General features: G+C 58.9%; 118 protein-coding genes, 3 tRNA genes and 5 pseudogenes (2 of these 126 running past the window's edge). 90 read left to right on the top strand and 36 right to left on the bottom strand.

The genetic code is table 11. From position 1 onward, the window contains the following. Window positions 1–699: the 5' portion of a 3-hydroxybutyryl-CoA dehydrogenase gene (locus tag AC2ISB_RS10315; protein WP_339108116.1), read on the bottom strand. Its footprint begins 177 nt before the window's first position; the window shows 699 of its 876 coding nt (coding positions 1–699); the start codon lies at window positions 697–699; the stop codon falls past the left edge of the window. A gap of 163 nt (window positions 700–862) precedes the next feature. Here AC2ISB_RS10315 and AC2ISB_RS10310 point away from each other — a divergent pair, with 163 nt between their 5' ends. Then, window positions 863–1,684: a DUF6473 family protein gene (locus tag AC2ISB_RS10310; RefSeq protein WP_406736096.1), complete on the top strand. Its 822-nt coding sequence runs from the start codon at window positions 863–865 to the stop codon at window positions 1,682–1,684. Window positions 1,685–1,737: 53 nt separating this feature from the next. Here AC2ISB_RS10310 and AC2ISB_RS10305 read toward each other — a convergent pair whose 3' ends face one another. The 5 genes from AC2ISB_RS10305 to AC2ISB_RS10285 all read right to left on the bottom strand — a co-directional run bounded on the left by AC2ISB_RS10305 (window position 1,738) and on the right by AC2ISB_RS10285 (window position 5,656). After that, a complete protein-coding gene (locus AC2ISB_RS10305) occupies window positions 1,738–2,658 on the bottom strand; it encodes an electron transfer flavoprotein subunit alpha/FixB family protein (protein ID WP_486574921.1) in 921 nt (306 codons plus the stop codon). Beyond that, window positions 2,658–3,416, bottom strand: a complete 759-nt coding sequence (locus tag AC2ISB_RS10300) for an electron transfer flavoprotein subunit beta/FixA family protein (RefSeq protein ID WP_339108113.1) — start codon at window positions 3,414–3,416, stop codon at window positions 2,658–2,660. The genes AC2ISB_RS10305 and AC2ISB_RS10300 overlap by 1 nt, the downstream gene beginning before the upstream one ends. A gap of 156 nt (window positions 3,417–3,572) precedes the next feature. Next, entirely contained in the window at window positions 3,573–4,145 is a 573-nt protein-coding gene (locus AC2ISB_RS10295) for a cob(I)yrinic acid a,c-diamide adenosyltransferase (RefSeq protein WP_486574920.1), read from the bottom strand. Window positions 4,146–4,194: 49 nt separating this feature from the next. Then, window positions 4,195–5,034 carry an SDR family NAD(P)-dependent oxidoreductase gene (locus AC2ISB_RS10290; RefSeq protein ID WP_339108110.1) on the bottom strand — a complete coding sequence of 280 codons (840 nt, stop codon included), beginning with the start codon at window positions 5,032–5,034 and terminating at the stop codon, window positions 4,195–4,197. A gap of 112 nt (window positions 5,035–5,146) precedes the next feature. Beyond that, complete coding sequence (locus AC2ISB_RS10285; RefSeq protein WP_486574918.1) at window positions 5,147–5,656, bottom strand: SH3 domain-containing protein; 510 nt, start codon at window positions 5,654–5,656, stop codon at window positions 5,147–5,149. 203 nt (window positions 5,657–5,859) lie between these two features. Here AC2ISB_RS10285 and parC point away from each other — a divergent pair, with 203 nt between their 5' ends. Then, window positions 5,860–8,118, top strand: a complete 2,259-nt coding sequence (parC, locus tag AC2ISB_RS10280; protein ID WP_486574917.1) for a DNA topoisomerase IV subunit A — start codon at window positions 5,860–5,862, stop codon at window positions 8,116–8,118. An 89-nt stretch (window positions 8,119–8,207) separates the two neighbouring features. On the opposite strand, the gene AC2ISB_RS10275 is transcribed toward parC, so the two are convergent. Further along, window positions 8,208–9,059, bottom strand: coding sequence for a DUF533 domain-containing protein (locus tag AC2ISB_RS10275; RefSeq protein ID WP_406721236.1), 852 nt, complete (start codon window positions 9,057–9,059; stop codon window positions 8,208–8,210). Window positions 9,060–9,471: 412 nt separating this feature from the next. Here AC2ISB_RS10275 and tuf (AC2ISB_RS10270) point away from each other — a divergent pair, with 412 nt between their 5' ends. The 19 genes from tuf (AC2ISB_RS10270) to AC2ISB_RS10180 all read left to right on the top strand — a co-directional run bounded on the left by tuf (AC2ISB_RS10270) (window position 9,472) and on the right by AC2ISB_RS10180 (window position 32,199). Beyond that, the gene (tuf, locus tag AC2ISB_RS10270; RefSeq protein WP_339108092.1) at window positions 9,472–10,647 is read left to right on the top strand and encodes an elongation factor Tu; all 1,176 of its coding nucleotides are present in this window, start codon (window positions 9,472–9,474) and stop codon (window positions 10,645–10,647) included. 249 nt (window positions 10,648–10,896) lie between these two features. Then, window positions 10,897–10,972 (top strand) — tRNA-Trp (locus tag AC2ISB_RS10265). Between the two features lie 117 nt (window positions 10,973–11,089). Next, window positions 11,090–11,272 (top strand): preprotein translocase subunit SecE, encoded by a 183-nt coding sequence (gene secE / locus AC2ISB_RS10260; RefSeq protein ID WP_339108106.1) that lies wholly within the window; start codon window positions 11,090–11,092, stop codon window positions 11,270–11,272. A 202-nt stretch (window positions 11,273–11,474) separates the two neighbouring features. Continuing rightward, window positions 11,475–12,017: a transcription termination/antitermination protein NusG gene (gene nusG, locus AC2ISB_RS10255; RefSeq protein ID WP_339108105.1), complete on the top strand. Its 543-nt coding sequence runs from the start codon at window positions 11,475–11,477 to the stop codon at window positions 12,015–12,017. An 84-nt stretch (window positions 12,018–12,101) separates the two neighbouring features. Next, window positions 12,102–12,554: a 50S ribosomal protein L11 gene (rplK, locus tag AC2ISB_RS10250; protein ID WP_339108104.1), complete on the top strand. Its 453-nt coding sequence runs from the start codon at window positions 12,102–12,104 to the stop codon at window positions 12,552–12,554. 3 nt (window positions 12,555–12,557) lie between these two features. Continuing rightward, window positions 12,558–13,256 (top strand): 50S ribosomal protein L1, encoded by a 699-nt coding sequence (gene rplA, locus AC2ISB_RS10245; protein WP_339108103.1) that lies wholly within the window; start codon window positions 12,558–12,560, stop codon window positions 13,254–13,256. 337 nt (window positions 13,257–13,593) lie between these two features. Further along, window positions 13,594–14,106 (top strand): 50S ribosomal protein L10, encoded by a 513-nt coding sequence (gene rplJ / locus AC2ISB_RS10240; protein ID WP_339108102.1) that lies wholly within the window; start codon window positions 13,594–13,596, stop codon window positions 14,104–14,106. 72 nt (window positions 14,107–14,178) lie between these two features. After that, window positions 14,179–14,550, top strand: a complete 372-nt coding sequence (gene rplL, locus AC2ISB_RS10235; RefSeq protein ID WP_339108101.1) for a 50S ribosomal protein L7/L12 — start codon at window positions 14,179–14,181, stop codon at window positions 14,548–14,550. A 240-nt stretch (window positions 14,551–14,790) separates the two neighbouring features. After that, window positions 14,791–18,927, top strand: a complete 4,137-nt coding sequence (rpoB, locus tag AC2ISB_RS10230) for a DNA-directed RNA polymerase subunit beta (RefSeq protein ID WP_339108100.1) — start codon at window positions 14,791–14,793, stop codon at window positions 18,925–18,927. A 56-nt stretch (window positions 18,928–18,983) separates the two neighbouring features. After that, window positions 18,984–23,216, top strand: a complete 4,233-nt coding sequence (rpoC, locus tag AC2ISB_RS10225; RefSeq protein WP_339108099.1) for a DNA-directed RNA polymerase subunit beta' — start codon at window positions 18,984–18,986, stop codon at window positions 23,214–23,216. Window positions 23,217–23,397: 181 nt separating this feature from the next. Continuing rightward, on the top strand, window positions 23,398–24,132 hold the full coding sequence (locus AC2ISB_RS10220) for a glycosyltransferase family 2 protein (RefSeq protein WP_339108098.1): 735 nt from the start codon (window positions 23,398–23,400) through the stop codon (window positions 24,130–24,132). Next, on the top strand, window positions 24,129–24,437 hold the full coding sequence (locus tag AC2ISB_RS10215) for a lipid-A-disaccharide synthase N-terminal domain-containing protein (RefSeq protein ID WP_339108097.1): 309 nt from the start codon (window positions 24,129–24,131) through the stop codon (window positions 24,435–24,437). Before AC2ISB_RS10220 ends, AC2ISB_RS10215 begins: the two co-directional genes overlap by 4 nt. Next, window positions 24,427–25,833 carry an ArnT family glycosyltransferase gene (locus tag AC2ISB_RS10210; protein WP_486574914.1) on the top strand — a complete coding sequence of 469 codons (1,407 nt, stop codon included), beginning with the start codon at window positions 24,427–24,429 and terminating at the stop codon, window positions 25,831–25,833. Before AC2ISB_RS10215 ends, AC2ISB_RS10210 begins: the two co-directional genes overlap by 11 nt. After that, window positions 25,823–26,575, top strand: a complete 753-nt coding sequence (locus tag AC2ISB_RS10205) for a phosphatase PAP2 family protein (protein ID WP_486574913.1) — start codon at window positions 25,823–25,825, stop codon at window positions 26,573–26,575. The genes AC2ISB_RS10210 and AC2ISB_RS10205 overlap by 11 nt, the downstream gene beginning before the upstream one ends. A gap of 208 nt (window positions 26,576–26,783) precedes the next feature. Further along, window positions 26,784–27,155, top strand: coding sequence for a 30S ribosomal protein S12 (gene rpsL / locus AC2ISB_RS10200; RefSeq protein WP_096433949.1), 372 nt, complete (start codon window positions 26,784–26,786; stop codon window positions 27,153–27,155). Window positions 27,156–27,176: 21 nt separating this feature from the next. Continuing rightward, a complete protein-coding gene (rpsG, locus tag AC2ISB_RS10195; RefSeq protein ID WP_339108094.1) occupies window positions 27,177–27,647 on the top strand; it encodes a 30S ribosomal protein S7 in 471 nt (156 codons plus the stop codon). 20 nt (window positions 27,648–27,667) lie between these two features. Beyond that, window positions 27,668–29,791 (top strand): elongation factor G, encoded by a 2,124-nt coding sequence (gene fusA / locus AC2ISB_RS10190; protein ID WP_339108093.1) that lies wholly within the window; start codon window positions 27,668–27,670, stop codon window positions 29,789–29,791. A gap of 68 nt (window positions 29,792–29,859) precedes the next feature. Then, on the top strand, window positions 29,860–31,035 hold the full coding sequence (gene tuf, locus AC2ISB_RS10185; protein ID WP_339108092.1) for an elongation factor Tu: 1,176 nt from the start codon (window positions 29,860–29,862) through the stop codon (window positions 31,033–31,035). 171 nt (window positions 31,036–31,206) lie between these two features. Continuing rightward, a complete protein-coding gene (locus AC2ISB_RS10180) occupies window positions 31,207–32,199 on the top strand; it encodes a zinc transporter ZntB (RefSeq protein ID WP_339108091.1) in 993 nt (330 codons plus the stop codon). Window positions 32,200–32,257: 58 nt separating this feature from the next. Here AC2ISB_RS10180 and AC2ISB_RS10175 read toward each other — a convergent pair whose 3' ends face one another. Beyond that, window positions 32,258–32,824 (bottom strand): type 1 glutamine amidotransferase domain-containing protein, encoded by a 567-nt coding sequence (locus tag AC2ISB_RS10175; RefSeq protein ID WP_486574911.1) that lies wholly within the window; start codon window positions 32,822–32,824, stop codon window positions 32,258–32,260. A 323-nt stretch (window positions 32,825–33,147) separates the two neighbouring features. Between AC2ISB_RS10175 and rpsJ the strand changes: the two genes are divergently transcribed. The 30 genes from rpsJ (at window position 33,148) to AC2ISB_RS10025 (ending at window position 49,583) form a co-directional block, all read left to right on the top strand. Next, the gene (gene rpsJ / locus AC2ISB_RS10170) at window positions 33,148–33,456 is read left to right on the top strand and encodes a 30S ribosomal protein S10 (protein ID WP_339108089.1); all 309 of its coding nucleotides are present in this window, start codon (window positions 33,148–33,150) and stop codon (window positions 33,454–33,456) included. Between the two features lie 12 nt (window positions 33,457–33,468). Next, window positions 33,469–34,188, top strand: coding sequence for a 50S ribosomal protein L3 (rplC, locus tag AC2ISB_RS10165; RefSeq protein WP_339108088.1), 720 nt, complete (start codon window positions 33,469–33,471; stop codon window positions 34,186–34,188). Further along, window positions 34,185–34,805, top strand: a complete 621-nt coding sequence (rplD, locus tag AC2ISB_RS10160) for a 50S ribosomal protein L4 (protein ID WP_339108087.1) — start codon at window positions 34,185–34,187, stop codon at window positions 34,803–34,805. The genes rplC and rplD overlap by 4 nt, the downstream gene beginning before the upstream one ends. Next, on the top strand, window positions 34,802–35,098 hold the full coding sequence (locus tag AC2ISB_RS10155) for a 50S ribosomal protein L23 (RefSeq protein WP_339108086.1): 297 nt from the start codon (window positions 34,802–34,804) through the stop codon (window positions 35,096–35,098). Before rplD ends, AC2ISB_RS10155 begins: the two co-directional genes overlap by 4 nt. Before the next feature lie 304 nt (window positions 35,099–35,402). Then, a complete protein-coding gene (gene rplB / locus AC2ISB_RS10150) occupies window positions 35,403–36,242 on the top strand; it encodes a 50S ribosomal protein L2 (protein ID WP_339108085.1) in 840 nt (279 codons plus the stop codon). Between the two features lie 3 nt (window positions 36,243–36,245). After that, window positions 36,246–36,524: a 30S ribosomal protein S19 gene (rpsS, locus tag AC2ISB_RS10145; protein WP_339108084.1), complete on the top strand. Its 279-nt coding sequence runs from the start codon at window positions 36,246–36,248 to the stop codon at window positions 36,522–36,524. A gap of 5 nt (window positions 36,525–36,529) precedes the next feature. Beyond that, on the top strand, window positions 36,530–36,910 hold the full coding sequence (gene rplV, locus AC2ISB_RS10140) for a 50S ribosomal protein L22 (RefSeq protein ID WP_339108083.1): 381 nt from the start codon (window positions 36,530–36,532) through the stop codon (window positions 36,908–36,910). Beyond that, window positions 36,910–37,623 (top strand): 30S ribosomal protein S3, encoded by a 714-nt coding sequence (gene rpsC, locus AC2ISB_RS10135; RefSeq protein ID WP_339108082.1) that lies wholly within the window; start codon window positions 36,910–36,912, stop codon window positions 37,621–37,623. Before rplV ends, rpsC begins: the two co-directional genes overlap by 1 nt. A gap of 13 nt (window positions 37,624–37,636) precedes the next feature. Beyond that, on the top strand, window positions 37,637–38,050 hold the full coding sequence (gene rplP, locus AC2ISB_RS10130) for a 50S ribosomal protein L16 (RefSeq protein ID WP_339108081.1): 414 nt from the start codon (window positions 37,637–37,639) through the stop codon (window positions 38,048–38,050). A 210-nt stretch (window positions 38,051–38,260) separates the two neighbouring features. After that, window positions 38,261–38,464, top strand: coding sequence for a 50S ribosomal protein L29 (rpmC, locus tag AC2ISB_RS10125; protein WP_339108080.1), 204 nt, complete (start codon window positions 38,261–38,263; stop codon window positions 38,462–38,464). Window positions 38,465–38,475: 11 nt separating this feature from the next. After that, complete coding sequence (gene rpsQ, locus AC2ISB_RS10120) at window positions 38,476–38,709, top strand: 30S ribosomal protein S17 (protein ID WP_339108079.1); 234 nt, start codon at window positions 38,476–38,478, stop codon at window positions 38,707–38,709. Between the two features lie 96 nt (window positions 38,710–38,805). Further along, a complete protein-coding gene (gene rplN, locus AC2ISB_RS10115) occupies window positions 38,806–39,174 on the top strand; it encodes a 50S ribosomal protein L14 (protein ID WP_339108078.1) in 369 nt (122 codons plus the stop codon). Then, window positions 39,174–39,479, top strand: coding sequence for a 50S ribosomal protein L24 (rplX, locus tag AC2ISB_RS10110; protein ID WP_339108077.1), 306 nt, complete (start codon window positions 39,174–39,176; stop codon window positions 39,477–39,479). Before rplN ends, rplX begins: the two co-directional genes overlap by 1 nt. Next, a complete protein-coding gene (gene rplE / locus AC2ISB_RS10105) occupies window positions 39,479–40,036 on the top strand; it encodes a 50S ribosomal protein L5 (protein WP_339108076.1) in 558 nt (185 codons plus the stop codon). Before rplX ends, rplE begins: the two co-directional genes overlap by 1 nt. An 18-nt stretch (window positions 40,037–40,054) precedes the next feature. Further along, window positions 40,055–40,360, top strand: coding sequence for a 30S ribosomal protein S14 (rpsN, locus tag AC2ISB_RS10100; RefSeq protein ID WP_339108075.1), 306 nt, complete (start codon window positions 40,055–40,057; stop codon window positions 40,358–40,360). An 11-nt stretch (window positions 40,361–40,371) separates the two neighbouring features. Then, a complete protein-coding gene (rpsH, locus tag AC2ISB_RS10095) occupies window positions 40,372–40,770 on the top strand; it encodes a 30S ribosomal protein S8 (RefSeq protein ID WP_339108074.1) in 399 nt (132 codons plus the stop codon). An 11-nt stretch (window positions 40,771–40,781) separates the two neighbouring features. Further along, entirely contained in the window at window positions 40,782–41,315 is a 534-nt protein-coding gene (gene rplF / locus AC2ISB_RS10090) for a 50S ribosomal protein L6 (RefSeq protein WP_339108073.1), read from the top strand. Between the two features lie 11 nt (window positions 41,316–41,326). Beyond that, the gene (rplR, locus tag AC2ISB_RS10085) at window positions 41,327–41,686 is read left to right on the top strand and encodes a 50S ribosomal protein L18 (protein ID WP_339108072.1); all 360 of its coding nucleotides are present in this window, start codon (window positions 41,327–41,329) and stop codon (window positions 41,684–41,686) included. Between the two features lie 155 nt (window positions 41,687–41,841). Then, complete coding sequence (gene rpsE / locus AC2ISB_RS10080; RefSeq protein ID WP_339108071.1) at window positions 41,842–42,396, top strand: 30S ribosomal protein S5; 555 nt, start codon at window positions 41,842–41,844, stop codon at window positions 42,394–42,396. Between the two features lie 12 nt (window positions 42,397–42,408). Continuing rightward, the gene (gene rpmD / locus AC2ISB_RS10075) at window positions 42,409–42,594 is read left to right on the top strand and encodes a 50S ribosomal protein L30 (protein ID WP_339108070.1); all 186 of its coding nucleotides are present in this window, start codon (window positions 42,409–42,411) and stop codon (window positions 42,592–42,594) included. 87 nt (window positions 42,595–42,681) lie between these two features. Beyond that, window positions 42,682–43,008 carry a ribonuclease E inhibitor RraB gene (locus AC2ISB_RS10070; RefSeq protein WP_339108069.1) on the top strand — a complete coding sequence of 109 codons (327 nt, stop codon included), beginning with the start codon at window positions 42,682–42,684 and terminating at the stop codon, window positions 43,006–43,008. A gap of 3 nt (window positions 43,009–43,011) precedes the next feature. Then, window positions 43,012–43,404 carry a hypothetical protein gene (locus tag AC2ISB_RS10065; protein WP_486574907.1) on the top strand — a complete coding sequence of 131 codons (393 nt, stop codon included), beginning with the start codon at window positions 43,012–43,014 and terminating at the stop codon, window positions 43,402–43,404. A 150-nt stretch (window positions 43,405–43,554) separates the two neighbouring features. Continuing rightward, a complete protein-coding gene (gene rplO, locus AC2ISB_RS10060) occupies window positions 43,555–44,025 on the top strand; it encodes a 50S ribosomal protein L15 (RefSeq protein WP_339108067.1) in 471 nt (156 codons plus the stop codon). Window positions 44,026–44,137: 112 nt separating this feature from the next. After that, window positions 44,138–45,499: a preprotein translocase subunit SecY gene (gene secY / locus AC2ISB_RS10055; RefSeq protein WP_339108066.1), complete on the top strand. Its 1,362-nt coding sequence runs from the start codon at window positions 44,138–44,140 to the stop codon at window positions 45,497–45,499. A gap of 13 nt (window positions 45,500–45,512) precedes the next feature. Further along, the gene (locus AC2ISB_RS10050; RefSeq protein ID WP_339108065.1) at window positions 45,513–46,100 is read left to right on the top strand and encodes an adenylate kinase; all 588 of its coding nucleotides are present in this window, start codon (window positions 45,513–45,515) and stop codon (window positions 46,098–46,100) included. 181 nt (window positions 46,101–46,281) lie between these two features. Next, window positions 46,282–46,650: a 30S ribosomal protein S13 gene (rpsM, locus tag AC2ISB_RS10045; RefSeq protein WP_339108064.1), complete on the top strand. Its 369-nt coding sequence runs from the start codon at window positions 46,282–46,284 to the stop codon at window positions 46,648–46,650. Window positions 46,651–46,665: 15 nt separating this feature from the next. Next, window positions 46,666–47,055 (top strand): 30S ribosomal protein S11, encoded by a 390-nt coding sequence (gene rpsK / locus AC2ISB_RS10040; protein ID WP_339108063.1) that lies wholly within the window; start codon window positions 46,666–46,668, stop codon window positions 47,053–47,055. A gap of 117 nt (window positions 47,056–47,172) precedes the next feature. Beyond that, entirely contained in the window at window positions 47,173–48,189 is a 1,017-nt protein-coding gene (locus AC2ISB_RS10035) for a DNA-directed RNA polymerase subunit alpha (RefSeq protein WP_339108062.1), read from the top strand. 155 nt (window positions 48,190–48,344) lie between these two features. Next, window positions 48,345–48,764 carry a 50S ribosomal protein L17 gene (gene rplQ / locus AC2ISB_RS10030; RefSeq protein ID WP_339108061.1) on the top strand — a complete coding sequence of 140 codons (420 nt, stop codon included), beginning with the start codon at window positions 48,345–48,347 and terminating at the stop codon, window positions 48,762–48,764. A gap of 207 nt (window positions 48,765–48,971) precedes the next feature. Then, the gene (locus tag AC2ISB_RS10025) at window positions 48,972–49,583 is read left to right on the top strand and encodes an autoinducer binding domain-containing protein (RefSeq protein WP_486574906.1); all 612 of its coding nucleotides are present in this window, start codon (window positions 48,972–48,974) and stop codon (window positions 49,581–49,583) included. Here the strand turns inward: AC2ISB_RS10025 and AC2ISB_RS10020 are convergent. Beyond that, window positions 49,580–50,914 carry a replication-associated recombination protein A gene (locus AC2ISB_RS10020; RefSeq protein WP_406736105.1) on the bottom strand — a complete coding sequence of 445 codons (1,335 nt, stop codon included), beginning with the start codon at window positions 50,912–50,914 and terminating at the stop codon, window positions 49,580–49,582. The genes AC2ISB_RS10025 and AC2ISB_RS10020 overlap by 4 nt on opposite strands. A 160-nt stretch (window positions 50,915–51,074) precedes the next feature. Between AC2ISB_RS10020 and crcB the strand changes: the two genes are divergently transcribed. The 8 genes from crcB (at window position 51,075) to AC2ISB_RS09980 (ending at window position 58,609) form a co-directional block, all read left to right on the top strand. Next, on the top strand, window positions 51,075–51,449 hold the full coding sequence (crcB, locus tag AC2ISB_RS10015) for a fluoride efflux transporter CrcB (protein ID WP_339108059.1): 375 nt from the start codon (window positions 51,075–51,077) through the stop codon (window positions 51,447–51,449). Continuing rightward, complete coding sequence (locus AC2ISB_RS10010; protein ID WP_339108058.1) at window positions 51,446–52,501, top strand: RluA family pseudouridine synthase; 1,056 nt, start codon at window positions 51,446–51,448, stop codon at window positions 52,499–52,501. The genes crcB and AC2ISB_RS10010 overlap by 4 nt, the downstream gene beginning before the upstream one ends. After that, a complete protein-coding gene (locus AC2ISB_RS10005) occupies window positions 52,501–53,163 on the top strand; it encodes an HAD-IA family hydrolase (RefSeq protein WP_486574905.1) in 663 nt (220 codons plus the stop codon). Before AC2ISB_RS10010 ends, AC2ISB_RS10005 begins: the two co-directional genes overlap by 1 nt. Then, a complete protein-coding gene (locus tag AC2ISB_RS10000) occupies window positions 53,160–53,873 on the top strand; it encodes an ATP12 family chaperone protein (protein ID WP_486574904.1) in 714 nt (237 codons plus the stop codon). Before AC2ISB_RS10005 ends, AC2ISB_RS10000 begins: the two co-directional genes overlap by 4 nt. Before the next feature lie 219 nt (window positions 53,874–54,092). Continuing rightward, window positions 54,093–55,109, top strand: coding sequence for an amino acid ABC transporter substrate-binding protein (locus tag AC2ISB_RS09995; protein WP_486574903.1), 1,017 nt, complete (start codon window positions 54,093–54,095; stop codon window positions 55,107–55,109). A gap of 130 nt (window positions 55,110–55,239) precedes the next feature. Beyond that, window positions 55,240–56,493 carry an amino acid ABC transporter permease gene (locus AC2ISB_RS09990; RefSeq protein WP_339108054.1) on the top strand — a complete coding sequence of 418 codons (1,254 nt, stop codon included), beginning with the start codon at window positions 55,240–55,242 and terminating at the stop codon, window positions 56,491–56,493. A gap of 1 nt (window position 56,494) precedes the next feature. Then, on the top strand, window positions 56,495–57,811 hold the full coding sequence (locus AC2ISB_RS09985) for an amino acid ABC transporter permease (protein WP_406721226.1): 1,317 nt from the start codon (window positions 56,495–56,497) through the stop codon (window positions 57,809–57,811). Window positions 57,812–57,826: 15 nt separating this feature from the next. Next, window positions 57,827–58,609 carry an amino acid ABC transporter ATP-binding protein gene (locus AC2ISB_RS09980; protein WP_339108052.1) on the top strand — a complete coding sequence of 261 codons (783 nt, stop codon included), beginning with the start codon at window positions 57,827–57,829 and terminating at the stop codon, window positions 58,607–58,609. A 297-nt stretch (window positions 58,610–58,906) separates the two neighbouring features. Here AC2ISB_RS09980 and AC2ISB_RS09975 read toward each other — a convergent pair whose 3' ends face one another. Together AC2ISB_RS09975 and argB are read right to left on the bottom strand one after the other, a co-directional pair. Continuing rightward, a complete protein-coding gene (locus tag AC2ISB_RS09975; RefSeq protein ID WP_406736110.1) occupies window positions 58,907–59,428 on the bottom strand; it encodes a SixA phosphatase family protein in 522 nt (173 codons plus the stop codon). A gap of 130 nt (window positions 59,429–59,558) precedes the next feature. Continuing rightward, window positions 59,559–60,452, bottom strand: coding sequence for an acetylglutamate kinase (gene argB / locus AC2ISB_RS09970; protein WP_406736111.1), 894 nt, complete (start codon window positions 60,450–60,452; stop codon window positions 59,559–59,561). Window positions 60,453–60,586: 134 nt separating this feature from the next. On the opposite strand from argB, the gene AC2ISB_RS09965 reads away from it, so the two are divergent. Then, window positions 60,587–61,315, top strand: coding sequence for an SDR family NAD(P)-dependent oxidoreductase (locus AC2ISB_RS09965; RefSeq protein ID WP_339108050.1), 729 nt, complete (start codon window positions 60,587–60,589; stop codon window positions 61,313–61,315). A gap of 87 nt (window positions 61,316–61,402) precedes the next feature. On the opposite strand, the gene AC2ISB_RS09960 is transcribed toward AC2ISB_RS09965, so the two are convergent. Further along, window positions 61,403–61,606 (bottom strand): SlyX family protein, encoded by a 204-nt coding sequence (locus AC2ISB_RS09960; protein ID WP_339108049.1) that lies wholly within the window; start codon window positions 61,604–61,606, stop codon window positions 61,403–61,405. 164 nt (window positions 61,607–61,770) lie between these two features. Between AC2ISB_RS09960 and hisS the strand changes: the two genes are divergently transcribed. From hisS to hisG, 3 genes are read left to right on the top strand one after another with little or no spacing between them, the layout of a single operon-like run. Beyond that, a complete protein-coding gene (hisS, locus tag AC2ISB_RS09955; protein WP_486574902.1) occupies window positions 61,771–63,273 on the top strand; it encodes a histidine--tRNA ligase in 1,503 nt (500 codons plus the stop codon). Continuing rightward, window positions 63,273–64,343, top strand: a complete 1,071-nt coding sequence (locus AC2ISB_RS09950) for an ATP phosphoribosyltransferase regulatory subunit (RefSeq protein ID WP_486574900.1) — start codon at window positions 63,273–63,275, stop codon at window positions 64,341–64,343. Before hisS ends, AC2ISB_RS09950 begins: the two co-directional genes overlap by 1 nt. Beyond that, window positions 64,340–65,047 (top strand): ATP phosphoribosyltransferase, encoded by a 708-nt coding sequence (hisG, locus tag AC2ISB_RS09945; protein WP_486574899.1) that lies wholly within the window; start codon window positions 64,340–64,342, stop codon window positions 65,045–65,047. Before AC2ISB_RS09950 ends, hisG begins: the two co-directional genes overlap by 4 nt. Before the next feature lie 28 nt (window positions 65,048–65,075). Here hisG and AC2ISB_RS09940 read toward each other — a convergent pair whose 3' ends face one another. The 6 genes from AC2ISB_RS09940 to AC2ISB_RS09915 form a co-directional block, all read right to left on the bottom strand. Further along, window positions 65,076–66,017, bottom strand: a complete 942-nt coding sequence (locus tag AC2ISB_RS09940; RefSeq protein ID WP_486574897.1) for a 2-hydroxyacid dehydrogenase — start codon at window positions 66,015–66,017, stop codon at window positions 65,076–65,078. A gap of 9 nt (window positions 66,018–66,026) precedes the next feature. Further along, a complete protein-coding gene (gene rodA / locus AC2ISB_RS09935) occupies window positions 66,027–67,166 on the bottom strand; it encodes a rod shape-determining protein RodA (protein ID WP_486574895.1) in 1,140 nt (379 codons plus the stop codon). A gap of 17 nt (window positions 67,167–67,183) precedes the next feature. Beyond that, window positions 67,184–69,130, bottom strand: coding sequence for a penicillin-binding protein 2 (mrdA, locus tag AC2ISB_RS09930; RefSeq protein WP_339108043.1), 1,947 nt, complete (start codon window positions 69,128–69,130; stop codon window positions 67,184–67,186). A gap of 81 nt (window positions 69,131–69,211) precedes the next feature. Further along, window positions 69,212–69,751, bottom strand: coding sequence for a rod shape-determining protein MreD (locus AC2ISB_RS09925; protein ID WP_339108042.1), 540 nt, complete (start codon window positions 69,749–69,751; stop codon window positions 69,212–69,214). Then, a complete protein-coding gene (gene mreC, locus AC2ISB_RS09920; protein ID WP_339108041.1) occupies window positions 69,744–70,670 on the bottom strand; it encodes a rod shape-determining protein MreC in 927 nt (308 codons plus the stop codon). Before mreC ends, AC2ISB_RS09925 begins: the two co-directional genes overlap by 8 nt. Before the next feature lie 130 nt (window positions 70,671–70,800). After that, the gene (locus tag AC2ISB_RS09915; RefSeq protein ID WP_339108040.1) at window positions 70,801–71,838 is read right to left on the bottom strand and encodes a rod shape-determining protein; all 1,038 of its coding nucleotides are present in this window, start codon (window positions 71,836–71,838) and stop codon (window positions 70,801–70,803) included. A 285-nt stretch (window positions 71,839–72,123) separates the two neighbouring features. Here AC2ISB_RS09915 and AC2ISB_RS09910 point away from each other — a divergent pair, with 285 nt between their 5' ends. Then, window positions 72,124–73,122 carry an acyltransferase family protein gene (locus AC2ISB_RS09910; protein WP_339108039.1) on the top strand — a complete coding sequence of 333 codons (999 nt, stop codon included), beginning with the start codon at window positions 72,124–72,126 and terminating at the stop codon, window positions 73,120–73,122. Window positions 73,123–73,190: 68 nt separating this feature from the next. Here the strand turns inward: AC2ISB_RS09910 and AC2ISB_RS09905 are convergent, their stop codons facing one another. Then, the gene (locus AC2ISB_RS09905) at window positions 73,191–74,750 is read right to left on the bottom strand and encodes a 2-isopropylmalate synthase (protein WP_339109537.1); all 1,560 of its coding nucleotides are present in this window, start codon (window positions 74,748–74,750) and stop codon (window positions 73,191–73,193) included. A gap of 363 nt (window positions 74,751–75,113) precedes the next feature. Here AC2ISB_RS09905 and AC2ISB_RS09900 point away from each other — a divergent pair, with 363 nt between their 5' ends. The 3 genes from AC2ISB_RS09900 to AC2ISB_RS09890 are packed head-to-tail and all read left to right on the top strand — an operon-like array spanning window position 75,114 to window position 77,989. Then, on the top strand, window positions 75,114–75,758 hold the full coding sequence (locus AC2ISB_RS09900) for an SDR family NAD(P)-dependent oxidoreductase (protein ID WP_339108038.1): 645 nt from the start codon (window positions 75,114–75,116) through the stop codon (window positions 75,756–75,758). A gap of 4 nt (window positions 75,759–75,762) precedes the next feature. Beyond that, the gene (locus tag AC2ISB_RS09895; protein ID WP_486574892.1) at window positions 75,763–76,467 is read left to right on the top strand and encodes an SDR family oxidoreductase; all 705 of its coding nucleotides are present in this window, start codon (window positions 75,763–75,765) and stop codon (window positions 76,465–76,467) included. Beyond that, entirely contained in the window at window positions 76,457–77,989 is a 1,533-nt protein-coding gene (locus AC2ISB_RS09890) for a cryptochrome/photolyase family protein (RefSeq protein WP_486574890.1), read from the top strand. Before AC2ISB_RS09895 ends, AC2ISB_RS09890 begins: the two co-directional genes overlap by 11 nt. Here the strand turns inward: AC2ISB_RS09890 and yihA are convergent. From yihA to rpmH, 8 genes are all read right to left on the bottom strand, one after another. Next, a complete protein-coding gene (gene yihA / locus AC2ISB_RS09885; RefSeq protein WP_486574888.1) occupies window positions 77,986–78,636 on the bottom strand; it encodes a ribosome biogenesis GTP-binding protein YihA/YsxC in 651 nt (216 codons plus the stop codon). The two genes, AC2ISB_RS09890 and yihA, sit on opposite strands and share 4 nt — an antisense overlap. Continuing rightward, entirely contained in the window at window positions 78,636–79,394 is a 759-nt protein-coding gene (locus tag AC2ISB_RS09880) for an MOSC domain-containing protein (protein WP_339108034.1), read from the bottom strand. Before AC2ISB_RS09880 ends, yihA begins: the two co-directional genes overlap by 1 nt. Next, window positions 79,391–81,232 carry a membrane protein insertase YidC gene (gene yidC, locus AC2ISB_RS09875; RefSeq protein WP_406736120.1) on the bottom strand — a complete coding sequence of 614 codons (1,842 nt, stop codon included), beginning with the start codon at window positions 81,230–81,232 and terminating at the stop codon, window positions 79,391–79,393. Before yidC ends, AC2ISB_RS09880 begins: the two co-directional genes overlap by 4 nt. Window positions 81,233–81,357: 125 nt before the next feature. After that, window positions 81,358–82,845: an EAL domain-containing protein gene (locus tag AC2ISB_RS09870; RefSeq protein ID WP_486574885.1), complete on the bottom strand. Its 1,488-nt coding sequence runs from the start codon at window positions 82,843–82,845 to the stop codon at window positions 81,358–81,360. A 119-nt stretch (window positions 82,846–82,964) separates the two neighbouring features. Further along, window positions 82,965–83,846 (bottom strand): tRNA 2-thiocytidine(32) synthetase TtcA, encoded by an 882-nt coding sequence (ttcA, locus tag AC2ISB_RS09865; RefSeq protein WP_339108031.1) that lies wholly within the window; start codon window positions 83,844–83,846, stop codon window positions 82,965–82,967. Beyond that, on the bottom strand, window positions 83,833–84,114 hold the full coding sequence (gene yidD / locus AC2ISB_RS09860) for a membrane protein insertion efficiency factor YidD (protein WP_339108030.1): 282 nt from the start codon (window positions 84,112–84,114) through the stop codon (window positions 83,833–83,835). The genes ttcA and yidD overlap by 14 nt, the downstream gene beginning before the upstream one ends. Further along, the gene (rnpA, locus tag AC2ISB_RS09855; RefSeq protein ID WP_486574883.1) at window positions 84,111–84,635 is read right to left on the bottom strand and encodes a ribonuclease P protein component; all 525 of its coding nucleotides are present in this window, start codon (window positions 84,633–84,635) and stop codon (window positions 84,111–84,113) included. Before rnpA ends, yidD begins: the two co-directional genes overlap by 4 nt. Before the next feature lie 50 nt (window positions 84,636–84,685). Then, on the bottom strand, window positions 84,686–84,820 hold the full coding sequence (gene rpmH, locus AC2ISB_RS09850; RefSeq protein WP_339108028.1) for a 50S ribosomal protein L34: 135 nt from the start codon (window positions 84,818–84,820) through the stop codon (window positions 84,686–84,688). 277 nt (window positions 84,821–85,097) lie between these two features. On the opposite strand from rpmH, the gene AC2ISB_RS09845 reads away from it, so the two are divergent. The 7 genes from AC2ISB_RS09845 to AC2ISB_RS09815 all read left to right on the top strand — a co-directional run bounded on the left by AC2ISB_RS09845 (window position 85,098) and on the right by AC2ISB_RS09815 (window position 90,868). Continuing rightward, complete coding sequence (locus AC2ISB_RS09845) at window positions 85,098–86,489, top strand: sensor histidine kinase (protein WP_339108027.1); 1,392 nt, start codon at window positions 85,098–85,100, stop codon at window positions 86,487–86,489. Between the two features lie 104 nt (window positions 86,490–86,593). Continuing rightward, a tRNA-Arg gene (locus tag AC2ISB_RS09840) sits at window positions 86,594–86,670 on the top strand. Between the two features lie 56 nt (window positions 86,671–86,726). Next, a tRNA-Arg gene (locus AC2ISB_RS09835) sits at window positions 86,727–86,803 on the top strand. Between the two features lie 151 nt (window positions 86,804–86,954). Continuing rightward, the gene (locus AC2ISB_RS09830; RefSeq protein WP_486574881.1) at window positions 86,955–88,496 is read left to right on the top strand and encodes a TniQ family protein; all 1,542 of its coding nucleotides are present in this window, start codon (window positions 86,955–86,957) and stop codon (window positions 88,494–88,496) included. 430 nt (window positions 88,497–88,926) lie between these two features. Then, entirely contained in the window at window positions 88,927–89,523 is a 597-nt protein-coding gene (locus AC2ISB_RS09825) for a pentapeptide repeat-containing protein (RefSeq protein ID WP_486574879.1), read from the top strand. 323 nt (window positions 89,524–89,846) lie between these two features. Next, the gene (locus tag AC2ISB_RS09820) at window positions 89,847–90,515 is read left to right on the top strand and encodes a nucleotidyltransferase domain-containing protein (protein ID WP_486574878.1); all 669 of its coding nucleotides are present in this window, start codon (window positions 89,847–89,849) and stop codon (window positions 90,513–90,515) included. Further along, the gene (locus tag AC2ISB_RS09815) at window positions 90,482–90,868 is read left to right on the top strand and encodes a hypothetical protein (protein WP_486576804.1); all 387 of its coding nucleotides are present in this window, start codon (window positions 90,482–90,484) and stop codon (window positions 90,866–90,868) included. The genes AC2ISB_RS09820 and AC2ISB_RS09815 overlap by 34 nt, the downstream gene beginning before the upstream one ends. A gap of 344 nt (window positions 90,869–91,212) precedes the next feature. Here the strand turns inward: AC2ISB_RS09815 and AC2ISB_RS09810 are convergent, their stop codons facing one another. Further along, complete coding sequence (locus AC2ISB_RS09810) at window positions 91,213–91,827, bottom strand: helix-turn-helix domain-containing protein (RefSeq protein WP_486574876.1); 615 nt, start codon at window positions 91,825–91,827, stop codon at window positions 91,213–91,215. Between the two features lie 234 nt (window positions 91,828–92,061). Between AC2ISB_RS09810 and AC2ISB_RS09805 the strand changes: the two genes are divergently transcribed. The 9 genes and pseudogenes from AC2ISB_RS09805 to AC2ISB_RS09765 form a co-directional block, all read left to right on the top strand. Further along, complete coding sequence (locus AC2ISB_RS09805; RefSeq protein ID WP_486574875.1) at window positions 92,062–92,304, top strand: helix-turn-helix domain-containing protein; 243 nt, start codon at window positions 92,062–92,064, stop codon at window positions 92,302–92,304. 214 nt (window positions 92,305–92,518) lie between these two features. Then, the gene (locus AC2ISB_RS09800) at window positions 92,519–93,211 is read left to right on the top strand and encodes a PDDEXK family nuclease (protein WP_486574873.1); all 693 of its coding nucleotides are present in this window, start codon (window positions 92,519–92,521) and stop codon (window positions 93,209–93,211) included. Further along, window positions 93,211–93,912, top strand: coding sequence for a hypothetical protein (locus AC2ISB_RS09795; RefSeq protein WP_486574871.1), 702 nt, complete (start codon window positions 93,211–93,213; stop codon window positions 93,910–93,912). The genes AC2ISB_RS09800 and AC2ISB_RS09795 overlap by 1 nt, the downstream gene beginning before the upstream one ends. Before the next feature lie 372 nt (window positions 93,913–94,284). Further along, window positions 94,285–94,647 carry a hypothetical protein gene (locus tag AC2ISB_RS09790; protein ID WP_486574869.1) on the top strand — a complete coding sequence of 121 codons (363 nt, stop codon included), beginning with the start codon at window positions 94,285–94,287 and terminating at the stop codon, window positions 94,645–94,647. 73 nt (window positions 94,648–94,720) lie between these two features. Continuing rightward, window positions 94,721–94,912: a hypothetical protein gene (locus AC2ISB_RS09785; protein ID WP_486574867.1), complete on the top strand. Its 192-nt coding sequence runs from the start codon at window positions 94,721–94,723 to the stop codon at window positions 94,910–94,912. A gap of 315 nt (window positions 94,913–95,227) precedes the next feature. After that, window positions 95,228–96,736 carry a DUF4123 domain-containing protein gene (locus tag AC2ISB_RS09780; RefSeq protein ID WP_486574865.1) on the top strand — a complete coding sequence of 503 codons (1,509 nt, stop codon included), beginning with the start codon at window positions 95,228–95,230 and terminating at the stop codon, window positions 96,734–96,736. Beyond that, entirely contained in the window at window positions 96,733–97,710 is a 978-nt protein-coding gene (locus AC2ISB_RS09775; protein ID WP_486574863.1) for a glycoside hydrolase family 19 protein, read from the top strand. Before AC2ISB_RS09780 ends, AC2ISB_RS09775 begins: the two co-directional genes overlap by 4 nt. Further along, window positions 97,707–98,213, top strand: a complete 507-nt coding sequence (locus tag AC2ISB_RS09770; protein ID WP_339108018.1) for a hypothetical protein — start codon at window positions 97,707–97,709, stop codon at window positions 98,211–98,213. Before AC2ISB_RS09775 ends, AC2ISB_RS09770 begins: the two co-directional genes overlap by 4 nt. Before the next feature lie 104 nt (window positions 98,214–98,317). Beyond that, a pseudogene (locus tag AC2ISB_RS09765) lies at window positions 98,318–98,628 on the top strand (transposase); the annotation flags it as partial. A gap of 28 nt (window positions 98,629–98,656) precedes the next feature. Here the strand turns inward: AC2ISB_RS09765 and AC2ISB_RS09760 are convergent. Beyond that, window positions 98,657–99,010 (bottom strand): annotated as a pseudogene (locus tag AC2ISB_RS09760) (integrase core domain-containing protein); the annotation flags it as partial. 58 nt (window positions 99,011–99,068) lie between these two features. On the opposite strand from AC2ISB_RS09760, the pseudogene AC2ISB_RS09755 reads away from it, so the two are divergent. Continuing rightward, window positions 99,069–99,764 (top strand): annotated as a pseudogene (locus AC2ISB_RS09755) (IS110 family transposase); the annotation flags it as partial. Between the two features lie 216 nt (window positions 99,765–99,980). On the opposite strand, the pseudogene AC2ISB_RS09750 reads toward AC2ISB_RS09755, so the two are convergent. Next, window positions 99,981–100,193, bottom strand: a pseudogene (locus AC2ISB_RS09750) (DDE-type integrase/transposase/recombinase); the annotation flags it as partial. Between the two features lie 717 nt (window positions 100,194–100,910). On the opposite strand from AC2ISB_RS09750, the gene AC2ISB_RS09745 reads away from it, so the two are divergent. The 5 genes from AC2ISB_RS09745 to AC2ISB_RS09725 all read left to right on the top strand — a co-directional run bounded on the left by AC2ISB_RS09745 (window position 100,911) and on the right by AC2ISB_RS09725 (window position 103,980). After that, entirely contained in the window at window positions 100,911–101,354 is a 444-nt protein-coding gene (locus tag AC2ISB_RS09745; RefSeq protein ID WP_486574860.1) for a DUF4123 domain-containing protein, read from the top strand. Window positions 101,355–101,567: 213 nt separating this feature from the next. Beyond that, the gene (locus tag AC2ISB_RS09740) at window positions 101,568–101,927 is read left to right on the top strand and encodes a hypothetical protein (protein WP_486574858.1); all 360 of its coding nucleotides are present in this window, start codon (window positions 101,568–101,570) and stop codon (window positions 101,925–101,927) included. 13 nt (window positions 101,928–101,940) lie between these two features. Beyond that, complete coding sequence (locus AC2ISB_RS09735; RefSeq protein WP_486574856.1) at window positions 101,941–102,561, top strand: hypothetical protein; 621 nt, start codon at window positions 101,941–101,943, stop codon at window positions 102,559–102,561. A gap of 11 nt (window positions 102,562–102,572) precedes the next feature. After that, window positions 102,573–103,313 carry a DUF2235 domain-containing protein gene (locus tag AC2ISB_RS09730; RefSeq protein WP_486574854.1) on the top strand — a complete coding sequence of 247 codons (741 nt, stop codon included), beginning with the start codon at window positions 102,573–102,575 and terminating at the stop codon, window positions 103,311–103,313. 55 nt (window positions 103,314–103,368) lie between these two features. Then, on the top strand, window positions 103,369–103,980 hold the full coding sequence (locus tag AC2ISB_RS09725; protein ID WP_486574852.1) for a hypothetical protein: 612 nt from the start codon (window positions 103,369–103,371) through the stop codon (window positions 103,978–103,980). 585 nt (window positions 103,981–104,565) lie between these two features. Here AC2ISB_RS09725 and AC2ISB_RS09720 read toward each other — a convergent pair. Further along, complete coding sequence (locus tag AC2ISB_RS09720) at window positions 104,566–104,835, bottom strand: transposase (RefSeq protein ID WP_486574850.1); 270 nt, start codon at window positions 104,833–104,835, stop codon at window positions 104,566–104,568. A gap of 138 nt (window positions 104,836–104,973) precedes the next feature. Here AC2ISB_RS09720 and AC2ISB_RS09715 point away from each other — a divergent pair. Next, a pseudogene (locus tag AC2ISB_RS09715) lies at window positions 104,974–105,144 on the top strand (IS110 family transposase); the annotation flags it as partial. Between the two features lie 350 nt (window positions 105,145–105,494). On the opposite strand, the gene AC2ISB_RS09710 reads toward AC2ISB_RS09715, so the two are convergent. The 5 genes from AC2ISB_RS09710 to AC2ISB_RS09690 form a co-directional block, all read right to left on the bottom strand. Beyond that, a complete protein-coding gene (locus AC2ISB_RS09710) occupies window positions 105,495–106,406 on the bottom strand; it encodes a plasmid partitioning protein RepB C-terminal domain-containing protein (protein ID WP_486574848.1) in 912 nt (303 codons plus the stop codon). Then, window positions 106,403–107,308 (bottom strand): plasmid partitioning protein RepB C-terminal domain-containing protein, encoded by a 906-nt coding sequence (locus tag AC2ISB_RS09705; protein WP_486574846.1) that lies wholly within the window; start codon window positions 107,306–107,308, stop codon window positions 106,403–106,405. The genes AC2ISB_RS09710 and AC2ISB_RS09705 overlap by 4 nt, the downstream gene beginning before the upstream one ends. Continuing rightward, window positions 107,308–108,864, bottom strand: a complete 1,557-nt coding sequence (locus tag AC2ISB_RS09700) for a recombinase family protein (protein WP_486574844.1) — start codon at window positions 108,862–108,864, stop codon at window positions 107,308–107,310. Before AC2ISB_RS09700 ends, AC2ISB_RS09705 begins: the two co-directional genes overlap by 1 nt. A 191-nt stretch (window positions 108,865–109,055) precedes the next feature. Beyond that, complete coding sequence (locus tag AC2ISB_RS09695) at window positions 109,056–109,814, bottom strand: hypothetical protein (protein WP_406721206.1); 759 nt, start codon at window positions 109,812–109,814, stop codon at window positions 109,056–109,058. A gap of 221 nt (window positions 109,815–110,035) precedes the next feature. Beyond that, on the bottom strand, window positions 110,036–110,140 hold the 3' portion of the coding sequence (locus tag AC2ISB_RS09690; RefSeq protein WP_339108011.1) for a YMGG-like glycine zipper-containing protein. Its footprint extends 174 nt past the window's final position; 105 of the gene's 279 nt are visible here — the last part of the coding sequence; its start codon lies off the right edge, out of view; its stop codon occupies window positions 110,036–110,038.

Raw genomic sequence — 110,140 nt, 5'->3', positions numbered from 1 at the left:
ATCCGCCAGCTCCAGCGGCCCCATCGGATGTGCCGCGCCCAGTTTCATCGACTGGTCGATCGAGATCACATTCCCCACGCCCTCGTAAAGCGCATAGACCGCCTCATTGATCATCGGGATCAGGATGCGGTTCACGATGAAGGCCGGGAAATCTTCGGCGCTTGCATGGGTTTTGCCAAGCTTCTCAACAACTTCCTTCAGCGCGCTGAAGGTGACATCATCGGTGGCGATGCCGCGGATCAGCTCGACAAGCTGCATCACCGGCACAGGGTTCATGAAATGGACCCCCATGAATTTCTCGGGCCGGTCGGTGCGCGAGGCGAGGCGCGTGATCGAGATCGACGAGGTGTTCGAGGCCAGAATCGTATGCGGCGCGAGATGCGGTAGCAGATCTTCGAAAATGGCGGATTTGACCGATTCGCGTTCGGTGGCGGCCTCGATGATCAGATCCATCGGCCCCAGATCGGTCAGGGTGAGCGTTGTCGAAATCTTAGCCAGAGCCGCGTCGCGTTCTTCGGCCGTGATTTTTTCACGTGAAACCTGCCGGTCCAGATTCTTGCGAATCGTCGCAAGGCCCTTATCCAGCCCGTCTTGTGAAATATCGTTCAGCAGAACCTCAAACCCGGCAAGCGCGAAGACATGGGCAATCCCGTTGCCCATCTGCCCTGCACCTACGATGCCAACTGTCTGAATCGTCATGGCGATCCCCCTCTCATTTCTGCAACTGCACAGTAGGGTGCCAAAGGCTTTCGCCGCAAGGGGAAAGCTTATGGTCAATCCGGTGTGCCAAATTTTCACCTTAGTGGTTTGGTAAGGGGTTTGTAGCAGACTGCTCTCGGGTGATTAGAGACTGAGGTGGGAGATGGCCTTCGAATATCCGGGCGATGGAGCCCTTGATTACTTCCCGTGCAGATACGGAAAGTCCAAGCTGTTGTTTCGTGGGCCGCGGCGTCGGCTTGACGTTCCGTTCGTATCCGCGATTGGCGGGTCTGAAACCTATGGTAAGTTCGTAGAGACGCCTTGGCCGGAACTGGTCGAACAGAAGATCGGTATGCAGGTCGTGAATTTCGGCTACCTCAATGCCGGTATCGACGTATTTCTACACGAGCCGCAGATGACCGAAATTCTGCAAAAATCGCATGTCAGCGTGATCCAGCTGATGGGCGCGCAGAATATGTCGAACCGGTTCTACGCCGTGCATCCGCGCCGGAATGACCGTTTCTTGCGCGCTTCAAATCTGATGCGCGCGGTCTTCAACGATGTGGATTTCACCGAATTCAATTTTACGCGCCATATGCTGACAGCCCTGCAACGCCGCGCACCCGACCGGTTCGACTCGCTGGCGCAGGAACTGCAGATGGCGTGGGTCTCGCGGATGAACAAGCTGCTGGACCGCATTCCTGGACGCAAGGTGCTGCTATCGCTGCATGATTACGGCGATCCGGCACAGAATGATCCGTTGGGGCCAGAGCCGTTGATGGTGACGAAAGATATGCTGGATCAGGTGCGTGCCCGCGCCGATGTCGTGGTCGAGATCGAGCCGTCGATGCAGGCGCGCCGCTCGGGGACCGAGGGGATGCATTTCGCCGCGATGGAAGAGCCCGCAGCTCTGACCATGCCGGGACCGCAGGTGCATGACGAAATCGCCGAGGCGCTTGCTCCGGTTCTGGCAAAGATGATCTGATGCAGAAAGGGGGGCGTAAGGCCCCCCTTTCTAGCTTTCGCTGATCTAGTGGATCAGATTTTCGAGGTGAGTTCCGGAACAGCCGTGAAGAGATCCGCCACCAGACCGTAATCGGCCACTTGGAAGATCGGTGCTTCTTCGTCCTTGTTGATCGCGACGATCACCTTGGAATCCTTCATCCCCGCCAAGTGCTGGATCGCACCCGAAATACCGCAGGCGATATAAAGATCGGGGGCAACGACCTTGCCGGTCTGACCCACTTGCCAATCATTCGGCGCAAATCCCGAGTCGACGGCGGCGCGCGATGCACCAACTGCCGCGCCCAGCTTGTCGGCCAATGCGGAGATGATCGCGAAATCCTCTTCCGACCCAACGCCGCGGCCACCCGAGACCACGATCTTGGCAGAGGTCAGTTCGGGACGGTCGCTTTCGGCAACGCGGTCCTCGACCCAAGCGGACAGGGCCTTGTCGCCCGTTGCCGCACCGGCTTCGATGGCAGCTGCTCCGCCTGCCGGAGCCGCTTCGAAAGATGCGGTGCGCACGGTCAGAACTTTGGTTGCATCCTTCGACTTCACGGTCTGGATGGCGTTTCCGGCATAGACGGGGCGTTCGAACGTATCGGCATCGATAATGGCCGTCACATCCGAGAGCACCATCACGTCCAGCAGGGCCGCCACGCGCGGCAGTACGTTTTTGGCCGAGGCTGTCGAGGGCGCAACGATATGGCTGAACCCGCCCGCCATCGCGACGATCAGATCGGCCAGCGGTTCGGCGAGACCGTGGGCATAGGCCGCATCATCGACATTCACGACCTTGCTGACACCCGACAGTCCGGCCACGGTGGAGGCATCCACACCTTCACCCGCGACCAGAACGGTCACGTCGCCCAAGGCCACAGCCGCCGAAAGCGCCTTTGCGGTGGCGTCCAGCGCGACCTCTTTGCCTGCGATTTCTGCAATCAGAAGAACAGCCATTACAGAGCCCCCGCTTCTTTGAGTTTCGTCACCAGCTCGTCGACCGACCCGACCTTCACGCCTGCGGCGCGGCCTGCGGGCTCGGCAGTTTTGACGATTTCGAGACGCGGCGCGACATCGACGCCGTAATCGGCCGCGGTTTTCGCTTCCAGCGGCTTTTTCTTTGCCTTCATGATGTTGGGCAGCGACGCATAGCGCGGCTCGTTCAGGCGCAGGTCGGCGGTAATGATCGCGGGAAGCTTGACCTTGATGGTCTGCAAGCCGCCATCGACCTCGCGCGTCACCTGTGCCTCGTCGCCGGTGATTTCCACCGAAGACGCGAAGGTGGCCTGCGACCAGCCCAGCAGGGCCGAAAGCATCTGGCCCGTAGCATTCATATCATTATCAATGGCTTGCTTGCCAGCAATCACCAGGCCGGGGGCCTCTTCGGCCACCACTTTGGCCAGAATTTTGGCGACAGCGAGCGGCTCGATATCGGTGTGAACATCCTCGGCGGCCTCAACAAGGATCGCACGATCCGCGCCCATGGCGAGTGCGGTGCGCAGCGTGTCCTGCGCCTGCTTGACGCCGATCGACACCACGACGATCTCCGTCGCCGCACCCTTTTCCTTCAGGCGGATCGCCTCTTCCACAGCGATTTCGTCGAACGGGTTCATCGACATTTTCACATTCGCCAGATCGACACCGCTCCCATCCGCTTTCACACGGACTTTCACGTTATAATCGATCACGCGCTTGACGGGTACGAGGACCTTCATATGCGTGGTGCTCCCTTAGTTTTCTGGCCCTTACGGGGCTTAAATTGGAGTTCGGGGTTATTGTTACAACGCGGCGCTGCAGAGAAACAGGGGAAAACCGACCCACCTTAGTCTCGCTGCGGCATGGAGTCGCGTCTGCTATACGGAATGTTCCTGCTACCGGTTCGCGCCGGGAACCCAGAGGATATCGCTGCGCCCTTCGTCATTGGCCATCCGCGCTGCGGCAAAGAGCCAATCCGATAGACGATTGAGATATTTGACAGAATGTGGGTTGACCTGTTCCACCTCCATCAGGGCCACGGCTTCGCGTTCCGCGCGGCGGGCCACGGTGCGGGCATGGTGGAGATGCGCCGCGCAGGCCGTGCCGCCGGGGAGGATGAAGCTGCGCAGGGGCTCCAGCACGTCGGTCATTGCGTCAATTTCGGTCTCCAGCCGGTCGGTCTGGCTTTGGAGGATACGCAAGACCTCGTAGCCCGCTTGCTCATCGCGCTCCGGATCGGGCCGCGCCAGATCGGCACCGAGGTCGAACAGGTCGTTCTGGATGCGCGCAATCTGGTCCTGCAGCTCGCCTTGGGCATGGAGCCGCGCCAGCCCGAGCACGGCGTTCAGCTCATCGACCGTGCCATAGCTGTTCACGCGCGCAGAGGATTTCGCGACGCGTTGCCCGTCGACCAGCGCGGTTTGTCCGCCATCGCCGGTGCGGGTGTAAATCTTGTTCAAGACGACCATCTGGTTCCTCTTTCCGAACAGGGTGTTACGTCGGGCGCATCTTAGGGCGTCAACCTTTGCTTGCAAGCCAATCAAGGGCACGCACCGGCAAAAATCGGCGGGCAATGGCCATAATATGGGTCGGAACCGTGATCGCATAGCGTGCGCGTGGATGCTGTGCGGTGAGCGCGGTCAGGATTTTCCGTGTCACGGCAGAGGCCGGAAGCTCGAATCTGTCGGGGCCCTGTTTGGGTTCATAAAGGCGTTTGAGCAGGCTCGCTTCATATTGTGCGCGGCGCGGCGAGGCGCGCCAGTCGATCCAGCGTTCGAAATGCGGGATCGAATTGGCGCGGATGCGGGAGGTAATGGGGCCGGGTTCGATCAGCACGAACTTGATGCCGGTGTCCTTCATTTCCTGCCGCATCACATCGGTCAGCCCCTCAAGGGCGAATTTTGTTGACACATAGGCCGCCCGCCAGCGCACGCCCACTAGGCCAAGCACCGAGGAACATTGCAGAATACGCCCCTCGCCATTCTCGCCCTGCTGGCGCATCACCTTGATCGCGCGGCAGGTCAGATCATGCAGGCCGAAGAGGTTGGTCTCGAAGATCTCGCGCAGTGCGCCTGCGGGCAGGTCTTCGGCGGCACCGGGGCAGGCGAAGGCCGCATTGTTGTAAAGCGCATCCAGCCGCCCGCCGGTCAGCTCCAGGGCCTGTGCGAAACCGCGTGCGATAGAGGTGGGGTCGGCCATGTCCAGTTGCACGCATTGCAGTCCCTCGGCACGCAGCCTGTCGCAGTCTTCGGGTTTGCGGGCACTGGCGATCACGGTCCAGCCTGCCGCTTTCAGCCCATGCGCCGCATCATAGCCGATGCCGGAAGAGCAGCCTGTGATCAGGATGGTTTTGGCCATGCCGGTTCTCCTTGAAATGACGGAAACTGCGTAGGCACTCCTGCACAGGGGCGCAAGAAAAAGCCGCAGCCTGTGGGACTGCGGCCTTGTGCCTGCTGTCTGGAACGGCGGATTAATTGGCGGGCGAGAGGAAGCGTTTGGACACCCATCCCTCGATGCCATCGCCTTCGATGCGGATTTTTGCCCAGCCGCCGTTCTGGGCAATCATCTGGACTTCCTCGCCGCGTGTGACCCCATCGACGCGCTGATACGAGGCCGCAGGCCCCGACCGCACATTGAGCGCGCCGGCCGTCACCCGCCAGACCTGCATATCGGCCGGAGTCTCCTGACCAAAGGTGCTGGCTGCCTCGGCATGGAGGTCGCGATACTCGGGCGAGCTGCGCAGGGCAGGGCCGGGCATCGGTTTCGGAAAGGCGCGGGTAATGGCGGCGGATTTCGGCGTATGTACCGGCGCGGCGGCGTCTTGCGGGACCGTGGCTGCCGCCGCAGGGGTGACAAGCGCGGCATTCACCGTTCCATCGGTCAACACGGCGGCTTGGATCAGCCCGCTTGCAGCCTGCGCGCCTGTGGCCGGTGCCTTTGCGATCTGTGCCGGTTTGTCCTCGCGGCCCGCAATCACCATGACTAAAAAAAGAGCGACTAACGTATTGAACGTCAATTTCAACATTTAACAATTCCCCCTGTCCGCGGGTCTGGCAGAACCCACGGATGATAACATGCCCGTGATTGCGCTTTCGGGGCTAACGCGTCAAGGCCGTTCGGGTTCCGCAGCAGTTTGAAATTGCGGCTGGACCGAAAGCCGCTGCCGCTTTAGAGATTTGGCCCATGAGCGAGCATGATGATGAGATTCCTTCGGCGCTGTCCTCCGAGCCGTTAAGCCGTGCAATCGGCGACCGGTATCTGACCTATGCGCTATCCACGATCATGCACCGGGCGCTGCCCGATGCACGAGACGGGCTGAAACCCGTGCATCGCCGCATTCTTTATGCGATGCGCGAATTGAAACTGTCCTCGACGGGGGGCTTCCGGAAGTCGGCCAAGATTTCCGGTGACGTGATGGGCAACTATCACCCTCACGGCGATGCGGCGATCTATGATGCGATGGCGCGTCTGGCGCAGGATTTCGCCATGCGCTATCCGCTGGTCGACGGTCAGGGTAACTTCGGCAATATCGACGGCGATAACCCCGCCGCCTCGCGCTATACCGAGGCGCGGATGGCCAAGCCCTCGGAAAGCCTGCTGGAAGGGCTGGCCGAGAACGCCGTCGATTTCCGCCCCAATTATGACGGCACGCTGGAAGAGCCGGTGGTTCTGCCCGCCGCCTTCCCGAACCTGCTGGCCAATGGGGCTTCGGGGATTGCCGTGGGGATGGCGACCAATATCCCGCCGCATAACCTTGACGAGCTGGTCGAGGCCTGTCTGGCGATGATTGCCAAGCCCGCGATCGAGGATGACGCGCTGATCGACTTTATCCCGGGCCCAGATTTCCCGACGGGCGGCGTGATCGTCGAGCCGCGCGAGAATATCCTGACCGCCTATCGCACCGGGCGCGGCGCGTTCCGTCTGCGGGCGAAATGGGAGATCGAGGACCTTGGTCGCGGCCAATGGCAGGTGATTGTCACCGAGATCCCCTATCAGGTGCAGAAATCCAAGCTGATCGAGCGTCTGGCCGAGGTCATCCAGACCAAGAAGGTGCCTGCGCTGGCCGATGTGCGCGATGAATCCGCCGAGGATGTGCGCATTGTGCTCGAGCCCAAGACCAAGACGGTCGCGCCCGAGATGCTGATGGGCATGCTGTTCAAGAATTCGGATCTCGAGGTCCGGTTCTCGATGAATATGAACGTGCTGATCGACGGGCGGGTGCCCAAGGTCTGCTCGCTCAAGGAGGTGCTGCGGGCGTTTCTGGATCACCGCCGCGATGTGCTGTGCCGTCGTTCGCAGCATCGTCTGGACAAGATCGCCCACCGCCTTGAGGTCCTGAACGGCTATATCATCGCCTATCTCAACCTTGACCGCGTGATCGAGATCATCCGCACCGAGGATGAGGCCAAGCCCGCGCTTATGCGCGAGAATTGGGCCGTGACCGATGGCGCGACTGTCTTCCTGACGGAAGTGCAGGCCGAGGCGATCCTGAATATGCGCCTGCGGTCCTTGCGCCGTCTCGAAGAGATGGAGCTGCGGCAGGAACGCGATAACCTTCTGGCCGAACGGGCAGGTCTTGAAGAGCTTCTGGGCTCGGAGAAGCTGCAGTGGAAGGCCATCGGCACCGAGCTGAAGGATATGCGCAAGCAATTCGGCAAGGGGACTGCGATTGGTGCCCGCCGCACCAGCTTTGCCGATGCGGGCGAGGTCGAGGAGGTACCGATCGAAGCGATGATCGAGCGCGAGCCGATCACCGTGATCCTGTCGCAGATGGGCTGGATCCGCGCGATGCGGGGCCATAATGCGCTTGATGCCGAAGTGAAGTTCAAGGATGGCGATGGCCCGCGCTTTGCGCTGCATGCCGAGACGACCGACCGCATTGTGATGCTGGGCGCGAATGGTCGTGCCTATACCGTGCTGGGGGCCAATCTGCCCGGCGGGCGGGGTATGGGCGAGCCGGTCCGTCTGATGGCCGATATCCCGAACGAGGTGGAGATCACCCATGTTCTGGTGCCGAAAGAGGGCGAGAAATATCTGCTGGCCTCGACGGCGGGGGATGGGTTCATCTGTCCGGCAGAAGAGCTGATCGCCCAGACCAAGAGCGGCAAGCAGGTGCTGAATGTGAAAGCCCCTGACCAGACCGCGGCCTGTGTGCCGGTGTCTGGGGATATGGTGGCCGTGGTGGGAGAGAACCGCAAGGTGCTTGTCTTCCCGCTGGGCGAGCTGCCTGAAATGGCGAAGGGCAAGGGCGTGCGCCTGCAGAAATACAAGGATGGCGGCCTGTCCGACATCCGCACGTTCACAGCCGCCGAGGGCCTGAGCTGGAAGGATCCGGCAGGGCGCACCCGTACCGAGACAGATCTTTCGGAATGGGAAGCCAAGCGGGCGACGGCGGGGCGTATGGCCCCGCGCGGGTTCCCGCGCGACAATAAGTTCAACTGATCGGGGAGGGGGCGTCACGGTGCCCCTTTACCGCATGAGCCATAAAAAAGGCGGCCTTTCGGGCCGCCTTTTCGTTGATGTCCGGTGGATCAGGCGGCCACGGCCAGAGGGGCAACGCCCAGCTCGGTATGGACCTTTTCGATGACGGCCTCGGGCAGACCGAGCGCATTTGCGAATTCTTCGAGGTAAGCGGTGTCTTTCGCACAGTCAGGGTCTGCGGCCATTACCGACACGGCATAGGCCTGCGGCTCCAGACCCGACGGGATCTTCGAGGTCAGGCGCTCGATATCGATAGGGGCCTCCAGCACGTGTTTGACAAAGGCGCGTTCTTCGCCATGCATGCCGTCAAGCTTGGACAGAAGTCTTTCACGCTCGGTCTGGTCGATGACCTCATCGGCCTTGGCGGATTGCAGCAGTGCTTTCACCAGAACAGCGGCCGCGACATTCTGCGCGGGGGAGGGCTTTTTCCACGGTTCTGCACCGCTGGCGAAAGCCGAGTTCAGCTCTTCACCGAAGGATCGTTCCGAGGTGACGCGCTGCGCCGGTGTCTTGCCCAGACATTCACTGCTGGTCGCATCGGAGAGCTGTTCCAGCAATTTGCCAAGCCCGCCACGCGCGCCGCACATATTGCGCGACAGTTGCGAGATCGCATCGCTCATTCCGCCACTGCCGGCAGAGCTGGAGCGATGGCGCACCAGCGAGGCGCTGCGGCCCAGACGTTCCAGCATGGCGCCCATGCTGTTGCCGCTGAACTGGCCGAGGTGATTCACTTTGCCGCCCAGCAGATTGGCAATGCGCTCTTCGCCGGTGCCGTCAACGTCACCATTCAAGAGACCACCAGAGCCACCAATCTCACCCCTGCCCGCACGGGCAAGATTGGAGCCGCCTTTTGCTTGGGACATTCCCAAGGCAACTTTGGCGAGTGTTCCGACGAATGACATGATGGCCTCCTGCAGTATCAGATATGACGAGTGTATGACGTAGCTTACGAAAAGTCAGGGGGAGGGGTTCCTCTCCTGTGGGACTGTGACTTGCGGGCTACGCAAGAATTCGCCACTCGAGCGTATGAAATGAACAATTTGCACAAATATCATGCCGGATTTCACATTTTGTGCAATCTTCCTGACGCAGGGTTCGGCCCTGCCGTGCGCTTTTGTCGCGCTTGGCCGATGACGGCGGACCCCGTTGGGAAGACGGCGCGGGAAGCTTCTGTATGCTCCGGCAGGAAAACTATGGCTGAAAGCCGCGCGAATGCACTTATCCCGCTTGATTTTTCTGCTGTGGGGAAATATCTAGCCCGCGATATTGTCACGGGCCTTCAGCCGGCCCCCCAAACCAGAGGCGTCCCGCGAGATGGCAAAGGAAAAGTTTGAACGTAACAAACCGCACGTCAACATCGGCACCATCGGCCACGTTGACCACGGTAAAACCACGCTGACCGCTGCAATCACCAAATATTTCGGTGACTTCAAAGCCTACGACCAGATCGACGGCGCACCGGAAGAAAAAGCACGCGGCATCACCATCTCGACCGCACACGTCGAGTACGAGTCGGAAACCCGCCACTACGCGCACGTCGACTGCCCCGGCCACGCTGACTATGTGAAAAACATGATCACCGGTGCGGCACAGATGGACGGCGCGATCCTGGTTGTGAACGCAGCTGACGGCCCGATGCCGCAGACCCGCGAGCACATCCTGCTGGGCCGTCAGGTTGGCATCCCCTACATGGTCGTTTACCTGAACAAGGTTGACCAGGTGGATGACGAAGAGCTGCTGGAACTGGTGGAAATGGAAGTTCGTGAACTTCTGTCGTCCTACGACTTCCCCGGCGACGATATTCCGATCATCAAGGGTTCGGCTCTGGCCGCTCTGGAAGGTCGCGATCCGGAAATCGGCGAGAACTCGATCCGTGAGCTGATCGCAGCTGTCGACGAATACATCCCGACCCCGGCACGTGCTGTTGACCAGCCCTTCCTGATGCCGATCGAAGACGTGTTCTCGATCTCGGGCCGTGGTACCGTTGTGACCGGTCGTGTCGAGCGCGGCGTGATCAACGTTGGCGACGAACTGGAAATCGTTGGTATCCGCGACACCAAGAAAACGACCTGCACCGGTGTGGAAATGTTCCGCAAGCTGCTGGATCGTGGTGAAGCAGGCGACAACATCGGCGCCCTGCTGCGCGGTATCGACCGTGAAGGCGTCGAGCGTGGTCAGGTTCTGTGTAAGCCGGGTTCGGTCAAGCCGCACACCAAGTTCGAAGCAGAAGCCTATATCCTCACCAAAGAGGAAGGTGGCCGTCACACGCCGTTCTTCGCGAACTACCGTCCGCAGTTCTACTTCCGCACCACGGACGTCACCGGGACCGTTACGCTGCCGGAAGGCACCGAGATGGTTATGCCGGGCGACAACCTGAAGTTCGAAGTCGAACTGATCGCACCGATCGCAATGGAAGACGGTCTGCGCTTCGCAATCCGCGAAGGCGGTCGTACCGTTGGCGCAGGCGTTGTGTCGAAAATCCTCGCATAATCCTTCGGGAGAATGCGCGATACGGAAGGGCGGCCTTTGGGCCGCCCTTTTGCTTTGCGCCCCTTGTGGTCTGGCGGGGGAGGGGCGCTGCCCCTCTTGGGGCCGGGGCGGCCCCAATTCACCCCGGGATATTTCAAGCAGCTGGAAAGGGTTGACCTGTGGCGGGGAAGAAAATGACACCGAGGAGCGATTCCTTGAAAATGTCTCTTGATTTCCCTCTTGGGGGTCTGTATCTCCCGCTCACGGCCTAGGGGTATAGCTCAGTTGGTAGAGCATCGGTCTCCAAAACCGAGGGTCGCGGGTTCGAGTCCCTCTGCCCCTGCCAGTCCTTTCCTTCGATGAAGTGCTCATGTTGGCGGGCTGGTGACGGTCGGCGCTACAGGAGTGTAGCGGCGCGTGAATGTAGCCAGCCTGTTTCGGGCGACTAGAGGAAGATGGCATAATGGCAAATCCCCTTCGGTTCTTGCAGCAGGTGCGTTCGGAAACCGGCAAGATTTCTTGGCCGTCGCGTCGCGAGGTGGTGCTGACCTCGGTTATGGTTCTCGTCTTGACGGCGCTGACGGCGTTGTTCTTCTCGGGGGTCGATTTCGTAATTCGACTGGGAGTCGGCCAGCTGATCGGCTGATCTTCCAATAGGGTGGAGCGGGCTTGAAAAAGCCCTGCGACGTCTGTATGGGAGCATGACTCTCCGGAAAAGGGCGTGCATCGATTCGGATCGTGCGCGCTCGTTTTGTTTCGGTGTCGGGGTCGGGCCGCAAGGCAACGGCGCGACAAAATGGGAATTCGCGGCGTCTTGGGCGTCGAATGAGGAAAAGGCAGGCTCGAGCATGGCGAAGCGTTGGTATTCGGTGATGGTTCTCTCGAATTTCGAGAAGAAGGTTGCCGAGCAGATCCGGCAGTCCGTTGCCGAGAAGGGCCTTGAGGACGAGATCGAAGAAGTTCTCGTTCCGACCGAAGAAGTGATCGAAGTGCGCCGTGGCAAGAAAGTCACCTCGGAGCGCCGCTTCATGCCGGGCTATGTGCTGGTGCGGATGGATATGACCGATCAGGGCTATCACCTGATCAACTCGACCAACCGCGTGACGGGCTTCCTTGGCCATCAGGGCAAGCCGATGCCGATGTCGGATGCGGAAGTGAACCGCATGCTGAACCGCGGTGGGAGCGCTTCGGCCGAGAAGGCCGAGCCGCGCAGCCTGATCACCTTCGAGGTGGGTGAGAATGTGAATGTGACCGACGGGCCTTTCGAGGGCTTCTCGGGGATGGTCGAGGAAGTTGACGACGTTGCGAGCCGCCTGAAAGTGACGGTGTCGATTTTCGGTCGTCCGACCCCGGTCGAGTTGGAATTCACTCAGGTGCAGAAAATCGCCTGAGCGAGTGTGGGAGGTGTCGGGAATGAGCCCGCGCCGTGACCACTAAACTTGCCCTTCGGGGCAGAGTGATGAAGGAGCAGCCAAATGGCTAAGAAAGTGGTTGGGCAGCTGAAGCTGCAAATCGCAGCGGGTTCCGCGAACCCGTCCCCGCCCGTCGGCCCCGCATTGGGTCAGCGCGGCATCAACATCATGGAATTCTGCAAGGCGTTCAACGCCAAGACGCAGGAGATGGACAAGCAGGCGAAGATCCCGACGGTCATCACCTACTATGCCGACAAGTCGTTCACTTTCGAAGTGAAGCAACCGACCGCGTCCTTCTTCATCAAGCAAGCTGCTGGCCTGAAGCCGGTTGGCAAGCGTAACCGCCCGAAGGGGTCGGTTGCACCGGGTCGTGAAGTTGCAGGCACCATCACCGCAGCCCAAGTCCGTCAGATCGCGGAAGCGAAAATGTCGGACCTGAACGCCAACGACATCGAAGGCGCGATGAACATCATCCTCGGCTCCGCGAAGTCGATCGGTATCGAGGTGAAAGGCTAAGTCATGGCAAAGCTCGGTAAACGCACCAAAGCCGCACGCGAAGCATTCGCAGGCAAAGAACTGATCACCGTCGAGGACGCAGTTGCACTGGTGAAAACCAATGCAAAAGCAAAATTCGACGAGACGCTCGAAATCGCAATGAACCTTGGCGTTGATCCGCGTTACGCAGACCAGATGGTCCGTGGCGTTGTGACCCTGCCGAACGGCACCGGTAAAACGGTTCGTGTTGCTGTTTTCGCACGTGGCCCGAAAGCTGACGAAGCCAAGGCTGCAGGCGCGGACATCGTTGGCGCAGAAGACCTGATGGAAACCATCCAGTCGGGCAAGATCGAATTCGATCGCTGCATCGCGACCCCGGACATGATGCCGATCGTCGGCCGTCTGGGTAAGATCCTCGGCCCGCGCAACCTGATGCCGAACCCCAAAGTCGGCACCGTGACCATGGACGTGAAAGCGGCCGTGGAAGCTGCCAAAGGTGGTGAAGTCCAGTTCAAAGTCGAAAAAGCCGGTGTGATCCACGGCGGCATCGGCAAGGTGTCCTTCTCGGAAGAGCAGCTGGCACAGAACGTTCGCGCGTTCGTGGAAGCTGTTGCAAAAGCCAAACCGGCTGGTGCAAAAGGCAACTACCTGAAAAAGGTCTCGATCTCCTCGACTATGGGTCCGGGCGTGTCGATCGACCTGACTTCGGCAACCGGCAACTAAGCACGGTCCGGAAAAATAGGGGAGGGGCGGTCTTCGGGCCGCCCTTTCTTTTTATATGTTGAGCGAAAATTAAAGCTTCACAAGTGTTGCGTGACGGTGTAGGAACGCAGCCTGTTGCACCTCTGGCCTGATGGTCATGGTGGAACGATTCGTCCGAGACGGTGGGTGGGGTGCGAACCTGATAAATCCTGCCTGAGACGGGAAGGACCAGATTTCCAAGGTGCTTTGCATGAAGCCCCAAAGGTGATCTTGGACGGACCGTTGCGGACCCCGAGTCGGGGCAGCTGCCCCGGCAAAATGAGCCGGAGGGTCAAACCTCCCAACTTGGAGTGTAACTGTGGATAGAGCCCAGAAAGAGAAAGTGGTCGACGAGCTCGGCCAGATCTTCGAAAGCTCTGGCGTCGTGGTGGTTGCCCACTACGAAGGCCTGACGGTTGCTGAAATGCAGGACCTGCGCGCGAAAATGCGTGAAGCGGGCGGGTCTGTGCGCGTTGCCAAGAACAAGCTCGCCAAGATCGCCCTTGCGGACAAGCCGTGCGAAAGCATCGCTCAGTACCTCACGGGCATGACTGTGCTTTCCTATTCCGAAGATCCGGTCGCAGCTGCGAAAGTGATCGTGGAATACGCCAAAGGGAACGAGAAACTCTCGATCCTCGGCGGCGCTATGGGGAATGATGCACTTGACGTCGCCGGTGTTAAAGCCGTTGCAGCTATGCCGTCGCGTGAAGAGCTTATCGCTCAGATCGTGTCGTGCCTGGGTGCACCCGCTTCGAACATCGCCGGTGCCATTGGCGCGCCTGCTTCGAACATCGCGGGCATTCTCTCGACCATCGAAGAGAAAGCTGCGTAAGCAAACTGTTATGGCCTTCGTTGTGGCTTGAAGCCCGACGTTGGAAAACCCAAATCTTAGGAACTGAGTAAAATGGCTGATCTGAAAAAACTCGCCGAAGAAATCGTTGCTCTGACGCTGCTGGAAGCGCAAGAGCTGAAAACCATCCTGAAAGACGAGTACGGCATCGAGCCGGCAGCCGGTGGCGCCGTCATGATGGCTGGCCCGGCAGCAGCTGCTGAAGCGGCTGAAGAAAAAGACGAATTCGACGTCGTTCTGGTTGACGCTGGTGACAAGAAAATCAACGTCATCAAAGAAGTTCGCGGTATCACCGGTCTTGGCCTGAAAGAAGCCAAAGAACTCGTTGAAGGCGGCGGCAAAGTCAAAGAAGGCGCCAACAAAGCGGAAGCCGAAGAAATCAAGAAAAAGCTCGAAGAAGCAGGCGCAAAAGTCGAACTCAAGTAATTGGGTTCGGTGCGTATGCATCGAGTTTGACACTAGGCTGGGTCCGGAGTTTCCGGGCCCAGCCGAACCTGTCTCGGAGAGTGCTTTTGCTGAAAAGTGTTCTCCAAGGCGGCGTTCGCGGCTCGGGAGCTGACCGGTGGGACGGTTGGCAGGTATGGAGCCGCCCCCCTTATCGCCAGGCGTTGCGCAATGGGCCCCGACATTGCGCCGCACGCGAAAAGACGAAAGGTGACGACGAGCATGGCTCAAGCTTACGTTGGTCAAAAGCGCATTCGCCGCTACTACGGTAAGATCCGCGAAGTCCTCGAAATGCCGAACCTCATCGAGGTTCAAAAAGCATCCTATGATCTGTTCCTGCGCTCCGGCGAAGGGGAGGGGCATCTGGATGGCGAAGGCATCAAGGGTGTTTTCCAGTCGGTTTTCCCGATCAAAGATTTCAATGATAATGCGATTTTGGAGTTCGTGAAATACGAGCTCGAAAAGCCGAAATACGACGTTGAGGAATGCCAGCAGCGCGACATGACCTACAGCGCCCCGCTGAAGGTCACCCTGCGCCTCATCGTATTCGATGTCGACGAGAACACCGGTGCGCGTTCCGTGAAGGACATCAAGGAACAAGACGTGTTCATGGGCGACATGCCCCTGATGACCAAAAACGGGACCTTCGTCGTGAACGGGACCGAGCGGGTTATCGTTAGCCAGATGCACCGTAGCCCGGGCGTGTTCTTCGACCATGACCGCGGCAAGACCCATTCCTCGGGCAAGCTGCTGTTCGCATGCCGGATCATTCCGTATCGCGGGTCGTGGCTCGATTTCGAATTCGACGCCAAAGACCTCGTGTTCGCACGGATCGACCGCCGCCGGAAACTGCCGGTGACGACGCTGCTCTATGCGCTTGGTATGGATCAGGAAGGCATCATGGATGCCTATTATGACACTGTAACCTACACCTCCAAAGGGCGTCAGGGCTGGGTCACCAAATTCTTCCCCGATCGTGTGCGTGGCACCCGTCCGACCTATGATCTGGTCGATGCGGATTCGGGCGAAGTGATCTGCAAAGCGGGCGACAAGATGACCCCGCGTATGGTCAAGAAGATCAAGGACGAAGGTCAGATCACCGATCTTCTGGTGCCCTTCGACCATATTCTGGGTCGCTTCTGCGCCAAGGATATCGTCAACGACCAGACCGGCTTCATCTATATCGAAGCAGGCGACGAGCTGACCGCGGAATATGACCGCGATGGCGATCTGGTGGGTGGTTCGGTCAAGACCCTGATCGATAATGGCATCACCGAGATTCCGGTGCTGGACATCGATAACGTCAATGTCGGTCCCTATATCCGTAACACGCTGGCAGCCGATAAGAACATGAACCGCGATGGCGCGCTCATGGATATCTACCGCGTCATGCGTCCGGGCGAGCCGCCGACCGTCGAGGCCGCGTCGAATCTGTTCGATTCGATGTTCTTCGACAGCGAGCGTTACGATCTTTCCGCTGTTGGCCGCGTGAAGATGAATATGCGTCTGGATCTGGATGCCCCCGATACCCAACGGACGCTGCGTCCGGCAGATATCGTGGCCTGCATCAAGGGTCTGGTGGAGCTGCGCGACGGCAAGGGCGAGATCGACGATATCGACCACCTCGGCAACCGTCGTGTCCGTTCGGTCGGCGAGCTGATGGAAAACCAGTATCGCGTCGGTCTGCTGCGCATGGAGCGTGCGATCAAGGAACGTATGTCCTCGGTCGAGATCGACACCGTGATGCCGCAGGATCTGATCAACGCGAAACCGGCAGCGGCGGCTGTGCGTGAATTCTTCGGCTCCTCGCAGCTGTCGCAGTTCATGGACCAGACCAACCCGCTTTCGGAAGTCACGCACAAGCGTCGTCTCTCGGCCCTCGGCCCGGGCGGTCTGACGCGTGAACGTGCAGGCTTCGAGGTGCGCGACGTTCACCCGACCCATTATGGCCGGATGTGTCCCATTGAAACGCCGGAAGGTCAGAACATCGGTCTGATCAACTCGCTGGCAACCTTCGCCCGTGTGAACAAATACGGTTTCATCGAAACCCCGTATCGCAAGGTTGAAGACGGCAAGGTCACGGATGACGTGGTCTATATGTCGGCTACCGAAGAGATGCGCCACACCGTGGCTCAGGCAAACGCTGACCTCGACGAGGAAGGCCGCTTCAAGAACGAACTCGTCTCGACCCGTCAGGGCGGCGAATTCATGCTCAACCCGAACGAAGCGGTCGATCTGATCGACGTTTCGCCGAAACAGCTTGTTTCGGTCGGTGCGGCACTGATTCCGTTCCTTGAAAACGACGACGCGAACCGCGCCCTGATGGGGGCGAACATGCAACGTCAGGCCGTGCCGCTGATCCGTGCCGAAGCACCCTTCGTGGGCACCGGTATGGAAGCGACCGTGGCGCGCGATTCGGGGGCTGCGATCTCGGCGGACCGTTCGGGCATCATCGACCAGGTCGATGCGGCACGTATCGTTATCCGTGCGACCGAAGACCTCGAGCCGGGCGATCCGGGCGTTGACATCTATCGTCTGCGCAAGTTCAAACGTTCGAACCAATCCTCCACCATCAACCAGCGCCCGCTGGTGAAAGTGGGCGAGTCGGTCGTGAAGGGTCAGGTTATCGCTGACGGTCCCTCCACCGATCACGGCGATCTGGCCATCGGCCGGAACGTGGTCGTGGCCTTCATGCCGTGGAATGGCTACAACTACGAAGACTCGATCCTGATCTCCGAGCGTATCCACAAAGACGACGTGTTCACCTCGATCCATATCGATGAATACGAAGTTGCGGCCCGCGATACGAAGCTTGGTCCGGAAGAGATCACCCGCGATATCCCGAACGTCGGTGAGGAAGCCCTGCGCAACCTCGACGAAGCCGGTATCGTCTATATCGGTGCCGAAGTCGGCCCGGGTGACATTCTTGTCGGTAAGATCACGCCGAAGGGTGAAAGCCCGATGACGCCGGAAGAAAAACTTCTGCGCGCCATCTTCGGTGAGAAAGCGTCCGACGTGCGCGATACCTCGCTGCGTCTGCCGCCGGGTGCCTATGGGACCATCGTGGAAGTCCGCGTCTTCAACCGTCATGGTGTGGACAAGGACGAACGTGCGCTGCAGATCGAGCGTGAGGAAGTCGAACGTCTGGGTCGCGACCGCGATGACGAGCTCGCCATTCTCGAGCGCAACATCTACGCCCGTCTGCGTTCGATGATCATCGGCAAGACTGCGGTCAAGGGCCCCAAAGGCATCAAGCCGGGTTCCGAGATCACGGTTGACCTGCTGGCAACCCTGTCGCGCGGCCAATACTGGCAGCTCGCACTGGAAGACGAAGCCGACGCGAAAGAAGTCGAGGCTCTGAACGACCAGTACGAGGCGCAGAAGAAGGCGCTGGATCTGCGTTTCGAAGACAAGGTCGAGAAAGTCCGTCAGGGCGACGATCTGCCTCCGGGCGTGATGAAGATGGTCAAGGTCTTCGTGGCTGTGAAGCGCAAGCTTCAGGCAGGCGACAAGATGGCAGGCCGCCACGGGAACAAGGGTGTTGTGTCGAAAGTCGTTCCGGCTGAAGACATGCCGTTCCTGGCCGATGGTACGCCGGTCGACCTCGTTCTGAACCCGCTGGGCGTGCCTTCGCGGATGAACGTCGGTCAGATCCTTGAAACCCATATGGGTTGGGCCTCGCGCGGTCTGGGCCTTCGCATCGACGAGGCGCTGAAAGACTATCGCAAGTCGGGCGATCTGACGCCGGTGCGCGAAGCGATGCGCTATGGCTATGGCGACGAGACCTATGAGGACGCCTTCGCCGAGATGGAAGACGAGCGTTTCGTGGAAGCGGCAGAGACCGTACGCACGGGGGTTCCGATTGCCACGCCGGTCTTCGACGGTGCGAAGGAAGAAGACATCAATGACGCGCTGCGTCGTGCGGGCTTCGACACTTCGGGTCAGTCGGTGGTCTTCGACGGTCGGACCGGTGAGCAATTCGCTCGTAAGGTCACGGTGGGTGTGAAGTACTTCCTGAAGCTTCACCACCTCGTCGACGACAAGATGCACGCGCGTTCGACCGGTCCGTACTCGCTTGTTACCCAGCAGCCGCTGGGTGGTAAGGCGCAGTTCGGTGGTCAGCGTCTCGGGGAGATGGAGGTCTGGGCTCTGGAAGCTTATGGCGCCGCCTACACCCTGCAAGAGATGCTCACCGTCAAGTCGGATGACGTGGCAGGCCGGACGAAGGTCTATGAATCGATCGTCAAGGGCGAGGACAACTTTGAAGCCGGCGTGCCGGAATCCTTCAACGTTCTCGTCAAAGAGGTCCGGGGCCTTGGCCTCAACATGGAACTCCTGGATGCGGAGGATGACGAGTAAGGGGGCCTCCCCCTTACTTTCCCCCGCCTCTGCTGCCCCCTAACAAGGATTTTCAGATGAACCAGGAAATCACGACCAATCCGTTCAACCCGCTGGCACAGCCCAAGCAGTTTGACGAGATCAAGGTGTCGCTGGCATCGCCGGAACGGATCCTCTCGTGGTCCTACGGCGAGATCAAAAAGCCGGAAACCATCAACTACCGCACGTTCAAACCCGAGCGTGACGGTCTGTTCTGCGCCCGTATCTTTGGCCCGATCAAAGACTACGAATGCCTTTGCGGCAAATATAAGCGCATGAAATATCGCGGCGTTGTCTGCGAGAAATGCGGTGTAGAAGTCACACTGCAAAAGGTCCGCCGCGAGCGTATGGGCCATATCGAACTGGCCGCGCCCTGCGCCCATATCTGGTTCCTCAAGTCGCTGCCCTCGCGCATCGGCCTGATGCTGGACATGACGCTGCGTGACCTCGAGCGTATTCTCTACTTCGAAAACTATGTCGTCATCGAGCCGGGTCTGACCGACCTGATGTATGGCCAGTTGATGACCGAAGACGAATATCTCGACGCGCAGGACCAGTATGGCGCAGATGCTTTCACCGCCAATATCGGTGCTGAAGCGATCCGCGAGATGCTGGCAGGGATCGATCTGGAAGCCACCGCAGAGACCCTGCGCGAAGAGCTGAAAGAAGCGACCGGCGAGCTGAAGCCGAAGAAGATCATCAAGCGTCTGAAGATCGTCGAGAATTTCCTCGAGTCGGGCAACCGTCCCGAGTGGATGGTGCTGACCGTTCTTCCGGTGATCCCGCCGGAACTGCGTCCGCTTGTGCCGCTGGATGGTGGCCGCTTCGCGACCTCGGATCTGAACGATCTCTATCGTCGTGTGATCAACCGGAACAACCGTCTGAAGCGCCTGATCGAACTGCGTGCGCCCGATATCATCGTGCGCAACGAAAAGCGTATGCTGCAGGAATCGGTCGATGCGCTGTTCGACAATGGCCGTCGTGGCCGCGTGATCACGGGCACCAACCGTCGCCCGCTGAAATCGCTGTCGGATATGCTCAAGGGTAAGCAGGGCCGCTTCCGTCAGAACTTGCTCGGTAAGCGCGTCGACTTCTCGGGTCGTTCGGTTATTGTGACCGGTCCGGAACTCAAGCTGCACCAGTGTGGTCTGCCGAAGAAGATGGCTTTGGAACTCTTCAAGCCCTTCATCTATTCGCGCCTCGAGGCCAAGGGCCTGTCGAGCACCGTGAAACAGGCGAAGAAGCTTGTCGAAAAAGAGCGTCCGGAAGTTTGGGATATCCTCGACGAGGTCATCCGCGAACACCCCGTCTTCCTGAACCGCGCACCGACGCTGCACCGTCTTGGCTTCCAGGCGTTCGAACCGACGCTGATCGAAGGCAAGGCCATCCAGCTGCACCCGCTCGTCTGCTCGGCGTTCAACGCGGACTTCGACGGTGACCAGATGGCTGTGCACGTCCCGCTGAGCCTTGAAGCCCAGCTGGAAGCGCGCGTCCTGATGATGTCGACGAACAACGTTCTGTCGCCCGCAAACGGCGCGCCGATCATCGTTCCGTCGCAGGATATGATCCTTGGTCTTTACTACCTGACCATGGAGCGCAAAGGCATGAAGGGCGAAGGCATGGTCTTCGGCTCGATCGAAGAGATGGAGCACGCGCTGAACGCGGGTGAGCTGCATCTGCATGCCAAGATCCACGCCCGCGTGAAGCAGATCGACGAGACCGGCAACGAAGTGTTCATCCGCTTCGAGACCACTCCGGGCCGTCTGCGCCTTGGGTCGCTCTTGCCGCTGAACGCGAAAGCACCCTTCGACCTGGTGAACCGTCTTCTGCGGAAGAAAGACGTGCAGAATGTCATCGACACCGTCTACCGTTATTGCGGCCAGAAAGAGTCGGTGATCTTCTGTGACCAGATCATGTCGATGGGCTTCAAGGAAGCGTTCAAGGCAGGGATCTCGTTCGGTAAGGACGACATGGTGATTCCGGATACCAAGTGGACCATCGTCAATGATGTCCGCGATCAGGTGAAGGATTTCGAACAGCAGTATATGGACGGCCTGATCACTCAGGGCGAGAAGTATAACAAGGTTGTCGATGCATGGTCGAAATGTAACGATCAGGTCACCGAAGCCATGATGTCGACCATTTCGGCTGCGAAATATGACGAGAACGGTGCCGAGATGGAACCGAACTCGGTCTATATGATGGCCCACTCCGGTGCACGGGGCTCGGTCACGCAGATGAAGCAGCTGGGCGGTATGCGCGGCCTTATGGCCAAGCCGAACGGCGAGATCATCGAGACGCCGATCATCTCGAACTTCAAGGAAGGTCTGACCGTTCTTGAATACTTCAACTCGACCCACGGCGCCCGTAAAGGTCTGTCGGATACGGCACTGAAGACGGCAAACTCGGGTTACCTGACCCGTCGTCTGGTGGACGTGGCGCAGGACTGCATCGTGCGTGCGCATGATTGCGGCACCGATAAGGGGATCACGGCTTCGGCAGCGATCAACGATGGTGAAGTGGTTGCGCCGCTGTCCGAGCGTGTTCTGGGCCGTGTGGCTGCAGATGACGTTCTGGTTCCGGGCTCGGACGAGGTGCTGGTGCGCCGCAACGAACTGATCGACGAGCGTAAAGCCGATCAGATCGAGGCGGCCGGCGTTCAGTCGATCCGTATCCGTTCGGCGCTGACCTGTGAGGCGGAAGAGGGCGTTTGCGCACTCTGCTATGGTCGTGACCTTGCGCGCGGGACCATGGTCAACCAGGGCGAGGCCGTCGGTATCATCGCGGCACAGTCCATCGGTGAACCCGGTACCCAGCTGACGATGCGGACCTTCCACATCGGCGGTGTGGCTCAGGGTGGCTCGCAATCCTTCCTCGAGGCAAGCCAAGAGGGTAAGATCGAGTTCCGCAATCCGTCGCTCTTGGAAAACGCCAATGGTGAGCAGATCATCATGGGCCGGAACATGCAGATCGTGATCGTCAATGACCACGGCGAGGAACTGGCAAGCCACAAGGTCGGCTATGGTACCCATGTCTTTGTGAAAGAAGGCGATGTGGTCAAGCGCGGCACCAAGCTGTTCGAATGGGACCCCTATACCCTGCCGATCATCGCCGAGAAGGCCGGTAAAGCGAAGCTCGTGGACCTCATCGCGGGTCTGTCGCTGCGCGAGGACACGGACGAAGCAACTGGTATGACGCAGAAGATCGTGTCCGACTGGCGTTCGTCGTCGCGTGCAAAAGACCTCAAGCCGGAGATCTTCATCGTTGATCAGGATGGCGAGCCGGTCCGCAATGATGCGGGTCACCCGGTGATCTATCCGATGTCGGTCGATGCGATCCTTTCGGTTGACGAGGGGCAGGACATCCGTGCCGGTGACGTGGTCGCCCGTATCCCGCGCGAAGGCGCGAAGACGAAGGACATTACCGGTGGTCTGCCGCGTGTGGCCGAACTCTTCGAAGCCCGTCGTCCGAAGGATCACGCGATCATCGCCGAGATCGATGGCTATGTGCGCTTTGGGAAAGACTACAAGAACAAGCGCCGCATCGCGATCGAACCGCGTGAAGAAGGTCTGGATGCCGTCGAATACATGGTGCCGAAAGGCAAGCACATCCCGGTGCAGGAAGGCGACTTCGTGCAGAAGGGTGACTACATCATGGACGGTAACCCGGCACCGCATGACATTCTGCGCATCATGGGGATCGAGGCTCTGGCCGGATACCTCATCAACGAAGTGCAGGACGTCTATCGTCTGCAAGGTGTGAAGATCAACGATAAGCATATCGAAGTGATCGTGCGCCAGATGCTGCAGAAGATCGAGGTGCTGGATTCCGGCGACACCACGCTTCTCAAGGGCGAGCATGTCGACAAGGTCGAGTTCGACGAGGTCAATGCCAAGGCAGAGGCCCGTGGGGTTCGTCCGGCGCATGGCGAGCCGGTTCTGCTGGGGATTACCAAAGCCTCGCTGCAGACCCGTTCGTTCATCTCGGCGGCGTCCTTCCAGGAAACCACCCGCGTTCTCACCGAGGCATCCGTCCAAGGTAAGCGCGACAAGCTGGTTGGCCTGAAAGAAAACGTCATCGTGGGTCGTCTGATCCCGGCAGGGACGGGCGGGGCCACCAGCCAGGTCCGTCGTGTGGCAAGCGAGCGCGACAGTGTCGTGATCGAGGCCAAGCGCGCCGAGGCAGAGCAGGCGGTTGCGCTTGCTGCACCGTCGAACACCGATAGCGGTGCCGATTTCGGTGTTGTCGAAACGCCGGAAAGCCGCGACTGAGACCGGTCTGACTGAACTGGCATGGGGCCTCGCTGCATCAGCGGGGCCCTTTGTCGTGAACGTGTATAGCGGTCGGGCTGCGTCCCCGTTAGAGACAGCGCAAGATATACATGACATGGCTGTCACCCCAGTGTTACAGGGGAATGGCAAGAGCGCGATCAAGAAACGAATGCTGCGGTAGATGACAGAGCTGACGATAATAATTCCCGCCAAGAACGAAGCCGAGAATATTGCGGCGCTGGTCGATGAGATCCATAGCGTGTGTGAGGCACGGTATGACTACGAGGTGATCGTCATTGATGACGGTTCTACCGATGCGACCGGACAGATCCTCGCGGAGCGCCTGCAAAGCGATGCGCGGTTGCGGCTGTTGTCCAACCGGCAGTCTGGTGGGCAAAGTGCGGCCGTCCATAGCGGTGTGCTTGCTGCGCGCGGGCGGATCTGCTGCACGCTGGATGGCGACGGGCAGAACCCGCCCCCCGACATTCCGAAACTCGTCGATGCGCTGCTGGCCGATCCCGAGGCGGGGCTTGTTGCGGGCCAGCGGGTCGGGCGGCAGGATACATGGTCGAAGCGCTATGCTTCGAAATTTGCCAATGCGCTGCGGGCGCGGGTTTTGCAGGATGGCACGCGCGACACGGGCTGTGGCCTCAAGGCGTTCCGCCGCGATGCGTTTTTGCTGATGCCTTTCTTCAACCATATGCACCGCTATCTGCCCGCGCTCTTCGCGCGCGAAGGGCTACGGGTGCTTCTGGTCGATGTCAGCCATCGCCCGCGTCTTGGCGGGCAGTCCAACTATAACAATTTCCAGCGTGCGATGGTCGGGATTGTCGATCTGTGCGGTGTGGCATGGTTGCTGCGCCGGAAAAAGACCGCCCGCCCGACCGAGATTCTGGTCAAGGAGACCGGCCTATGATCGACCATCTGTTAAAGCTGTTCCATGTCGAGAATGGCACAGAGCTGGCGTGGGTGCTGTTCGGCCTGTCGGCACAGCTGATGTTTACCGCGCGCTTTCTGGTGCAATGGATCGCGTCTGAAAAGGCACAGGATTCGGTGATGCCGGTGGCGTTTTGGTATTTCTCGCTTCTGGGCGGGGTGATGCTGCTGTCTTACGCGCTTTATCGCCATGATCCGGTCTTCGTGCTCGGGCAGGCGCTTGGGGTGGTGATCTATTCACGTAATCTATGGCTGATCCATGCAAAACGCCGTCGTGACAGCTGAGAAGGCATGGTGGCCGCGCGCGCTGGCGGTTGTCGCGCTGATTACGGCGCTGCGGCTGCTGGCGCTGGCCTTCAACAAGGCAGAACTCTTTGTTGACGAGACCCAATATTGGTTCTGGGGCCAGAATTTCGATTTCGGGTACTATTCCAAGCCGCCGCTGATCGGCTGGCTGATCCGTGCGGTAACCGATCTGGCGGGCCGTTCCAGCCCGTTCTGGGTGCGGATGCCGGGAGCGGTCCTGCATGGCGTGACAGCACTGGTTCTGGGCCTGACGGCCGCGCGGCTCTTCGATGCGCGCACGGCCTTCTGGACCGCGCTGACCTATGTGACCCTGCCATTCGTGGCGCTCGGGTCGTTGCTGATATCGACCGATACCGTCATGGCGCCGTTTTTTGCCGGCGCGATCCTGTTCTTTGTCCGGACCTGCCAGACGCGCGGGGCAGGGAGCGCAGTGCTGACGGGGCTCTGTGCCGGTGCGGGCTTCATGGCGAAATATGCCGCGATCTATCTGATCCCCGGCGCGCTACTCGCGGCGCTTGTCCTGCGCGACTTCCGCCCCGGCTGGCGCAACAGTCTGTTGATGGTCGTGGCCTTCGGGGGGGTGATTGCGCCCAATGTGCTCTGGAACCTGACCCATGACCTGACGACCGTCGAACATACGATGGATAATGCGGGCTGGGTGCGAACGGGGGCCCATCTGAACTGGGGGTCGCTGGGGGAATTCTTTGCCAGCCAGTTCGGGGTGTTCGGGCCGGTGTCCATGCTGGCTCTGCTATGGGGCTATCTGCGTCCGGCCAATGGCCCGCAGAAGGCGCTGGCGCTGCTGTCGATCCCTGCCTTGGCGGTGGTTCTGGTGCAGGCGTTGCTGGACCGTGCCTATGCGAATTGGGCGGTCGGTGCCTATTTCGCGGGGACCATTCTGGCGGTTTCGGTGCTGGCACCGCGCTGGCGCAGGATCGCCGTTGCCGTCAATCTGGTGCCCTGTGTGCTGCTGCCTGTCCTGACATTGCTGGCCCCCTGGCCGGAGGTTGGCGGCAAGCCGCTTCTGCAGCGCTATCTTGGCCGCGCCGAATTGAGCAAGGCGGCATTATCGCTGGCCCATAGCGCCGGTCTGCCACTGGTGTCGGACAATCGCGATGTTCTGGCCGATCTGTTCTATCAGGGGCGCGATGGTCAGGTGCCGATCTATGCCGTGCCGCCCGAGGGACGTCCGCGCAGCTATTACGAACAGATGCGCGCCATGCCCGAGGGGCTAGGGCCAGTGCTTCTGATTGCTACGCAACCACCCGCAGCCTGTCAGGGGGGCGAAAGCGCGGCACTTCCGCGCAGCGGCTACTGGGCGCGCTATGATATGCGGGCGTGGTATGTTGAGGCGGAGTGTCTGTATGCGCGCTAATACCTATCGCCGGGCCGGTCTTTGGCTTTTGATCATGTGGACGGTGGCGGTCTGTCTGTTCGAAGCCTTTCCGCAGATCGATCTCTGGGTGACGGCGTTATTCTACACGCCAAAGCTCGGGTTTACGGCGGGGTGGCTGGATCCGGTGCTGGAATATCTGCGGCAACGGATCTGGGATCTTTCGGTCCTTCTGGCCGTGGTCTCGCTGGTCATGGTCGGGCTCTGCGCCGTCTTGCGCCGCCCGCTGCTGCGCCTGACCTTGCGCGATTGGGCATGGATCATGCTCAGCTATCTCATCGGGCCGGTGATCTTGGTCAATGGCCTGTTCAAAGCCTATTCGGGGCGCGCCAGACCTGCCGAGATCCTGCCTTTCGGCGGCGAACACCTGTTTACACGGGCGTGGCAATTCGCGGATCAATGCACAAGCAACTGCTCCTTCGTTTCGGGCGAGGGGGCGGCGGTCGTGATTCTGTCCTTGGGGCTCTGGCTGGTCGGGCGGCGCTGGTGTGGCGCGCGCGGCCAGGCCCGCGCGACAGGCTGGGCGTGGGGGCTTTCGGTCTTTGTGTTGCTACAACGCCTTGTTACAGGGCGACATTTCCTGTCGGATCTGACATTTGCGGCGCTGATATCGCTGACAATCGCCTGGGCGCTCTGGGGGCTTTTGCAGAACGGCGGCAAACGCCGTGCAGAGTTGACAAAGGCGGGGCAAGAGCCTATACGCCGCCCATCCCCACGGGCCTGAAAACCGTGTGGGAGACTGAAACATCGGTGGTATCACTCCGGACCCATGTCCGTCCTCCCGTGTTTCGCACGCAGTCTTCCGAAGCGACATGCGGACGGAGATTGCGATTTGGCGTTTGTGCGAATGGGCGCATGACGCTGTCGAGAAGTGGCGCCATCATCCCGGTGGCGAGTATTGACAACCTGATAGAAAGCGAACGGGGAACCGAATGCCGACAATCCAGCAGCTGATCCGCAAACCGCGTCAGCCGAAAGTGCAGCGCTCTAAGTCGCAGCACCTCCAGCAGTGCCCGCAAAAACGTGGCGTCTGCACGCGTGTGTACACCACCACGCCGAAGAAACCGAACTCCGCTATGCGTAAAGTCGCCAAAGTGCGTCTGACGAATGGCTTCGAGGTCATTTCCTACATCCCGGGCGAAAAGCACAACCTGCAAGAGCACTCTGTTGTTCTGATCCGCGGCGGCCGTGTGAAAGACCTTCCGGGTGTCCGTTACCACATCCTCCGCGGTGTGCTGGATACCCAAGGTGTTAAAGATCGTCGTCAACGTCGCTCCAAATACGGCGCGAAGCGTCCGAAGTGATCGTAGGAAAGGGATACACATATGTCTCGTCGTCACGCCGCTGAGAAGCGCGAAGTTCTCCCGGACGCCAAATTTGGTGACCGCGTTCTGACCAAGTTCATGAATAACCTGATGATCGACGGTAAGAAATCTACCGCCGAACGCATCGTCTACAACGCACTGGATCGCGTCGAAGGCAAGCTCAAGCGCGAGCCGATCGAAGTGTTCCACGAAGCCCTCGACAACGTGAAGCCGGCTGTTGAAGTCCGTTCGCGTCGTGTGGGTGGTGCAACCTACCAAGTTCCGGTCGAAGTTCGTCCGGCACGCCGCGAGGCGCTGGCAATCCGCTGGCTGATCTCGGCTGCACGTGGTCGCAATGAAAACACCATGGAAGAGCGTCTTGCAGGCGAACTTCTGGACGCGGTGAATTCGCGCGGTACGGCAGTTAAGAAACGCGAAGACACGCATAAAATGGCCGACGCGAACAAAGCGTTCAGCCATTATCGCTGGTAAACCCAACGGAAGGACGCCCTATGGCACGCGACTATCCCCTTCAGCGGTACCGCAACTTCGGGATCATGGCCCACATCGATGCGGGCAAGACCACCACGACGGAGCGGATCCTCTACTACACCGGCAAGTCCCACAAAATCGGCGAAGTCCACGACGGCGCCGCAACCATGGACTGGATGGAGCAGGAGCAGGAACGCGGCATCACGATCACGTCTGCTGCGACCACGACTTTCTGGCAGCGTCAGGAAGATCCGACCGCAGAAGGCACCTCGGACACCAAGTACCGCTTCAACATCATCGACACCCCCGGCCACGTGGACTTCACCATCGAGGTGGAACGTTCGCTGGCCGTGCTTGACGGCGCAGTTTGCCTTCTCGACGCCAACGCAGGCGTTGAACCGCAGACCGAAACCGTTTGGCGTCAGGCTGACCGCTACAAGGTTCCGCGGATCGTGTTCGTCAACAAGATGGACAAGATCGGTGCGGATTACTTCAACTGCGTCAAAATGATCAAGGACCGCACCGGTGCCACCCCGGCACCCGTCTGTCTGCCGATCGGCGCAGAAGATAAGCTTGAAGGCATCATCGACCTGATCAAGATGGAAGAATGGGTCTGGAAAGGTGAAGACCTCGGCGCAAGCTGGGCTCGTGAGCCGATCCGTGCCGATCTTCAGGACATGGCAGACGAGTGGCGCGCCAACCTCATCGAGATTGCTGTAGAGCAAGACGATGATGCGATGGAAGCCTATCTCGAAGGCAACGAGCCCGACGAGGACACCCTGCGGAAACTGATCCGTAAGGGCACCCTGTCGCTTTCGTTCGTGCCGGTTTTCGCCGGTTCGGCCTTCAAGAACAAGGGCGTCCAACCGCTGCTGAACGCGGTTATCGACTTCCTTCCCTCGCCGCTCGACGTGCCCGCCTATACCGGCTTCGCACCCGACGACGAGACCGAAACGCGTAACATCGAACGTCATGCGTCCGATGAGGAACCCTTCTCGGGTCTCGCGTTCAAAATCATGAACGACCCCTTCGTGGGCTCGCTGACCTTCACCCGTATCTACTCGGGCGTGCTGAAGAAGGGCGATTCCGTCCTGAACTCCACGAAGGGCAAGAAAGAGCGCATCGGTCGTATGATGATGATGCACGCGATCAACCGTGAAGAGATCGAAGAAGCATTCGCAGGCGACATCATCGCGCTGGCTGGCCTCAAAGAGACCACCACCGGTGACACCCTCTGTGATGCATCCAAGCCCGTCGTTCTCGAAACGATGACCTTCCCGGAGCCGGTGATCGAGATCGCCGTGGAACCGAAGTCTAAAGCCGACCAAGAGAAAATGGGCATCGCCCTGGCTCGCCTGGCAGCAGAAGACCCGTCCTTCCGCGTCGAGACCAACTTCGAATCCGGTCAGACCATCATGAAGGGCATGGGCGAACTTCACCTTGACATCCTTGTTGACCGCATGAAGCGCGAATTCAAGGTCGAGGCGAATATCGGTGCTCCGCAGGTGGCGTATCGCGAGACCATCTCGATGCCGGCAGAGATCGACTACACGCACAAGAAACAAACCGGTGGTACCGGTCAGTTCGCGCGCGTGAAACTGGCGATCACTCCGACCGAGCCGGGCGAAGGTTACTCGTTCGAATCGAAAATCGTTGGTGGTGCTGTTCCGAAGGAATACATCCCGGGCGTCGAGAAGGGCATCCAGTCGGTTATGGACTCCGGTCCGCTGGCAGGCTTCCCGGTTATCGACTTCAAGGTCGCTCTGCTTGACGGCGCGTTCCACGATGTCGACTCGAGCGTTCTGGCCTTCGAAATCGCAACCCGTGCCGCAATGCGCGAAGGTCTTCGTAAGGCCGGTGCAAAGCTGCTCGAGCCGATGATGAAAGTGGAAGTCGTGACGCCGGAAGAATATACCGGTTCGATCATCGGCGACCTGACCTCGCGTCGTGGTATGGTTCAAGGGCAAGACACCCGCGGCAACGCGAATGTCATCAACGCCTTCGTTCCGCTCGCCAATATGTTCGGCTACATCAACAACCTGCGCTCCATGTCTTCGGGCCGCGCAGTGTTCACGATGATCTTCGCGCATTACGAAGCCGTTCCGCAGAACATCTCGGACGAAATCCAGAAACAATACGCCTGATCTATATGCGTCCGCGGCAGCCCCGCGGGCGTACCCCTTAGATCAGTACCCTGTGACAGGAGGCCATTATGGCAAAGGAAAAGTTTGAACGTAACAAACCGCACGTCAACATCGGCACCATCGGCCACGTTGACCACGGTAAAACCACGCTGACCGCTGCAATCACCAAATATTTCGGTGACTTCAAAGCCTACGACCAGATCGACGGCGCACCGGAAGAAAAAGCACGCGGCATCACCATCTCGACCGCACACGTCGAGTACGAGTCGGAAACCCGCCACTACGCGCACGTCGACTGCCCCGGCCACGCTGACTATGTGAAAAACATGATCACCGGTGCGGCACAGATGGACGGCGCGATCCTGGTTGTGAACGCAGCTGACGGCCCGATGCCGCAGACCCGCGAGCACATCCTGCTGGGCCGTCAGGTTGGCATCCCCTACATGGTCGTTTACCTGAACAAGGTTGACCAGGTGGATGACGAAGAGCTGCTGGAACTGGTGGAAATGGAAGTTCGTGAACTTCTGTCGTCCTACGACTTCCCCGGCGACGATATTCCGATCATCAAGGGTTCGGCTCTGGCCGCTCTGGAAGGTCGCGATCCGGAAATCGGCGAGAACTCGATCCGTGAGCTGATCGCAGCTGTCGACGAATACATCCCGACCCCGGCACGTGCTGTTGACCAGCCCTTCCTGATGCCGATCGAAGACGTGTTCTCGATCTCGGGCCGTGGTACCGTTGTGACCGGTCGTGTCGAGCGCGGCGTGATCAACGTTGGCGACGAACTGGAAATCGTTGGTATCCGCGACACCAAGAAAACGACCTGCACCGGTGTGGAAATGTTCCGCAAGCTGCTGGATCGTGGTGAAGCAGGCGACAACATCGGCGCCCTGCTGCGCGGTATCGACCGTGAAGGCGTCGAGCGTGGTCAGGTTCTGTGTAAGCCGGGTTCGGTCAAGCCGCACACCAAGTTCGAAGCAGAAGCCTATATCCTCACCAAAGAGGAAGGTGGCCGTCACACGCCGTTCTTCGCGAACTACCGTCCGCAGTTCTACTTCCGCACCACGGACGTCACCGGGACCGTTACGCTGCCGGAAGGCACCGAGATGGTTATGCCGGGCGACAACCTGAAGTTCGAAGTCGAACTGATCGCACCGATCGCAATGGAAGACGGTCTGCGCTTCGCAATCCGCGAAGGCGGTCGTACCGTTGGCGCAGGCGTTGTGTCGAAAATCCTCGCATAATCCTTCGGGAGAATGCGCGATACGGAAGGGCGGCCTTTGGGCCGCCCTTTTGCTTTGCGCCCCTTGTGGTCTGGCAGGGGAGGGGCGCTGCTTTTGGTCGATGCCCTTCTGAGCGTTGTTCCTGCCCGCGACGCGCGCTAGATAGAGGGCAGTCCCCGAAGGAGCGCGCCGATGCCTGCCAGCCCGATCAAACTCTCGCATATCCTGACCGGTCCTGCGGCGGCCACTGATCTGCAAGGGGCGGATGAGGCACAGATCGTTGAAGCCCTGCGCGACGAGCGCCTGGCCTGGGTGCACCTAGATGGCACCCATCCCGAAGCGCAGGACTGGATCCGGCAGGAGTTGGACTATCTTGAACCGCAAGCGGTGGAGGCCCTGCTTGACCGAGATACGCGCCCGCGCACCACGGTGATCGGCGAGGGCATTTTGCTTATCCTGCGTGGGATCAACTTCAATGACGGGGAAGATCCCGAGGACATGGTGTCGGTCCGTATCTATGCCGATGCACGGCGGATCGTGACCATTGCGCGCAAGCGGGTCCGCGCGATCGAGCGGATGGATGATGCGATCAGGGCGGGGCGGGTGCCTGGTGATGCAGGGTTGTTCGTTGTGCGTCTGACCGAGGATATCGTCGAACGGATCGGCACGTTCCAGAGCGAGTTGGACGAACATGCTGAGGCGCTGGAGGATAAGGTCTACGGACAGGGCGGGGACCATTTGCGGCGCGATGTGCTGGATCTGCGGCTGCAGGTCATCGCGATCCGGCGCTATCTCGGGCCGCAACGCGATGCGCTGTTGAAGGCGGCGCAGTCGAATTGCCCCCTTGTGACATCCGAGGTCCGGCGGGAACTGGAAGAAGAAGCCGTGAAAATGACGCGGATTTCGGAAGATATGGACGAGCTCCGCGATCAGGCGCAGGTGCTGCGCGAAGAGCTTTCGACCCAGCTTTCGGATCGGGTGAACCGCAATACGTTCGTGCTGTCCGTGGTTTCGGTAATTTTCCTGCCGCTCGGGTTTCTGACGGGGCTTTTCGGGGTGAATATCGGCGGAATGCCGGGGTTGAATGACGATAATGCCTTCATGTGGCTTTGCCTGTGGTGCATCGGGCTGGTGCTGGTGCAGCTGGTCTTCATGTGGCGGCTGTTCACGCTGGGCCGTCAATAGGCGGGCCATCAATAGGAGGGAGGGTCGGCCGTTGCCCGTGGGGGCAACGGCGATTGGCTCAGGCGGCTTCGGCGCGACGGTGATGGGGGCCTTCCTCCACCTCTTCGATGATCTTTCCCACGAAAGCCTTCAGATCACCGGGGTTGCGCGAGGTGATCAGCCCCAGATCATTCACCACCTCCGCATCGCACCACTGCGCACCGGCATTGAGAAGGTCTGTCTTGATTGACGGGTAGGAGGTGACGTGGCGCCCCGCAACAACCCCCGCCTCGATCAGGAGCCAAGGTCCGTGACAGATGGCGGCGACGATTTTCTTGGCGTTAAAAAAGTTGCGGATCAGATTTACCGCCTCCGGCTTCGTTCGGAGAATATCGGGGTTGATCTGACCGCCCGGCAGCACAATCGCATCAAACTCTTCCAGTTTGACATCGCTGATCGCAAGATCGCTGGCAACGGTTTCGCCCCAATCCTTTTCGTCCCAACTGCGGATCGCGGCCCCGTCGGGCGAGGCCACCACCACCTGCGCGCCTGCCTCGCGGAGCGCATCCCGTGGAACCATCAGTTCGGACTTCTCGAACCCGTCCGTCGCGATGATAAGGATTTTGCTGTCGGTGATCTCGGGCATGGTCTATTCCTTTTGCGATGGGTGGGCCGTTTTGCAACGGGTGCTGCGCGGGCCCTGATTGCCGACCCAACGCAAGGGCGCGAGGCTTGTTCCGCTGGGCCTCACGCGCGATGGAGGTGGACGGCCCTTCGCGCCCCCCTTCCGGCCCGTGGCACGAAGGAGCCAAGAAAAAATACGGCAACGGGCCAGTACGGGTTGACAGAATCCTTTATCGGGCCTATTGGCGCAGCCTGATCTATCCATAAGATCTAAAGGTTCGAAGCAGGCACCACATACGGTGCTGTCTGCCTCTCAACCTTCACGCCATGCGAGAGGCATGACATATGAACGGTCAAAACATCCGCATCCGGCTGAAGGCGTTCGATTACCGCGTACTGGATGCCAGCACGCAGGAAATCGTTAACACCGCAAAGCGCACGGGTGCACAGGTTCGCGGCCCGATTCCGCTGCCGAACAAAGTTGAGAAATTCACGGTTCTCCGTGGTCCGCACATCGACAAGAAGTCGCGCGACCAGTGGGAAATCCGTACGCATAAGCGTATGCTCGACATCGTCGACCCGACCCCGCAAACCGTTGACGCACTGATGAAGCTCGACCTCGCCGCTGGCGTGGATGTCGAGATCAAGGTCTAAGGGAGAGTCACGATGCGGACTGGTGTTATCGCCAAGAAGCTGGGCATGACCCGGCTTTTCCTTGAAGACGGCAAGCAGGTTCCTGTTACCGTTCTTCAACTCGACAACCTGCAAGTCGTTGCTCAACGTACCACCGATCGCGATGGTTACGTTGCTGTGCAACTGGGTGCAGGCGACGCAAAAGCAAAGCGCGTAAGCGCAGCTGAGCGTGGTCACTTCGCGAAAGCTTCCGTTGCGCCCAAGCGCAAGGTTGCTGAATTCCGCGTATCCGAAGAAAACCTGATCGAAGTCGGTTCGGAAATCGCTGCAAACCACTACAATGAAGGCCAGTTCGTGGATATCGCGGGCACCTCCATCGGTAAAGGTTTTGCGGGTGCGATGAAGCGCCACAACTTCGGCGGTCTGCGTGCATCGCACGGTGTGTCGATTTCGCACCGTTCGCACGGTTCGACCGGTCAATGTCAGGATCCGGGTAAAGTCTTCAAAGGCAAGAAGATGGCTGGCCATCTTGGTGCCGTTCGTGTGACCACCCAGAACCTGCAAGTCGTTCGCACCGATGCAGAGCGCGGCCTGATCCTTGTTAAAGGTTCGGTTCCGGGTTCCAAAGGCGGTTGGGTCACGATCAAGGACGCGGTCAAGAAACCGCTGCCCGAGAACGTTCCGATGCCGGCGGCTCTGAAAGGCGCGGCTGCTCCTGCCGAAGAAGCTCCGGCAGAAGGGGGTGAAGCATGAAACTTGATGTGATCAAGCTCGACGCTGGCAAAGCTGGCGATATCGAACTGGCAGACGACATCTTCGGTCTCGAGCCGCGCGCAGACATTCTGCACCGCGTTGTTCGCTGGCAGCGTGCGAAAGCACAAGCCGGTACGCACTCGACGCTCGGCAAGTCGGACGTGTCCTACTCGACCAAGAAGATCTACCGCCAAAAAGGCACCGGTGGCGCACGTCACGGTTCCAAGAAGGCTCCGATCTTCCGTCACGGTGGTGTGTACAAGGGCCCGACCCCGCGTTCGCACGCGCACGATCTGACGAAGAAGTTCCGCGCTCTGGGTCTGAAGCATGCTCTGTCGTCCAAAGCGGCAACCGGCAATCTGGTGGTTCTCGAGGATATCAACCTCGGCGAATCGAAAACCAAAGCGCTGGCTAAAGCGGCTAAGGAACTGGGCTGGAAAAAGGTCCTGATCATCGACGGTGCTGACGTGAACGATAACTTCGCGAAAGCAGCTCGTAACATCGAAGGTATCGATGTTCTGCCGTCGATGGGCGCCAACGTTTATGACATCCTCAAGCGTGAGACCCTGGTCCTCACCAAAGCGGGCGTCGAAGCACTGGAGGCTCGCCTGAAATGAGCGCGAAACCCGAACATTACGACGTGATCGTCAAGCCGATCATCACCGAAAAAGCGACGCTGGCGTCGGAAAACGGTGCGGTTGTCTTCGAAGTCGCCAAAGACTCCTCGAAGCCCGAGATCAAGGCAGCGGTCGAGACCCTCTTCAATGTCAAGGTGAAAGCCGTCAACACGACGATCACCAAAGGCAAGAACAAGCGTTTCCGCGGTATCGCGGGCAAGCGCTCGGACGTGAAGAAGGCCTATGTGACCCTCGAAGAAGGCAACACGATCGACGTGACCACCGGTCTGTGATCTGTTGATCCTTATGACTTCGGAGAGCCCCTGCATTTGCGGGGGCTTTTCTTTGGGCGATAGGGCAGGGGGCTAGAGAATAGCGTCTTGCATCAAGGGCTTGGCTTGTGGCCTTAAATATAAGGTCACAAAGCGCCAAATGGGCCAATTCAGCAGTAGACGGATTGGCTTCTTTTTGGTAGCTACGCGCATCGCCGGAGGCTTCGGATTCGTCCGGGGCCGGTTGGCGTTGTTATCTGGGGACCTTAGGGGCCCTTCACATAAGGCGGTACAACCCGCCTTCAGCTAACGGAAGACAGAAAGCATGGCACTTAAGTCGTATAAACCGACTACGCCGGGCCAGCGTGGGCTGGTTCTGATCGACCGTTCGGAGCTTTGGAAAGGCCGTCCGGTCAAAGCCCTCACCGAGGGTTTGACGAAGACTGGTGGCCGGAACAACACCGGACGCGTCACGATGTGGCACAAGGGTGGTGGCGCGAAGCGTCTCTACCGTATCGTTGACTTCAAGCGTCGCAAATTTGACGTTCCGGCTATCGTCGAACGCATCGAATACGACCCGAACCGGACCGCGTTCATCGCGCTGATCCGCTACGAAGATGGCGAAGCCGCTTATATCCTCGCACCGCAACGTCTCGCTCTCGGCGATAAAGTTGTGTCGGGCGAGAAGGTCGATATCAAGCCGGGTAACGCAATGCCGTTCTCGGGTATGCCGATCGGTACCATCGTTCACAACATCGAACTGAAGCCGGGTAAAGGCGGTCAGATCGCACGCGCAGCTGGCACCTATGCCCAGTTCGTGGGTCGTGATGGTGGCTACGCTCAGATCCGTCTTTCCTCGGGCGAGCTGCGTCTTGTGCGTCAGGAATGCATGGCCACCATCGGTGCCGTGTCGAACCATGACCACTCGAACCAGAACCTCGGTAAAGCAGGTCGTAAGCGTCACATGGGCGTCCGCCCGACCGTTCGCGGCGTTGCAATGAACCCGATCGACCACCCGCATGGTGGTGGTGAAGGCCGGACCTCCGGTGGCCGTCACCCGGTTACCCCGTGGGGCAAGCCGACCAAGGGCAAACGCACCCGTACGAACAAGTCGACGGATAAATATATCCTGCGCTCGCGTCACGCGAAGAAGAAGGGTCGTTAAGATATGTCTCGTTCTGTTTGGAAAGGCCCCTTCGTCGATGCCTATCTGCTGAAAAAAGCAGAGAAAGCGCGCGAGTCGGGCAAAAGCGAAGTGATCAAGATCTGGTCGCGTCGCTCGACCATCCTGCCGCAATTCGTTGGCCTCACCTTCGGGGTCTACAATGGTCAGAAGCACATCCCGGTCGCTGTGACCGAGGAAATGATCGGTCAGAAGTTCGGTGAATATTCGCCGACCCGTACCTATTACGGTCACGCTGCTGACAAGAAAGCCAAGAGGAAGTAATCGTCATGGGTAAGGAAAAGAATCCGCGCCGCGTGGCGGATAACGAAGCAATGGCAAAATCGCGCATGCTTCGCACCTCGCCGCAGAAACTGAATCTCGTTGCAGCGATGATCCGCGGCAAGAAGGTCGACAAGGCTCTGGCCGATCTGACCTTCTCGAAGAAGCGTATCGCGATCGACGTGAAGAAGTGCCTGCAATCGGCTATCGCCAATGCGGAAAACAACCACGGTCTGGACGTTGACGAGCTGGTCGTCGCGGAAGCATGGGTTGGTAAGAACCTGGTCATGAAGCGCGGTCGCCCGCGTGCCCGTGGTCGCTTCGGCAAGATCATGAAGCCGTTTTCGGAGCTCACCATCAAGGTGCGTCAGGTTGAGGAGCAAGCATAATGGGTCATAAGGTAAATCCGATCGGTATGCGTCTCCAGGTCAACCGCACCTGGGACAGCCGCTGGTTCGCTGAAAGCAAGGATTTCGGTGATCTTCTTCTGGAAGACATCAAGATCCGCGAGTTCATCAAGGACGAAGCGAAACAAGCTGGCATCTCGCGCGTGATCATCGAGCGCCCGCACAAAAAGTGCCGTGTGACCATTCACGCAGCACGTCCGGGTGTGATCATCGGCAAAAAAGGCGCCGATATCGAAGCTCTGCGCAAGAAGCTTGCAAACTTCACCGACAGCGAACTTCACCTGAACATCGTTGAAGTCCGCAAGCCGGAAATCGACGCGCAACTGGCCGCAGAATCCATCTGCCAACAGCTCGAGCGTCGTGTGTCCTTCCGTCGTGCGATGAAGCGTACCGTTCAGAACGCGATGCGCATGGGTGCTCTTGGTATCCGTGTAAACGTTGCCGGCCGTCTGGGCGGTGCCGAGATCGCGCGTACCGAATGGTATCGTGAAGGTCGCGTTCCGCTGCACACGCTGCGTGCGGATATCGACTATGCACATTGCGAGGCAATGACCCCCTACGGGATCATCGGCGTCAAAGTGTGGATCTTCAAAGGCGAGATCATGGAACATGATCCGCAGGCACGTGAGCGCAAAGCTGCTGAAGCCCAAGAGGGTCCGGCACCGCGCGGTCCGCGCCGTGAGCGCGAGCGCTGAGGGGTATTAGACCATGTTGCAACCGAAACGGACGAAGTTCCGCAAACAGCACAAAGGCCGGATCCACGGTGAAGCCAAAGGCGGCACCGATCTGAACTTTGGTCACTTTGGTCTGAAGGCGATTGAGCCCGAGCGTGTTACTGCGCGCCAGATCGAAGCTGCCCGTCGTGCAATCAACCGTCACATGAAGCGCCAGGGCCGCGTTTGGATCCGGATCTTCCCGGATACCCCGGTCACCGCGAAACCGACCGAAGTCCGTATGGGTAAAGGTAAAGGTTCCGTGGATTTCTGGGCAGCGAAAGTGAAGCCCGGCCGCGTGATGTTCGAAATCGACGGCGTGAACGAGACCATCGCACGTGAGGCCCTGCGCCTTGGTGCTGCGAAGCTCCCGGTCGCGACCCGCATCGTCGAGCGTCAGGACTGGTAAGTCAGGTCCACCTAAATTGAAGCAAGGCGCGGGGGATTTCTCTCCCGCGCCTTGTTTTATTCCAACACCCCTTGCCAGATTGGCTCGATGATGGTAGTTGGCCGGTGTTCCTGGCAACAGGATCGACATAACCCACCAGAATCAGGGTCACCCCAAGCGTGTATACGCACCCAAGCGGGGCCCTCTGGTGCCATTTAAAGGACCAAAGGCATGAAAGCCCAAGAACTCAAGGCCAAGACGGCCGATGAGCTCCGTGACGAGCTTGTCGCGCTGAAAAAGGAAGCGTTTAACCTCCGCTTTCAGGCAGCCACCAACCAGCTGGAAAACACCGCTCGCATGCGCGCCGTCCGTCGTGACGTTGCTCGCGTGAAAACCGTGTTGACCCAAAAAGCTGCTGAAGCTGCTGCGAACTGAGGAATCTTCCCATGCCCAAACGTATCCTTCAAGGCGTCGTGACCTCGGACAAGAACGAACAGACGATCACCGTCTCTGTCGAGCGCCGTTTCACGCACCCCGTTCTGAAAAAGACCATTCGTAAATCCAAGAAGTATCGTGCGCATGACGCGAACAATGCTTTCAAGGTAGGTGACACTGTTCGTATCGAAGAGTGCGCGCCGATTTCGAAGACCAAGCGCTGGACGGTCGTCGTCGAAGCCTGATTTCCGCAAGGAATTCAGGCCCGGCGATAAACACCAGTTTATCGAAACCCTGGGGCGCCAACTGCATGGTCGTCTCCAAAGGTCGGGAGTAACCCTATGATCCAGATGCAGACCAATCTGGATGTTGCTGACAATTCCGGTGCTCGGAAAGTTCAGTGCATCAAGGTTCTGGGTGGTTCGCACCGTCGCTATGCGTCGGTCGGCGACATTATCGTCGTCTCCGTCAAGGAAGCCATTCCGCGTGGCCGTGTGAAAAAAGGGGACGTGCGTAAAGCCGTCGTCGTTCGCACCGCCAAAGAAGTTCGTCGTGAAGATGGCACCGCCATCCGTTTCGACTCGAACGCAGCAGTTATCCTGAACAACAACGGCGAGCCCGTTGGTACCCGTATCTTCGGACCGGTTGTTCGCGAACTGCGCGCCAAGAACTTCATGAAAATCATCTCGCTTGCTCCGGAGGTGCTGTAATGGCTGCTAAACTCCGCAAAGGTGATAAGGTTGTTGTTCTGTCCGGTAAGGACAAAGGCAAACAGGGTGAGATCACCTCGGTTATGCCGGCTTCGAACAAAGCCGTGGTCGATGGCGTGAACGTCGCGATCCGTCACACGCGCCAAACCCAAACGAGCCAAGGTGGCCGTCAGCCGAAGGCAATGCCGATCGACCTGTCGAACCTCGCTCTGCTGGATGCAAACGGTAAAGCAACCCGCGTCGGCTTCCGCATGGAAGACGGCAAAAAGGTTCGTTTCGCCAAGACCACGGGGGACGTTATCTGATGCTCGACCTCGCAACTTACACTCCGCGCCTGAAAGGCGAGTACGAATCCAAGATCCGTGCTGCCATGAAGGAAGAGTTCGGTCTGAAAAACGACATGATGATCCCGAAGATCGAAAAGATCGTGATCAACATGGGCGTTGGCGAAGCCACGAAAGACACCAAAAAAGTCAAGCAAGCCGCTGAAGAGCTGACGCTCATCGCCGGTCAGAAGGCTGTCATGACGAAAGCGAAGAAGTCCATTGCAGGCTTCCGCGTTCGTGAAGAGATGCCGCTTGGCTGCAAGGTGACCCTGCGCGGCACCCGTATGTACGAATTCCTCGACCGCCTGATCAACGTGGCACTGCCGCGCGTCCGCGACTTCCGCGGCGTGAAGCCGTCCTTCGATGGTCGTGGTAACTTCGCAATGGGTCTCAAAGAACAGATCGTGTTCCCCGAGATCGATTTCGACAAAGTCGACGAAGTTCTGGGTATGGACATCATCATCGTGACCACGACCAATGATGACGCGCAGGCGAAGTCGCTTCTGAAGCACTTCAACATGCCGTTCTCGGCCTGATCGCGAGGAGAGTGAACAATGGCTAAGAAATCCATGGTTGCGCGCGAAGTGAAGCGTGAGCGTCTTGTTAAACAATACGCCGCGAAACGCGCCGCACTGAAAGAAGTCATCGCCGATCAGGATCGTCCGATGGAAGAGCGCTTCAAAGCTTCCCTGAAGCTGGCAGAACTGCCGCGCAACTCCTCGGCTGTCCGCTTGCACAACCGTTGCCAGCTGACCGGTCGTCCCCACGCTTACTACCGTAAGCTCAAAGTCTCGCGTATCAAGCTGCGTGACCTGGCCTCCTTCGGTCAGATCCCCGGCATGGTCAAGTCGAGCTGGTAAGGAGGTCTCGTATGTCTATGAACGATCCTCTCGGCGATATGCTGACCCGCATCCGCAACGCGCAAATGCGCGGCAAGTCCACCGTCAAAACCCCCGCGTCGAAACTGCGCGCATGGGTTCTGGATGTGCTTGCAGCGGAAGGCTACATCCGCGGCTACGAGTCGACCACCGACTCGCGCGGTCTGCCTGAAATCACCATCAGCCTGAAATACTACGAAGGCACCCCGGTCATCCGCGAACTCAAGCGCGTTTCGACCCCGGGCCGTCGTGTGTACATGGCTGCGAAAGACGTCCCGTCGGTCCGTCAGGGCCTCGGCGTTTCCATCGTCTCCACGTCCAAGGGCGTGATGTCGGATGCAGATGCTCGCAACGCCAATGTTGGCGGCGAAGTCCTCTGCACCGTCTTCTAAGGAGGTAGCCGATGTCTCGTATTGGTAAGAAGGCAGTGGAACTTCCGAGCGGTGTGACCGCTTCGGTGTCCGGCCAGACCATCGAAGTGAAAGGCCCGAAAGGGACCCGTCACTTCACCGCCACCGACGATGTCAGCCTTTCGGTTGAAGGTTCTTCGGTTTCCGTGACCCCGCGTGGCCTGTCCAAGCGTGCGCGTCAGCAGTGGGGTATGGCCCGCTCGATGATCGCGAACCTTGTGACCGGCGTCACCGTTGGCTTCAAGAAAGAGCTCGAAATTCAGGGTGTGGGTTACCGCGCCACGATGCAGGGCAACACTCTGAAGCTGGCACTGGGCTATTCGCATGATGTGGACTTCGCTGTTCCGGCTGGTGTGACCATCACCTCGCCGAAAAACACCGAGATCGTCATCGAAGGCATCGACCAACAGCTCGTTGGTCAGGTTGCTGCGAATATCCGCGAGTGGCGTGCGCCCGAGCCCTATAAAGGCAAAGGCATCCGCTACAAGGGTGAGTATGTCTTCCGTAAGGAAGGCAAGAAGAAGTAAGGGGCGCGAAAATGGCGAACAAGAAAAGAGAACTGTTCCTGAAGCGCCGCCTGCGCGTGCGGAACAAACTGCGCAAAATGGCCAATGGCCGTGCGCGTCTGTCGGTTCACCGCTCGTCGAAAAACATCAGCGTCCAGCTGATCGACGATCTGAACGGTGTGACCCTTGCAGCGGCTTCGACCCTCGAGAAGGATCTGGGCCTCGTTGGCAAAAACAACGTGGAAGCAGCGACCAAGATCGGTGCAACCATCGCGGAACGTGCCAAGGCTGCAGGCGTCGAAGAGTGCTATTTCGACCGTGGCGGTTTCCTGTTCCACGGGAAAATCAAGGCACTGGCCGATGCAGCTCGCGAAGGCGGTCTGAAGTTCTGATCTTCTCTGCCTTCGGGCAGGGTGATCGAAATCTTGCGAAGGGCGCCGCAATGCGCCCTTCGATTTTAGAGCAGGGGGCAACCCCTCGATGATCCAGGGATGCAAATCCACTTGGATTGGGAAAAGGACTTCGGTCCATATCAGGAGATGTTTTCATGGCAGAACGTGAAAACCGCCGGGATCGCCGCGAGCGCGAAGAGACCCCGGAATTCGCAGATCGTCTTGTCGCGATCAACCGCGTGTCGAAAACCGTCAAAGGCGGTAAACGTTTCGGCTTCGCAGCACTCGTCGTCGTTGGCGACCAGCGCGGCCGCGTCGGTTTCGGCAAAGGCAAAGCGAAAGAGGTGCCGGAGGCAATCCGTAAGGCGACCGAGCAAGCAAAGCGCAACATGTTCCGTGTTCCGCTGCGTGATGCGCGTACCCTGCACCACGATATCGAAGGCCGTCACGGCGCTGGCCGCGTGATCATGCGCACCGCACCTGCCGGTACCGGTATCATCGCGGGTGGTCCGATGCGTGCCGTCTTCGAAATGCTGGGCGTTCAGGACGTGGTTGCCAAGTCGACCGGTTCGCAGAACCCCTACAACATGATCCGTGCGACGCTTGATGCGCTTCGTCAGGAACAAAGCCCCCGTAACGTCGCGGCTCGCCGTGGCAAGAAAGTGGCTGACATCCTGAAGAAGCCGGAAGCTGAATCGGCTGACGCGTAAGGAGATCAGGACATGGCTACTATCGTTGTGAAACAAATCGGTTCGCCGATCCGCCGTCCCGCTTCTCAGCGCGCTACGCTGAAAGGCCTCGGTCTGAACAAGATGAACCGCACCCGCGAGCTCGAAGACACCCCCGCCGTCCGCGGCATGGTGAACTCGATCCCGCACCTCGTTGCGATCATCGAAGAAAAAGCCTGATTTTATTCAGATTTTTTGACAAAGCGCCCCGGCATCGTCCGGGGCGTTTTTGTACCTGTCTCCCTTTTCAGAGGTATGAAGATGGATATGAAAGACCAGAAGGCCGAGACCTTCCAGATTTTCGCCGAGATTGCCAAGATGGATGCTGTGCCCGCCGAAGGCGTCGTGGCGTTCCAGTTTGTCATGGATGATGACGGGGCGAATTGGGACGACCTGTCCGATGCGGCCGAGGCCCTTGGGTATGGCGTCGAGTTCTACGAGGCGCAGGATGACGAGGATGAGGCCGTGGCCGAGATCACGACGCCGGTTATCACGCTGGATGCCGAGACCCTCTGGGCACATGAGGAAAAGCTGACGCTTCTGGCGTCGATTCATGGTTTCGCGCCGGATGGCTGGGCCTTTTCGGGACGCTGACAGATGAGGGCATTCCTTACCGGTTTGGCGGCGGCAGTTCTGCTTGGTGGCTGTATGGCATCGCAGGCACCCGAGACCTACACACGCGACACCTATGCGGTCAGCGCGGTGCCCGCGTGGTCGTCCTCGCCTGCGTCGGCGGTGCCTGCGTCGGCGGTGCCTGTCTCGGCGGTGCCTGTCTTGGCGGCCGGTGCGGTGCATCGGCTGAGTGTCTCCAAAGGGTCGAGCCCGCTTTGGGATCAGGACGCGGTGATGGAGCGGCAGATTGCGCGAAGGGCTACAAAGAGCTGTGGCTCTGCGGGCTATCGCGAAATCGGTCGCGTGCTGGCCAGTGTCTACCAGATCGGGGGCGGGACCCAGTTCAATTATGACGTGACAATTCAGTGTCGCACGTGATGCAAAGCGGTTGCTTGCAGGGCAGGGCCTCTGCTATAGCGACCCGTGGCTCCTTCGGGGGCCTCGAATCAATTGCGTAAGCAAAACAAGAAATGCCGAGTCTGGCCCAGCTACGCTTCTGGGGTCATGTCCGGCGAGAGGAGAAGCGATATGAAACTTCACGAACTCCGCGATAACGCGGGCGCAGCCCAGAAGAAAAAACGCGTTGCACGCGGTCCGGGCTCCGGCAAAGGTAAAACCGCTGGTCGCGGTATCAAAGGTCAGAAGTCGCGTTCGGGCGTTGCACTGAACGGCTACGAGGGTGGCCAAATGCCGCTCTACCGTCGTCTGCCGAAGCGTGGCTTCACCAAGCCGAACGCCAAGCATTTCGCGGTTGTGAACCTCGGCCTGATCGAGAAATTCATCGAAGCGGGCAAGATCGATGCGAAAGCAGAGATCAATGAAGACGTGCTGGTTGCTTCGGGTCTCGTGCGTCGTAAACTGGACGGCGTGCGCGTTCTGGCAAAAGGCGAAGTCAAATCCGCTCTGACCCTGAACGTCACCGGTGCTTCGAAATCGGCTGTTGAGGCTGTCGAAAAAGCAGGCGGTAAACTCACCGTTGCGGCTGCCGCTGCCGAGTAAGGCTGAATAAGCTGTTGTGAGCGGGCGCGTGCCCGCTTACATAGGCATAGGTTTTCTGGCGCCGCCGATCGGGAACCCGGTCTGGCGGCGCTGACATGAAAGAGACAGGCATATGGCATCTGCTGCAGAGCAAATGGCGGCGAACCTCTCTTGGGGCGCCCTGGGCAAGGCCACCGAGCTTCGCCAACGGATTTTCTTCACCATCGGTCTGCTGATCATCTACCGGTTGGGGACCTATATCCCTGTGCCGGGGATCGACGCACAGGCCCTGCGCGACTTTATGGAGAACGCAGGCTCGGGTCTCGGGGGCATCCTGTCGATGTTCACCGGCGGTGCGCTTGGCCGCATGGGTATTTTTGCTCTGGGCATCATGCCGTATATCTCGGCCTCCATCATCGTTCAGCTGCTGGCCGCTATGGTTCCGGCGCTGGAGCAGATGAAGAAAGAGGGCGAACAGGGCCGCAAGAAGATCAACCAGATCACCCGCTATGGCACCGTGGCCCTTGCGACCTTCCAGGCCTTCGGTCTGGCAAAATCGCTGGAAGCCGGTGGGTTGGCGCATGATCCGGGCATGTATTTCCAAGCGGCTGTGGTGATCACGCTGGTTGGCGGCACCATGTTCCTGATGTGGGTCGGCGAACAGATCACGTCGCGCGGTATCGGTAACGGCATCTCGCTGATCATCTTCGTCGGCATCGTGGCCGAGATTCCTGCGCATTTCGCCAGCTTCCTTGCGCAAGGCCGTGCGGGGGCGATCTCGCTTCCGGCAACCATTGCCGTGATCGTCATGATCATTGCGGTCATCGGCTTCGTGGTCTTCATGGAACGCGCTCTGCGCAAGATCCACATCCAATATCCGCGCCGTCAGGTGGGGATGAAAATCTATGATGGCGGCTCGTCGCACCTGCCGATCAAGGTGAACCCCGCAGGTGTTATCCCTGCAATCTTCGCCTCGTCGCTTCTGCTGCTGCCGACCACCATTGCGACATTCTCGGGCGGGAATACCGGCCCCGTGATGTCGACCATTCTGGCTTATTTCGGGCCGGGTCAGCCGCTTTATCTGCTGTTCTACGTGGCGATGATCGTGTTCTTCGCATATTTCTACACGGCGAACGTTTCTTTCAAATCGGATGAAGTCGCGGACAATCTCAAGAACCAAGGCGGTTTTATTCCGGGCATCCGTCCCGGCAAGAAAACCGAAGATTACCTTGATTACGTGGTTTCGCGTGTGCTGGTGATCGGTTCGGCATATCTGGCGGCGGTCTGCCTGCTGCCGGAAATCCTCCGCTCTTCGCTTTCGATCCCGTTCTATTTTGGCGGCACCTCGGTTCTGATCATCGTTTCTGTGACGATGGACACGATCAATCAGGTGCAGTCGCATCTTCTTGCGCACCAATACGAAGGTCTGATCGAAAAATCTCAACTTCGTGGTAAGCGCAAGAAGTCCGGTCGTAAGGCCCCCGCGCGCCGCTGAAAGGAAAGACATCATGACCAATATCATCTTGCTTGGCCCGCCCGGGGCCGGCAAAGGCACCCAGGCAGGTAAGCTTGTCGCAGATCGCGGGATGGTCCAGCTGTCCACTGGCGATATGCTGCGCGAGGCCAAGACCTCCGGCACCGAGATGGGCAACAAGGTTGCCGAGGTGATGGATCGTGGCGAGCTGGTCACCGATGATATCGTGATCGGCCTGATCGAAGAGAAGCTGTCCTCGGATGAGGGCAACGGGTTCATCTTCGACGGCTTCCCGCGCACGTTGGGGCAGGCGGATGCGCTGAACGCGCTTCTGGCGCGTATGGGGCAGAAGCTGGATGCCGTGATCGAGCTGGTTGTCGATGATGCCGTTCTGGTGAACCGCATTGTCGGGCGCGCGGAAGAGGCCCGTGCGGCAGGTCAGCCGGTCCGTAAGGATGACAACGCCGAAGTCTTCGGCGACCGCCTGCGCGAGTATTACAAAAAGACCTCGCCGCTGATCGGTTATTATTATCACGCGGGCGATCTGTTCCGCGTTGATGGTCTGGCTGAAATAGGCACGGTCTCGGCGCAGATCGCGGCGATCCTTGATCAGCAAGAATAATGCATAGAGAGGCTTGACCTGAAGGAGGATACCTCGTAGGTGCAAGTCTCTCTTATGAGAATCAATTTTTCGATGGGTCAGTCGGTCTGTCGGAATCAGGGTCCGGAACATGAGGTTTCGGGCCATCTGTTGTGAAAAAAGGTTCTGGTACTACGGAACCGCAACGTGAAGGAAGAACGCTTTGGCACGTATTGCTGGCGTCAACATTCCGACCGGGAAACGCGTCCCGATCGCATTGACCTACATCACCGGTATCGGCAACGACACCGCCCGTAAAATCTGCGAAGCCGTCAACATCGACGTGACCCGTCGTGTGAACGAGCTGTCGGATGCGGAAGTCCTTTCGATCCGCGAATATATCGACGCAAACCTCACCGTTGAAGGTGACCTGCGCCGTGAAGTTCAAATGAACGTCAAACGTCTGATGGACCTGGGCTGCTACCGCGGTCTGCGTCACCGCCGGAACCTGCCGGTTCGCGGTCAGCGTACCCATACCAATGCTCGTACCCGTAAGGGCCCGGCAAAAGCCATCGCTGGCAAGAAGAAGTAAGGGGAGGCTTGACACATGGCACGTGATAAGGTCCGCACGAAGCGTAAAGAGCGCAAGAACATCGCCGCTGGTGTTGTTCATGTGAACTCGTCGTTCAACAACACCAAGATCCTGATCTCTGACGTTCAGGGCAACGCCATCTCGTGGTCGTCCTCGGGCACCATGGGCTTCAAGGGTTCGCGTAAATCGACCCCCTACGCCGCTCAGATGGCTGCAGAAGATGCTGCACGCAAAGCACAAGAGCACGGTCTGCGCACCGTAGACGTCGAAGTTCAAGGCCCCGGTTCGGGTCGTGAATCGGCTCTGCGCGCACTGGCTGCTGTCGGTCTGGCTGTCACCTCGATCCGTGACGTCACCCCGATCGCGCATAACGGCTGCCGTCCGCCGAAGCGCCGCCGCGTCTGATTTTTGAATTCCGGTTGGGCCGTGTGGGATTTCCCGCGCGGCCCAATCGTGTCCGCATTCTATCCTCGGGCGTTCCCTGCTTAGGACATGGGCTGGGAACAGGTATGGAGGCACTGCATGATCCACAAGAATTGGGCCGAGCTGATCAAGCCGACGCAGCTGGAAGTAAAACCGGGTAACGATCCGGAGCGTCAGGCTTCGCTCGTTGCAGAACCGCTTGAGCGTGGTTTTGGTCTCACCCTGGGGAACGCGCTGCGCCGCGTTCTGCTGTCCTCGCTGCAAGGCGCGGCCATCACCAGCGTACAAATCGACAATGTGCTCCACGAGTTCTCCAGCGTGGCCGGTGTGCGTGAAGACGTCACCGACATCGTGCTGAACCTCAAGGGCGTGTCGCTGCGTATGGATGTCGAAGGCCCCAAACGCGTGTCGATCTCGGCCAAAGGTCCGGGCGTTGTGACCGCTGGCGACATCTCCGAGACCGCAGGCATCGAAGTTCTGAACAAAGAGCATGTCATCTGCCACCTTGATGATGGTGCCGACCTGTTCATGGAGCTGACCGTCAATACCGGCAAAGGCTATGTCGCTGCCGATAAGAACCGTCCGGAAGACGCGCCCATCGGTCTGATCCCGATCGACGCGATCTATTCGCCGGTGAAAAAGGTCGCCTACGAAGTCACCCCGACCCGTGAAGGTCAGGTGCTGGACTATGACAAGCTGACCATGAAGATCGAAACCGATGGCTCGATCACGCCGGAAGACGCCGTGGCTTTTGCTGCGCGTATCCTGCAGGACCAGCTGTCGATCTTCGTCAACTTCGAAGAGCCCGAATCGGCGTCGAAGCAGGACGCGGAAGACGGTCTGGAGTTCAACCCGCTCCTTCTCAAGAAGGTCGACGAGCTGGAACTGTCGGTCCGTTCGGCAAACTGCCTCAAGAACGACAATATCGTCTATATCGGCGACCTCATCCAGAAAACCGAAGCCGAGATGCTCCGCACCCCGAACTTCGGCCGCAAGTCGCTGAACGAGATCAAGGAAGTGCTTTCGGGCATGGGGCTGCATCTCGGGATGGAAGTCGAAGACTGGCCGCCGGAAAATATCGAAGATCTGGCCAAGCGTTTCGAAGATCAGTTCTGATCTTCCGCTTACAGGCTTGACGGATAGGGGGGCGTGGGCTACACGCCCCCCATTCAATGCCAGCACAGGCTGGGAATATCGGGCTCCGCCCCAACTGAGGCACCGGCACGCATCGGTCGCCCTGACAAAGCAAAACGCAATTACGGAGAATTCACATGCGTCACGCTCGCGGTTACCGCCGTCTCAACCGTACCCATGAACACCGCAAGGCGCTGTTCTCGAACATGGCTGGCTCGCTCATCGAGCACGAGCAAATCAAAACCACCCTGCCGAAAGCAAAAGAGCTTCGTCCGGTGATCGAAAAGCTGATCACGCTGGCAAAGCGCGGCGACCTGCACGCACGTCGTCAGGCAGCAGCCCAGCTGAAGCAGGACAAAGACGTGGCCAAACTCTTCGAAGTTCTCGGCCCGCGTTTCAAAGACCGTCAAGGTGGCTATGTTCGCGTTCTGAAAGCCGGCTTCCGTTATGGCGATATGGCTCCGATGGCGATCATCGAGTTCGTCGAGCGCGATTCCTCGGCAAAAGGTGCTGCAGACCGTGCGCGCCTCGAAGCTGAAGAAGCAGCGGCAGAATAATCGGACCTTTCGGTCTGATAAGATCAAACCCCGCCCGTTTGGGCGGGGTTTTTCAATGGTTTATTTAAGATTTTAGTGGAAAGCTGAAATAGGGGGCGCCGCAACTGGTGAAGTGGCGCATTATTTGGTGCGCTGTTTGATTTCTTGGCAGACCGGTAGGCCTTTGGCTTGGGCTGGCTGCTTCTTTTAGTTAAACGTTAGGCTGCCATGTCTTTTGATTCTAAAACGCAAGGTCTGCTTGATGAGCTCAACGAGCTCGCGCCAGCCGGATTTATGGTTGGTTTGCACGTCCGTTTTGCGCAGGCACGCATTTATCATACGAGTTATGATCCCAAATGGATCCAGCTTTACAACGAGCGGTCCTATTATCTGCGCGATCCCGTGGTCTTCTGGGGGATTTCCCATACGGGGCGGGTCCGCTGGAGCGAGATCCGGTTTCCCGATCCTTTCGGCATCTTCGAGCAGGCGCGCCGTTTCGGGCTGAATTACGGTGCGGTTGCGGGGGTCGGGCCGATGTCGTCGCGTTCGATCGTCGGGATTTCGCATACCGCGCGTGAATTTACCGATGACGAGCTGGCCACGCTAGAGCGCATCACCCATATCCTGCACGAGCATCACGAGGAAAGTCTTTCGCTGACCGATGCGCAGGCAGAGGCGCTGCGCCTTCTGGCCGCGGGGGACCGGCATACAGCGGCGGCGGCGCGTCTGGGCATTACCGAAAGCGCGTTCAAGGCGCGGCTCAAATCGGCGCGTATCCGGTTGAGTGCCCGCACCACGTCAGAGGCGATCCGCAAGGCGCGTGAACACCGCCTGATCTAGGGGGTCCTTTTGGCGCGTAGCTTGGCGAACCAGTCGATCCGTTTGCGCATCTCGCGTTCGAACCCGCGGTCGGGCGGGTCGTAAAGCTGCGTTCGCGGGACGTTGTCGGGGAAGTAGTTCTGGCCGGAGAACCCGTCTTCGGCATCATGGTCATAGGCATAGCCCTCGCCATAGCCTTGCTCTTTCATCAGGCTGGTCGGCGCATTGAGGATATGTTTCGGCGGCGGGGCCGACCCCGTCTGCTTGGCCAGCGCCCGCGCCCCTTTATAGGCCACATAGCCCGCATTGGATTTCGGGGCCAAGGCCAGATAGATCACTGTCTGCGCCAGCGCCAATTCGCCTTCAGGCGAACCGATACGCTCGTAGATTTCCCATGCATGCAGCGCGTGGCTTTGCGCCTGTGGGTCGGCCAGCCCGATATCTTCCACCGCCATGCGCACGAACCGCCGCGCCAGATAGCGCGGGTCTTCGCCGCCCTCCAGCATCCGCGCATACCAGTAGAGCGCGGCGTCAGGGTCGGAGCCGCGCACCGATTTATGCAGCGCCGAGATCAGGTTGTAATGCTCGTCTCCCGTCTTGTCATATTGGGCCGCGCGGCGTTGCAGGCGTTGGGCCAGCTCTTTGGCATCCATCGGCTGGCTGGTGCGGATGGCGGCCACCTGTTCGACAAGGTTCAGCATCGCGCGCCCGTCGCCATCGGCCATAGCCACCAGCGTGGCACGCGCCTCCTCGGTCAGGGGCAGGGGCGTCCCGCGGGCGGCTTCGGCGCGGGTCAGCAGCTCGCCCAACGCGGCTGCATCCAGCCGGTGCAGCACCATCACCTGCGCGCGGGACAGAAGGGCGCGGTTCAGCTCGAAGCTGGGGTTCTCGGTGGTCGCTCCCACCAGCACGATGGTGCCATCCTCCATATGCGGCAGGAAGCCGTCCTGCTGGGCCTTGTTGAAGCGGTGGATCTCGTCCACGAATAGCAGCGTGCCCTGACCCGCGCGCTGGCGGGTCTTGGCGGCGTCAAACACCTTGCGCAATTCGGGCACACCCGAAAAGATCGCGCTGATCTGGACGAAGTGGCGGTCGGAGGCATCCGCCAGCAGCCGCGCGATGGTTGTCTTGCCCACCCCCGGCGGCCCCCAGAGGATCATCGAGGACAGTTTGCCAGTGGCCAGCATCCGCCCCAGAGGCGCATCGGGGGCAAGAATATGCGTCTGGCCGATCACCTCGCTCAGGTCTTTCGGGCGCAGGCTATCCGCCAAAGGCCGGTCGCGCGATTCGCTGGCGCGGGCGGGCGGCGTGGAGGCGGGCATCTCGGGGCTATTGTCGAACAGATCACTCATATCGGCACAGTAATCCCGATATTGCACGAGATGAATACGGGATTTGCGGTGCATTGACGGTTTGAATATGGCACAAGCGCGCAGGCAAGGCGCGGGCCGACCGGTTGACATCGGCCCGTATGCGGGGTTTGAGCGCCCACGACAGGAGACGCGGATGTTGATGACGGTAGTACAAGTGGCGCTGGGTGGCGCGATCGGGGCATCGGGGCGCTATCTGTCCGGCGTGGCGATCTTGCGGCTGATCGGGCCGCAACAGATCCCGTTGGGGGTGATCTTCGTCAATATCGTCGGTTCGTTTCTGATGGGCGCGCTGATCACCTTTCTGGGGCAGAAGGAACTGACCCACTGGAACGCCTTTCTAGCGACCGGTATTCTGGGCGGGTTCACCACCTTCTCCTCTTTCTCGCTGGAGACCTGGACGCTGATCGAGCGCGGAGAGACCGGTCTGGCGGGTGTCTATGTCGCGATTTCGCTGATCGCGTCTCTTCTTGGATTGATTTTTGGAGTGCATGTAATGCGCTGGGTGCTGGCATGAGCAAGGTTCAAAACATCAAAGTCGACGCGGATGGGGCAGAGATGCGGCTGGACCGCTTTCTCAAGAAGCGCTTCCCGCAGATCACACAGATCATGGTCGAAAAGCTCTGCCGCAAGGGGCAGATCCGCGTGGATGGCGGGCGGGTGAAACCGGCCCATCGTCTGGAAGAAGGGCAAGAGGTGCGCGTGCCGCCGCTGCCCGAGGAACGTCCCGAGCCGAAGATCGATGGCGCCGCGCGCGGGCCAATCACGCCCGAGCAGGAGAAGATGATCCAGTCCTGTGTGATCTGGAAAGACGAGCATATCATCGCTCTCAACAAGCCGCCGGGGCTGCCGTCGCAGGGTGGCTCGGGGCAGGGGCATGTCCATGTGGACGGCCTCGCTGAGGCGCTGATGTTTGGCTACAAGGAGCGCCCCAAGCTGGTGCACCGTCTGGATAAGGATACCTCGGGGGTGCTGCTGCTGGCGCGCACCGATCGCGTGGCGCGCCGCCTGTCCGAGGCCTTCCGCCGCAAGACCACCCGCAAGATCTACTGGGCTGCTGTGGCCGGTGCGCCGCAGCCGAAATTCGGCACCATCCGCTATGGTCTGGAAAAGCAGGGCGGGCACGGGCCGCATGGTGCGGGCGAGAAGATGATCTGCGTGCATCCGGCCAAGATGAACGAACATCCCGAGGCCAAGCGCGCCACCACCGATTATTTCACGCTGCATATCCTTGGGCAGCGCCTGTCATGGGTCGCGCTGGTGCCGATCACGGGGCGCACCCACCAGTTGCGTGCGCATATGGCCGAGCTGGGCAACCCGATCGTGGGGGATGGCAAATATGGCGGCTCGGGGCAGGACAATATGGGCGATGGCTGGGGGGCGCAGCTGGGCGGCGAAGTGTCGCGCAAACTGCATCTGCATGCCCGCCAGATCAGTTTCGACCACCCCATCACCGGCAAGCGCATCACCCTTCAGGCACCTCTGCCCGAGCATATGAAGCGGACATGGAAGCTCTTGGACTGGCACGAGAATGACGTGCCCGCCGATCCCTTCGAGGATATGATGTGATGCTGGCCATTTTCGACGTCGATGGCACGATATCGGACAGTCAGCACCATATCACCCATGCGATGGCGATGGGGTTCGAAGCCGTTGGGCTGACGCCGCTGCCGACATCCGAAGTGCTGTCGATCGTCGGGCTGTCCCTGCCCGAGGCGCTGGTGCGGCTGTTGCCCGAGGCCTCGCAGGAGATCCGCGATGCGGTGGTTGCGGGCTATAAAGCCAGTTACAAATCCGCCCGTGCCGCCAGTCCGGCCCCGCTTTATCCGGGCGCGCGGGAGCTGCTGGACCGTCTCCACCGGCGCGAGGATACCGTTCTGGCTGTGGCCACCGGAAAGTCGCGTCGCGGGTTGCGGGCGCTGGTGGAATATCACGGGCTGGAGACGCATTTCCAGTCGCTGCAATGCGCCGATGACCACCCGTCGAAGCCGCATCCCTCGATGGTCGAGGCGGCATTGCTCGAGACGGGGATGAGGGCGGATCAGGCGGTGATGATCGGCGATACCAGCTATGACATCCAGATGGGGCGGGCAGCGGGCGTCCGGACCATCGGTGTGTCCTGGGGCTATCATCCTGTCGAGGCGCTGCGCGAGGTGGGGGCCGACCGTATCGTTAGGGATTTTGACGAGCTTGAGGAGCTTCTGGGCAATATGGCGGAGGCGCAAAAATGAGCACCTGGACTGCGAAACGTTTCTGGAAAGAGACCACCGTTACGGCGCAGGATAACGGCTTCGGCGTGGCGCTGGATGGGCGTGCGGTGAAAACCCCCGCCAAGGCACCGTTTACCGTGCCAAGCCGCGCATTGGCGCAGGCGATCGCTGCGGAATGGGAGGCGCAGGAGGGCGAGATCCGGCCCGAAACCATGCCGCTGACCCGTGCTGCCAATGCCGCAATCGACAAGGTTGCCAGCCAGCATGCCGAAGTTGCGGCCTATATCGCCGAATATGGCGGCACCGATCTGCTGTGTTATCGTGCGACGACGCCCGCCGTTCTGGCCGAGCGTCAGGCGCAGGGCTGGGACCCGCTTCTGGCATGGGCCAAAGACCGTTTCGGGGTCGTGCTGAACGTGACACAGGGGCTTTTGCCGGTGGCGCAACCGGAGGCGGATCTTCAGGTTCTGCGTGCCCATGTGGCGGCTCTGACGCCTTTCCAGCTTTCGGCGCTGCATGATCTGGTCGGAATCACGGGGTCGTTGATTCTCGGGCTGGCAGTCATCGAGGGCCATCTGCAGGCAGAATCTGCCTTCACGCTTTCGCGGATCGACGAAAGCTTTCAGGCCGAAGAGTGGGGGCAGGACGAAGAGGCCCATCTTGCAGATATGGTCAAAAAACAGGCGCTACTGGATGCCGAGCGGTTTTGGCTTTTATTACATGGTAAATAAGCCTGTCTAAATGGCTAGGTTTTCGATTTCTTCCTGAGCATTTGCCTATTCGCTGAGCGATTTTCTTGGTTGAAAGTGGATTGGTCCCTTGACCTCCGCGCGGTAACTCGCTCACAATTCTGGCACTGGGGATAACCTCACAGTCTCTTGCGGAGACATGACCGGAAGAGAACCGCTTAAGAACCGCTCAAAAGAGTGGCAACTCAGGAAGAGGTAATAATGAATAAACTTGCACTTCTCGGCGCATTGGCCGCGACCGGTCTGACCGCCGGCATCGCGTCCGCTTCGACGCTGGATGATGTGAAGGCGCGCGGCACGCTCAACTGTGGCGTGAACTCGGGTCTGGTGGGCTTTGCAACGCCGGATGCGAATGGCAACTGGACCGGCTTCGACGTCGCGATCTGTAAAGCCGTTGCTGCCGCCGTTCTGGGCGATGCCAGCAAGGTCACCTATGTGCCGGTATCCAGCCAGAACCGTTTCACGGCGCTGAGCTCGGGCGAAATCGACCTGCTGTCGCGCAATACCACCTGGACCTTCTCGCGCGATGTGGACCTGAAACTCGATTTTGCGGGCGTGAACTATTATGACGGTCAGGGCTTCATGGTCCGCAAGGATCTGGGCGTGACCTCGGCCAAGGAACTTGATGGTGCGACCGTCTGTATCCAGACCGGCACCACCACCGAGCTGAACCTTGCCGATTATTTCAAAGCCAATGGCATGACCTATAATCCGGTTTCGGTCGACACCAACTCGGAAGGCGAACAGCAATTCCTCGCGGGGGCCTGTGACGCCTATACCACCGACGCGTCGGGTCTGGCTGCCACCCGTGCCGCTTTCGCCAATCCGGGCGATTACATCATCCTGCCGGAAATCATCTCCAAAGAGCCGCTTGGCCCGTCGGTGCGTCATGGCGATAACCAGTGGGGCGACATCGTCCGCTGGACGCTGAACGCGCTGATCGCCGCCGAGGAATACGGCATCACCTCGACCAATGCCGACGAGCTGGCCAGCTCGAGCGAGAATCCGGAAATCCGCCGGATTCTGGGTACCGAGGGCGATCTGGGCAAGATGTTCGGTCTGGACGCGGAATGGGCCAAGCGCGCCATCAAGGCGGGCGGCAACTATGGCGAGATCTTCGCGGCCACTATCGGTGAATCCACTCCGATCGGTCTGGCGCGCGGGCTGAACGCACAGTGGACCCAAGGCGGTCTGCTTTACGCGCCGCCCTTCCGCTAAGCACAACGCGAGAAGGGGCGCAGGGCAACCGGGCGCCCCTTTTCCATTCCAATAAAAACAAGCCTGCAGGCGAGGCAACGACCTCATTGGCGACCAATCCGCCGCTCTGCCGGATACAGGGGTATAACTCATGTCAAATGCGCATGATGGGCCGGAGCGTGGCTTCCGGCTCAGCGATCTCATATACGATACGCGCTACCGGTCTCTGACCATCCAGATCGTCACGTTGATCCTCGTGATGCTTGGCGTGCTCTGGCTCGTCGATAACGTGATCGCGAATTTCGCGCTGCTGGGCAAGGATTTCAATTTCAGCTTTCTGGGGCAGCGGGCGGGCTATGACATCGCCCAGACCCTGATCCCCTACAGCAATGATGACACCCATGCCCGCGCAGCGCTGGTGGGGCTGCTGAACACGCTCTGGGTCTCGTTCCTTGGCTGTGTGGCGGCCACCATCCTCGGCGTGGTCGCGGGGATCCTGCGGCTGTCGAAAAACTGGCTGATCTCGCGCCTGATGACGATCTATGTCGAAGCGTTCCGCAATGTGCCGGTGCTGCTCTGGATTCTGGTGGCTGTGGCCGTGCTGACCGAGTTGACGCCGTCGCCTGCGGCCTATCGCGGCGAGCATCCTGCGGCCTCGATGCTGCTGTTTGATACGGTGGCCTTCACCAATCGCGGCACCCATATTCCGGGGGTCGAATTTTCCCGCGGTCTGGGCGTGATCGACACACCGCTTGCGCCGATCTCTTTGAACTTCCTCGCCTTCGCCGCTGTGGTCTTGCTGTCGCTCTGGGCCAATCGCAAGCTGCGCGCCCATGCGGCCCGCGTGCAAAGCGCCACGGGTCTGCGTCCTGCGACATGGTGGAAATCGGCTCTGATCCTGTTCGTGCCTGCCATCGTCCTGCTGGCGGCGCTCGGCATCACACTGAACCCGCCTGTGCTCGAGCGGTTCAACTTTACCGGCGGGGTGGATGTGTCGAACGCGCTGGTCGCGCTGTGGCTGGGTCTGACGCTTTACACCGGTGCCTTCATCGCGGAAATCGTCCGTGCGGGCATCATGTCGGTGTCGCGCGGGCAGTCCGAGGCGGCATTTGCCCTCGGGCTGCGTCCGAACCGCACGATGAAGCTGGTGATCCTGCCGCAGGCGCTGCGGGTGATCGTGCCGCCGCTGATCTCGCAATATCTCAACCTGACCAAGAACTCCTCGCTGGCGATTGCCGTGGGCTATATGGACCTGCGCGGAACGCTGGGCGGGATCACGATGAACCAGACCGGTCGCGAGATCGAGGCCATCCTGTTGATGATGCTGATCTATCTTGCTGTCTCGCTGGCCATTTCCGGCGTGATGAACCTCTATAACCGGTCTGTAAAGCTGAAGGAGCGGTGAGATGAGCGATACACATGCACAAACCGTGGCCTATGTGCGCGACACCATGTTGCCGCAGCAAGAGCCGCCTTCGGCCCAGTCCGGCGCGGTGAAATGGCTGCGCGAGAACCTGTTCTCCGGCTGGAGCAACACCGTCCTGACCCTTCTGGGGCTGGCCGTCGTCTATATGTTTGTCATGCATTTCTATGCGTGGTTCCTGCATGGCGTCTGGAATGCCGATAGCCTGTCGCAATGTCGCAAGATCATTGCCGATACATGGGGCGAGGGCGCGAACGGTGCCTGCTGGGCGGTGATCAAGCATCGCTGGAACCAGATCATCTTCGGCTTCTATCCGAGCGATCTCTACTGGCGTCCGACCCTGACCTTCGTGCTGCTTTTCGTCGCGATTGCGCCGGTGCTGTTCTCGCAGTTGCCGCGGATGCTGCTGGCCTTCTCGGCGGCCTATCCGCTGCTGGCCCTATGGCTGCTGTGGGGCGGCTCTCTCTGGCCGGTGATCATGATCGCCGTGGGCTTTGCGCTGGGGTTTGCCGCGCTGCGTCTGGTGACGCCGCTGAACAAGGTCTTGGCGGTGGCGGCGGCCATTGTGCTGCCGGTGCTGTTCTGGCTCTATGCCACCGATCCGGTCGATGCCGCGCTGTCCGCAGTGCTGCCCGTCGCCATCACGCCGGTAGGCTCGAACCAGTTCGGGGGCTTCCTGCTGGCCATCGTGATCGGGGCAGGGGGCATCGGCCTGTCGCTGCCCTTGGGGATCATGCTGGCGCTTGGCCGCCAGTCGAATATGTTCCTGATCAAGACGCTCTCGGTGATCTTCATCGAGTTCATCCGTGGCGTTCCGCTGATCACGCTGCTGTTCGTGGCCTCGACCCTGCTGAACTACTTCCTGCCGCCGGGCACCAGCTTCGACATCATCCTGCGGGTGATGATTCTGGTGACGCTCTTCTCTGCGGCCTATATTGCAGAGGTGATCCGTGGTGGTCTGGCAGCCTTGCCGCGTGGCCAATATGAGGCCGCCGATGCGCTGGGTCTGGATTACTGGAAAGCGCAACGGCTGATCATCCTGCCGCAGGCGCTGAAGATCTCGATCCCGGGTATCGTGTCGACCTTCATTGGCATGTTCAAGGATACGACGCTGGTGACCTTCGTGGGCCTCTATGATCCGCTGAAATCCATCCCCGATGCAATCCGCAACAACTTCGAATGGAAGGGCATCTACTGGGAACCCTTCATCTTCGTGGGGGTGATTTTCTTCCTCTTCAACTTCGGCATGTCGCGCTACTCGATGTATCTCGAGCGCAAGCTGAAACGTGACCACCGATAAGGAGGCCAGAGACAAATGGCTGATATGACTATGGCACCTGCTGCTAATCCGAAGGCTTCCGACGAGGTCGCAATCCGTATCGAGGGCATGAACAAGTGGTACGGCCAGTTCCACGTTCTGCGCGACATCAATCTGACCGTCACCCGTGGCGAGCGGATCGTGATCGCGGGGCCTTCGGGGTCGGGGAAATCCACCATGATCCGCTGCATCAACCGTCTGGAAGAACACCAGTCGGGCAAGATCATCGTGGATGGCACCGAGCTGACCAACGACCTCAAGAACATCGACAAGGTGCGCTCGGAAGTCGGGATGGTGTTCCAGCACTTCAATCTTTTCCCGCATCTGACGATTCTGGAAAACTGCACGCTGGCACCGATCTGGGTCCGCAAGATCCCGAAGAAGCAGGCGGAAGAAACCGCGATGCATTTCCTTGAAAAGGTGAAGATCCCCGATCAGGCCCATAAATATCCGGGCATGCTTTCGGGCGGCCAGCAGCAGCGTGTGGCGATTGCCCGCTCGCTGTGCATGATGCCGAAGATCATGCTGTTCGACGAGCCGACCTCGGCGCTTGACCCCGAGATGATCAAGGAGGTGCTCGACACCATGATCGAACTGGCGGAAGAGGGCATGACCATGCTCTGCGTGACCCACGAGATGGGCTTCGCGCAATCCGTGGCTGACCGCGTGATCTTCATGGCCGATGGTCAGATCGTGGAGCAGAATAACCCGCATGACTTCTTCCACAACCCGCAGTCGGAACGCACCAAGCAGTTCCTGAGCCAGATCCTCAATCACTGAGACTGGCGTCGGTTAGGGCGCGGAGGGGGCATCGCCCCCGACCGGATCGGCTTGGGGTTCAATGCCCCAAGCCGATCCGGTCCCCATTGTCGGATACCCTCAGGGCCGTGGGGCGCTTTCCCATCGGCCCTTTTCCATGCCCTCGCTCATGGCAGCAGGCGGCAGGCGCCGCGGGTAAATCCATCTCGGTCGGGCAACCGCCTGAAAGAAAAGCGCCCCGAAACCTGCCGAAGCCGCCAGCGACAGAGGCTTCGGCCTGCAGGCCCGAAGAGGTCACCGTAGAGTTGATATGGTAGCTTAGCCGCGGCGGCTGGGGGTGAAGAAATCGATCACCGACCCGCCGCCCGGTTTCAGCTCGGCCCAGCTATCGATCTGGAAATCCACCACCAGCGTTGCACAGGTCACATAGCGGCGGAAATCCGAGGAGAGCGGCACCCGCGCGGGCAGGCTCGCAGCAAAATCCGCAATGCCGGGATTATGTGCCAGCATCATGACCGTCGGCATATGTGCCTGCCGGAGCGTGGCCAGCAGCTGTGCGGCATTGGCCTGATAGAGTTCGGGGATGAAATGTTCGGCTGGCAGGCTCTCCAGAACCGCGCCTTTGACCCGCGCCCATGTCTCTTTTGTGCGCGCCGCAGGCGAGCAGAGCACTTCTTCCGGCTCCAACCCGCGCGAGGCCAGAAAATCCCCCAGCTCGGTTGCCGCAAAGCGGCCTCGCTGATTGAGGGGCCGGTCAAAATCATCTTGGGTCGGGTCGTCCCAGCTGGACTTGGCATGTCGCGTCAGGATCAGGCGGCGATACCCGGCAGGAGTCGTCATAAGGCAAGCCCTTCTGTATAAGGTGAAATTGTGATCACTTGGCAGTCCGGATCACAGGCTCACTGTGCCAAGCCTGCCCTGATGCGGCAAGCCCCCTCGGAAGGGAGCTTGCGATTTCCGTCGCGGCGCGTCAGGCCGTTTGCGGCTTTACGCGCGGCGTGCTGGAGCGGATCATCGATCCGGCGCCGCCTTCGGTAAACAGCTCCAGTAGGCAGGCATTGTCCACACGCCCATCCAGAATGACCACCGCCCGCACACCTGCCTCCACGGCGGCCAGCGCGGTTTCGGTCTTGGGGATCATCCCGCCCGCGATCGTGCCATCGGCGATCATGGCCCGTACTTCCTCGGGGGTCATCTGCGTGACGACCTCACCGGCCTTGTTTTTCACGCCTTTCACATCGGTCAGCAGAAGCAGGCGGTCGGCCTTCAGCGCGCCAGCAATGGCACCGGCTGCGGTATCGCCATTCACGTTGAAGGTCTCGTTATCCTTCATGCCGGTGGCAACAGGGGCGATCACCGGAATGATGCCCGCATTATACAGATCGCGGATCACCTGCACATTCATCTCGACGGGGCGGCCCACAAACCCCAACTCGGGGTCATCGGCCTCGCAGACCATCAGGTCGTCATCCTTGCCGGAGATCCCTACGGCACGCCCGCCCTCATCCATGATCGCCTGCACGATGCGCTTGTTCACAAGGCCGGTCAGCACCATCTCGACCACTTCGACCGTGGCCTTGTCGGTGACACGCTTGCCGCGCACCCAATCGGATTTGATGCCCAGCTTGTCGAGCATCTCGTTGATCATCGGACCACCGCCATGCACCACCACGGGGTTCACGCCGACCTGTCGCATCAGCACGATGTCGCGGGCGAATTGCGCCATGGCGTCATCATCGCCCATGGCGTTGCCGCCAAATTTCACAACGACGACGGCTCCGGAATAGCGCTGCAGATAGGGCAGGGCTTCGGAAAGGGTGCGGGCGGCGGCGGGCCAGTCTTGTTTCATGGTCTGGGGTCTCATGCGCTGTCTCCGTGAAGATGAACCTTGTTAGGACGTTCTGCGCGAAGTGTGAAGAGCATGCGACAGAACGTGAGGCCTTGCGGTTCCCGACAGAACTACTAGGTCTTGTCTGTATCTATCAGGAGAGTCGTATCATGGACGAACGCAAGGTGATCCTACTGACCGGAGCCAGCCGCGGGATCGGCCATGCCACCGTGAAACGGTTCGACCGTGAAGGCTGGCGGGTGCTGACCTGCTCGCGGCAGCCTTTCGACCCGCGTTGTCCCTGGGGCGGCGAGGATGACCATATCCAGCTGGATCTGGCCGACCCCCAGCAGACGATGAATGCCATTGCCGAAATCCATAACCGTCTCGATGGCAAGCTACATGCGCTGGTCAATAATGCGGGGATTTCGCCCAAAACCAAAGAGGGCGGGCGGCTTTCCGCGCTGGAAACCGATCTGCGGACATGGGGGCAGGTGTTCCATGTGAATTTCTTCGCCTCCATCGTGCTGGCACGCGGGCTGAAGGAGGAACTCTGCGCGGCGAAAGGCTCGGTGGTCAATGTGACCTCGATCGTGGGTTCGCGGGTGCATCCCTTTGCGGGGGCGGCCTATGCCACATCCAAAGCAGCCCTCAAGGCGCTGACCCGCGAAATGGCCCATGATTTCGGGCCTCTGGGGGTGCGTGTCAATGCCATCGCCCCGGGCGAGATCGAGACCTCGATCCTGTCGCCCGGCACCGAGAAAATCGTCGAGAATATCCCGATGCGCCGTCTGGGCCAGCCTTCCGAAGTGGCCGATCTGATCTATTATCTCTGTTCGGATGCCTCAAGCTATGTCACCGGTACCGAGATCGAGGTCAATGGCGGCCAACACGTCTGAACAGGGTGCCCGAAGCCGCCCAAAGGGGCGGTCTTCGCGAGGCGCAAGGGGCTCGATGCCCCGATGCGCCGAGGCCCCCAGAAATAATCACCAATGCGGCGGGCGCTGGTCGGCCAGCGGGATCGCGCTGCTGTCGTCATATTCGCGCTGCGCCTCGCGCTCCAGAAGCATCGACACCCGATGCTCCAGCTTGGTGATCTGCCCGTCCTGACGCGCCACCACATCCGACAGGTCCTCGACCATGCGGGTCAGATGGGCCAGTTTCTCTTCCAGTTGCGTGCTGCGATCCATTCCGCTCTCCACTGCCAAGGGTGGCCGAGCCACCCGAAAGGTCTGGCGCGCTTATGCCATGCCTGCGCTCAAAGGGAAATCATCATTCCAACCGCCCCCCAAAGCCTTGCCCCCTTTGGCGCAAGCCGCTATTGCCTTGGCCACAACCAGTATTGGGAAAGACCATGGCCAAGCAGAAGAAACAGCCCCGCCCCAAGGCCGAAGCGCCGAAAGGCTTCCGCGATTACTTCGGTTCGGAAGTGACCGAGCGTCAGGAGATGCTCGCAACCATTGCCGAGGTCTATCGTTCTCATGGGTTCGACCCGCTGGAAACCTCGGCTGTGGAAACCGTCGAGGCGCTTGGCAAATTCCTTCCCGATGTGGACCGCCCCAATGCCGGTGTTTTCGCGTGGCAAGAGGAAGACGACGGCAAATGGCTGGCGCTGCGCTATGATATGACCGCCCCCTTGGCGCGGGTCGCGGCGCAGTTCCGCAATGACCTGCCCAGCCCCTATCGCCGCTATACGATGGGCCCCGTCTGGCGCAATGAAAAACCCGGTCCGGGCCGGTTCCGCCAGTTCTATCAATGCGATGCCGATACGGTTGGTTCGGGCACCGTGGCCGCCGATGCCGAGATCTGCGGCATGCTCTCCACCGCGCTCGAGGCCGTGGGCATCCCGCGCGGCGACTACCTTGTGCGCGTGAATAACCGCAAGGTGCTGAATGGCGTGATGGAGGTCGCGGGCGTGCTGGACCCGTCTGACCCTACCCGTTTCGAGGAAGAGCGCGGCACCGTCCTGCGCGCCATCGATAAATTCGACAAATTCGGCGAAGAGGGTGTGCGGCTTTTGATGGGCCCCGGTCGTCTGGACGAGTCTGGCGATTTCACCAAAGGCGCAGGCCTGACCCCCGAGCAATGCGATATCGTCATGGGCTTCATGTCCGCCAAACGCGCGACCGGCACCGCCACCGCGGCGCGTCTGCGCGAATTGGTCGGCGGCTCGGTGATCGGAACCGAGGGCGTGAATGAACTCGAACAGATCGCGGAACTGCTGGATATTCAGGGCTTTGGCTCGGACCGCATCGAGATTGACCCGTCTGTCGTGCGTGGCCTTGGCTATTACACCGGCCCCGTTTTTGAAGCCGAACTCACCTTTGAAATCCTTGACGAAAAGGGCCGCAAGCGTCAGTTCGGCTCGGTCTCTGGTGGCGGGCGCTATGATGATCTGGTCAAGCGCTTCACCGGCCAAGAGGTGCCTGCAACGGGTGTGTCGATCGGCGTGGACCGTCTGCTGGCCGCGCTGCGTGCCAAGGGCCGGATCGGTGCCAGCCATCAGGGTCCTGTGGTCATCACCGTGATGGACCGCGACCGGATGGGTGAATACCAGCTGATGGCGGCAGAACTTCGCGCCGCTGGCATCCGCGCCGAAGTGTACTTGGGCAACCCCAAGAACTTCGGTAACCAGCTGAAATATGCAGATAAACGCGAAAGCCCCGTGGCTGTGATCCAAGGCTCGGATGAGGCGGATCGCGGTGTGCTGCAGCTCAAGGATCTGGTTCTGGGCGCGAAGCTTGCGCAGGAAGCCAGCCTTGAGGAATGGAAATCGCAGCCCGCTCAAGTCGAGGTCTCGCGCGCCGATCTGGTGGCCGAGACGCGCAAGATGCTGGCCCGCTACGAGGTGAAATAATGGCGACCAAGACCGAGGCCCGCGCCACCGGCCAGCGCATCCTGCAATCCTTCCTTTCGGCAGGGGCGCAAGAGATCCAGCCCGATATCCTGCAACCCGCCGAGGTGCTCTTGGACCTTTACGGCGAGGATATCCGCGCCCGCGCCTATGTCACCCATGATCCGGGTCAGGGCGAGATGATGCTGCGCCCCGATTTTACCGTGCCCGTGGTGCAGGCGCATATGGCGGGCGGTGCCGAGCCTGCGCGCTATTGCTATCTGGGAGAGGTTTTCCGCCGTCAGGACCATCTTGGCTCCGCCCGTGCAGTGGAATACCAGCAGGTAGGCTATGAGGTCTTCGACCGCGAAGACCCCGAGACCGCCGATGCCGAGGTTTTCGCCCTGTTCAACGGGCTTCTGTCGCGGCTGGGTCTGACGGCCACGATTGGCGACTTCGGCATTCTGCGCGCGGCGGTGGACGGGCTTGACACGATGCCCGCCCGCAAGGCGGCGCTCTCGCGTCATATCTGGCGGCCCGCGCGGTTCCAGAAACTGCTTCAACGTTATGCGGGGCTTGTGCCCGTGCCCGAGACGCGTCGCGAGACGCTGGGTGGCATGCGTTCCGAGGCGCCTTGGATCGGCTTGCGGTCTTCGGGCGAGATGGAGCTGCGGATTTCCGTGCTGAAGGAAGAGGCCGAGGCCGCGCCGATTTCCCGCGCCGATGTGGATAAGCTGGATGCGCTGTTTGCGCTGAACTGCGCCGCCGCGGATGCGCCTGCCGCACTGCGGGCTTTGGACATTCCGGCGATTGCTCCGGCGATCGAGCGGTTGGAGAACCGTCTGGCTGCCCTCAAGGCCCGCCGGATCGATCTGGGTGCTTTGCGCTTTGACGCAAGCCACGGGCGCTCGACGATGGAATATTACGACGGGTTCGTGTTCAGCTTTGCTACCGAGAACCCCGATATGCCGCCTGTGGCCACCGGCGGGCGCTATGACGCGCTGACCCGCATTCTGGGGCAGGGTGCCGAGATTCCGGCCGTGGGCGGCGTCATCCGTCCGGGCGTATTGGCAGATCTGGAGGCAGGCCGATGAGCATGATCAAGCTGGGTGTGCCGTCCAAGGGGCGGCTGATGGAAAAGACCTTTGCGTGGTTCGCGGAACGCGGCGTGACGCTGAAACGCACGGGGTCCGACCGTGAATATGCGGGTGCTGTGGAAGGGGCCGAGGGCGTTGAACTGGTGCTGCTGTCGGCCTCCGAGATCCCGCGTGAACTGGCGGCAGGGCGCATCCATCTGGGCGTCACGGGGTCCGATCTGGTGCGTGACAAGCTGGTCGATTGGAACAAGCAGGTGGTCGATCTGGCACCGATGGGCTTTGGCCATGCCGATCTGATCATCGCTGTGCCCGATTGCTGGGCCGATGTCGATACGCTGGAAGACCTTGATGCGGTGGCCCATGCCTTCCGCACGACCCATGGCATGCGCCTGCGGATTGCCACCAAATATCACCGTCTGGTGCGCGAATTCCTGACCCGCGAGGGTGTGGCGGATTACCAGTTGGTCGATAGCCAAGGCGCGACCGAGGGCACGGTGAAGAACCTCACCGCCGAGGCGATTGCCGATATCACCTCTTCGGGCGAGACGCTGCGGGCCAACCACCTCAAGATCCTGTCGGACGGCATGATCCATCAGTCGCAGGCAACGCTCTTTGCCTCCCGCTCGGCGGACTGGGGTTCGGTTTCTGACAATTTCGCCCGCTTTGCGGCGCAGCTACAGGTCGAGACGCAGGATCTGTGACAGGAAAGGCGCCCTAGGGGCGCCTTTTTCAATAGCCGCGTGTCCGGTCGACCTGATGCAGCAGGGGCCGTCCTGCCTCGGCCCGCGCGATGTTTTCGGCCACCACCTTGGACGCCGTCTCGGGGCGGGTGGCTGCGGCGATATGCGGGGTCACGGTCACGCGGGGATGCGCCCAGAAGGGATGGGCCTCGGGCAGGGGTTCTTGCCGGAAGACATCCAGCACCGCATGGCCGATCTGCCCTGCATCCAGCGCGGCCAGAAGGGCGTCGTCCACCAGCACCGTGCCGCGTCCGGGGTTCAGGATCACCGCCCCCTCGGGCAGAAGCGCCAGACGTGCGGCATCCAGCAGATTGGTGGTCTCGGGCGTTTGCGGCAGGATCGTCACCAACACCTCGGCGCTAGAGAGTGCCTGCGTCAGACCCGCCTCGCCATGCAGGCAGGTGATACCGTCAAGGGCCTTGGCACTGCGGCTCCAGCCGGTCACATCAAAGCCCACCTGCGCCAGCATTTTGGCACAGGCCTGCCCCAAAGCCCCCAAGCCCAGAACGGTCACTTTACGATCCGAGGCCAGAGGGGCCGCGCGGTCATTGCGCCAGACGCCATCCTGATGGGCACCAAAGAAGCCCAAGCCCAGATGGTGGTGCATCACATGGCCCAGCACCCATTCCACCATACCCTTTTCCAGCCCCTCATCGACCATCCGGCACAAGGGCTGGGTAAGAGTGGTATTGCCCACGATCTTCTCGACCCCCGCCCAAAGCGACAGCACAGCGCGGGCCTTGGTATAGGGGCTGAAGTCCTGCAAAGGGCCTGCGGGCGCATAGACGATATACTCCACCAGCGCAGGGTCCAGCCCTTCGTGATAGGGGATGAGCTCGGCGTGGAGCCCCTTGTCCTGCAAGGCTTTCGGAAGGCAGTGGCGGTAATCGTGCCAGTCGTTTTCGGTGGCGGCAAAGAGGATACGGGGCATGAAAGGCTCCTATCGGGGGCGATGGATATGGGCGCTTTGCACAAGGCCGAAGGCGGCAAGCAGGATCATCATCGCGGTTCCGCCATAAGATACAAGCGGAAGCGGCACACCCACCACCGGCATCAGCCCCATCACCATCGCCATATTGATGGCGAAGAACAGGAAGAAGGTGCCTGCGATCCCCAATGTCAGCAAGGAGGAGAACCTGTCCTTGTTCCGCAAGGCCGAATGCACCGAAAAACCGATGATCCCCGCATAAAGGCATAGCAGGGAGAAAGCACCGACAAAGCCGAATTCCTCGGCCAGTGTGGTGAAGATAAAGTCGGTATGTTTCTCGGGCAGGAAGTTCAGCCGCGATTGCGTGCCCTGCATATAGCCGCGCCCGTGCAGCCCGCCCGACCCCAGCGCGATCTGGGCCTGCATGATATTATAGCCCGCCCCCAGAGGGTCGGCACCCGGATCAAGGAAGGTGTCGATGCGTTTATACTGGTAGTCATGCAGAAGCTGCCAGTCGGTGCCGCGGCTTTCCATGACGGTAAAGACAAGAGCGCAGACAATGGCGATAACCGTGCCGAAATACCAAAGGCTGACACCGGCGCAGAACATCACCAGCCCGCCCCCCGCAACCAGCAGCACGGCGGTGCCCAGATCGGGTTGGGTCAGCACCAGAAAGGTGGGCAACAGGATCAGGATCACGGGGATCAGCACCCAGATCGGGCGCGACACCTTCTTGACGTCCAACCAGTCATAATAGGCCGCCAACAGCATCACAGCGGCGATCTTCATCAACTCGGAAGGCTGGATACGGACCGGCCCGATTTCCAGCCAGCGCTGCGCCCCCATGCCGATCGCCCCGAACAGCTCCACCGCCAGAAGCAGCAGCAGTGCCACCAGATAGATCAGCGCCGAGACATTGCGCCAGAACCAGATCGGCGTGAAGCCCACGATGAACATCGCCGCGATGCCGATGCCGAAACGTTCCATCTGCGGCTCGGCCCATGTGTGGATATCCCCGCCCGCCACGGAATAAAGCATCAGAAAGCCCACCGAAGCGACCGCCGAAAGCAGGATCACCAGCGGCCAGTTGATGAACAGGATCTTGCGCAGACCCGTGGGGACGGTTTTGAGATTGGATTCAAGATAGCTCATGCAATGGTCCTCGCATCTCAGGCGCGGCTGGTGCCGGAGGGTTTGGCCAGATCGGGATCAACCAGATTCAGCTTCGAGAACCGCTCTTCGATCTGGGCGCGCTGGCTTTTGGGGTAGGCATCCAGCGGCGGCAGGCCACCTGCCAGTGCAAACAGCATGACATCGCGTGCAATCGGGGCTGCCGCGGTCGAGCCGCCCATCCCGTGTTCGACCACCACCGAGACCGCATAGCGCGGATTATCGACCGGTGCGTAGCATACGAACAGCCCGTGATCGCGGCGCTTCCACGGCAGCTGGTCATTGCGGATCACCCCGCGCGCCCGTTCGGCGGCGGTGATGTTCCGCACCTGACTGGTGCCGGTTTTGCCCGCCATACGCCATTCGGCCTTGACCACTTTGGATTTGGCCGCCGTGGCATGGACACCATTGACCACCGCGTCCATCCCGCGCCGGACATTATTGAGCATGGCGTCCGGCATGCTCAGATGTGCGGGCTCGGGGCGGGGCACTTCGATGCCGTTCTTGGACTTGATGATATGGGGCGTGATTTCCTTGCCCGAGGCGATCCGCGCTGCCATGATGGCCAGTTGCATCGGCGAGACAAGCACATAGCCCTGACCGATCGAGGCGTTGACAGAATCGCCCACTTGCCAGTCCTTGCCGAAACGGTCGCGTTTCCAGGCGCGCGTCGGGGCGATACCGTCTTTGACAGCCGACATCGGCAGGTCCGGTTTCTGCCCGAAGCCAAGCCGTTCGGCCATGGCCGACATTCGGTCGATCCCGACCCGCTGGGCCAGTTCGTAATAATAGCAGTCGCAGGACTGTTCGAGGCTCTGCATCATGTTCAGATAGCCGTGGCCCGCATGTTTCCAGCAGTGGAAACGGCGACCGGAAATTTCGGTAAAGCCGCGGCAATAGATTTTCTCGTCCGGCGTCACCAGACCGGCCTCCAGCGCGGCCAGCGCCGTGACCATCTTGTAGGTGGAGCCCGGCGGGTAGAGGCCCTGCACGGTCTTGTCGGCCAGAGGGCGGTGATCATCTTGGGTCAGGGTCTTGTAATCATTGACAGAGATGCCACGCACAAAGAGGTTGGCATCGAAAGACGGGGCCGAGGCGCAGGCCAGCACATCGCCATTGGTTACGTCGATCACCACACAGGCGGCGGATTCATCGCCCATCCGTTGCAGGGCGAAATTCTGCAATTTGTAATCCAGCGTCAGTTGCACATTCTCGCCCGGCGTGCCCTCGCGGCGGCCAAGCTCGCGCATTTCGCGGCCCGCGCTATTGACCTCGACCTGACGCTGACCGGCTTTGCCGCGCAATTCGTCTTCCAGTTTGGCTTCAACGCCCAGTTTGCCAAGCTGGAAGCCCGGCAGCATCAGAACGGGGTCGGGGTTCTCGATCTTGGACAGGTCATAGTCGGAAACCGGCCCGACATAGCCCAGAATATGTGCGAAATCCTCGTGGCGGGGGTAAATGCGCGACAGCCCCACCTCGGGGGTGACACCCGACAGGGCCGGTGCATTGACCGCCACGCGCGAAAACTCCTGCCAGCTGACACGATCGGCCACGGTCACCGGCACGGTGCGCGGACGTTTGCGCAATTCGGCCAGCATATCCGTGACCTGTTCATCGGTCATCGGGATCAGCTCGCGCAGATCTGCCATCACCCGATCAAGGTCATCGACATCCTCGCGCGTGATCGAGATCCGGTAAAGCTGTTCATTTCCGGCAATCAGCAGGCCATTCCGTTCGTAGATCAGACCGCGCGTGGGGGGGATCAGCCGGAACTTGACCGAGTTGCCCTCGGCCAGCATCCGGTAATTCTCGGAATCCTCCAGCTGCATCTTGCGCATCCGCATGGTGAGAATGCCCATCACACCAAGCTGGATGCCGCCCAGCATGAGACCGCGCCGTGTGATGCGGCCCTGACTTTCCCGGATCGTCTTTTCGGTCTGTTTCATGCGCTGTCCTTTTCAGAAAATCCTGACAGGAATATCGGTGCGGGCACGGGGCGCGTGCCCGGGGGAAGGCGGCCTTGCGGGCTAGACACTATGGCCCAGATCATCAACCTCGCCCGGAACCGCCCGCTTGAGCCCGAAGGCCAGCCGCGACAGTCCGATCACGACCGGATAGGCGATCAGCGTGGTCAGGGCCTGCAGCAGGACACGCCCGAGCGGCGGTTGGTCAAGCATCAACACGGTCATGACCAGACGTTCCAGCAAGACCATAGCCACAAGAATAACCGCAGTCATCGCGATTTCGACGGCAAAGGGCATCTCGCGCAGGCGCAATTCGCGCTTGCGCAGCCATTCGGTGGCCAGAAGCACGATCAGGGTCCACAGCCCCGGTACCCGCCAGAACACCAGATCCTGCACGAAAAACACCGCGATGATCAGCAGGGCGGGCACATAATCGGGGCGGCGCTGAACCCATGCCAGAGCGAAGGCAAGGGTCAGGTCGGGGCCGGGAATGCCGTGATAGGTGGGCGAAACGGGCAGCAGCCGGATGAAGATGATGGCCGAGGCGATCACCAGAAACAGGCATCGGTGCATCCATATCCGCGAGGTCAGCGGGTCAACCATTGCTTTGCCCGTTCTGTGCCTGCGGGGCCGGTGGCAGCGCCTGCTGTTCGCTGTCGATCTTGCCGATCGGGGGCGGGATCAGCGCCCCGACGCCTTTCAGCTGCTCTGCCGGATGCGACCGCAGCACCTTGAGATATTCGAGGCGCTCGTAATCGGCAGACAGCCGGACGCGCAGCCGACCGTTGCGCTCGACAACCTGTCCGACCAGCAGACCGGCAGGGAACACACCGCCATCGCCCGAGCTGACCACGCGGTCACCGGCCTGAATACGGTCGGGATGTTCAAGGAAATCAAGCGGCGGGAAAGGCGAGTTGTCGCCCGACATGATCGCTCTCTGGCCCGAAGGCTGCAAAGTCACCGGAATGCGCGAGGAGGAATCGGTCAGCAGCACCACCCGCGAGGTGGTCTTGCCGACGCCCGAGATACGCCCCACAAGCCCCAGACCATCCATCGTCGCCCAGCCATCCACGATCCCGTCGCGCGAGCCGATATTCAGCAGCACCGACTGCCGGAAGGGCGAGCCGCTATCGGCCAGCACCACGCCCGACACCGAGGTCAGCTTTGGATCAAGCCGGACATTGTTCTGTGCCAGAAGCTTGTCGTTTTCCTGCCGGAGCTGGACGGCGGCCTCTTTCCACGCCTTCATCTGCTGCAACTCGCGGCGCAGTTCCTGATTCTGGTCGTAAAGCCGTGCGTAGGACTGGAAGCCCTCGACCATATCCAGAAACTTGGTCACCGGCACCATCGCCCAGTCAAAGGTCGGAACGTATCTGTCGATGAAGGCCGAACGCAGCCGCTCGACACGCGGGTTATCCACGCGCCACAGAATGACCGTCGCCACAAGGGCGAGTGCGAGAATGGCAATGACAATCCGGCGCAGCGGGCCGAGATAGTCCTCTTCGTCGCGGTGTCTTGCCACGTCCTTCTCCGGAAGCTGGGTGAGCCTTGGCCGTATCTCATGCCGATCAGGCGAGGTATATAACGAAAACGGGCGCCCCGCTCAACGCAGCAGACGCCCGCCCATGATCACATTCGCACGCGAGGCAGCCTTAGCTGTCGAAGTCGATCACGTGACGCAGTTGTTTTTCATATTCCAGCGCCTTGCCGGTGCCCAGGGCCACACAGTTCAGCGACTGGTCGGCAATCGAGATCGACAGGCCGGTCTGTTCCCGCAGCGCCAGATCCAGTTCGCCCAGCAGCGCGCCGCCCCCCGTGAGCATGACGCCACGGTCCACGATATCGGCTGCCAGATCCGGCGGGGTGGTCTCCAGCGCCTGCATCACGGCATCACAGATCTGCTGCACCGGCTCGGCCAGTGCTTCGGCGATCTGGGCCTGGGTGATCTCTACCTCTTTCGGCACGCCGTTCAGGATGTCGCGCCCGCGCACCGAAAGCGATGCGCCACGCCCGTCATCGGGCATGCGGGCCGACCCGATGGTGGTCTTGATCCGCTCTGCGGTGGCTTCCCCGACAAGCAGGTTCATATTGCGACGCAGATAGGCGATGACCGCCTCATCCATCCGGTCGCCGCCCACACGCACCGAGCGGGCATAGACGATATCGCCCAGCGAGAGCACTGCGACTTCGGTCGTGCCGCCGCCGATATCGACCACCATCGAGCCGGTGGGATCGGTGATCGGCATGCCCGCGCCGATGGCCGCCGCAATCGGTTCGGCAATCAGACCGGCGCGGCGGGCACCGGCGGAGATCAGCGACTGACGGATGGCGCGTTTTTCAACGGGGGTTGCACCTTGGGGCACACAGCAGATGATTTTCGGTTTGGACAGGGTCGAGCGGCGGTGCACCTTGCGGATGAAATACTTGATCATCTCTTCGGCGCTGTCGAAATCGGCAATGACGCCTTCGCGCATCGGCCGGATGGCTTCAATGGACCCCGGCGTCCGGCCCAGCATCAGCTTGGCATCCTCGCCCACGGCCAGAACCTGCTTTTTGCCGTCCTTGACGTGATAGGCTACAACGGAGGGCTCGTTCAGTACGATGCCACGCCCTTTCACGTAGACAAGCGTATTCGCCGTCCCGAGGTCGATCGCCATGTCCGATGAAAAGATTCCGCCCAAGCTAACCATGTTTCGTCCTGCACTGCCCTGTAAATGCCTTGGCGACTCAGGTGGTCGCCCCCAAGCCCGTATAGTCAAGGATGACGAGGGCGGAAAGTCTAATTGCCCTCACGACATTGCAATGATGCACCTATCCGCCCATCACATGGTTGCGAGTGGCCTATACGCGATATTCAGCCGGTAAAAGGGCGGGATTCCGCGCGAAAACTGTCACTTTCCGAACATGCCTGAAAATCACGCGATGGTGTCGGACCTCGGGCTTTTGCTGCGGGTTGGGGTCGGGCAGGAGGGGACATGACCAATAGCATGATCTGGACAGGGACCGCGCAGATCCGGCCCGCCACCGCCACCACCGGACGTATCGCTGCGATCGAATGGGCGAAAATCGCTTTCGCACTGTCGATTGTCTGCCTGCATACGGGGATATTTGCCGACCTGTCCCGCCCGCTGAATATCCTGATCGGGAATAATTTCGCACGGCTGGGTGTGCCCTTTTTCTTCTTCGTAACGGGGTTCTATTTCCAGACGCAGGTTGCACGCGGGATCACGGGATTACTGCGCCGGATGGCGGGGCTTTATGTGATCTGGACGCTGGTCTATATGCCGTTCTGGTTGCCGCAGGCCAATATGCAGCTTTTCGTCACCAATCTTGTGGTGGGCTACTGGCAGCTCTGGTATCTGTTGGCCGCCCTGATCAGCGCGGTCATGCTGTCTCTTGTGCGGGGGCTTTCCGCCCGTATGCTGCTGGCGCTGGCCTTGGCGATTTTGGCGTTGGGGGCGGTGCTGCAATATGGGCAGCGGGTGGACCAAAGCCCCGCCTTTGGCAGCTTGCCCATTTCGGCAGACGGGGCGCTGGCGCGTAACTTCCTGTTTTTCGCGTTTCCGTTCATGGCATTGGGAGATGTGACCGCGCGTTTTTCGGGCGCTTGGGCCCGATTGGGAAAGACAAGAAAACGCGTGATTTTCTGGGCGGCTGCGGGCCTGTTCGTGCTGGAAGTCGGGGTAAACGACTTTTTGTTCAATGCCGTTGGTCCGTTCGATATCTTCCTGTCCAGCGCGGCCTTCATCCCGTTCCTGTTCCTGACGCTGCAAAGCCGGAATTGGGGCGGAAGGGGGCAGGTATCCTCCGCGTGGTCCACGGGGATCTATCTGGTGCATGTGCTGTGGATCGATATTCTGGCGCTGATCGTGCCGGATCTGCCCTATCTGGCGAAGGGGGTGGCGGTGATCGCGCTATCTCTGGCCTCTGTGCCGCTGTTGCGCCGGATCAATCGGGCGGTGCCCGTGCTTTAGAGGGCTAGGGCGCAAGACAAACGGCGCGGAAAGCTCCGCGCCGTCATCCGTTGTGGTAATCGGTCAGGTCACTCTTTGAACGACACCGTTTTCATATCGGCATCCGGTGCTGTCTTGGTGCGGCGCACGATCAGACGGTTGAGCGCGCCGACATAGGCTTTGACCGAGGCCAGAATGGTGTCGGTATCGGCGGCCGAGCCGGTCACGATGCGGCCATCCTCTTCGAGACGCACCGAAACGGTGGCCTGTGCATCGGTGCCATCGGTTACGGCCTGCACCTGATAGAGCTTCAGGCGCGCGCCATGCGGGAAGATCTGCTTGACCGCGTTGAAGCAGGCATCTACGGGGCCGTCGCCTTGGCAATGCGCGGTTTTCTCAACGCCATTCACGGTCATCACCAGATCGGCCTCTTGGCCGTCCGACCCGCAGATCACGCGCAGTTTCTTCACTTGCAGATGGTCTTCGCCGGTATTGGCGGCGCTATCGGTCATCAGCGCGATCAGATCCTCGTCATAGACCTCTTTCTTGCGGTCGGCCAAAGCCTTGAAGCGCACGAACACGTCCTGCAACTGGTTATCGGCCAGATCGTAACCCAGTTCCTTCAGCTTCGAGCGCAGCGCGGCACGGCCCGAATGCTTGCCCATCGCGATATTGGTTTCGGTGATGCCGATATCGGCGGGCTTCATGATCTCGAAGGTCTCGACGTTTTTCAGCACACCATCCTGGTGGATGCCCGATTCATGCAAGAAGGCGTTCTTGCCGACGATCGCCTTGTTGAACTGCACCGCAAAGCCCGAAACCTGACTCACACGACGCGAGAGGTTCATGATCTTGGTGGTGTCGATCTTGGTCTGATAGGGCATCAGGTCGCGGCGGACGCGCAGCGCCATGACGACCTCTTCCAGCGCGGTATTGCCCGCACGTTCGCCCAAGCCGTTGATCGTACATTCGATCTGGCGGGCCCCTGCCGAGACAGCGGCCAAGCTGTTCGCCGTCGCCATGCCGAGGTCATTGTGGCAATGGGTCGCAAAGATCACATCCGACGCGCCCGGAACCTTTTCCAAGAGCATGCGGATGATCTCTGCCGATTCGTCGGGCAGGGTGTAGCCCACGGTATCGGGGATGTTGATCGTGGTGGCGCCCGCCTTGATCGCGGTTTCGACCACGCGGCAGAGATAGTCCCGCTCGGTGCGGATCGCATCCATCGCCGACCATTGCACGTCCTCGCAGAGGTTGCGGGCATGGGTGACGGTCTCGAAGATGCGCTCGACCATCTCGTCCTGATTGAGCTTGGTGATCTCGCGGTGGCTGGGCGAGGTGCCGATGAAGGTATGGATACGGGGGCGGGCGGCGTGTTTCACGGCCTCCCAGCAGCGGTCGATATCCTTGTAATTGGCGCGGCTGAGGCCACAGATCACCGAATTCTTGGCGTTTTTCGCAATGTCGCTGACAGCGGCGAAATCGCCTTCGGACGCGATCGGGAAGCCTGCCTCGATAATATCCACGCCCATTTCATCGAGCAAACCGGCGATTTCGAGCTTTTCGTTATGGCTCATCGTCGCACCCGGCGATTGCTCGCCGTCGCGCAGGGTGGTGTCAAAGATCAGAACTTGGGAATTATCGGTCATGTTCGCAGCCATGGTTGTCTCCTCGTAAACGGCTCTTAACGCGATTGGACCCCGATGGCCAGCAATCCGCTTGGGCATCGGGTGGCTTGGGCGCTGGCTACCTCCGAGCGGTCGCGCCCAAGGGCACGCTCAGAGGCGCGTAAGAAGAAGGAGAAGGCCGCGCAGCGCGCCGGCACCAACCGTCGGGCCACGCCCTTGGGCGGCCTGCGAGGTGAGAGTATTTGCGCTGCATGTCATCATGGGCTGGACTATAGGCATCAGATCCGTATTGAAAAGCGAAAAATGGCCGTATCGGTCCTTTTTTTAGGGTTGAATTCATGCTGCACTGCGGCAATTTCAGGTAGGGAGCAGTAGGGGGCAGCGATGCGCGCATTGATCATCGGCGATACGGGCGGGATAGGCGAGGCCCTGCGGGACCGTCTGGAGCGGGGCGGGCACGAGGTCTTGGGCCTTTCGCGCGCCCGTGACGGTTTCGACATCTCGGAAGAGGCCAAGATCGAGGCGGTCATATCGGGGCTGGATGGCACGTTCGATATGGTGGTCATCGCGTCGGGCATTCTGGGCACACCGGAAAAGTCGCTTGCGACGCTGAAAGCCGACGAGATGATGCGCCTTTTCGCGGTGAATGCGATGGGGCCTGCCTTGGTGATGAAACATGTCACCCGCCTCTTGCCGAAAGACAGCCGCGCCCATCTGGCAGTCCTGTCGGCGCGGGTCGGCTCGATTGGCGATAACTATCTGGGCGGGTGGTATTCCTATCGTGCCTCCAAAGCGGCGCTTAACCAGCTTGTGCGCACGGCCTCTATCGAATTGCGGCGCAAATTTCCCGAACTCGTGGTGGCGGCGCTGCATCCCGGTACGGTCGCCACGGCCTTCACCAGCAATTACACGATGGATAAGGTTTCGCCGGATGAGGCGGCAGAACGGCTGCTTTCGGTGCTTCAGGGTTTGACGCCGGAACAAAGCGGTGGTTTCTGGGATTATTCCGGCAAATCAGTAGAGTGGTGAACATATGAAGACGGCGATCGTGACAGGGGCGGCCTCGGGGATCGGACGGACGATTGCGCTGCGTCTGGTCAAGGAGGGGTGGCAGGTTGCGGCGCTGGATATCGACGAGGCCGCGCTTGCGACCTTACCACATGAGATGGCGCTTTGGGATTTTGCCTGCGATCTGGCCGATGAGGCGTCGGTGAAATCGGCGGTGGAGCAGGCGGGGTTCGACCGGCTGGATCTGCTGGTGAATAATGGTGGTCCCGCCGATCCGTTTTCCGGCCCGATCGAAACTATGACGCTGGCCGATTGGGATCACTGGATCGAACCGCATCTGACAGGCACCTTCCTGATGGTGCGCGAATGTGCGCCCGCCTTGCGCGCGGCGCGGGGGGCTGTGGTGAATATGGCCTCCACCCGTGCCATCCAGTCGCAGCCGCAGACCTATGGTTATGCTGCCGCCAAAGGGGGCGTTGTGGCGCTGACCCATGCGCTGGCGGTCGGCATGGGGCCGGATGTGCGGGTGAATGCCATCGCACCGGGCTGGATCGATACGGTGGGCGAGCCGCTGTCCGCGCGCGATCATCTGCAGCATCCGGCGGGCCGTGTGGGCACGCCCGACGATATCGCCGAGGCGGTGCTCTATCTGGCGGGGGCGGGTTTTGTGACAGGGCAGGTTCTGCCGGTCGATGGTGGTATGACGCGTCGGATGATCTATGAAGAATAACCCGCGTCTGGTTCTGGTGCTGGGGGACCAGTTGACGCTTGAGGGCGCGGCCTTGCGTGCCGCCGACAAGGCGCGCGATGTTGTCGTCATGGCCGAGGTCCGCGCCGAGACCGATTATGTCGGCCACCACAAACAGAAGATCGCGCTGGTCTTTTCTGCCATGCGCCATTTTGCCGAAACCCTGCGGGCGGAGGGCTGGCAGGTCGCCTATACGGCGCTGGAGGATGCGGGCAATTCCGGCTCGATCACGGGCGAGCTTCTGCGCCGCGCCGACGAGTTTGGCGCGAAATCGGCGGTGACGATTGCGCCAGGAGAATGGCGTTTGCGGCAGGCGCTGGAGGATGGCCCGATTCCTGTGGTGCAGCTGCCCGATGACCGCTTCCTCTGTTCCGAAGCCGAGTTTGCCGAATGGGCCAAGGGTCGCAAGTCCCTGCGGATGGAGTATTTCTACCGCGAGATGCGCCGCAAGACGGGCCTCTTGATGGAGGGTGATGCCCCCGAGGGCGGCAAGTGGAATTACGACGCCGAGAACCGCAAGCCCGCACAGGCCGATCTGTTCCGGGTGAAGGCGCCGCAGTTTGCCCCCGATAAGACCACGCAGGAGGTGCTTGATCTGGTGGTGCGGGAATTCCCCGATAACTTCGGCGGGCTTGAGGGCTTCAACTGGGCGGTGGATCGGGCAGGGGCGCTAGAGGCGCTGGATCATTTCATCGCGCATAATCTGGCGGATTTCGGCACCTATCAGGATGCGATGCTGGAAGATGATCCCCTGCTATACCACTCGCTTCTGTCGCCCTATATGAACCTCGGGCTGCTGGGGGTGCTGGAGGTCTGTCAGGCGGCGGCGCGCGCCTATGCGGCGGGGGATGTGCCGCTGAATTCGGCGGAAGGCTTCATCCGGCAGATCATCGGCTGGCGCGAATATGTGCGGGGCATCTATTTCCACGAGGGGCCCGACTATACCTCGCGCAACCATTTGGACCAGCACCGCAAGCTGCCTTGGGCCTATTGGGGCGGCGAAACCAAGATGAACTGCCTGTCCCATGCCGTGGCCCAGACCCGCGATCTGGCCTATGCCCATCATATCCAGCGGCTGATGGTCACCGGAAATTTCGCGCTTCTGGCAGGGGTGGACCCCGCGCAGGTGCAGGAGTGGTATCTGGCGGTCTATATCGATGCGTTCGAATGGGTCGAGGCGCCCAATACCGCAGGCATGAGCCAATTTGCCGATGGCGGCGTGATTGCCTCCAAACCCTATGTATCCTCGGGTGCCTATATCGACCGGATGTCGGATTATTGCGGGGCTTGCGCCTATTCGGTGAAGGCAAAAACGGGCGAGGGGGCTTGCCCGTTCAATCTGCTCTATTGGCATTTTCTCGACAGGAACCGCGAGAAATTTGCCAATAACCCCCGCATGGCTGTCATTTATCGATCATGGGACAAACGAAAGCCCGAAGATCGTGAAACGATCCTCGGGCAGGCGGAAGTCATGCTGAACAAGATCGCGCAGGACGCGTTTTAATCCAGACCCGCGATGATCGCGCGCAGGGTCTCGATGCCCACGCCTTTGTCGGACGATGTCAGGATGATCTCGGGGTGAGCTGCCGGATGCTTGGCCAAAGCGCCCGACACCTGTTGGAACAGGGCCTCATGATCCTTGGCGTTGATCTTATCGGCCTTGGTCAGCACCACTTGGAAGGTGACAGCGGATCTGTCCAGAAGCGACAGGATCTCTTCATCCACCGCTTTCACCCCATGGCGCGAATCGATCAGCACGAAGACGCGGCGCAGGGTGGGGCGGCCCGCCAGATAGGCGCGCAGCAGCTCTTGCCATTTCTTCACGACCGGCACGGGCGCTTGCGCGAACCCATAGCCGGGAAGGTCGACCAGATAGGGGCCGTCCTGCGTGGTGAAGAAGTTGATTTCTTGCGTCCGGCCCGGCGTGTTCGAGGCGCGCGCAAGGTTCTTACGACCCGTTAGCGCGTTGATCAAAGACGATTTCCCGACGTTGGAACGCCCTGCAAAACAGACCTCGATCCGGTCGGCAGGTGGCATGCCCGACATTGCCACAACGCCTTTGAGAAATTCGACAGGCGCAGCAAACATCAACCGGCCACGTTCGGCCGCGAATTGCTCGGGGGCGGGGGCTTCCTTGAATTGGATTTGCATCAGATCACCTCGATTGTGCTGCCGGTCGCGATTTCGCCGGATTTCGTGACACGCACGAAAACCCCTAGATTGGTATGCCCATACTGGTCTTTGAGCAATTTGAGAAGATCCTGGTCGCGTTCTCCGGTTGCGGGATTGCCGTCGGGGGCACGGCAGCGGCCCACAGGCTCGACCACTTCCAGCTCTGCTTCGCCCATGCGCAGCCGTTGGCCGATCAGGGTTTGCTCATACATCGGGGCCCAGTCCGACACCCAGAGATTGGCGCGGAAACGACGCATATCCAGATCGCAGCCACAGGCCTCCGAGACCTCCCTGAGCGACGCGGTCCCGATCAGCGAGAGCACGGGCGTGCTCTGGTCGGTCAGCGGCTGGTCTTTGGCCTTGGCCAGAACGGTCGGGCGGGGACGGTGCTCGGGCCAGAGATCGGAGATCCACGCCAGAAACGCGGCCTGTCCTTCGGGTGTTTCCGGATTGAAACATATCTCTGGCTTTGCCGGATGGCGCAGGCAGAACTGGTTTTCAAGGGTCTCATGTGTGACGGCCATCAGATCGGGAGCGGAAACCCCGACGAGAAAGTTCATCTTCCGCGCCCAATCCGTCCGGCCCGCATGGGCCTCGATCTTTGAGCCTTCATGCAGCACGCCCCAGACCCTGTCCAAAGGCAGAGCGCGCCCCTCGGTGAGGGACGCGCTGCTGATGGCTTCCGCCCCGATCGATTTGATCGGATGGCGGAATATGTTGCTTAGAGTGCCGATCATTTGGCCTTTCCGCCGGACTTCTTCGCGAAGCTCGACTTGATATTGCCGAAGATATCGGGGCGTTTCCCGTGCATCGACATGATCGTGTATTGCTGGATGAAGGTGATCGTGTTGTTCGCGATCCAGTAGAGCACGAGGCCCGAGGCAAAGCTGCCCAGCATGAACATGAAGATCCACGGCATCCACGCGAAGATCATCGCCTGGCTCTTGTCGGCGGGGGCGGGATTCAGCTTTTGCTGGAACCACATCGACACGCCCAAGAGGATCGGCAGGATGCCGAGGCTGAGGATGAAGAGGAAGTTACCCGGCTCTGGCGTGCCCCACGGCAGAAGGCCGAAGAGGTTCAGGATCGAGGTCGGATCGGGGGCCGAGAGGTCATGGATCCAGCCGATCCACGGCGCGTGATACAGCTCGATCGTGACATAGATCACCTTATAGAGCGAGAAGAAGATCGGGATCTGCAGCAGGATCGGCAGACAGCCCGCAGCGGGGTTGACCTTGTTCTTCTTGTAAAGCTCCATCATGCCCTGCTGCAGCTTCTGGCGGTCTTCGCCTGCGCGCTCTTTCAGGGCTTCCATCTCGGGTTGCAGTTCCTTCATCTTCGCCATCGAGATGTAGGATTTGCGCGCCAGCGGGAAGACGATCAGCTTGATGATACAGGTCAGTGCGATGATCGCCCAGCCCATATTGCCGATCGCGGCATGCAGCCAGTGCAGCAGCCAGAAGATCGGTTTGGTCAGGAAGTAGAACCAGCCCCAGTCGATGGAGTCGATGAACTTCACGATCCCCAGATCGTCCTGATAGTGCTTGATGACCTCATATTCCTTTGCGCCCGCAAAGAGATAGGTATCTGCCGACTGGGTGGCCCCCGCGGCAACCGTCATGACCGGCAAGCGGGTTTCGGTCTGGTAGATGTCGGACTGCTCGCCGGAATATTTCACGACCGAGGTGAAAGGACCGGTTTTCGGCGCAAGCGTCGTCATCCAGTATTTGTCGGTAAAGCCGGTCCAGCCGTTATCGGCGACCGAGATCAGCTCTGCCTGACCTTCACCGGCGCTCTGTTCGAGATCCTTGAACTTCTTGTATTTGATCTCTTCCAGCTTGCCATCGCTCATCCGCACGGCACCTTCATGCAGCACATAGGTCGATTTCGACGGCGGCAGACCGTGGCGGGCGATGATGCCATAGGGCGCCAGACGCACCTCCTGATCGGTGGTGTTCTCGACCGATTGCTGGATGGTGAACAGGTAATCCTTGTCGACCGAGATCGTGCGGTGGAAGACAAGACCGGCTCCGTTATCCCATGTCAGGGTCACAGGCGTTTCGGGGGTCAGCTTGGCTCCGTCCGGAGCGGACCATACCGTGCGCGGGCCGGGCACCTTATCTGCGGAATAGCCGCCAGCGGGAAGCCAGCCATAGACCACGTAATAGGGTTTGGCAGCATTGGTATCGTCGCCGCCAACCGGTGCAAGAAGACGCACATCGGGCGAATTCTTGTCGAGTGTTTCTTTATACTTTTCAAGCGAGAGATCGTCGAAACGACCACCCAGCAGCGAGATCGAGCCCTTCAGGTCGGGGGTCTCGATGGCGATCCGCGGGATCTGGGCCAACTGGTCGCTGGTGGCGGTGGCCACGGCATTGGCATCCTGCGTCGCTTGCGCCAGTGCCTCCGGCGTGGGGGCGATGCTCGGTGCGGTGGCCGAGGCGGCCTGATCCGAGACGGTTTCACCACCCTCCGGATTTGTCGTCTGCTCCGGTGGGAAGAAGACTGTCCAGCCGATCAGCACGAGCGCAGAAAGCACGGCTGCGATGATGAGGTTCTTGTTCTGGTTTTCCATGGGCGATGGGATCCGTCTGCCTTTCGGGAAGTCGCTCCGGTTCAACAGAAGGGGGGGCAAAAGGTCAAGCCCTTTCCCCCCGTTCCGTGACTTCCAGACGGAATTCGTGATGACGACACCGGTTTTTAGCTGCCGCGTCGGGTATTCAGGCGCGGCGTCTGTTCCAGCTTGGCCATGTGACGACTGATCCAGTCATGGGTGTCTTCCAGCGGCATGGGGGTGGCAATGCCGCGGCCCTGCACATGGTTGCAGCCCAGTTGCGAGAGCATCGCATGTTCGCCGATCGAACTGACACCCTCGGCAATCGTCTGGATGCCCAGACCCTCGGCCAGCGAAATGATGGCGGCGACAAGGCGTTGCTGTTCGGCGTCGTGATCCACATGGGCGACGAAGCTGCGATGGATGCGGATCCGGCCCGCGCAGGCATTGCGTACCGAATTGATCGAGGCGGGGCCATTGCCAAATCCGGCCAGTTCGATCTTGCACCCCATTTTGCGACAGGCGCTGAGCGTATGCGAGATCATGTCGTCATTGAGCTTCGAGACGATGTCCTGTTCTAGCACCAGACGGATCTGGTCGGCGGGCAGTTCGAAACGGTCGAATTCCCATTGCAGGCGTTCGGGCATTTTCGGATTGGTCAGCAGCTCTTCATTGATCGGCAGGGAGATGATGCCCACCAGTTCCTCGCGGGCATTCCATTCTTTCAGGGCATGGAACACCTGAAACATCATCACTTCGTAAAAGCGCGTGCGCAGATTGGCGGCGATGACGGCGGGCATGATATCGGTCTCACCCAGCACGCCTCGTTCGCGGTGCAGCCAGCGCGGCATGGCCTGCATCCCGGAGATCAGGCCGGTATCCGTGCAGATCTGCGGCTGGAAATAGGCAACGATCTCGCCGTTCTCGAGCGCATCCCCGACCTCTGCCGACAAAGCCGTGCGGATTTCTGCCGTGCGACGGATCTCGTTCGAATAGGCACGGATTGCCGAAGGCCCGTTGCGCGAGGCTTCCTCTGCAGCGGTTTCGGCCGCTTCCAGGATCGACTCGGCATCGGATCCGGGACTACGGTTCATCTGGCAAAAGCCCAGATGGAATGTCGGTGACAGGCTGCGACCGGCAATCGACAGGGGTTCTTCGAGCGTGCTTTGCAGGCGCACCGAAAGCTGGATCATGCTTTCCAGATCCGGATTGGGCGTGGGTTTCAGCATCACCATGAAACGCGCGCCGCCAAGGCGGGCGATGTAATCCGAATCCCGCAAAACCGAGCGCAAACGCTCTGCTGAACGGCGCATCACATCGTCGAATTCACGGGTGCTGGTATTGGCAACCAGATTTTGCGGTTCGTCCACGCAGATCACGAAGCAGGTCGACAGCCGGTTGCTCTGCCGCGCTTCGGTCATGATCTTGTCCATCATCGGCAGGGCCAGTTCGCGGAGCGGCAGGCCGGTGGCCGGATCGAGCGTGTTCATCTCGATCTCCTCGCCGGGCGTGATGGGGCGGGTCATCCAGCCCACAGCCAGAGCGGTGACGCCAAGCAGGACCATCGCTTCAAGCCCGATCCAGTAGCCTGCGAGAAGGATAGCCGGAGCAAAGGCTATCATTTCCCGTCGCATGAGAATCGGGCCACCTTTGGGGGCGGACTTGCGATTCTGTTCCTTCGACATCACCATACCTCGTCAAACGGCGCATAAATTAATGGCCATAGTCTTAGGTCGGTTTTGTCAGTGTTCGGTTAATCGTGGTGGCGTAAATCGGGGATGTTATCGTTCAAATTTGAACCATCCTGCGGTTTGAGGGCCAATCCGGCAAAGTCGAAAAGCCCCGTGTCCAGCAGGTGGGAAGGGCGCGCATTCATCAACGACCGGAACATCACCTGACGCCGTCCGGGCCTATTTTTCTCCCAGCTATCAAGGAGTTGCTTGACCTGCTGACGTTGCAGCCCGTCCTGACTTCCGCAGAGGTCGCACGGGATGATCGGGTAATTCATATCGCGGGCGAATTTCTCGCAATCCTCTTCGGCGACAAAGGCCAGAGGGCGATAGACGAACAGATCACCTTCTTCGTTTACCAGCTTGGGCGGCATGGTCGCCAAGCGTCCACCATGAAAGAGGTTCATGAAGAAGGTTTCCAGAATATCGTCGCGGTGGTGGCCCAGCACAACGGCCGAACAGCCTTCCTCGCGCGCGATGCGGTACAGGTTCCCGCGACGCAGGCGCGAGCACAGGGCGCAATAGGTCTTGCCCTGCGGCACCTTGTCCATCACCACGGAATAGGTGTCCTGATATTCGATCCGGTGCGGAACCCCCATTTTTTCAAGGAATTCCGGCAGAACAGTCGCAGGAAAGCCCGGCTGTCCCTGATCGAGGTTGCAGGCAAGGATCTCGACCGGCAGAAGCCCGCGCCATTGCAGCTCGTGCAGCACGGCCAGCAGGGTGTAACTGTCCTTGCCGCCCGACAGGCAGACCAGCCAGCGCGCGCCGCGTTCGATCATCCCGTACTGCTCGATCGCCTCGCGGGTCTGGCGCACGATACGCTTGCGCAGCTTCTTGAAGGCCGTCGTCGAGGGGGCGTCGGCAAAGAGCGGATGGATCGGGGCGTCGTCATCGTCCAGCATGGTCATGCTCCTTTGCACAATGGCATTTTGCGTCATGGTCGGGGTCAGCGCCCGGCACGGGGTCATAGCCGAAGCCGCCCCACGGATGGCAGCGCAGGATACGCCTGATGCCCAGATAGCTGCCCTTGAACGCGCCATGCAGGGCGAGGGCGTCCAGCATATAGGCGGAACAGGTCGGCTGATACCGGCAGCCATTACCGACCCACGGGCTGGCCACCAGCCGATAGGCCCGTACCGGCAACGCCACGAGATGGGCCAGGGGGCTCATCCGTCCGAACCGGTCGTCGACGGGCCGGAGGTGGATCTGCCTTTGCCGCGGCGCGGGCCGCGCGGGATATCGGGCTTCGGGCCACGCGGCTTGGGCGGGCGGTAATCTTCGGCATGGACCCGTGCGAGGGCGCGGATCAGGTCGTCCTGCATCGCTTGGAAATCATGGGTTGCCGTGGCGTCTGCACGCCCGATCAGCACATAATCCCAGCCGGGCTTGCCATGCACCGGCAGCACCAGTCGGGCAATCTCGCGCAGCCTGCGCTTGGCGCGGTTGCGTGCAACCGAATTGCCGACCTTTTTGGAGCAGGTAAATCCGACGCGCGCCAACAGGGGGGAGACGGGCTCCTCCGCACGCTCGCGCGCCTGAAGCAGGCCTGCGGCCATGCCCTGCCGCCGTGCGGACGCCGCACGCAGGAAATCCGCCCGTTTGCGCAGGGTCGCCACAGGGGTAAGCGCATCGGCTGCGCATGAAGAAACCGCCGGAGCTGTGCCCGCGCGCTGACCTGAGGGGTCTGTCACGGAAGCGTCCGACGGTGTCATAGGATTAGCCTGTTACCAGTCGCTGCGGCTTATGCCGACAGCGACTTCCGGCCTTTTGCACGGCGTGCATTCAGGACCTTGCGGCCACCTTTGGTTGCCATGCGGGCACGGAACCCGTGGCGACGGGCGCGAACGAGGTTCGAGGGCTGAAAAGTGCGTTTCATCGCTTAACTCCGGGTTCTGATACGGTAGGGCAACACGACGCCAAACGGATTCGGCTGCCGCTCATATTCGAGGCCCGGTCTTTAGTCAGGATAGGACCACAAGTCAATTCACCCGGGGCAGTTTTTTGCCGATAGCAGCGAAGTTGATGACGAAATCACGAGATTTCGGGGCTTGGTCTCTTTTGTCTTTGGCAATCACGCCCTATTTATCGCAAGAAAGCAACAATATTTGCAGACGTTTCCTGGTGTAATCGTCGCGGAGTCACCCGAGACAGGTATGAAGATCAACTCGCTTTCTGGCCGATTTCTTATCCTGACGACGATCTTCGTTGTCCTGGCAGAGTTGTTGATTCTCTTGCCGGGGATTGCCACCTATCGGGAAAACTATCTTTTGACACGGCTGGAGCGCGCCCAGATCGCGTCCCTGTCGCTGCTGGCGACCGACCAGTCGACCATCGATCCGGATCTGGAAAACGAACTTCTGGCCAATGCGGGCGTCTATAACGTCGTTTTGCGCCGCGATGCGGTGCGGCAGCTTGTGCTGTCTTCGCCGCTGCCCGAGGCCATCTCGGGCACCTACGACATTCGTGATGCGTCGCATTGGACGCGGATCAGGGATGCGCTGAAGATTCTGATCGACCCCGAGAACCATATCATTCGCGTGGTGGGCGAGCCGGTGCAGCAGGGGGGGCAGGTGATCGAGATCACGCTCGATACGCGTCCGATCCGGATCGGAATGATCGAATATGGTCTGCGTCTTTTGACGTTGTCTGCTGTGATTTCGGGCATCACGGCGGTGCTTCTGTTCGCTTTGGTGCAGCGTTTGATGGTCGCCCCGATCAAGCGGCTGGTGGCGCATATGGCGTCTTACTCCGAGGCTCCCGAAGACAATCGCCGTATCATTGCCCCCAATGCCCGCATCCAAGAGCTTCGCGTGGCCGAGGATGCCTTGGCGGATATGCAGACCCAGCTGACCGCCGCCCTGCGCCAGAAAGAGCGGCTGGCCCAGCTTGGGCAGGCCGTGGCCAAGATCAGCCATGATTTGCGCAATATCCTTACGACGGCGCAGCTCTTTGCCGACCGTATGGAATTTTCCGAGGATCCGGTTGTAAAGCGCGCCGCGCCGAAGCTGATCAATTCCATCGGGCGGGCGGTCAATCTTTGCGAGACGACGCTGGCGTTCGGGAAGGCCGAAGAGCCGCCGCCTTCGCTGTCGCGCTTCATGCTGGCGCCGCTGGTGGCCGAGGTGGTGGAAAGCGAGCAGTCGCTGGAAGGGGCGGGGCTTGTCGATTTTATCGTGGATATCGCGCCGAATCTGACGATCCGCGCCGACCGCGAACAGCTCTACCGTGTGATCTCCAATCTTGTGCGCAATGCGCGGCAGGCGCTGGAGGCCACGGGCGAACATGGCACGATCGAGGTGGGGGCCGGGGAGACCCGTGACGAGTGGTGGATCCGCGTGCAGGATACCGGTCCGGGCCTGCCTGCGAAAACCCGCGAGCATCTGTTCCAGCCCTTTACGGGCGGCTCGCGAAAAGGCGGCACCGGTCTGGGGCTGGCGATTTCTGCCGAGCTAATTCGTGGTCATGGCGGGCGGCTGGAGCTGATGCGCAGCGATGAAACCGGAACACAATTCCTGCTGCATCTGCCGCAGGAGCTTTCCATGTAAGGCATTTGGGGCGTTCGTCGCGTGGGGAAACGCGGGCGGAATGAAAAACTTTCATTTTCCCTCTTGCGCCCCCCCGACTTACCCAATAGATAGCCCCCCACGACGGACCCGTAGCTCAGCTGGATAGAGCACTTGACTACGAATCAAGGGGCCGGGCGTTCGAATCGCTCCGGGTCCGCCACTACTTCTGGCTCTGCCAGATACGACATAGCCTGATCATTCAGGTGCAGATATTGCGGACCCGTAGCTCAGCTGGATAGAGCACTTGACTACGAATCAAGGGGCCGGGCGTTCGAATCGCTCCGGGTCCGCCATTTCTGAAGTTGTCGAATGTCAGACGAAACTGGCTTTCCTTTCACATAGATGTCCACGAATGTGTTTTTGGCTCATGCTTGGCATGTTGGTTGATCGATCGGGCTGGCGTAGGATCAGGACGAATCCAATGCCTGATCCCGAAAGACATGCGTGGCAAAAAGTCGATCTGTAGATCCTGAAGCGGACTTTGCGCGGCTGCCGCTGACCGTGCAGCACGAACGCTTTGAGCCGGCCTCGTCTTTGCTAACGCGGTTGGCAGCACGCAATGGTGCACCCTCTGTCTACCAGTTCTGCGGTGATCTGGCCTTTCCGGTCGATCCTCTGTTCCGCGGCGAACCTTTGGCAATCGCCCAGCTTGCGCAGCTTGCAGGCTGTGACGCTTCTACACTGGCACGGGTCTCCATCCGTCATCTCGGCCATAGCCGCTTCCGCCTGCGCGACGAGATCGCGACGACGCATAGCCTGCAGCGCACGCGCATACGCATCTGCCCCGAATGCCTGCGCCAAGAGGTGTCGTCGGCGGAGGAGGCATGGCGGATGTCCCGCAGGCTACAATGGAAGTTTGCCTCTGTGCGAAGCTGTGCCGATCACGGCTGCCTGTTGGTGACACTGCCACCCGAGAAATTCACTAAAGACGGACGGGATTTTGCGGCGCAGGTTCGTAAGCATTTTGGCTGGGTGTTGTCGCAAGGCATTGTTCCTGCAGAGACGGGCCCATTCGAGCGCTATCTGACGCGGCGTATTCTCAAAGGACGAGGCGATGCGTGGCTCGACGGGTTCGAGCTCAATATCGCAGCGCGCCTCTGTGAGGTCCTTGGCCTGCTGCTAAAGAAGGGGCCAGAAGCGACGCTCAGCGGCCAAAATGAGCAAGATTGGGCGCGGTATGGAGACGCAGGCTATCAGGTGCTCGAAGGGGGCGAACTGGCCTTCTTGGCCTGCTTGCAGGAGCTGGCCGAGCAACATGCCGAGAAGCGCTTCTTCGGGCGTATTTACGGGCCGCTGGTGGCATGGCTTCAGGGCAGGGGGCTAGGAGACGAAGTCGAGCCGCTGCGCGCGTTGATGCGGCGAGAGATCTTTGCTCGTTTCTCGATCCGCAAAGGCGTGCAGGTCTTTGGTGTGCCCTCTGAGGGTATTGCCGCGCGCAATGAAGCGCTTGTTCCGTCAGTCCAAGGCTTCTCCCTTAAAGAGCAAGCGCTGCTCGTCCGGAGGGGGCTGGCATATAGGCAAGATGATGGAACGATCGTCACTAAAAGTTTTGTCACCGAGGCTATGCTTTCTGCTTTCAGGCGTGAGCTAGGAGAGTGGATCGAGGCTGATGAAGATCGGAATAAAGCGACTGAGCTGGGAGCTATAGCCTACCCGATTGCTGAGGCGGCAAGCTATTTGCGCATAACTGTAATGACAGTCACCTATCTTGCACATGCCGGTTTTCTAAGTCGTGCTTCTTGCAATGTTGAGGCTCGTATCGGAGCGCTGCAGGTATCTCTCGAAAGCCTTGAGGCATTCCGGCAAAGGTTCATGTCCCTTGGAGAGCTCGCTGATCACATACGGAGCCCTGCAGGGGCGCTGTCCACTCGTTTAAGAAACGCAGGCGTGGCCACGCTTCCTATGCCACCTGATCTAAGCCGCATCTATTGGCGCACCGACTTGGTCATGTCTGGTTTCTTGGCTGAGCGCGGAGCGGGGGAGTAGTCGCATTATTCTTTAATCGATGGGGAAATACGTGGGCTTGTAGCTTTCGGCCCATTGCGGAAATTCATGCCAATCGTAACGGATGGCCGATGCCAGCCTATGGCTGCCCTTACTCTGAACACAGAGAAGCTTCAGCCCGGTTCTTAGTACGCTGTTGGATATGACGCCCGGCAGCCCCGTGACACGTCTAAGCCTTGGACTCGCCTTGTAGCCTCTGATCATACTTTTGCACGCCGTCATACGGGATTTAGTTAAGAACCTGAAACAAGCCGCTGCCCCTTGCGCTGAACGGGATAAAACTGTTGGCGCTTGGTGTAATCGGCGACGCAAAAATCACTCTCGGCAACACTTGGCAATTCTCAATTGATGGGGCAGTCTAGAGCTTACTTTTGCTCACCGGTCGATGAGACTAGCCCAAGAAGAGTGATATGTGTTGTCTGCATCAAATGACATAAAATTGCCTGCTGCCACTGATACAGCGAATACCACTGCTCAAATACGACCATACGAGAGGGAGGGGATCGTATATTTCAAGCCAAGAAAATATGAACATTGTTCCCTTAAAAATACACGCATTAAGGATTTTAAAAACTCTGAACTGGTATCTGCGAGCGGAAAGAGCGCTGTCTTTGAAGGGGTGGATTTTCGGTTTGCCGACATGAAGGACTGCTACTTCCATGAGGCGCGCTTCGAGAACTGTAATTTTACCGGTGCCAAGTTGCAAAGGTGTAATTTTAGGGCAGCCACCTTTAATAGCTGCCAATTCGATTACATAACAATTGACGAAACGCCAATTGACTACAATCAGATCGTGAAGCAATTGCCATCACGGCCAAATGTTGCCCAGGAAATACTGCAGGCACTTAGGAGGAATGCGGTAACTTTGGGGGAAGCCAAAGAAGTAAGGGAGTTAACCTTGCTAGAAGTTCAGCAAGAGCAGGAACATCTGAGGCGGGCAAGGAAAAGGACGGAGGCCTATTACAACAAAAAGTACGGGACGTTGAGCGCTCAACTCCAGATCCGATGAAAGTCATTTTCGCTTTGGGCAAGTGGCCTCGTCTGGGGGCACGGTGAAAAACTTATAAATCTAATAATCTCATGCTTTACCTTGGTCGCAATTCTGTCCGTTTTTTCTGTATCTCGCGACATCCATCGAAACCCTGCCTTGTCACTTCCAGCAGTGTTTGAGCGATACCTAGACTATCTTAAGGCTAACACATTTGAAGTTCTCGGCGTTACCATATCCACTTCGCTACCTCAGTCAGTTCTTGTCATGGTGGTAATCGCTGTGATCAAAGTCGTATTTGGGGGTATGTTCGTAGCATACATTTTCAGATCAATCTCGCGAAGATGAAACACCAGAACTCCATAATCAATATATCCGTGTTTGGCTCTTACGGAAGGGGAGACCCTGATGCCAATAGCGATTTGGATATTCTTGTGCTTTGCCCTGACAATGGAGGCACTCAGTCTGAGGGTTACGTTAGGGAGGTTGTGGCTCTACAATACGAATGCGAGCCTTCCATATCTTGGTATGGCGAAAAGAAGATGAAATACTTTTTTTCGTCTGGGGATTTATTCGCTTGGCACCTATTTCAAGAATCTCGACCGTTGCACGGCTTCAAGCACCTCAAAACTATTTTTGGTGAACCCCAAAGGTACAAGGCTAGTCGCGACGATGTGAGGGGCCTTATCGAGATCCTGGAGGGTGTACCGGAGCAAATAAGCGCGAGGCCTCAGAATATGATTTACGAGCTCGGAATTGCGTACGTTTGCCTAAGAAATATCGCTATGTGTTCATCTAGTTATCTATGCGAAAATGTAGCTTTCGGCAGATGCTCCCCTTACAGCCTGCACGAACATTCAATCACGATTGGCAGGGGCGAGTTCGACTTCCTTGCGCGTTGCAGACATGCGAGTACGCGAGGCCGACATGAGCCTAGATTAAACTTTGACGCACAAGACATTCTGAAAAGATCTATTGAGTGGGCAAGGACGATAGAAAGGGCACTGGGATGAACAAGAATTTAGGCAGAACGCGCAACTTTGAGAGAAGGATCGCCATCGAGAGAGAGGTTCTCAGCGATGCTAATGATCTTTCAGAAAAATTAGGTACCAACATGCTTTTGGGTCTAAGCGAGCTGGCGATCAGAAGATGGCTGGATGGCTTGAAACCTGCCATGAAAAGTGCAGACCTAGCTAATATTGAGTTTAGTCTGAGGGAGCTTTCTAAAGCTACCGGCCTACTGTCGGATGAAAGCCGTTGCGCCGTTGCCGAAGGAAAAGTCTCGGCAGACTTTCCTGAATTGATTGCAGCATTCCGCAAGGTCTTAGAGAATTTCCAGAACCTTTCGAAGCCCGAGCATGTCTAACCACGGAGCCAACCGTCACTTTGCGTTTTTCACGCTCATTGCGCGGAACCGCGGTTGCACGCTTCTCTGACTAGATGCTTGCCGATATCGGTTGTCAGTCGATTCGACGGTACCCTTCTTCTGTTCGGTTTGCTTGTAGGTCGAAACGCCCGCTTTTCTACGCACAGCTGCCATTGGTTCAAATCGTAGCGAATGGCGGCTAACCGCCCATATTCCCCCATGCAGGGCGTCGAGGAGATGCTCGTAGCCAATAGTTTCGCTGCGTTGTTGCCGTTCAATCGGCGGCACCGCTAGAAGGGCAGAGGAGAGGAAGTTATTCCCTTAGTTCGACATCTGGCTTCGCGCTATGGCGTTTGAGTGCGCTTTAACAGGTGCTGCACGGCCTTAAGTAAAGGGAGTTCAGCAAGGATTGACGGTGAACATAGCACGATAACGGCAACGGCAGCGCCAAACGCCCAATCAACCTCCAACAGCTTAAAGTCGCGAGGTAAACTAAGCTCTTCAACGATGATCTTAATTACTACATATGCCGTGCTACAGATGTACGCGTCGTCACGGAGCTGAATGAATTTTTGCCCCGCTTTAGAGTATCTCTCTCTACGATTTCTCTTCACCTCATTCTCACGCAAGTTTTTCCAGAAATCCAGTTCTGGCTCGGGTGATGGGATAGGGACGACTGTGGGGACCGGTTCGGGTGCTGGTGCGAGGGTTACGCCTATATGGCGGGCCAGCTCTTCTGCGGGCAGTAAATCAAACTGAAACTTAAAAAGCATCGCACACCGCACCGAGGCCGGCACGGGACGTTCGCCCTTTTCGTAGCGGTAGTAGTCTCGTGTCGATATGCCGAGCTCCGTACTGAGATGCTTTTTGGTCCAACCTCTCTTCAGTCGAAAGTTCAGCAGCTCGGTCGCTCCAACGTGCTTGATCGTCGAATCGTATGGGCTGTCTCCCTCTGCCATTTTGATTGCCTCCGCTGCTGGTTTCTCAAGCCTACTCAGAAACTTTAGTTCGGGAACCGTAATTTATCTTGGAAATACAACGGTCGGACTTTTCGGTCCGATCGGACCAAAGAGTCCGCGTCTCTTTTTCCTTTGAAGTCAATTGATTGAGCGGTTGACCCAGAAAGATGGAGTTTCTTAGCTTGGAAGGGGGCTTGCCCAGATTTCATTCATGCAGAACCCGGAGGCGGCTCTATGCGCACCCCGACGAAGGAAGAATTAGACGCCCATGAACTGCTGAAAGCACAGCTGCGTATCCGGGGAACATCCCTTGCGCAGCTGGCTCGTGAGATTGGTGTGAATGATTCAGCGCTGACTTTGGTTGGAAAACGTATGTGCCGGTCTGCGCGCATCGAAAAAGCGCTTGCCGAAGCTGTGGGGCGACCCGTTGAGGACCTGTTCCCCTGTCACAAGAGGAGGGCCGATGATGATCTGTAACAATGAGCCGTAAATGAAGAAGGGCCGTCGGAGTTGCAGCTCCGAAGGCCCTCTATGGAGATGTATCAAGTAGGACCCGATACATCTCTTTCATGACCCATTTTCTGGATCCGGTCAAGCGCGCAGAGCTTTCTGCGCGGCGGGTCATTGTGTCTCAATGAAAGAGGAGCTCGGCGTGGACAGAAGTTGATCTGCCGCGCGGGTAAGAATTCCGATGGATGGATTTGATTTCGGGGGGCCGTATGTGCCTCCGGAGCGCACGCGGGCGACGCGTATGTTTGCGGCGCGCTCAAAGTCGAGCGCGCGTGGTTTTCTGCTGGCCCGACTGCATCGGGGCGCAGCATGGCGCCAGTTTATCTTTGAGAGCAATGAGGAGCGTAAATGCCTGCTCGTTAGCTTCTCGCAAAAGGAAGTGGTCGATATCTGGGACCAGCCGCCCCGCGTTCCCTTCCGCGATGCTGCGGGGAAGCTTCGGTATCACGTCTTTGATTACCTTCTTCTGTTTGAGACCGGCTTCAAGCTTGCTCTGGCCGTAAAGCCGAGCGCTTTGGTCGAACGTAACGGCTTCGATAAGGAGCTCGAGCTTATCAAAGGTCAGCTGCCGAAGCGGTTTGCGGATGATGCTCTGCTCGTGACCGAGAACAGCTACTCCGAGGCAGAGGTGCGGAATGCCGAGCTCCTTCATATGTTTCGCGGGAGTGAGGACGCGGAAGCGGATGCTGCTGTCGTCGAGGTTTTGCGCGGGCTGAACGGATCGACATCGGTGCAGCAGGTCGTGGAGGTGACCGGGCTGAAGGGGCGGGCCTATCGCGCGGTCTTTCGGGCGATCTTTGACGGGGCAGTTGAAGCAGATCTGTCGCAGCATATCACCGAGCGCAGCATATTGACGCTGCCGGAGGTGCGATAATGGCGGTCCGGTTACGCATATCCAAGGCTGAGGCGGTGATCTTCGGCGAGACCCTGCACATAGTCGACAATGTGAGCGAGACGCTTGTGGAGTTACGCGCATTAAATGCCAATTCCGAGCCTCTGTGCCTGAGCCATCGGGATCTTAAAACGATGCTGGAGGATGGTAAGGCACGGCTAGAATATGGCTACTTTTCCAGTTCGAGAGCTGCGCGGCGGGCCTTGGCGGGAAGTATGCTTGTAAGCCGAATGCCTGCTGCCGAGCAGGCCCGCGTTTTTCGAAAACAGCTTTTCGTGGAAGAATTTGAGGCGGGGGAGGCCGCCAAGGAAGTCAGCCGCTCGCAAGCTTCCGTGTGTGCCTATATGCCCAAACTGGTCGAACGTGTTGAAGCGAGGCTGACGGAGCAGATCCGCCAAGGGCGCAACGCTGACGAACTGGCAAAGCTCTTCGCGCTGCGCGCGCCTTGTCGGACATCGCTGATGAAATGGCTGAGGGATTGGCAGGAAACGCGCGATCCGATGTGCTTTGTCAAAAGGTCGCGTTTCAATAGCCAGAATGCCAAGCGGGTCTCTGCGCGGGCCGAGGCCATCATGCAGGAGACATTCAAGCTTTACCTGCATCCGAACCGGGTCAATGTGCCTTTCCACCGCATCGACCCGCGTCAGAGCTTCAATGATGACGAGGAGGATGACGATGCTTGAGCGTCACCTTGCGCTATCGGTCTCTCCGTTCGATGGCGAGACACCCGCCAGCATTACGGCACGGCTTGCCTGTCGCAATGAAACCCCGCCGCGTGATCTTTGCTCGGATATGGGATTGAGATGGCCCTATCTCTGCTCGGGCCATCCCGATCAGCTTTCGCTGCTGGCCGAAGTCTCGGGGGGGGATTTGGCCTATCTCCATCACTGGAACCCGGAAAAGATCGGTATCGGGCGCTATCGTATCGGACAGATGCGCAGCACAACGGGGGTGTTCCATCGCTGTCTTACGCGGGTCTGGTTGCGCAATGGCGCTCGGGGGCGCTTGACGGTATTGCACGGGCGGCCGATGTCGCGGGACTGCGGGGGCTGTATGTGCCGGTCGGTCAACAAGTGCAGGAAACGAAGCCCGCTTATCGGGAAGGTAACCTGCCGCTTCCGGACGCGGCTAAGCGTCTCAAGATCAGCGCGGGCTCGGTTCGGTCGCTAAGAAACGCCGGATATCTTCGAGGCGTGATAGAGCGAAACCCCAAGACCAATCATCTGCATCAGCTGATTAGCCAGACCAGTATCACGGCCTTCGAACAACACTATCTTACACTCGGTCAACTGGCGGCAGATGTGAAAAAGGCACCCATTCATCTTGCGCGCCAGCTGGATCGGGCAGGGGTTCCAACACTCGACTGTGGAGGGGGCCGCATCAGGGTCTATGACAGAGCGCTGGTAGGTGAGTTTTGATAGCTGAGCGTCTGTAGAATGCGGAATTCCTCGCTTTTTTAGGGTTTCGGGGGTACCCTAGGCTGGCATTTTCATGAGCGGCACGACCATGACAGAAACAGAAGCGAAGAAGATCAGCGAAGATATTGCGAGGCTCAACTCCGTGACGGGGACGCTTATTGCCGAGACGATGCGGCTTCAGGAGCAGAGCCGCTGGTATATGGCTCCCGTTGGTGCGATCGCGACGCTCGTTCTGATCGCGCTTGTAAAGTGCTTGATGTCGTAAATTCGGGACGTACAGCCTAGCCATAGATTGCGTATTTTCCCGCCCAGATTGCACTGAGATCAGGGCAGGTGTTATGTCGCCATTTAAGCTCGGTGGCGGGGGGTGCGAGATGGATTATTTACGCCCTTATATTGAGTAGTTTCAAGGCGATAACCCCCGCGGTTTGGAGCCAGATAAGCGCAAAAAAACTTATGAAACTCGGAAGAATCTCTGACTTTCCTGTTTTCCATTTTGATAGCATTGATCTTGTTCTTGCCCTAATCCTGTCGCATAGTCCGCAGCAGTTTTGAGCAAGTTTTTTGACGTGAGGCCGGTTTGGACGAGGACTATTGGTTGGGCATTGGGGCGGACCCCGCCTTTGCTGGAAATTCAGATGCAGAGCAGCCTTATCTCAGGATCGAAGAGATCCGAGATGTAGAGCCGCTGGACAGCCAGTTCGGGACATTGCCGAAGAAAACGGTTCCTGATGTGCTTTACGAGCCGTTCTTTGGTCAATCGGATCCCACAGAGGCCGAAATCGAGAAATTTGGTTCGCTCGATGCCGTTCCTCAGTTGAAGACCTATGCTATTCTCGACGCGGCCAAAGTCCCCAATCTGCCAGAAATCCTTGAACAAAGCGGATTGGCCTATCGCTGCTTGTTCAAAGGCGGGGCAGCGAAAGAGCTTAAAAAGAGCGCCCCATATCTGGTCGATATGAGCTTGGGGAACCGGTCTGGTGAGGAACCCGCGCCGGGGTCGCCGTTCCATCGCAACTTCTTCCGAAAATACTGGGGCAAGAATGTTGGAATACTGCTACGAACCACTGCATCGATGGATGAAATTTGGTCGCATTTAAGAAAATTTACACGTCTCCAGGTCGAGCAGGACAAGAGATGGGTCTTTTTTCGATATTGGGACCCGCAAATCACGCCTTGCTATTTTGACAGTATCAGGGATCTTCCCCAGAAGATTGTTCAATGGCTCTATATGCGCGATGATCAGCGCGTGGCCTTGATTGCAGGCGATCAACCAGAGTCGCAAAATGCTTGGCTGATCCGGCCTTGCTTTGAAAACCTCGTAGGTGTCAAAGCGAAGGGCATTCCAGTGCTGTCTGATGTGGAACTGGACGGTTTCGAGCGTTTCAGGGCCTATCGCTATGAGACGCGCGCCATGGCATTCTTCCGAGATCAGTTTCCGCAGAAAGCCGCTGCGTTAACGGATGACTCGCTCCGCCAGGTGGTCCGCATCGCCAGTCAAAAAGCTAAGGCAAAAGGGATTGCTTCTGAGAAGGACCAATTCAAATATTTGATCGCTGTTGCGTTTTTGGGATGCTATTTTGAGGATGATTCGCAATATCGTACTACTTTGACATCCATTGGCTGGTTTTCTGAGAATGAGCGCGCTTACGCGCCTTACATGGCGGGCTTGACCGAGGTTGTGAGTGCGCATGTTGCGGATATCCATAAAGATCTGGCGCGCCCCAAGCGTATACTCTTAGGGTTCGAGAGGATCTATTCCAGCCCTTCGGATCAGCTGACCTATGACCATATTCGAGGTATTTTAAGCAATATCTGGCCCACACGGTGTCAACGCCTTGGTGTGGAGCAGGTCAATGCGTTCATTAGCCAAGCCGGCGGCTTGGCGCAACACCGCTTCAACCTGTCTGGCAGCGATCTCGTTGCTTATGTTGTCGCTGCGATGTATTTCGGATCAAATTTTGGTGGCGACCCGCTATTCCCATGGGCATCCGAGGCGATTGCGCAGCCTAATGTTGAAAAAGGTCGGCATCAAATCGGAGCTGTTGTTTTTGATATTTTTGCGAATTTTTGGAAAGAAATGAAATGAGTAAGGAATTTTTCCAAGGAATTTCTGATGCAATCGAAAGTATTTTCTCTTCACCTGTCAAAGCGGCATCATTGCCAAGCTCAACCTCGGAGGGGAGTGGGTCATCAAGTACAGCTTCAAGTGATCCTGTAGTTAAAGATGACCCGGTGAAAAGCGCAGAACGCGCAGCCGAGCAGCAGGGGTCAAGCGAAGATCCAGGGTGTTTATCCGGCAAATGCTGTCAACTTGTGACTGAAGCAATGATTCGCGCTGTTTGGCCTCACGGAAACGCAAAGAGAATAAGTATTGTTGCTGAAGGTCTTAACATAAATATCAATGATGGGAAAATTGATAACGAGCTTCGGCTAACGCATTTTATCGCTCAAGCGAAGCATGAAACAGGGCCTAGCTTGGCTTTCGCTGAAAATCTGAATTATGGCGAAGAGGGGTTATTCACTAGCAGTTATACTTATTATAATGGGCATAGAGATCGTTGTAAAAGAGATGCACGCAACGTGGAGGCGATCGCAAACAATGCGATGGCTGATGAAAATAGAAAACCTAGATTTCAGCTTGGAAACACACAACCGGGGGATGGTTGGCGCTATAGAGGTCGTGGCTTACATCAACTTACCGGGCGTAATAATTATCGAGATTTCACCAGAGACCATGAGAAAATTTGGGGCGAAAAAATAGATTTTGAAGCCAATCCTGAATTAGTGGACCAACCGATTTACGCTGTTAGGTCTGCATTGGCATTTTGGGTTCGAAAAAAGTTATATGATATAGCAGACCGAGGTGCGTCTGATGACGTGACAGACGATATCACTAGAGTAATAAACAGTGGTCTGTTTAATACAAAGGAGAGTATCAAGAAACATGTGATACCGCGACGCCAAAACGTTAATGAAATTTATAGTCGGCGCGTTTTTAAAGATGTCTGCTTCAATACCTCAAAGTTATTAAGCAATGCGAAAGCTAGAGAACCCAGATGAAATATATTATTATTTTATTTTTCTATATTTGTTCCACCATTTGTGTCTGCGCTCATGATCTCCGAGAAGGGCAGGTCTTAATAACCCAGTCAGATGAGTTATCTGAAGTAGAGACGAATAATATAAGGGCATCTTTGATGCCGAATTATGATGATGACATCTCTTTTTTAGAAGTGGTTGATAAAAAGAATACGAAGAAAAAACGTATTGGGCTATCTCCTTACTACAGATTTGATAGGACGACTGTTAAGAGGGCTGGAGAAATTAATTTCTGCTCTCAACTTGGCTATTATGTGGTTTTGGAGGTGTATCTGGAGCCTCGAACCGCATACTTATTTGAAAAAGAAGAGGGGGTATACGATTCACTGTTTTTGTTCGATTCTAAGGTTGATTTGGTTGGCCAAATTAATGAATCAAAAGATAAAGATTTAGATGTATATAGTCTTTATTCATCAAAAGAACTGACATGTGCCCATGGTGAAGTTTCGCTTTCGAATCCATAAATTGTTGGGTGTCTCTGAGAACGTGCTCTGCCTCCTGAAAACTGGATCGATTGAAGTTGGAGTTTTTCGCTAAATTTTCCTGGCTGGAAGAGGAGCGGAAACGCATGAAGTCATCGAAGTTCACGGAGGCGCAGAAGGCGTTCATCCTGAAGCAGGGCGAGCAAGGCACGCCGGTCGCGGAGATATGTCGTAAGGCGGGGATTAGTCAGGCGACTTACTTTAACTGTAAGAAGAAGTACGGCGGGCTCTTGCCGGATGAGATGCGCCGGTTGAAGGCCCTTGAGGACGAAAACACCCGCCTGAAGAAGATCGTGGCGGACCTGACGCTGTATCGGGAAATGCTTCAGGATGTCATTCGCCGAAAGCTCTGAAGCCTGGCTGTTTGCGCGAGATTGTAACCGGGATGTGCGTCGATTGTGACCTGCCCCCTGCCGGTCCCTCATTCATAACGAGAGTCTGCAGGTTGGATCTGGGTATTCGGCTTCTCCGTCTGACGCAAGCGCGCCGAGCGCGTAGCCCTCAAATTGCTCAAGCGTCCGGCGCGCTTGCTGCGGTGTCTGGTTGGCTAGGGACGAGTGTGGCCTGACCGTATTGTAGTCGTAGCGCCAGAGCGCCAGCTTGCGCCGCGCATCATTCAGGCTGTCGAATATCTCTTCGTTCAATAGCTCGTCTCTGAGGCTGCCGTTGAAGCTTTCGATGAACGCATTCTGCTGCGGTTTTCCTGGATCAATGTAATGCCACGGCACGGTATTCTCATCGGCCCATTTCAGGATGGCCCGACTGGTAAACTCGGTCCCATAGCATGTTGGGAATGACGCGCTGTTGAAGGTTATGGCCACCTGCGTAGCCTCCAAAATTGCGCAGCAGGCGGCCATAACCGGGTCTCGGATCTCTATGGTGGTTTCAGTCGCTTTGGCCAGGACGCGGGAGGCGCTGCACAACAGCTGGGACAAGAACGATCCGAAGGATGCCCAAGTCATTCTGCACATGCTGCAGATCGGCGCGGTGCAGATCTTTCAGGACCCGATGGTGGCCGGCACGAATGACATTCAGGAATTGTCTAAGACCCATGATGCCGTGTCGCGGTCCAAGACCGAGCTGTGGCACCGCATCCTTACCCACTACCTGCCACTCTACTTTCCCGAAGCCGACCGGTTCCATCGCAGCTCGCGCACCGACTGGTTCTTGGCCTTCCTCGAGATGTTCCCCTCTCCACACATGATCTCTGCCCTAAGCAAGGAGGAGTTCACCAAGGCGGCATGGGAAGTGGTCGGACGCAAAGTCGAGAAGACCCTCATGTTGTCAGATATTTACGAGACGGCAAAGACCTCAGCAGGATTGCCTGTTTTGCCTGATTCAGATGCCATCCGCATGTTCCGTATGATGCTGGCCGAAGGCAGAAGCCTGATCCGGCAACGCAACGCCATCGCCGCAAAGATGGCACGCACCATTCACGCCGTGATCAAATCCGGCGAACCCTATCGTCCCTTCTTCGAGGGGACGAGCCCAGGCGGAAGGACTTCTCTCTCAAAGGGCCGTGGAGGCGCATGACGCGACCTCGTAGATAATGTTCGGGCCTTCCGCTTGGGATTTAGGATCTCGTCTTAAGGACGGTGAGGGCGGTAATCAGTCCGACCCTGTATTTGCTATGGAAGAGACCACTTCTTGACGGCGGAGCCCGCCTGGGCGACTGTTCCAAAGGTATCCGGTCGCTCGGATGCCCCGTGATCTGACGCCCAAAACCGTGTTTTGTTCCGGAGCTAGGACGTTATCACTGACAATGCAACCGGGCTTGCCGTAGATCCGGATCAGGGCGCTGAGCTCACGGGCAACCCGTGCTCCAGACAGGCTGGTGTCCGCGACGAGGCACAGGCATTCTCGAGTGCAATCGTCAATCACCGCCAGAACCCGAAACTTCCGCGAGGCACCGAAGCTGTCGGAGACGAAGTCCAACGACCAGCGCGCATTGGGGCGTCCCGCAGCCGGCACGGTCGCGCGCGATTTGATCGACATCGTGAAGCATGCCGTCCCGTCTCGTGCCTGCCGACCATTCTGGGGGCTTCCCACGCGCTCGTCGAGCTGATGATCGAAATCGGCCAGTTGCACCGCGTTCGGGTGGAACATTCGCTCGCAAGCAAGATCGGCAAAGCCGTCAACAGCCAAAGGCTGAAGCCGATCCTTCGGTTTCTGGAGACGAGATTTCCGTTGGTTGAAGAGGTACCAAAAGGCTTCGCCTATCTCTCCAGGGCTACCGAGAAATCCCGCGCCGAGGCGAAGTTTATCCTCGAAGTGATGTTCCACGGCCATCTGAAGCGGGCTATCGGGTGTCAGGCGCACACGGGTTTGTAGCAGTGGTGTTCGATCCGGAGGAGATCCAGGCGCTGGCCGAATCTCCTCCGCCCGGTCTCTCCGAAGCCTCGTGTTTCCTGATTAGCTGACCCAAGGAAACAAAGGTTCCTTTGAAACCCAGATCATGCCGCCTTCGGGCGGCATTTTTTATGAACTTTCGATGGCCATTTTCTCTGTGTGAAATGGACAAATGGTGGCCTCAGTGCGGAAACCGGCATTTTAGGATGTGTATTTTCAATAGCTTATGACGTATCAAAAGTCTCAATGGATAATAATTAATGGGTCCAACATCAAGAATAATTATATGATACTTTGATGGCTGGTTTATTAATTTTTGAGATTTGATCTTTGGATGAAGCTGGCTTTTGGCTAACGTTCGGCTCTGAGACGTGTGCCTGGAATCCGTTGCCTAGATCTGACGTTGTGAAGGTAAACCTACCTAAAGTGCGCCCTCTGGATGCACAATTCGGTGTTTGGCCGCGGAAAAACCTGCCTGAATCCGTCTCTGAATATCTCTTCGAAGATAGTATTGTAGAAAATTCTGAAACACTGCGGCAGACGTTTGCTATCTTGGATGCGGCCAAGACAACCGCTTTACCAAGCATGCTTCAGGAAAGTGGTCTAGCTAACGTAAGCCTTTTTAACGGAAAAGCCGCCGAGGATTTGGCGGAGGTCGCGCCTTATTTGGTCCAGCTTGATGTGAACAACGACTTTGTTCGCAGGCTTTTTACGGATACAGATTCCAGAGTTGGTTTATGGCGGTGCCAACTTGGTATCTTCATAAAAAAGTGACGCCACACTCGAAAAGCTGCAACGCGTTTTTCGCAAATTTACTCGCGTACGTGACCAAGAAGGAAAATGGAGCTTCTTTCGCTTTTGTGAGCCAGAGGTAGCGAGTGTTCATTTTGAATATCTTTTGAGGCACAGCGTTGGTTTCATACCGCAGATGGCCATTCGATCAATTATACAATCTTTCTACTCGACGGATGTGCTGCACAATACTCGATGAAAAAATCAACTTCACCAGATGTTTCATCCCCGTTTCAGCTGCAGAATGCGGAAAAGCAAGCCTTCAAAGCGAGACGAATGGAGAAAAGCCTTGAACTGATTCAACATCGGCTAGCAAGACTTTTCCCCGACAAAAGTACGAGCCAAATCCATGATACGGTGCAAATGATTACCGCACGTTTTGTTCCTTACGGGTTTCGTAATACCGGTTCGCTTTTTGCGCTGAGTTGGTTCGAGCTTCAGAATGGACCTAACTTCGACCAGAAAATGCCGCTAAAAATGTTACGAGATTTGCGAGAGGTCAACACACCAGAGGATTTGCGTATCGCGAAAATCCGTGCGTGTTTGAATTTTTAATGCGAGTTGATTCATGAGAAAACCCGCGACATTCATGCTGTTGAGCCTCTTTTTGCTCCTCCTGCCAGCTTGCTGGTCAGACGCTGAGGTGCTTGATAATCTCAAATACGAGCTTGCATCAACAGCAGGTTGGCCGATTGTTGCTGTGATCGACTCGCCGTTATTCATCAGTTCTCAGGGTAATATTGAGCCTGCTCCGATTTATCGAAGCGGAGGATATGAGGGAACGATTGCAAGCCACCCAATTAAAAATGTTTTGAAAGATAGCTCTGTTAGGACGCAAGTAACTTTTAAGGTGACTTGGTATGAGGTGGTGACGGGCAATATATATTCCGCATCGCTCGACATAGATATGCGGGAGCTCAAACCCGATCCTATCACGCCGGACTATGGGGCTCTTATTTTTCGAATTTCCGCGGATGGGATACTGCAGGCGGTTACCTATGATGAGACCTACCCGCCAAGCGCCACGCCAAGCCCGCCGATAATTCTTGACCAGAGTTGTGGCAAGGCAGCTGATTTTGAACGCGGATTGAAGGTTTCGGATTTTCAGGAAAATCTCGATCATCCAATCGTCAAGAACGCTTTTCAATATCAGATTCCCACCAAAAACATTCCAGCCCATTGCAATTAAGAGACAACGACATGGACGGTTCTTCTTTTCCCACGGATGAATTCGACGATCTACAGAAAAAGGGAGCTATCGATTCTGTAACAACAACTTGCCCGCTCATCGAAGTCGAGATTGCAATGTTTTTCGACGGCACTGGTAACAATCTGGCAAACGTCGAGGAAGGAGATAAGATTCGCGCCGCCGGCGGCGAAGTTACCGAAGCAAGCTACGCGAATGATCTGAGCAACGTCGCAAAGCTATACAGAAGTTATTCAGGAAATGTCCCTAGAGAAGAGCGCAATGATGACGGAGGGATAAAGACCTTGCGTTCTTCGGCGATTATCGACGGCATCGGTACGACCACTGGGCAAGAAGATAGCGTTTTGGGTTTTGCGGTTGGATGGGGTCGCTCAGGTGTAGATGAACGTGTAAAAGATGGATTTCTGGAGTTCTTACGTTATGTAAATGCAGCCAAAGCCAGAGGCGATATTAAGTCTATCAAGCTTGACGTCTTTGGCTTCAGTCGCGGCTCGGCTGCTGCGCGGCATTTCGTCAATTGCGTAAAACGTGGGAATGCTGGCCATGGCTATGGCGGACCGTATTATGAGTTGCAAGACGAGGAAAAAGCCAAGCCGGAAATCAGGTTTCTTGGCATTTTCGATACGGTTGTCTCGTGGGGGCTAGTCGCAAATGATAGCGGCTGGGGCAATCTGATGATTACACTACCCGACGATATAGCAACAAAAATCGTCCATATCACTGCGCTAGATTGAATGTCGGGAGAACTTCCCCCTGACTGAAGCGCCCAACAGTGCTGAGACTATTCGCATGCCGGGCGCACATTCCGATATCGGAGGCGGCTACGCGGATTTCTTCACTGAACGGGTTGAGATTACCCGCCCCCAATCAGATTTTGACAACTTTAAGCGCCGCCCGAGCGAAACTAGCCGGGTTTATAATTTCAGTGACTTTACCCCTGATGATCTTGCATTGTTTAATCGGCTCGTCGCCGAAGGCTGGATTAACGAGACAGACCATGATGCGGTGACGCGAGAGTATACCCCAGTCGGATCCAATCCTTACGATCCTTACTGGAACCGTCGGTTTATGTCGCGCAAATGGCTGAAAGACCCACGCCTCGCGCATGTCGCACTGCACGTGATGTTTCAGAAAGCTGTGGATGCAGGTGTTCCCTTCACGACCCTGATCAAAGGAGCTAACTACGATCTGCCTGAAGGGGAGGAGGTTTTAAAAGAACTGACGGAGCAATTGATAGCTGGAAGGGTTTTTACCCCAGAGGAGAGTATCAGATACCGCCGCAACTATGTGCATCACTCTTCGAGTTGGGCTCCGATGGGGCCGTTTTATCCTATGCAACCCCATGAAGGGGCTAGCCGCCGTACTGTCTACAACAACGATGGTTCAACCAAGCAAGATTAACTGTTCTGCCCCGGGGTATGAATTGAACGGCAAAGGCTATGCGGGTGACTTGAACGTGTAGGTGCTAAGCATCAACATGCGCAAATAGATCGCTATCCTGAGCAGTACGACTTTGCTACACGATGGCGTTCTCGGGCCTGACGAGAAGAATGCCGATATCTTTGTCTTCTTGCGCGGAGTTATGACGCATTAGTTTAAGAAAAGCGCACTGCTGGGTAAGGCAAATTTAGGTTCGTGTGTCATACATGTTATCTGATTTTGTTAGATTTCTAGACGGCTGCTCGGTGGACAAAAATCACGAGCATGCCCCATCACTACTGTTTCTTCCCTACCTACATTTCGGCTTATTCGGTTCGCTGAACTAGGGTCTGTTGACGTTCACCATATAGCCGCATTCAATCGGGTATTATGTCGCCTAGTTGACTTGCGGCCGATACTGCACCCACAAGCTGATACGGCTATCTAGGGATTGGGTCCAAAATGCTTGAGGTTTGGGCGAGAACCGAATGGCGCGTGCAGTTGAAAAGACTCACGAAATTTTCTCGATTGGGCTGCTATGTATCGACCCCGCGGAATCTGCTCAGGTTAAGCCGCTAATTTGAATGCCTCAGTAGGCGTGCGCATGGCAAGGGCCTGATGAGGGCGGCGGTTGTTGTAGAAAGCGATCCAGTCGGCGATGACACGCATTGCGTGTTGGATTGTCTCGAAACGGTGGCGCTGCACACATTGCTCCGTCAGCGTCCTGATGAAGCGTTCAACCATGCCGTTCTGTTGCGGGCAGTGCGGGGTTATGAACTCCTGCTTCAGCCCGTAACTACGGACAATTTTTGTGAAGTGGTGGCTGGTGAAGACCAAGCCGTAACACCTTCGGAACGCATCGGTCGGAGATGCTATGATCGCCTGCGCAGCCCCCAAATCGCGCAGCAGGTGATCATAGCCGACGCCAGGTCCCTATAGTGGTTTGTACGAACCACACCACGAGGGAGACCGACTATGACCACGATGAGTATTACACACACGAAGACTGTTTTGGCCGCAATCGACATCGCCAAGTCGCGCCGCAGAAGATTGACGGTTCTCAATCGGCTGGAAGATTTTGACCGTCTCATACAGGCTCTGACAGGATACGGTCTACCTGTCCGGGTCGCATTCGAGGCTACCGGATGCGTGCTGACGCGCTTCCTGCGCTCAACCCGTTTGTCGCGGAAGATTCCCCCAATCTCCACCAGCAAAGAACTGCGTCTCATGTCACGATTGCATACCGTTGTATGGGGGCGAGATCTTTATGCTTGAGGCCGCTTTCATACGATGCGCTGTCTCTCGGTCTGGTGTCTGGTTTGCGGGCGAGGCGTTCGCTTCCGTGCATTGGAAAAGCGGCGCCTCTTCTCGAGAGACTGCCAAAGTCACAGGGGCCACATGTTCAATTCGGGCTGGGTTCGGGGGCATCCACAGACCCTTGTACCGCCATTCCTCAATGCCGGGACCGGAGAGGGCTGTCCGGCGTGGCGGGCGGGCTATGTGTACGAGATGCGGTCCGCGTCGAGAAGGGTGCGGAATTCGCTTAGATATTCTTTTCGGTTCTGTGCCAGCCACTGCACGATCTCGGGCGTGGCCAGCAGCTTGCGCAGATATCCGCGGGCGAGGGTCAGATGCAGGGTGTCCATGCCGAAACTGTCTTCGAATGTCCGGATTTTCGTTTGCAGATTGATCAGTTCGCGTTCCATATGGGCAAGCGCCGTTGCCGTGATGGCCTGCCCGTCGGAGCCCGCAGGCTTGCGGCGGCGCTGGGCCAGATGATGGTCAGGCGTCGCTGCAAGCAGGGCCTTGGCAAATCCCGAGCTGAAATTGTTTTGCCCCAGCATCAGTTCAGCCGCCTCGATCTGGCGAAGGGGCACCATCTTGCGCAGGATATCGAAACTTGCCATCGGACAGGACGCGGCACGTAGCAGCTCGGCCGCCTCTGTGCAGATCCCCTCAAGCAGGCGGGAACGGCGCAGGATCGACTTGATATCCAGCCCCAGTGCTGTGGCAATGGCCGCCTCGGGGACACCGCGCGCGATGGCCCGTTTGATCATCTTATGCTCCTGTATCGGGGGCAGACGATTGATGCGCTTGTTATAGGTATAGGTTTCGTCATCGGTGCTGATCAGGCATTCAACGCGGGTCTGTCCCAGATCTTTCAGGGCTTCGATACGCAGGGCACCGTCCAGCAGGAAAAAGCGGTTTCCATCCTTGGGGTGGCGCGCCACAACGGGGGCCTCGACTAGCCCTACAGCCTTCACAGACCCCAGAATCTGTTTGTATTTGCTGCTCTCCTTGGTCTCGGGCCGCAGCGGCTTCAGGGTCAGTATCTGGTCCAGACGCAGCAGAAGGGTCTCCGGCTCGAAGCCGAGTTTGACGGTCGGAGGGGGTAGGGTGTCTGTCATGGTGCGGAGGCCGGTTGCAGCCGCTCGGCCAGCGCCTTGGGCAGGTCATGCAGGCCCTTCTGGCGCAAAAGCGCATGGAAGGCCGTTTCGGACAGGAGGTCGCGCAGGGCCTGCATCACGAAAAGCAGTCGCGCCTGTGTCATGTCGGATTTGCGCACCAGAACCCGCTGGCGGTCCGCCTCGCGCTGGTAGAGTTTCAGCAGGTCGCTCTGGGTAAGCCGCCTTTTGCGGCTTTTCGCGTCAGGGGCGGGGCGGGCCCCCGGCGATTTGGCGGCTTTTGTCTGGGCGCTGCGTTGGGCAAGGAGACGACGGATCTGCGCAAGTTTCTTCCCCTTGAGATGCCCCTCGGCATAGGCATCCATCAGGAGGTTCTGCACATTGTCCCCTTCGGCCTGCGCGATTTCGGCGGCCAGCGTGACCGGAATGAGCCCGGTCTCGACTGCGGCCACAAGACGGTCTTCGCCCTTCTCCAGCATGGCGCAGACCAGATGTACCCAGCTCGGGGCGCAGCCGATTTTGGCGGCGATCACCGCCTCGGACATGCCCCGCTGCCGCAGCGCGCCGATTTCGTTCATCAGCTCGATGGGGCGGTGCTGGCGGCGCGCGATATTCTCGACGAGGCTCATGATCATGCATTCGGCGTCACCGGCTTCGATAATGACCGCAGGGATCGTTGTCTGGCCCAGCATCCGGAACGCCTCCAGACGCCCCTCGCCGCAGACCAGCTCGAAGCGGTCGCTTTGCGTTGCGGCACGCCGTAGCGTGATGGGGCGCTTCAACCCGATCATATCGATATTCTCGACGATCTCCTGATGGATCTGGCGGTTTCTGGCCCGCGGGTTCATGACCTCGATCTGTGCGATCGGGATGATCTGCACGCGCTGTGCGGGGGCGGCGTCCATCAGGCGATCTCCTCTAGGGGCTGTCTTCGGGCAAGCTGGAAGAGCGGGGCGGGCGTGTCGCTGCGAAAAGCCTCCAGAGCGAGGCCGTTTTCTTCCTCCAGCCGGAGCTGGGCGGTACCGATCTCGATCAGGGGAAGCAGGAAGTAATCCAGAGCGCGGCGGTTGCGTGGATCCATCCGGATCACAAGGGTCAGATCGGGTATCCGGCTGGTGTCCAGCCGTATCCGCCAACGCAACCGGCCACTGGGCAGGGCATGGCAGCGCGCGATCACCAGTGACAGCGTCAGTTCATGGTTCAGGCGCAGCTCTCCGGCGGCGGTTTCATGGATCTGCCCACCGGCGTCGCGGATGCCCTGGACGACCGCGTCGACGAGCGCGGGATACATCGCGCGCAGGCGTTTGTTGATCTCGATATAGCGATAATCCCTGCGCGGGTGATAGCCGACAAGGCGATACGCCCTGAGCAGGCTGCCGAACCGGCTAGCATAGGCATGGCTGGAGGGCAGCCCTTCGGCCTCGTCAATGATCAGGCCGGACAGCGCGCCTTGTGCCGTAAGCAACCGCTCCAGCGCCTGTAGCATGTCCTGATCGGACAGACGCGCGCTGCGCGCGGCGATCCGGTGCGCGGCAGCTGCAAACTGGGAGGGCTCAACAAGCGCGGGAAAACTGTTCGGGGCACGGACCCACTGCTGTGGATCGTTACGGATGCGGGTTTTCTTCAGCTTGAACGACACGCGGTTCCAGACATTCGTGCCGATATATTTCTCGTTGATCAACAGTTGGTGGATGGTCCCGCGTGTCCATGCCCGCCCCAGATCCGTCTTGAGGCCCTGACGGTTGAGGGCGGTGGCGATATCGGTCTCGCTCAGGCCGTTTTCAACGAAATCGCGATAGATGCGGCGCACCGTTTCGACCTCTTCCGCAGGGCCGGGCACGAGGATGACACGGTCGGTCTGGAGGCACTTATGCTCGCCGCGCGCCAAAGGGCCCTTGGGTAGGCCGTGCTGGTCGATCAGCAGACGGCGCAGGCCGAATCCGGCAGGGCCACCTTGCCGGAACCCCTTTTCGATCAGGCGGCATTGTCCGGTGAAGACCTTGTTGGACAATTCGCGGCTATATTCGCCCGCCATCGCGCGTTTCACGCTTTTGACAATGGTGGCGATGGGTCCGCCGTCATTCTCGAAGGGCTCGGCGCAGTAGTGGATGGACACGCCGGACCGACGGCAGATATATTCGTAATAGGCGCTTTCATCCGCATCCTGAAAGCGTCCCCAGCGGCTGACATCATAAACCAGCAGGGCCGTGAAATCCGCCTGACCGGTGGTGATGGTCTCGATCAGGGCTTTCAGCGCGTCCCGTCCTTCAAGGCGCAGGCCGCTTTTGCCCGCATCCGTATAGCTGCGCACGATGTCCATCCCGCGTCGCGCTGCATAGGCCTGAAGCGCCTCGCTCTGGTTTTCTGTCGAATACCGCTGATGGTCCGTAGACATGCGGACATATTGCGCCGCGCGGATCAGAGGGGCAGCGGATGCTGGGCTGTCGCACGGCTGGGGCATGCCTTGTCTCCTTGCGCATTGCCAAGACCGTCTTGGGGATGCGCCGATGATAGTGCGAAACCCTTTTGCTTTTGTGACAGGCGGTCGGGCCGGCAGGGGCGGCCGGTTGTTCGTGGCTGGCACTGGGCTGGGGCTGGGCTGGGGCTGGGGCTGGAGTTGGGCTGGGACGGATGGCAGGCACGGGCGTGCCGTCACGCGGCGGGTGGGGCGATGTCTTCCGTCTTGCGGCGCAGGCCACCTGCCGCTTGCAGGATCCGCAGCAGGCGGCGCCTGTCTCCGGCAATCAATGCGGTGACAAGGCCTGCAAGGCATCCCCGTGCCTTGAGATGGGGCACAAGGGAGGCATGGCTTTGGGTGGGAAACAGCAGGTGGTCGCAAGAGCTGTGTAGACCGAAGCCACGCGCCTGCACAAGGTCGTCTTCCAGACCATGCGCCAGCACCGTGTGACATGTCGCAGGGGGCTGCGGAGCGACCGGCCAGCGCGGGTCTTTCAGTGGCGCAATCCAGTCCCGCCAGCGGGCGCAGCCGGTTGCGGCCTGTTGGAGCGAGCTTTGCGGGCCGAAGGCCAGCACGGCCTGCACCGGCAGGATCTGCGTCGCGATCAGCGCGCAATAGGCCCCCATCGACAGCCCCATCGCCGTGACATGCCGCACCGGTCCCTGTGTCTGCGCATAGGCAAAGGCATCGCGCAGGCTGGTGGAGAACTCGGGCGCGTTGCCCCATCTGCGATGGTGGTCCATGACAAACAGCGCAGGGCGGGGGGTGCCTTGCGCCCTGTGTCCTGTGGCGCTGGCCACAAATTCCGGCGCGGGCAGGCGGGAGGGATCATGCCCGATCGAGGAGAAGGAGATCACCAGATCGGCCCCTTGCCCCGCGCAATAGTCGATCGCAAGGCCGTCCCTTTCGAGAATGCGGTGCAGCTTGGGCGGGCGGGGCGACACTATGGGCACGGGGGCTCTCCTTCGGATGGTCCCAATAGCGTCCGGCGGGCCGTATCCGCAAGCCTTCGCCGGATTTGGCCTTCGCCAGATTTGGCCTTCGCCGGATTTGGTCAAGTGGTCACGGGGGGCTGCGCCATATGGCCGTGCAGATAGGACGCATGGTTCGGCCAATGCATCAAGGCCGCCCCGGAAGGACGGCCTTGGCTGATACCGGCAGTGCTGCGCAGAGCTCAGCGTGCGGGGCAGGCGGCCGTATAGGAGCGGCCATAGCGGTCCGTATAGCGGCAGGTTTTGGCATCGGGATTGGTGCGTTGGGCCACGACCTCACCGGCAAT

It is taken from the genome of Thioclava sp. NS-SX20 (assembly GCF_057380695.1).
Note: the sequence above shows the minus strand (reverse complement) of the source record. Positions and strands in the feature narration are given on the sequence as shown.

What these genes read in the sequence shown, in the direction of transcription:
- AC2ISB_RS10310 (WP_406736096.1), top strand. Translation starts at nt 863, where the DNA reads ATGGCCTTCGAATATCCGGGCGATGGAGCCCTTGATTACTTCCCGTGC.
- AC2ISB_RS10305 (WP_486574921.1), bottom strand. Translation starts at nt 2,658, where the DNA reads ATGGCTGTTCTTCTGATTGCAGAAATCGCAGGCAAAGAGGTCGCGCTG.
- AC2ISB_RS10300 (WP_339108113.1), bottom strand. Translation starts at nt 3,416, where the DNA reads ATGAAGGTCCTCGTACCCGTCAAGCGCGTGATCGATTATAACGTGAAA.
- AC2ISB_RS10295 (WP_486574920.1), bottom strand. Translation starts at nt 4,145, where the DNA reads ATGGTCGTCTTGAACAAGATTTACACCCGCACCGGCGATGGCGGACAA.
- AC2ISB_RS10290 (WP_339108110.1), bottom strand. Translation starts at nt 5,034, where the DNA reads ATGGCCAAAACCATCCTGATCACAGGCTGCTCTTCCGGCATCGGCTAT.
- AC2ISB_RS10285 (WP_486574918.1), bottom strand. Translation starts at nt 5,656, where the DNA reads ATGGTGATTGCGGGCCGCGAGGACAAACCGGCACAGATCGCAAAGGCA.
- parC (WP_486574917.1), top strand. Translation starts at nt 5,860, where the DNA reads ATGAGCGAGCATGATGATGAGATTCCTTCGGCGCTGTCCTCCGAGCCG.
- AC2ISB_RS10275 (WP_406721236.1), bottom strand. Translation starts at nt 9,059, where the DNA reads ATGTCATTCGTCGGAACACTCGCCAAAGTTGCCTTGGGAATGTCCCAA.
- tuf (WP_339108092.1), top strand. Translation starts at nt 9,472, where the DNA reads ATGGCAAAGGAAAAGTTTGAACGTAACAAACCGCACGTCAACATCGGC.
- secE (WP_339108106.1), top strand. Translation starts at nt 11,090, where the DNA reads ATGGCAAATCCCCTTCGGTTCTTGCAGCAGGTGCGTTCGGAAACCGGC.
- nusG (WP_339108105.1), top strand. Translation starts at nt 11,475, where the DNA reads ATGGCGAAGCGTTGGTATTCGGTGATGGTTCTCTCGAATTTCGAGAAG.
- rplK (WP_339108104.1), top strand. Translation starts at nt 12,102, where the DNA reads ATGGCTAAGAAAGTGGTTGGGCAGCTGAAGCTGCAAATCGCAGCGGGT.
- rplA (WP_339108103.1), top strand. Translation starts at nt 12,558, where the DNA reads ATGGCAAAGCTCGGTAAACGCACCAAAGCCGCACGCGAAGCATTCGCA.
- rplL (WP_339108101.1), top strand. Translation starts at nt 14,179, where the DNA reads ATGGCTGATCTGAAAAAACTCGCCGAAGAAATCGTTGCTCTGACGCTG.
- rpoB (WP_339108100.1), top strand. Translation starts at nt 14,791, where the DNA reads ATGGCTCAAGCTTACGTTGGTCAAAAGCGCATTCGCCGCTACTACGGT.
- rpoC (WP_339108099.1), top strand. Translation starts at nt 18,984, where the DNA reads ATGAACCAGGAAATCACGACCAATCCGTTCAACCCGCTGGCACAGCCC.
- AC2ISB_RS10220 (WP_339108098.1), top strand. Translation starts at nt 23,398, where the DNA reads ATGACAGAGCTGACGATAATAATTCCCGCCAAGAACGAAGCCGAGAAT.
- AC2ISB_RS10215 (WP_339108097.1), top strand. Translation starts at nt 24,129, where the DNA reads ATGATCGACCATCTGTTAAAGCTGTTCCATGTCGAGAATGGCACAGAG.
- AC2ISB_RS10205 (WP_486574913.1), top strand. Translation starts at nt 25,823, where the DNA reads ATGCGCGCTAATACCTATCGCCGGGCCGGTCTTTGGCTTTTGATCATG.
- rpsL (WP_096433949.1), top strand. Translation starts at nt 26,784, where the DNA reads ATGCCGACAATCCAGCAGCTGATCCGCAAACCGCGTCAGCCGAAAGTG.
- rpsG (WP_339108094.1), top strand. Translation starts at nt 27,177, where the DNA reads ATGTCTCGTCGTCACGCCGCTGAGAAGCGCGAAGTTCTCCCGGACGCC.
- fusA (WP_339108093.1), top strand. Translation starts at nt 27,668, where the DNA reads ATGGCACGCGACTATCCCCTTCAGCGGTACCGCAACTTCGGGATCATG.
- tuf (WP_339108092.1), top strand. Translation starts at nt 29,860, where the DNA reads ATGGCAAAGGAAAAGTTTGAACGTAACAAACCGCACGTCAACATCGGC.
- AC2ISB_RS10180 (WP_339108091.1), top strand. Translation starts at nt 31,207, where the DNA reads ATGCCTGCCAGCCCGATCAAACTCTCGCATATCCTGACCGGTCCTGCG.
- AC2ISB_RS10175 (WP_486574911.1), bottom strand. Translation starts at nt 32,824, where the DNA reads ATGCCCGAGATCACCGACAGCAAAATCCTTATCATCGCGACGGACGGG.
- rpsJ (WP_339108089.1), top strand. Translation starts at nt 33,148, where the DNA reads ATGAACGGTCAAAACATCCGCATCCGGCTGAAGGCGTTCGATTACCGC.
- rplC (WP_339108088.1), top strand. Translation starts at nt 33,469, where the DNA reads ATGCGGACTGGTGTTATCGCCAAGAAGCTGGGCATGACCCGGCTTTTC.
- rplD (WP_339108087.1), top strand. Translation starts at nt 34,185, where the DNA reads ATGAAACTTGATGTGATCAAGCTCGACGCTGGCAAAGCTGGCGATATC.
- AC2ISB_RS10155 (WP_339108086.1), top strand. Translation starts at nt 34,802, where the DNA reads ATGAGCGCGAAACCCGAACATTACGACGTGATCGTCAAGCCGATCATC.
- rplB (WP_339108085.1), top strand. Translation starts at nt 35,403, where the DNA reads ATGGCACTTAAGTCGTATAAACCGACTACGCCGGGCCAGCGTGGGCTG.
- rpsS (WP_339108084.1), top strand. Translation starts at nt 36,246, where the DNA reads ATGTCTCGTTCTGTTTGGAAAGGCCCCTTCGTCGATGCCTATCTGCTG.
- rplV (WP_339108083.1), top strand. Translation starts at nt 36,530, where the DNA reads ATGGGTAAGGAAAAGAATCCGCGCCGCGTGGCGGATAACGAAGCAATG.
- rpsC (WP_339108082.1), top strand. Translation starts at nt 36,910, where the DNA reads ATGGGTCATAAGGTAAATCCGATCGGTATGCGTCTCCAGGTCAACCGC.
- rplP (WP_339108081.1), top strand. Translation starts at nt 37,637, where the DNA reads ATGTTGCAACCGAAACGGACGAAGTTCCGCAAACAGCACAAAGGCCGG.
- rpmC (WP_339108080.1), top strand. Translation starts at nt 38,261, where the DNA reads ATGAAAGCCCAAGAACTCAAGGCCAAGACGGCCGATGAGCTCCGTGAC.
- rpsQ (WP_339108079.1), top strand. Translation starts at nt 38,476, where the DNA reads ATGCCCAAACGTATCCTTCAAGGCGTCGTGACCTCGGACAAGAACGAA.
- rplN (WP_339108078.1), top strand. Translation starts at nt 38,806, where the DNA reads ATGATCCAGATGCAGACCAATCTGGATGTTGCTGACAATTCCGGTGCT.
- rplX (WP_339108077.1), top strand. Translation starts at nt 39,174, where the DNA reads ATGGCTGCTAAACTCCGCAAAGGTGATAAGGTTGTTGTTCTGTCCGGT.
- rplE (WP_339108076.1), top strand. Translation starts at nt 39,479, where the DNA reads ATGCTCGACCTCGCAACTTACACTCCGCGCCTGAAAGGCGAGTACGAA.
- rpsN (WP_339108075.1), top strand. Translation starts at nt 40,055, where the DNA reads ATGGCTAAGAAATCCATGGTTGCGCGCGAAGTGAAGCGTGAGCGTCTT.
- rpsH (WP_339108074.1), top strand. Translation starts at nt 40,372, where the DNA reads ATGTCTATGAACGATCCTCTCGGCGATATGCTGACCCGCATCCGCAAC.
- rplF (WP_339108073.1), top strand. Translation starts at nt 40,782, where the DNA reads ATGTCTCGTATTGGTAAGAAGGCAGTGGAACTTCCGAGCGGTGTGACC.
- rplR (WP_339108072.1), top strand. Translation starts at nt 41,327, where the DNA reads ATGGCGAACAAGAAAAGAGAACTGTTCCTGAAGCGCCGCCTGCGCGTG.
- rpsE (WP_339108071.1), top strand. Translation starts at nt 41,842, where the DNA reads ATGGCAGAACGTGAAAACCGCCGGGATCGCCGCGAGCGCGAAGAGACC.
- rpmD (WP_339108070.1), top strand. Translation starts at nt 42,409, where the DNA reads ATGGCTACTATCGTTGTGAAACAAATCGGTTCGCCGATCCGCCGTCCC.
- AC2ISB_RS10070 (WP_339108069.1), top strand. Translation starts at nt 42,682, where the DNA reads ATGAAAGACCAGAAGGCCGAGACCTTCCAGATTTTCGCCGAGATTGCC.
- AC2ISB_RS10065 (WP_486574907.1), top strand. Translation starts at nt 43,012, where the DNA reads ATGAGGGCATTCCTTACCGGTTTGGCGGCGGCAGTTCTGCTTGGTGGC.
- rplO (WP_339108067.1), top strand. Translation starts at nt 43,555, where the DNA reads ATGAAACTTCACGAACTCCGCGATAACGCGGGCGCAGCCCAGAAGAAA.
- secY (WP_339108066.1), top strand. Translation starts at nt 44,138, where the DNA reads ATGGCATCTGCTGCAGAGCAAATGGCGGCGAACCTCTCTTGGGGCGCC.
- AC2ISB_RS10050 (WP_339108065.1), top strand. Translation starts at nt 45,513, where the DNA reads ATGACCAATATCATCTTGCTTGGCCCGCCCGGGGCCGGCAAAGGCACC.
- rpsK (WP_339108063.1), top strand. Translation starts at nt 46,666, where the DNA reads ATGGCACGTGATAAGGTCCGCACGAAGCGTAAAGAGCGCAAGAACATC.
- AC2ISB_RS10035 (WP_339108062.1), top strand. Translation starts at nt 47,173, where the DNA reads ATGATCCACAAGAATTGGGCCGAGCTGATCAAGCCGACGCAGCTGGAA.
- rplQ (WP_339108061.1), top strand. Translation starts at nt 48,345, where the DNA reads ATGCGTCACGCTCGCGGTTACCGCCGTCTCAACCGTACCCATGAACAC.
- AC2ISB_RS10025 (WP_486574906.1), top strand. Translation starts at nt 48,972, where the DNA reads ATGTCTTTTGATTCTAAAACGCAAGGTCTGCTTGATGAGCTCAACGAG.
- AC2ISB_RS10020 (WP_406736105.1), bottom strand. Translation starts at nt 50,914, where the DNA reads ATGAGTGATCTGTTCGACAATAGCCCCGAGATGCCCGCCTCCACGCCG.
- crcB (WP_339108059.1), top strand. Translation starts at nt 51,075, where the DNA reads ATGACGGTAGTACAAGTGGCGCTGGGTGGCGCGATCGGGGCATCGGGG.
- AC2ISB_RS10010 (WP_339108058.1), top strand. Translation starts at nt 51,446, where the DNA reads ATGAGCAAGGTTCAAAACATCAAAGTCGACGCGGATGGGGCAGAGATG.
- AC2ISB_RS10005 (WP_486574905.1), top strand. Translation starts at nt 52,501, where the DNA reads ATGCTGGCCATTTTCGACGTCGATGGCACGATATCGGACAGTCAGCAC.
- AC2ISB_RS10000 (WP_486574904.1), top strand. Translation starts at nt 53,160, where the DNA reads ATGAGCACCTGGACTGCGAAACGTTTCTGGAAAGAGACCACCGTTACG.
- AC2ISB_RS09995 (WP_486574903.1), top strand. Translation starts at nt 54,093, where the DNA reads ATGAATAAACTTGCACTTCTCGGCGCATTGGCCGCGACCGGTCTGACC.
- AC2ISB_RS09990 (WP_339108054.1), top strand. Translation starts at nt 55,240, where the DNA reads ATGTCAAATGCGCATGATGGGCCGGAGCGTGGCTTCCGGCTCAGCGAT.
- AC2ISB_RS09985 (WP_406721226.1), top strand. Translation starts at nt 56,495, where the DNA reads ATGAGCGATACACATGCACAAACCGTGGCCTATGTGCGCGACACCATG.
- AC2ISB_RS09980 (WP_339108052.1), top strand. Translation starts at nt 57,827, where the DNA reads ATGGCTGATATGACTATGGCACCTGCTGCTAATCCGAAGGCTTCCGAC.
- AC2ISB_RS09975 (WP_406736110.1), bottom strand. Translation starts at nt 59,428, where the DNA reads ATGACGACTCCTGCCGGGTATCGCCGCCTGATCCTGACGCGACATGCC.
- argB (WP_406736111.1), bottom strand. Translation starts at nt 60,452, where the DNA reads ATGAGACCCCAGACCATGAAACAAGACTGGCCCGCCGCCGCCCGCACC.
- AC2ISB_RS09965 (WP_339108050.1), top strand. Translation starts at nt 60,587, where the DNA reads ATGGACGAACGCAAGGTGATCCTACTGACCGGAGCCAGCCGCGGGATC.
- AC2ISB_RS09960 (WP_339108049.1), bottom strand. Translation starts at nt 61,606, where the DNA reads ATGGATCGCAGCACGCAACTGGAAGAGAAACTGGCCCATCTGACCCGC.
- hisS (WP_486574902.1), top strand. Translation starts at nt 61,771, where the DNA reads ATGGCCAAGCAGAAGAAACAGCCCCGCCCCAAGGCCGAAGCGCCGAAA.
- AC2ISB_RS09950 (WP_486574900.1), top strand. Translation starts at nt 63,273, where the DNA reads ATGGCGACCAAGACCGAGGCCCGCGCCACCGGCCAGCGCATCCTGCAA.
- hisG (WP_486574899.1), top strand. Translation starts at nt 64,340, where the DNA reads ATGAGCATGATCAAGCTGGGTGTGCCGTCCAAGGGGCGGCTGATGGAA.
- AC2ISB_RS09940 (WP_486574897.1), bottom strand. Translation starts at nt 66,017, where the DNA reads ATGCCCCGTATCCTCTTTGCCGCCACCGAAAACGACTGGCACGATTAC.
- rodA (WP_486574895.1), bottom strand. Translation starts at nt 67,166, where the DNA reads ATGAGCTATCTTGAATCCAATCTCAAAACCGTCCCCACGGGTCTGCGC.
- mrdA (WP_339108043.1), bottom strand. Translation starts at nt 69,130, where the DNA reads ATGAAACAGACCGAAAAGACGATCCGGGAAAGTCAGGGCCGCATCACA.
- AC2ISB_RS09925 (WP_339108042.1), bottom strand. Translation starts at nt 69,751, where the DNA reads ATGGTTGACCCGCTGACCTCGCGGATATGGATGCACCGATGCCTGTTT.
- AC2ISB_RS09915 (WP_339108040.1), bottom strand. Translation starts at nt 71,838, where the DNA reads ATGGTTAGCTTGGGCGGAATCTTTTCATCGGACATGGCGATCGACCTC.
- AC2ISB_RS09910 (WP_339108039.1), top strand. Translation starts at nt 72,124, where the DNA reads ATGACCAATAGCATGATCTGGACAGGGACCGCGCAGATCCGGCCCGCC.
- AC2ISB_RS09905 (WP_339109537.1), bottom strand. Translation starts at nt 74,750, where the DNA reads ATGACCGATAATTCCCAAGTTCTGATCTTTGACACCACCCTGCGCGAC.
- AC2ISB_RS09900 (WP_339108038.1), top strand. Translation starts at nt 75,114, where the DNA reads ATGCGCGCATTGATCATCGGCGATACGGGCGGGATAGGCGAGGCCCTG.
- AC2ISB_RS09895 (WP_486574892.1), top strand. Translation starts at nt 75,763, where the DNA reads ATGAAGACGGCGATCGTGACAGGGGCGGCCTCGGGGATCGGACGGACG.
- AC2ISB_RS09890 (WP_486574890.1), top strand. Translation starts at nt 76,457, where the DNA reads ATGAAGAATAACCCGCGTCTGGTTCTGGTGCTGGGGGACCAGTTGACG.
- yihA (WP_486574888.1), bottom strand. Translation starts at nt 78,636, where the DNA reads ATGCAAATCCAATTCAAGGAAGCCCCCGCCCCCGAGCAATTCGCGGCC.
- AC2ISB_RS09880 (WP_339108034.1), bottom strand. Translation starts at nt 79,394, where the DNA reads ATGATCGGCACTCTAAGCAACATATTCCGCCATCCGATCAAATCGATC.
- yidC (WP_406736120.1), bottom strand. Translation starts at nt 81,232, where the DNA reads ATGGAAAACCAGAACAAGAACCTCATCATCGCAGCCGTGCTTTCTGCG.
- AC2ISB_RS09870 (WP_486574885.1), bottom strand. Translation starts at nt 82,845, where the DNA reads ATGCGACGGGAAATGATAGCCTTTGCTCCGGCTATCCTTCTCGCAGGC.
- ttcA (WP_339108031.1), bottom strand. Translation starts at nt 83,846, where the DNA reads ATGCTGGACGATGACGACGCCCCGATCCATCCGCTCTTTGCCGACGCC.
- yidD (WP_339108030.1), bottom strand. Translation starts at nt 84,114, where the DNA reads ATGAGCCCCCTGGCCCATCTCGTGGCGTTGCCGGTACGGGCCTATCGG.
- rpmH (WP_339108028.1), bottom strand. Translation starts at nt 84,820, where the DNA reads ATGAAACGCACTTTTCAGCCCTCGAACCTCGTTCGCGCCCGTCGCCAC.
- AC2ISB_RS09845 (WP_339108027.1), top strand. Translation starts at nt 85,098, where the DNA reads ATGAAGATCAACTCGCTTTCTGGCCGATTTCTTATCCTGACGACGATC.
- AC2ISB_RS09820 (WP_486574878.1), top strand. Translation starts at nt 89,847, where the DNA reads ATGAAACACCAGAACTCCATAATCAATATATCCGTGTTTGGCTCTTAC.
- AC2ISB_RS09810 (WP_486574876.1), bottom strand. Translation starts at nt 91,827, where the DNA reads ATGGCAGAGGGAGACAGCCCATACGATTCGACGATCAAGCACGTTGGA.
- AC2ISB_RS09805 (WP_486574875.1), top strand. Translation starts at nt 92,062, where the DNA reads ATGCGCACCCCGACGAAGGAAGAATTAGACGCCCATGAACTGCTGAAA.
- AC2ISB_RS09800 (WP_486574873.1), top strand. Translation starts at nt 92,519, where the DNA reads ATGGATGGATTTGATTTCGGGGGGCCGTATGTGCCTCCGGAGCGCACG.
- AC2ISB_RS09795 (WP_486574871.1), top strand. Translation starts at nt 93,211, where the DNA reads ATGGCGGTCCGGTTACGCATATCCAAGGCTGAGGCGGTGATCTTCGGC.
- AC2ISB_RS09785 (WP_486574867.1), top strand. Translation starts at nt 94,721, where the DNA reads ATGAGCGGCACGACCATGACAGAAACAGAAGCGAAGAAGATCAGCGAA.
- AC2ISB_RS09775 (WP_486574863.1), top strand. Translation starts at nt 96,733, where the DNA reads ATGAGTAAGGAATTTTTCCAAGGAATTTCTGATGCAATCGAAAGTATT.
- AC2ISB_RS09770 (WP_339108018.1), top strand. Translation starts at nt 97,707, where the DNA reads ATGAAATATATTATTATTTTATTTTTCTATATTTGTTCCACCATTTGT.
- AC2ISB_RS09740 (WP_486574858.1), top strand. Translation starts at nt 101,568, where the DNA reads ATGAAAAAATCAACTTCACCAGATGTTTCATCCCCGTTTCAGCTGCAG.
- AC2ISB_RS09735 (WP_486574856.1), top strand. Translation starts at nt 101,941, where the DNA reads ATGAGAAAACCCGCGACATTCATGCTGTTGAGCCTCTTTTTGCTCCTC.
- AC2ISB_RS09730 (WP_486574854.1), top strand. Translation starts at nt 102,573, where the DNA reads ATGGACGGTTCTTCTTTTCCCACGGATGAATTCGACGATCTACAGAAA.
- AC2ISB_RS09725 (WP_486574852.1), top strand. Translation starts at nt 103,369, where the DNA reads ATGCCGGGCGCACATTCCGATATCGGAGGCGGCTACGCGGATTTCTTC.
- AC2ISB_RS09710 (WP_486574848.1), bottom strand. Translation starts at nt 106,406, where the DNA reads ATGACAGACACCCTACCCCCTCCGACCGTCAAACTCGGCTTCGAGCCG.
- AC2ISB_RS09705 (WP_486574846.1), bottom strand. Translation starts at nt 107,308, where the DNA reads ATGGACGCCGCCCCCGCACAGCGCGTGCAGATCATCCCGATCGCACAG.
- AC2ISB_RS09700 (WP_486574844.1), bottom strand. Translation starts at nt 108,864, where the DNA reads ATGCCCCAGCCGTGCGACAGCCCAGCATCCGCTGCCCCTCTGATCCGC.